The organism is Pseudomonas sp. GW460-12-10-14-TSB1 (assembly GCF_017349775.1).
Lineage (GTDB): Bacteria > Pseudomonadota > Gammaproteobacteria > Pseudomonadales > Pseudomonadaceae > Aquipseudomonas > Aquipseudomonas piscium.
The window spans coordinates 1-86,632 of sequence record NZ_JACNAC010000024.1 but is presented as its reverse complement, the minus strand read 5'-3'; the positions used below and the strand labels follow the sequence as shown (position 1 = coordinate 86,632).

84 protein-coding genes are annotated in these 86,632 nt (G+C 63.7%); 38 read left to right on the top strand and 46 right to left on the bottom strand.

Translation table 11 applies throughout. From position 1 onward, the window contains the following. The first annotated feature begins 195 nt into the window (after positions 1-195). Genes J4D52_RS16065 through J4D52_RS16055 form a run of 3 tightly spaced genes read left to right on the top strand, consistent with a single transcriptional unit; the run spans position 196 to position 2,786 of the window. Positions 196-564 (top strand): VOC family protein, encoded by a 369-nt coding sequence (locus J4D52_RS16065; RefSeq protein ID WP_102678061.1) that lies wholly within the window; start codon positions 196-198, stop codon positions 562-564. A gap of 34 nt (positions 565-598) precedes the next feature. Further along, positions 599-1,213: a LysE family translocator gene (locus J4D52_RS16060; RefSeq protein WP_097302840.1), complete on the top strand. Its 615-nt coding sequence runs from the start codon at positions 599-601 to the stop codon at positions 1,211-1,213. Positions 1,214-1,265: 52 nt separating this feature from the next. Then, positions 1,266-2,786, top strand: coding sequence for an FAD-dependent monooxygenase (locus J4D52_RS16055; protein WP_102678060.1), 1,521 nt, complete (start codon positions 1,266-1,268; stop codon positions 2,784-2,786). Between the two features lie 180 nt (positions 2,787-2,966). On the opposite strand, the gene hemB is transcribed toward J4D52_RS16055, so the two are convergent. Beyond that, the gene (gene hemB, locus J4D52_RS16050; RefSeq protein WP_038580229.1) at positions 2,967-3,941 is read right to left on the bottom strand and encodes a porphobilinogen synthase; all 975 of its coding nucleotides are present in this window, start codon (positions 3,939-3,941) and stop codon (positions 2,967-2,969) included. Between the two features lie 501 nt (positions 3,942-4,442). On the opposite strand from hemB, the gene J4D52_RS16045 reads away from it, so the two are divergent. Beyond that, positions 4,443-4,985, top strand: coding sequence for an Hsp20/alpha crystallin family protein (locus J4D52_RS16045; protein WP_102678059.1), 543 nt, complete (start codon positions 4,443-4,445; stop codon positions 4,983-4,985). Positions 4,986-5,105: 120 nt separating this feature from the next. Here the strand turns inward: J4D52_RS16045 and J4D52_RS16040 are convergent, their stop codons facing one another. Together J4D52_RS16040 and J4D52_RS16035 are read right to left on the bottom strand one after the other, a co-directional pair. Next, positions 5,106-5,510, bottom strand: a complete 405-nt coding sequence (locus J4D52_RS16040; protein ID WP_025804042.1) for a DUF1801 domain-containing protein — start codon at positions 5,508-5,510, stop codon at positions 5,106-5,108. Between the two features lie 81 nt (positions 5,511-5,591). Then, entirely contained in the window at positions 5,592-6,056 is a 465-nt protein-coding gene (locus J4D52_RS16035; RefSeq protein ID WP_097302836.1) for an Lrp/AsnC family transcriptional regulator, read from the bottom strand. A 119-nt stretch (positions 6,057-6,175) separates the two neighbouring features. Between J4D52_RS16035 and J4D52_RS16030 the strand changes: the two genes are divergently transcribed. From J4D52_RS16030 to J4D52_RS16020, 3 genes are read left to right on the top strand one after another with little or no spacing between them, the layout of a single operon-like run. Continuing rightward, entirely contained in the window at positions 6,176-6,913 is a 738-nt protein-coding gene (locus J4D52_RS16030; protein ID WP_102678058.1) for an AzlC family ABC transporter permease, read from the top strand. Next, positions 6,910-7,212: an AzlD family protein gene (locus tag J4D52_RS16025; RefSeq protein ID WP_102678074.1), complete on the top strand. Its 303-nt coding sequence runs from the start codon at positions 6,910-6,912 to the stop codon at positions 7,210-7,212. Before J4D52_RS16030 ends, J4D52_RS16025 begins: the two co-directional genes overlap by 4 nt. Before the next feature lie 20 nt (positions 7,213-7,232). Next, positions 7,233-8,039: an alpha/beta fold hydrolase gene (locus J4D52_RS16020; protein WP_102678057.1), complete on the top strand. Its 807-nt coding sequence runs from the start codon at positions 7,233-7,235 to the stop codon at positions 8,037-8,039. A 236-nt stretch (positions 8,040-8,275) separates the two neighbouring features. Here J4D52_RS16020 and J4D52_RS16015 read toward each other — a convergent pair whose 3' ends face one another. The 9 genes from J4D52_RS16015 to J4D52_RS15975 all read right to left on the bottom strand — a co-directional run bounded on the left by J4D52_RS16015 (position 8,276) and on the right by J4D52_RS15975 (position 20,404). Next, the gene (locus J4D52_RS16015; protein WP_025804047.1) at positions 8,276-9,511 is read right to left on the bottom strand and encodes a saccharopine dehydrogenase family protein; all 1,236 of its coding nucleotides are present in this window, start codon (positions 9,509-9,511) and stop codon (positions 8,276-8,278) included. 26 nt (positions 9,512-9,537) lie between these two features. After that, positions 9,538-10,635: a carboxynorspermidine decarboxylase gene (nspC, locus tag J4D52_RS16010; protein WP_102677253.1), complete on the bottom strand. Its 1,098-nt coding sequence runs from the start codon at positions 10,633-10,635 to the stop codon at positions 9,538-9,540. 363 nt (positions 10,636-10,998) lie between these two features. Beyond that, positions 10,999-12,414, bottom strand: a complete 1,416-nt coding sequence (locus J4D52_RS16005) for a sensor domain-containing diguanylate cyclase (protein WP_102677220.1) — start codon at positions 12,412-12,414, stop codon at positions 10,999-11,001. Positions 12,415-12,700: 286 nt separating this feature from the next. Next, the gene (locus tag J4D52_RS16000; protein WP_025804050.1) at positions 12,701-14,209 is read right to left on the bottom strand and encodes a tripartite tricarboxylate transporter permease; all 1,509 of its coding nucleotides are present in this window, start codon (positions 14,207-14,209) and stop codon (positions 12,701-12,703) included. A 23-nt stretch (positions 14,210-14,232) separates the two neighbouring features. Continuing rightward, positions 14,233-14,727 (bottom strand): tripartite tricarboxylate transporter TctB family protein, encoded by a 495-nt coding sequence (locus J4D52_RS15995; protein WP_102677221.1) that lies wholly within the window; start codon positions 14,725-14,727, stop codon positions 14,233-14,235. Position 14,728: 1 nt separating this feature from the next. After that, positions 14,729-15,700, bottom strand: coding sequence for a tripartite tricarboxylate transporter substrate binding protein (locus J4D52_RS15990; protein ID WP_102677222.1), 972 nt, complete (start codon positions 15,698-15,700; stop codon positions 14,729-14,731). 284 nt (positions 15,701-15,984) lie between these two features. After that, a complete protein-coding gene (locus J4D52_RS15985) occupies positions 15,985-16,398 on the bottom strand; it encodes an arsenate reductase ArsC (protein WP_025804053.1) in 414 nt (137 codons plus the stop codon). A gap of 226 nt (positions 16,399-16,624) precedes the next feature. Further along, entirely contained in the window at positions 16,625-17,560 is a 936-nt protein-coding gene (locus tag J4D52_RS15980; RefSeq protein WP_025804054.1) for a Ppx/GppA family phosphatase, read from the bottom strand. Between the two features lie 339 nt (positions 17,561-17,899). Then, on the bottom strand, positions 17,900-20,404 hold the full coding sequence (locus tag J4D52_RS15975) for an alpha/beta hydrolase fold domain-containing protein (protein WP_102677223.1): 2,505 nt from the start codon (positions 20,402-20,404) through the stop codon (positions 17,900-17,902). 200 nt (positions 20,405-20,604) lie between these two features. Between J4D52_RS15975 and J4D52_RS15970 the strand changes: the two genes are divergently transcribed. Beyond that, positions 20,605-21,630, top strand: coding sequence for an AraC family transcriptional regulator (locus tag J4D52_RS15970; RefSeq protein ID WP_256581546.1), 1,026 nt, complete (start codon positions 20,605-20,607; stop codon positions 21,628-21,630). Positions 21,631-21,665: 35 nt separating this feature from the next. Here the strand turns inward: J4D52_RS15970 and J4D52_RS15965 are convergent, their stop codons facing one another. Beyond that, on the bottom strand, positions 21,666-22,508 hold the full coding sequence (locus J4D52_RS15965) for a PhzF family phenazine biosynthesis protein (protein ID WP_102677225.1): 843 nt from the start codon (positions 22,506-22,508) through the stop codon (positions 21,666-21,668). 210 nt (positions 22,509-22,718) lie between these two features. Beyond that, positions 22,719-23,423, bottom strand: a complete 705-nt coding sequence (locus tag J4D52_RS15960) for a glutathione S-transferase family protein (protein WP_102677226.1) — start codon at positions 23,421-23,423, stop codon at positions 22,719-22,721. 332 nt (positions 23,424-23,755) lie between these two features. On the opposite strand from J4D52_RS15960, the gene J4D52_RS15955 reads away from it, so the two are divergent. Next, a complete protein-coding gene (locus tag J4D52_RS15955; protein ID WP_025804059.1) occupies positions 23,756-24,430 on the top strand; it encodes a hypothetical protein in 675 nt (224 codons plus the stop codon). A 10-nt stretch (positions 24,431-24,440) separates the two neighbouring features. Here J4D52_RS15955 and J4D52_RS15950 read toward each other — a convergent pair whose 3' ends face one another. Genes J4D52_RS15950 through J4D52_RS15935 form a run of 4 tightly spaced genes read right to left on the bottom strand, consistent with a single transcriptional unit; the run spans position 24,441 to position 27,948 of the window. Further along, positions 24,441-25,730, bottom strand: coding sequence for an FAD-binding oxidoreductase (locus J4D52_RS15950; RefSeq protein ID WP_102677227.1), 1,290 nt, complete (start codon positions 25,728-25,730; stop codon positions 24,441-24,443). Continuing rightward, positions 25,727-26,473: an amino acid ABC transporter ATP-binding protein gene (locus tag J4D52_RS15945; RefSeq protein ID WP_009048220.1), complete on the bottom strand. Its 747-nt coding sequence runs from the start codon at positions 26,471-26,473 to the stop codon at positions 25,727-25,729. The genes J4D52_RS15950 and J4D52_RS15945 overlap by 4 nt, the downstream gene beginning before the upstream one ends. Further along, positions 26,470-27,126: an amino acid ABC transporter permease gene (locus J4D52_RS15940; RefSeq protein ID WP_009043142.1), complete on the bottom strand. Its 657-nt coding sequence runs from the start codon at positions 27,124-27,126 to the stop codon at positions 26,470-26,472. The genes J4D52_RS15945 and J4D52_RS15940 overlap by 4 nt, the downstream gene beginning before the upstream one ends. 60 nt (positions 27,127-27,186) lie before the next feature. Beyond that, the gene (locus J4D52_RS15935) at positions 27,187-27,948 is read right to left on the bottom strand and encodes an ABC transporter substrate-binding protein (RefSeq protein ID WP_102677228.1); all 762 of its coding nucleotides are present in this window, start codon (positions 27,946-27,948) and stop codon (positions 27,187-27,189) included. Between the two features lie 168 nt (positions 27,949-28,116). Here J4D52_RS15935 and J4D52_RS15930 point away from each other — a divergent pair, with 168 nt between their 5' ends. Then, positions 28,117-28,893 (top strand): IclR family transcriptional regulator, encoded by a 777-nt coding sequence (locus J4D52_RS15930; protein WP_025804062.1) that lies wholly within the window; start codon positions 28,117-28,119, stop codon positions 28,891-28,893. Between the two features lie 206 nt (positions 28,894-29,099). Then, positions 29,100-30,155 carry a permease gene (locus tag J4D52_RS15925; protein WP_102677229.1) on the top strand — a complete coding sequence of 352 codons (1,056 nt, stop codon included), beginning with the start codon at positions 29,100-29,102 and terminating at the stop codon, positions 30,153-30,155. Between the two features lie 130 nt (positions 30,156-30,285). On the opposite strand, the gene mnmH is transcribed toward J4D52_RS15925, so the two are convergent. Beyond that, positions 30,286-31,389 (bottom strand): tRNA 2-selenouridine(34) synthase MnmH, encoded by a 1,104-nt coding sequence (gene mnmH / locus J4D52_RS15920; RefSeq protein ID WP_102677230.1) that lies wholly within the window; start codon positions 31,387-31,389, stop codon positions 30,286-30,288. Continuing rightward, on the bottom strand, positions 31,389-32,423 hold the full coding sequence (gene selD, locus J4D52_RS15915) for a selenide, water dikinase SelD (RefSeq protein WP_102677231.1): 1,035 nt from the start codon (positions 32,421-32,423) through the stop codon (positions 31,389-31,391). Before selD ends, mnmH begins: the two co-directional genes overlap by 1 nt. A 423-nt stretch (positions 32,424-32,846) precedes the next feature. Here selD and J4D52_RS15910 point away from each other — a divergent pair, with 423 nt between their 5' ends. Next, positions 32,847-33,803, top strand: coding sequence for a nucleoside-specific channel-forming protein Tsx (locus tag J4D52_RS15910; protein WP_025804066.1), 957 nt, complete (start codon positions 32,847-32,849; stop codon positions 33,801-33,803). A 23-nt stretch (positions 33,804-33,826) separates the two neighbouring features. Continuing rightward, the gene (locus tag J4D52_RS15905; RefSeq protein ID WP_102677232.1) at positions 33,827-34,870 is read left to right on the top strand and encodes a purine nucleoside permease; all 1,044 of its coding nucleotides are present in this window, start codon (positions 33,827-33,829) and stop codon (positions 34,868-34,870) included. 233 nt (positions 34,871-35,103) lie between these two features. Here J4D52_RS15905 and J4D52_RS15900 read toward each other — a convergent pair whose 3' ends face one another. The 3 genes from J4D52_RS15900 to J4D52_RS15890 form a co-directional block, all read right to left on the bottom strand. Next, entirely contained in the window at positions 35,104-36,060 is a 957-nt protein-coding gene (locus J4D52_RS15900) for a zinc-binding alcohol dehydrogenase family protein (protein ID WP_102677233.1), read from the bottom strand. A gap of 42 nt (positions 36,061-36,102) precedes the next feature. Beyond that, positions 36,103-36,276 (bottom strand): DUF1427 family protein, encoded by a 174-nt coding sequence (locus J4D52_RS15895; protein ID WP_007930748.1) that lies wholly within the window; start codon positions 36,274-36,276, stop codon positions 36,103-36,105. Positions 36,277-36,688: 412 nt separating this feature from the next. Beyond that, positions 36,689-37,468 (bottom strand): helix-turn-helix transcriptional regulator, encoded by a 780-nt coding sequence (locus J4D52_RS15890; RefSeq protein WP_025804069.1) that lies wholly within the window; start codon positions 37,466-37,468, stop codon positions 36,689-36,691. Here J4D52_RS15890 and J4D52_RS15885 point away from each other — a divergent pair. Together J4D52_RS15885 and J4D52_RS15880 are read left to right on the top strand one after the other, a co-directional pair. Next, positions 37,467-37,664: a hypothetical protein gene (locus J4D52_RS15885; protein WP_102677234.1), complete on the top strand. Its 198-nt coding sequence runs from the start codon at positions 37,467-37,469 to the stop codon at positions 37,662-37,664. The genes J4D52_RS15890 and J4D52_RS15885 overlap by 2 nt on opposite strands. 27 nt (positions 37,665-37,691) lie before the next feature. Further along, the gene (locus tag J4D52_RS15880; protein ID WP_102677235.1) at positions 37,692-37,919 is read left to right on the top strand and encodes a DUF6555 family protein; all 228 of its coding nucleotides are present in this window, start codon (positions 37,692-37,694) and stop codon (positions 37,917-37,919) included. Between the two features lie 170 nt (positions 37,920-38,089). On the opposite strand, the gene J4D52_RS15875 is transcribed toward J4D52_RS15880, so the two are convergent. Continuing rightward, positions 38,090-38,260, bottom strand: coding sequence for a metallothionein (locus J4D52_RS15875; RefSeq protein WP_009048207.1), 171 nt, complete (start codon positions 38,258-38,260; stop codon positions 38,090-38,092). A gap of 103 nt (positions 38,261-38,363) precedes the next feature. After that, entirely contained in the window at positions 38,364-39,128 is a 765-nt protein-coding gene (gene glcC / locus J4D52_RS15870) for a transcriptional regulator GlcC (protein WP_063429528.1), read from the bottom strand. A gap of 234 nt (positions 39,129-39,362) precedes the next feature. Between glcC and glcD the strand changes: the two genes are divergently transcribed. The 4 genes from glcD to J4D52_RS15850 are packed head-to-tail and all read left to right on the top strand — an operon-like array spanning position 39,363 to position 43,606. Next, positions 39,363-40,862, top strand: a complete 1,500-nt coding sequence (gene glcD / locus J4D52_RS15865) for a glycolate oxidase subunit GlcD (protein WP_063429526.1) — start codon at positions 39,363-39,365, stop codon at positions 40,860-40,862. Beyond that, the gene (glcE, locus tag J4D52_RS15860) at positions 40,862-41,926 is read left to right on the top strand and encodes a glycolate oxidase subunit GlcE (RefSeq protein ID WP_102677236.1); all 1,065 of its coding nucleotides are present in this window, start codon (positions 40,862-40,864) and stop codon (positions 41,924-41,926) included. The genes glcD and glcE overlap by 1 nt, the downstream gene beginning before the upstream one ends. A 15-nt stretch (positions 41,927-41,941) precedes the next feature. Next, a complete protein-coding gene (gene glcF, locus J4D52_RS15855) occupies positions 41,942-43,192 on the top strand; it encodes a glycolate oxidase subunit GlcF (RefSeq protein ID WP_063429518.1) in 1,251 nt (416 codons plus the stop codon). A gap of 12 nt (positions 43,193-43,204) precedes the next feature. Further along, the gene (locus J4D52_RS15850; protein ID WP_009048202.1) at positions 43,205-43,606 is read left to right on the top strand and encodes a heme-binding protein; all 402 of its coding nucleotides are present in this window, start codon (positions 43,205-43,207) and stop codon (positions 43,604-43,606) included. Positions 43,607-43,663: 57 nt separating this feature from the next. Here the strand turns inward: J4D52_RS15850 and J4D52_RS15845 are convergent, their stop codons facing one another. Then, on the bottom strand, positions 43,664-44,983 hold the full coding sequence (locus J4D52_RS15845) for an Nramp family divalent metal transporter (RefSeq protein ID WP_102677237.1): 1,320 nt from the start codon (positions 44,981-44,983) through the stop codon (positions 43,664-43,666). 256 nt (positions 44,984-45,239) lie between these two features. On the opposite strand from J4D52_RS15845, the gene J4D52_RS15840 reads away from it, so the two are divergent. The 3 genes from J4D52_RS15840 (at position 45,240) to J4D52_RS15830 (ending at position 47,698) form a co-directional block, all read left to right on the top strand. Continuing rightward, entirely contained in the window at positions 45,240-46,016 is a 777-nt protein-coding gene (locus J4D52_RS15840) for an AraC family transcriptional regulator (RefSeq protein ID WP_063429508.1), read from the top strand. 60 nt (positions 46,017-46,076) lie between these two features. Next, on the top strand, positions 46,077-46,982 hold the full coding sequence (locus J4D52_RS15835; protein ID WP_025804078.1) for a DMT family transporter: 906 nt from the start codon (positions 46,077-46,079) through the stop codon (positions 46,980-46,982). A 140-nt stretch (positions 46,983-47,122) separates the two neighbouring features. Further along, the gene (locus J4D52_RS15830; protein ID WP_025804079.1) at positions 47,123-47,698 is read left to right on the top strand and encodes a hypothetical protein; all 576 of its coding nucleotides are present in this window, start codon (positions 47,123-47,125) and stop codon (positions 47,696-47,698) included. 47 nt (positions 47,699-47,745) lie between these two features. On the opposite strand, the gene J4D52_RS15825 is transcribed toward J4D52_RS15830, so the two are convergent. The 4 genes from J4D52_RS15825 to J4D52_RS15810 all read right to left on the bottom strand — a co-directional run bounded on the left by J4D52_RS15825 (position 47,746) and on the right by J4D52_RS15810 (position 51,467). Further along, on the bottom strand, positions 47,746-48,462 hold the full coding sequence (locus J4D52_RS15825) for an alpha/beta hydrolase (RefSeq protein ID WP_025804080.1): 717 nt from the start codon (positions 48,460-48,462) through the stop codon (positions 47,746-47,748). An 89-nt stretch (positions 48,463-48,551) separates the two neighbouring features. Beyond that, entirely contained in the window at positions 48,552-49,664 is a 1,113-nt protein-coding gene (locus J4D52_RS15820; RefSeq protein WP_025804081.1) for a succinylglutamate desuccinylase/aspartoacylase family protein, read from the bottom strand. 166 nt (positions 49,665-49,830) lie between these two features. Continuing rightward, on the bottom strand, positions 49,831-50,610 hold the full coding sequence (locus J4D52_RS15815; RefSeq protein ID WP_009048194.1) for an ABC transporter substrate-binding protein: 780 nt from the start codon (positions 50,608-50,610) through the stop codon (positions 49,831-49,833). Between the two features lie 422 nt (positions 50,611-51,032). Further along, on the bottom strand, positions 51,033-51,467 hold the full coding sequence (locus J4D52_RS15810; protein WP_025804082.1) for a rhodanese-like domain-containing protein: 435 nt from the start codon (positions 51,465-51,467) through the stop codon (positions 51,033-51,035). Between the two features lie 101 nt (positions 51,468-51,568). Here J4D52_RS15810 and ftrA point away from each other — a divergent pair, with 101 nt between their 5' ends. Next, on the top strand, positions 51,569-52,546 hold the full coding sequence (gene ftrA / locus J4D52_RS15805; RefSeq protein ID WP_102677238.1) for a transcriptional regulator FtrA: 978 nt from the start codon (positions 51,569-51,571) through the stop codon (positions 52,544-52,546). 80 nt (positions 52,547-52,626) lie between these two features. Here the strand turns inward: ftrA and cobF are convergent, their stop codons facing one another. The 3 genes from cobF to J4D52_RS15790 all read right to left on the bottom strand — a co-directional run bounded on the left by cobF (position 52,627) and on the right by J4D52_RS15790 (position 54,686). Further along, positions 52,627-53,391 (bottom strand): precorrin-6A synthase (deacetylating), encoded by a 765-nt coding sequence (gene cobF, locus J4D52_RS15800; RefSeq protein WP_102677239.1) that lies wholly within the window; start codon positions 53,389-53,391, stop codon positions 52,627-52,629. A 74-nt stretch (positions 53,392-53,465) separates the two neighbouring features. Beyond that, positions 53,466-54,029 (bottom strand): histidine phosphatase family protein, encoded by a 564-nt coding sequence (locus tag J4D52_RS15795; protein WP_110721732.1) that lies wholly within the window; start codon positions 54,027-54,029, stop codon positions 53,466-53,468. A 93-nt stretch (positions 54,030-54,122) separates the two neighbouring features. Then, positions 54,123-54,686, bottom strand: coding sequence for a DUF4865 family protein (locus J4D52_RS15790; protein WP_102677241.1), 564 nt, complete (start codon positions 54,684-54,686; stop codon positions 54,123-54,125). A 94-nt stretch (positions 54,687-54,780) separates the two neighbouring features. Here J4D52_RS15790 and J4D52_RS15785 point away from each other — a divergent pair, with 94 nt between their 5' ends. The 8 genes from J4D52_RS15785 (at position 54,781) to astA (ending at position 63,236) form a co-directional block, all read left to right on the top strand. Further along, complete coding sequence (locus J4D52_RS15785) at positions 54,781-55,647, top strand: LysR family transcriptional regulator (protein WP_102677242.1); 867 nt, start codon at positions 54,781-54,783, stop codon at positions 55,645-55,647. A gap of 169 nt (positions 55,648-55,816) precedes the next feature. Further along, the gene (locus J4D52_RS15780; protein WP_025804088.1) at positions 55,817-56,671 is read left to right on the top strand and encodes a MurR/RpiR family transcriptional regulator; all 855 of its coding nucleotides are present in this window, start codon (positions 55,817-55,819) and stop codon (positions 56,669-56,671) included. Between the two features lie 2 nt (positions 56,672-56,673). After that, the gene (locus J4D52_RS15775; RefSeq protein WP_102677243.1) at positions 56,674-57,318 is read left to right on the top strand and encodes an isochorismatase family cysteine hydrolase; all 645 of its coding nucleotides are present in this window, start codon (positions 56,674-56,676) and stop codon (positions 57,316-57,318) included. Beyond that, on the top strand, positions 57,315-58,661 hold the full coding sequence (locus J4D52_RS15770; RefSeq protein ID WP_110721733.1) for a glutamine synthetase family protein: 1,347 nt from the start codon (positions 57,315-57,317) through the stop codon (positions 58,659-58,661). Before J4D52_RS15775 ends, J4D52_RS15770 begins: the two co-directional genes overlap by 4 nt. Next, positions 58,645-59,397, top strand: coding sequence for an N-formylglutamate amidohydrolase (locus J4D52_RS15765; protein ID WP_025804091.1), 753 nt, complete (start codon positions 58,645-58,647; stop codon positions 59,395-59,397). The genes J4D52_RS15770 and J4D52_RS15765 overlap by 17 nt, the downstream gene beginning before the upstream one ends. Before the next feature lie 193 nt (positions 59,398-59,590). Further along, positions 59,591-60,934, top strand: a complete 1,344-nt coding sequence (locus tag J4D52_RS15760) for an APC family permease (RefSeq protein WP_025804092.1) — start codon at positions 59,591-59,593, stop codon at positions 60,932-60,934. 192 nt (positions 60,935-61,126) lie between these two features. Next, on the top strand, positions 61,127-62,143 hold the full coding sequence (locus J4D52_RS15755; RefSeq protein ID WP_025804093.1) for an arginine N-succinyltransferase: 1,017 nt from the start codon (positions 61,127-61,129) through the stop codon (positions 62,141-62,143). A 58-nt stretch (positions 62,144-62,201) separates the two neighbouring features. Further along, a complete protein-coding gene (gene astA / locus J4D52_RS15750; protein ID WP_025804094.1) occupies positions 62,202-63,236 on the top strand; it encodes an arginine N-succinyltransferase in 1,035 nt (344 codons plus the stop codon). A 59-nt stretch (positions 63,237-63,295) separates the two neighbouring features. On the opposite strand, the gene J4D52_RS15745 is transcribed toward astA, so the two are convergent. The 3 genes from J4D52_RS15745 to J4D52_RS15735 all read right to left on the bottom strand — a co-directional run bounded on the left by J4D52_RS15745 (position 63,296) and on the right by J4D52_RS15735 (position 66,357). Then, entirely contained in the window at positions 63,296-63,694 is a 399-nt protein-coding gene (locus J4D52_RS15745; RefSeq protein WP_025804095.1) for a carboxymuconolactone decarboxylase family protein, read from the bottom strand. A gap of 200 nt (positions 63,695-63,894) precedes the next feature. Further along, the gene (locus tag J4D52_RS15740) at positions 63,895-65,139 is read right to left on the bottom strand and encodes a M20/M25/M40 family metallo-hydrolase (RefSeq protein WP_025804096.1); all 1,245 of its coding nucleotides are present in this window, start codon (positions 65,137-65,139) and stop codon (positions 63,895-63,897) included. A 93-nt stretch (positions 65,140-65,232) separates the two neighbouring features. Beyond that, positions 65,233-66,357, bottom strand: coding sequence for a diguanylate cyclase (locus J4D52_RS15735; protein WP_102677245.1), 1,125 nt, complete (start codon positions 66,355-66,357; stop codon positions 65,233-65,235). Between the two features lie 262 nt (positions 66,358-66,619). Between J4D52_RS15735 and J4D52_RS15730 the strand changes: the two genes are divergently transcribed. From J4D52_RS15730 to J4D52_RS15720, 3 genes are all read left to right on the top strand, one after another. Continuing rightward, complete coding sequence (locus J4D52_RS15730; RefSeq protein ID WP_102677246.1) at positions 66,620-68,014, top strand: VOC family protein; 1,395 nt, start codon at positions 66,620-66,622, stop codon at positions 68,012-68,014. A gap of 235 nt (positions 68,015-68,249) precedes the next feature. Further along, a complete protein-coding gene (locus J4D52_RS15725; RefSeq protein WP_025804099.1) occupies positions 68,250-68,543 on the top strand; it encodes a type II toxin-antitoxin system RelE/ParE family toxin in 294 nt (97 codons plus the stop codon). Position 68,544: 1 nt separating this feature from the next. After that, the gene (locus J4D52_RS15720) at positions 68,545-68,835 is read left to right on the top strand and encodes an addiction module antidote protein (protein WP_025804100.1); all 291 of its coding nucleotides are present in this window, start codon (positions 68,545-68,547) and stop codon (positions 68,833-68,835) included. A gap of 413 nt (positions 68,836-69,248) precedes the next feature. Here J4D52_RS15720 and J4D52_RS15715 read toward each other — a convergent pair whose 3' ends face one another. The 7 genes from J4D52_RS15715 to J4D52_RS15685 all read right to left on the bottom strand — a co-directional run bounded on the left by J4D52_RS15715 (position 69,249) and on the right by J4D52_RS15685 (position 78,274). Next, entirely contained in the window at positions 69,249-69,836 is a 588-nt protein-coding gene (locus J4D52_RS15715) for a hypothetical protein (RefSeq protein ID WP_025804101.1), read from the bottom strand. A 127-nt stretch (positions 69,837-69,963) separates the two neighbouring features. Next, entirely contained in the window at positions 69,964-71,040 is a 1,077-nt protein-coding gene (locus J4D52_RS15710; RefSeq protein ID WP_102677247.1) for a lipocalin-like domain-containing protein, read from the bottom strand. Further along, a complete protein-coding gene (locus tag J4D52_RS15705; RefSeq protein ID WP_102677254.1) occupies positions 71,030-73,510 on the bottom strand; it encodes an FtsX-like permease family protein in 2,481 nt (826 codons plus the stop codon). The genes J4D52_RS15710 and J4D52_RS15705 overlap by 11 nt, the downstream gene beginning before the upstream one ends. 1 nt (position 73,511) lies before the next feature. After that, positions 73,512-74,180 carry an ABC transporter ATP-binding protein gene (locus J4D52_RS15700; protein WP_025804104.1) on the bottom strand — a complete coding sequence of 223 codons (669 nt, stop codon included), beginning with the start codon at positions 74,178-74,180 and terminating at the stop codon, positions 73,512-73,514. Between the two features lie 123 nt (positions 74,181-74,303). Further along, positions 74,304-74,855, bottom strand: coding sequence for an arsinothricin resistance N-acetyltransferase ArsN1 family B (locus J4D52_RS15695; protein WP_025804105.1), 552 nt, complete (start codon positions 74,853-74,855; stop codon positions 74,304-74,306). Between the two features lie 462 nt (positions 74,856-75,317). Then, positions 75,318-75,971, bottom strand: coding sequence for a peroxiredoxin (locus J4D52_RS15690; protein ID WP_025804106.1), 654 nt, complete (start codon positions 75,969-75,971; stop codon positions 75,318-75,320). 179 nt (positions 75,972-76,150) lie between these two features. Beyond that, entirely contained in the window at positions 76,151-78,274 is a 2,124-nt protein-coding gene (locus J4D52_RS15685) for a TonB-dependent siderophore receptor (protein WP_102677248.1), read from the bottom strand. A gap of 338 nt (positions 78,275-78,612) precedes the next feature. Here J4D52_RS15685 and J4D52_RS15680 point away from each other — a divergent pair, with 338 nt between their 5' ends. From J4D52_RS15680 to J4D52_RS15670, 3 genes are all read left to right on the top strand, one after another. Further along, on the top strand, positions 78,613-79,161 hold the full coding sequence (locus tag J4D52_RS15680) for a YniB family protein (RefSeq protein ID WP_102677249.1): 549 nt from the start codon (positions 78,613-78,615) through the stop codon (positions 79,159-79,161). Positions 79,162-79,487: 326 nt separating this feature from the next. Then, complete coding sequence (locus tag J4D52_RS15675) at positions 79,488-80,444, top strand: hypothetical protein (RefSeq protein WP_207272138.1); 957 nt, start codon at positions 79,488-79,490, stop codon at positions 80,442-80,444. Between the two features lie 687 nt (positions 80,445-81,131). After that, entirely contained in the window at positions 81,132-82,490 is a 1,359-nt protein-coding gene (locus J4D52_RS15670) for a hypothetical protein (protein WP_146018003.1), read from the top strand. Positions 82,491-83,073: 583 nt separating this feature from the next. Here the strand turns inward: J4D52_RS15670 and J4D52_RS15665 are convergent. The 3 genes from J4D52_RS15665 to J4D52_RS15655 all read right to left on the bottom strand — a co-directional run bounded on the left by J4D52_RS15665 (position 83,074) and on the right by J4D52_RS15655 (position 85,835). After that, complete coding sequence (locus J4D52_RS15665; protein WP_110721734.1) at positions 83,074-83,877, bottom strand: hypothetical protein; 804 nt, start codon at positions 83,875-83,877, stop codon at positions 83,074-83,076. 451 nt (positions 83,878-84,328) lie between these two features. Next, the gene (locus J4D52_RS15660; RefSeq protein ID WP_146018004.1) at positions 84,329-84,880 is read right to left on the bottom strand and encodes a hypothetical protein; all 552 of its coding nucleotides are present in this window, start codon (positions 84,878-84,880) and stop codon (positions 84,329-84,331) included. Between the two features lie 226 nt (positions 84,881-85,106). Next, complete coding sequence (locus J4D52_RS15655; RefSeq protein WP_110721735.1) at positions 85,107-85,835, bottom strand: hypothetical protein; 729 nt, start codon at positions 85,833-85,835, stop codon at positions 85,107-85,109. Between the two features lie 413 nt (positions 85,836-86,248). Here J4D52_RS15655 and J4D52_RS15650 point away from each other — a divergent pair, with 413 nt between their 5' ends. Further along, positions 86,249-86,530: a hypothetical protein gene (locus tag J4D52_RS15650; RefSeq protein ID WP_102677252.1), complete on the top strand. Its 282-nt coding sequence runs from the start codon at positions 86,249-86,251 to the stop codon at positions 86,528-86,530. The last annotated feature ends 102 nt before the right edge of the window (positions 86,531-86,632 follow it).

Sequence of the window (86,632 nt, the reverse complement as noted above, 5' to 3'; positions counted from 1 at the left end):
GCTTCCCAGTAATTCCGAAGGTGGCCCGCGCCTTGAAGACGTTGAATGAGGCACGCGGCCGCGGATATCGACCCTCAAGGCGCCGCACTGTTCCGTACCAACGACAGGCCATTTGAGCATTCCCCGTGACCGACGGCGAATTTCACCTAATCTGAAACCTCATCGCCCACAGAAAAACAACACGCGGGGCCCATCATGAGCGTGCAACTCAACCACACCATCGTCTGGTGCCGCGACAAACAACGGTCGGCGGATTTTCTCGTGCACCTGCTCGACCTGCCGCCACCGACGCCCTTCGGTCCGATGCTGGTGGTGCAGCTGGATAACGGCGTGTCCCTGGATTACTACAACAACGACCCGCCCATCGCGTCCCAGCACTATGCCTTTCTCGTCGCCGCCGACGACTTCGAACCGATACTGCAACGCATCCGCCAGCGCGGCCTGGCGTTCTGGGCCGACCCGGGCAAGCAGCGCCCCAATGAAATCAACCGCCATGAAGGCGCTCGCCGGGTGTATTTTGATGACCCCGACGGCCACCTGCTGGAAGTGTTCAGCCAGACCTGAGCCCCCCATCCCCTGCCCTGGAGTTCCCTGCGCCATGCTCTCACTGGATTTTCTCGTGACCTCGCTGATCGTCGTGCTGATCCCCGGCAGCGGCGTGATCCTGACCATTTCCACGGCGCTGGTGGCCGGCAAGCGCGCCAGCCTGTTCACCGCCATCGGTTGCACCGCCGGGATAGTCCCGCACCTGCTGGCTTCGGTGCTGGGCCTGTCGGCCATCCTGCACACCAGCGCGCTGGCCTTCCAGGGCTTGAAGTTCGCGGGGGTCGCCTACCTGCTGTACCTGGCCTACGCCACCTGGCGCGACCGCTCGGCCTTCGCCGTGGACACCAGCGCTCCTGCCGCCAGCGCCGGCGGCCTGGTGCTCAAGGCCTGCCTGCTGAACATCCTCAACCCCAAGCTGACGATTTTCTTCCTGGCCTTCCTGCCGCAGTTCATCAGCCATGACGGCCCGTCGCCGGCCATGCAGATGCTCGGCCTGAGCGGCGTGTTCATGGCCATGACCTTCGCCGTGTTCGTGGTCTACGGCCTGCTGGCCAACCTGTTCCGCAAGGCGGTGATCGAGTCGCCCCAGGTGCAGAACTGGCTGCGCCGCAGCTTTGCCGCCAGCTTCGCCGCCCTGGGCCTGAACCTGGCGTTCGCCCAGCGCTGAACCGTTGTACGCAACACCGGCATGACATTGATCTCTCGACGAGGACAAGGACATGAACCGCAGCGACGTACTGATCATTGGCGCCGGCCCCACCGGCCTGGTTCTGGCGCTGTGGCTGAGCCGCCAGGGGGTCAAGGTGCGCATCCTCGACCTGACCGCCGGCCCGGGCACTACCTCCCGGGCCCTGGCGGTGCAGGCCAGGACCCTTGAGCTGTACCGCCAGCTGGACCTGACCCAGGCCATCCTCGACCAGGGTCACCGGGTGCCGGCCGCCAACCTCTGGGTCAAGGGCGAACAGGCCGCCCACCTACCCCTGAGCAGCATCGGCGCGGACCTGACGCCCTACCCCTTCCTGGAAATCTACCCGCAGGACCAGCACGAACAATTGCTGATCGAGCGCCTGGAGCGTTTCGGTGTGACGGTCGAGCGCCAGACCGAACTGCTGAGCTTCACCGACCACGGCCACCTGATCAGCGCCCAGCTGCGCGGCGCCGACGGCCAGGAGGAAACCTGCCAGGCCTTCTACCTGGCCGGCTGCGACGGCGCCCGCTCGACGGTGCGCAAGACCCTGGGCATCGACTTTCCCGGCGGCACCTATCAGCAGGTGTTTTATGTGGCGGATGTCGACGCCCAGGGCCCGGCGCTCAATGGCGAGCTGCACGCCGACCTCGACGAGGCGGATTTCCTCGCGGTCTTTCCGCTGGCCGGCGAAGGCCGGGCACGGCTGATCGGCACGGTGCGCGACGAGCGCGCCGAACACGCGGAAACCCTCAAGTTCGAGGACGTCAGCCGGCGCGCCATGGACAGCCTCAAGGTCCAGGTCGACCGGGTCAACTGGTTCTCCACCTACCGCGTGCATCACCGGGTGGCCGAGCGCTTCTTCAGCGGCCGCGCCTTCCTGCTCGGCGACGCCGCCCATGTGCACAGCCCGGCCGGCGGTCAGGGCATGAACACCGGGATCGGCGACGCCATCAACCTGGCCTGGAAACTCGCCGCGGTGCTCAGCGGCAAGGCCGAAGAGCACCTGCTGGCGACCTATGAGTTCGAACGCATCGAATTCGCCCGGCGCCTGGTGGCCACCACCGACCGGGTGTTCAGTTTCATCACCGCCGACGGGCCGATCGCCAATCTGCTGCGCACCCGCCTGGCGCCGCTGCTGATTCCCAAGGTGACCGCGGTGGAAGCGGCGCGCGAGTTCCTGTTTCGCACGGTGTCGCAGATCACCCTCAACTACCGCGACATGCCCCTGAGCTGCGGCAGCGCCGGCCATGTCCACGGCGGCGATCGCCTGCCCTGGGCCCACGGCGCCGTCACCGACAACTTCGCCAGCCTCGACCACCTGGGGTGGCAGGTGCATGTGTACGGCGTCACCAGCGACGCCCTGCGCGCCTGGTGCGCCGAGCGGCAACTGCCGCTGACGGTGTTCGACTGGGAACCGGCGCACCAGGCCGCCGGCCTGGCGCGCAACGGCTTCTACCTGCTGCGGCCGGACACCTACGTGGCGCTGGCGGAAAAGTCGGCGGACCCGAAGGTCATGGAGCGGTATTTCGAGGAGCGCAAGATTGCGTTGTGAGTAGCGTTGCAGCCGCAGTCGACTGGGCAGCAGGGATTTTTTGCGGTGTTAGAGCTGACGCAATCGCGGGCAAGCCTCGCTCCTACAGAAGCACGCCATCTTCTTCTGTAGGAGCGAGGCTTGCCCGCGATGAGGCCCTTGAGGGCTATGCATTTACATCTGGAACACCGCTGGAGCGCGTCAAATCCCGCTCAACGCCAGGTCCATGGCGAAGTAGGTGAAGATCAGATCCGCCCCGGCACGCTTGATCGAACCCAGGCTTTCGCGCACCACCCGCGCCTCGTCGATGGCCCCGGCCAGGGCGCCGAACTTGATCATCGCGTACTCGCCGCTGACCTGATACGCCGTCACCGGCAGGCGCGAGGCTTCGCGGATGTCGCGGATGATGTCCAGGTAGGCACCGGCCGGCTTGACCATCAGCGAGTCCGCGCCTTCCTGCTCGTCCAGCAGCGACTCGCGCACCGCTTCGCGGCGGTTCATCGGGTTCATCTGGTAGCTCTTGCGGTCGCCTTTCAACGCGCTACCACCGGCCTCGCGGAACGGACCGTAGAGCGCCGAGGCGAACTTGGTGGAATAGGCCATGATCGCGGTCTGGGTGAAGCCGGCTTCGTCCAGGGCGCGGCGGATGGCCTGGACCTGCCCGTCCATGGCCGCCGACGGCGCGATCACATCGGCGCCGGCACGGGCCGCGGCTACCGCCTGCTTGCCGAGGTTGACCAGGGTCTGGTCGTTGTCCACTTCATGGCCATGCAGCACGCCGCAGTGGCCGTGGTCGGTGTACTCGCAGAAGCAGGTGTCGGACATCACGATCATCTCCGGCACCGCGTCCTTGGCGATCCGCGACATGCGCGACACCAGGCCGTTGTCGTTCCAGGTGTCGCTGCCGTTGCTGTCCAGGTGGTGAGAGACGCCGAAGGTCATCACCGACTTGATCCCGGCGCGGGCGTAACGCTCGATCTCCCCGGCCAGCTTGGATTCCGGAATGCGCATCACCCCCGGCATGCTCTTGATCGGCACGAAATCGTCGATCTCTTCCTCGACAAAAATCGGCAGCACCAGGTCGTTGAGGCTGAACTCGGTTTCCTGGAACAGGCTGCGCATCTGTTCGGAACGGCGCAGGCGACGGGGACGGGCTTGGGGGAACTGGCTGGACATGGGATTTCCTCAGGGCAGGCCAAGTAAGACAAGACTGGGTGGGATAACGACCGCAGCTAAAAAGAGCGAAGCTTATGCCCGAAGCCGCGACCGGCACAAACACCGCGTCGCCAAGACTGCGTTTCCGCTTTGGTAACAATGCCCGTGAACACGGAGGGTTACGCCTGTCAGACAAATGGCCCGAGGCGCAACTGTCGGGCCGATTTTCGATCTAAATAACACACGCCCGAGCCGTTCGCGCGGGCCTTGAAGGCCAGTGCCTGCGGCAGGTATTGCTCGCGTGTGCAGGACCGCCCGCCCCATGGAGACGGCCCTGGCGGATCGCCTGCCGGGCATCCTCGAGCACTCAAATCGAGCCCCTTGGCAGCACGTTTCGCGGGATGGCTGTCGTGGGCGGAAAGACCGGGCTTGCAGGCCTGCGGGCCCGGTTGCCGTTCTGTCGTGGCGGGTCGCCCCAGGGAGGGCTCGCGGCCCGCCCTCAACCCGGGAGGAGAAGCGAAAATGGCCAACTCCGTGAAAAAAATGCCGATCCAGACTGAAGACAAGGCCACCCGGCGCTCGACCATGAGCGACCTGTGGCAACCCCTGGAAAAACTGCGGCAACAGGTCGATCACCTGTTCGATGACTTCAATCGCGGCCCCGGCCTGTCTCCCTTCAGCCGTGGGCTGTTCGATGTGGATCCGTTCTGGCGGCGCGAACTGATCGGCCGTGGCATGCCTGCCGTCGACATCACCGAGAAAGACGAAAGCTTCGAAATCACTGCCGAATTGCCCGGCATGGATCAGAAGAATATCGAGATCAAACTCTCTGACGGCAGCCTGATCATCAAGGGTGAAAAGAGAGAGGAAACGCAAGAAAACAGAAAGGGCTACCACCTGAGCGAGCGTCATTACGGTTCCTTCGAGCGGGTGTTCAACCTGCCCAAAGGGGTCGATGCCGAGAAGATCGAGGCGAGCTTCAGCAAAGGCGTGCTGAGCATCTCGCTGCCAAAAAAACCTGCCGCCATGACTGCGGACAAGGTCGTGCAGATCAAGGGCGAATGACCCAGGCCAGCCAGCCCCTTGCCGGGCAACCGGCAAGGGGCTTTTTTTGCCGGCCAACAATAGGGACTGTGAATCCATCGTGTCGGCAAGGCGCATGACAATCAGACACGAATGCCCCGCTCAGCGCGAGCGGTTGAGCGCCACGGCCGCCAGGATCAGCGCCTGCAAGGCGGCCTCGTCAAGGCTGTCACCCTCATGCAGATCGATCGCCCGTCGGGTATTGCCCTCGAGGCTGGCGTTGAACAGGCCTGCCGGGTCGTCCAGCGCAGCACCCTTGGCGAAGGTCAGCTTCACGACGCTCTTGTAGGTCTCGCCGGTGCAAAGAATGCCGCCGTGAGACCACACCGGCACCCCGCGCCACTTCCACTCCTCGACCACCTGCGGGTCGGCCTGCCTGATCAGCCCCCGGACCCGGGCCAGCATCTCGCCGCGCCAGTCGCCCAGCTCCTCGATGCGCCCGTCTATCAGCTGTGAAGCGGAGCCGCTCTGCTCTGCCGGCGTGGCGTCGCGGGTATGCTTTTTCATCCTGGTCATCCTCTGGAGGGGTCTCGTCCCGACCCTTGAGTATCGCCGACGAGCCGTTTCCCTCCAGGTAACCGACGAGCATCACACCGGCAGTTCGGTGCTCAGTTTGATTTTCTGCATGGGAATTTCCGTCTTCAGGCTCTGTACGCCCTTGATGCGGGCCAGGTGCTTGATCTGGAACTGCCGATAGGCCTCCAGGTCCGAGGCGACCACCCGCAGCAGGAAATCACAGTCGCCCGCCATCAGATGGCACTCCAGCACTTCAGGCAACTCGCGCACGGCATTGACGAAGCGGTCCACCGTGACCTCGTCCTGCCCGGTCAGCCAGACCCGGACGAACAGGGTCAGTGCCATATTGATCTTCAAGGGATTGACCAGCGCCACATAACGCTCGATGACGCCAGCCTCTTCCAGCAGGCGCACGCGCCTCAGGCAGGGCGATGGCGAGAGGCCGACCTGTTTGGCCAGCTCGAGATTCTGCAAGCGCCCGTCGCGCTGAAGGGCTCGCAGGATGCGACGATCCGTAGCGTCAAGTTCCATCGGCATTAAAATCCACAAATTGTTTATTTAGAGGTTACAGATGCCAATATTCATGGGTTTCTCCCTATCTTGGCAATCCGATTTCTCTCGATGGCTGGAATAATTACCCAACCTGGAGGTGAATCATGAATAAAAGCAATCCGACCCTGGCGGCCAGCCGCAACGGGGAATTCGAAAGAGAACTGTCACGCGGCGCAAAGGCCGTCTTGCCGGTGCTGCTGGGGTTTATCCCCTTTGCCCTGGTGCTGGGGGCGCAAGCCTCGCAAAAGGACCTGAGCGCCTATGCAGTGGCGCTGATGACCGGCCTGAATTTCGGCGGCGGCTCGGAGTTCGCCGCCATCGAGCTCTGGTCTTCCCCGCCGCAGGTGCTGGTGATCGTGGCCATGACGCTACTGGTCAACAGCCGCCACCTGCTGATGGGCGCCGCGCTGGCGCCCTACTTGCAACATCTGCCGCTGAGCAAGGCGCTGCCGTCGCTGTTCCTGATGTGCGACGAAAGCTGGGCCATGGGCCTGGCCGACGCCCGGCTCAAAGACCGGCCCTCGGGCGTCCCGGCCTTCAGCCTGGGCTATTTTCTCGGCGTAGCGCTCTGCCTGTGGCTGACCTGGATGCTGTTCACCGCCCTGGGCGCGATCATCGGCCCGGTGCTGGGCGACCTGCGCGCCTACGGCTTCGACATGGCCTTTGCCGCGGTCTTCCTGGTGTTGCTGCGCGGCATGTGGCGCGGGGTGCATGCAGCGCTGCCCTGGCTGTTCAGCCTGGTCACCGCCGCGCTGTTCTACCGGCTGATCCCGGGGGGCTGGTATGTGCTGGCCGGTACCGTGGCCGGCCTTATCGCAGCTTATCTGTGGGCGAAATCATGATCGACGCGCCAACCCTACTGACTATCCTGGCGATGGCCGGCGTGACCTACCTCACCCGGGTGCTGGGCTTCGTCCTGCTGCGTAACGGCACACTCAGCCCCACGGTGCAGGAGGTCATGCTCGCGGCGCCGGGCTGTGTACTGATTGCCGTGATCACACCGAAGTTCGTCAGCGGCCATCCCGCGGACCTGATCGCCCTGGCGCTGACCCTGTTCGCCGCCACGCGCCTGCCCCTTCTTCCCGTGGTGTTGATTGCCATCCTGGCAACCGCGACATTACGTTACCTGTTGCCCGCCTGAGCGCTAAATCGAGGACTGCAATGCCAGCATCTGTCAGCGAAGAATCCCGTTGGATAGCTACACCCGGTGGCCGTCTGTTTTCCCGTTGCTGGGCGCCGGCCGGCGAAACCGGTGAGCGGCCGCGACCGCCGATAGTGCTGTTTCATGACTCCCTTGGTTGCGTGGAACTGTGGCGGGATTTTCCGCAGCGGCTCTGCCAGCTCACCGGGCGCAAGGTGCTGGCCTACGACCGGCTGGGGTTCGGCCAGTCCGATGCCTACCCGGGGGACCTGCCCATGGGGTTTATCCGGGACGAGGCCGAGCGCTTCTTCCCCCTGCTGCTGGCGGGATGGGGTATCGAGCGTTTCGTGGCCTTAGGGCACAGCGTTGGCGGGGCCATGGCGGCGACCTGCGCGGCGCTTTATCCGCAGCCTTGCCAGGCGCTGATCACCGAGTCGGCGCAAGCCTTTGTCGAAGACCGCACCCGCCACGGCATCCAGTTCGCCAAGCAGCAGTTCCAGGCACCGGGACAGATGGAGCGCTTGCAGCGGTATCACGGCGACAAGGCGCCCTGGGTGCTCGCGGCCTGGACCGAGACCTGGCTGTCGGAAACCTTCCAGCCCTGGACCCTGGAAAGCACCGTGCCCTCCATCGACTGCCCGCTGCTGGTGCTGCATGGCGCGGACGACGAATACGGCTCCCTGCTGCACCCCGAGCGCATCGCCCGGCTGGCGACCGCGCGCCAGCGCCGCCTGATCCTGGAAAACTGTCATCACGTCCCTCACCGCGAAGCACCGGAGGCGGTCCTGGATGCGGTGCACCAGCATCTGCAGATCGATAACGACTAACGGGGCCATACCCGCCGATGGAATAAGTGGCGTTGCTCGGCCATGCGCACTCGCCCCTGGTGCAGGCGGTGTTTCAGCGTTGACCGGACAGGGTCGCGACCATGCCTTCGACTGCGGAACTTCGAATGCAGGACGTCAAATGCGGGGGCTGTGTTGTTTTAGCGGGGGGGGGGGTAGACATCGAGAGCCAGGCACGCCATCCATGCGCGCCTGGTTTCTTTACAGCGGGAGGTGAATCAGTTCCACGGACGGTCGCCGTTCTCGTCCTTGACCCGGGTCGGCAGGCCCATCAGGTCCAGCGCCTTGAGGAACGGCTCGGCTGGCAGCTCCTCGACGTTGACCATGCGCTGCACATCCCATTCGCCACGAGCCACCAGCAGGGCCGCGGCCACCGGCGGTACGCCCGCGGTGTAGGAAATGCCCTGGCTGTCGGTTTCGGCAAAGGCTTCTTCGTGGCAGGCCACGTTGTAGATGAAGACTTCGCGCGGCTGGCCATCCTTGGTGCCCTTGACCAGGTCGCCAATGCAGGTCTTGCCGGTGTAGCCCGGCGCCAGCGAGGCGGGATCGGGCAGCACGGCCTTGACCACTTTCAGCGGCACCACTTCCAGGCCTTCGGCGGTCTTGACCGGTTGCTCGGAGAGCAGACCGAGGTTCTTGAGCACGGTGAACACGTTGATGTAGTGCTCGCCGAAACTCATCCAGAAGCGCACGTTGGGCACGTCGAGGTTCTTCGACAGCGAGTGCACTTCATCGTGACCGGTCAGGTACAGGTTCTGCGAACCGACCACTGGCAGGTCGTCGGTGCGCTTGACTTCGAACATGGTGTTGCTGGTCCACTGGTTGTTCTGCCAGCTCCACACCTGTCCGGTGAATTCGCGGAAATTGATTTCCGGATCGAAATTGGTGGCGAAATATTTGCCATGGGAACCGGCATTGACGTCGAGAATGTCGATCGAATCAATGCGGTCGAAATACTGTTGTTTGGCCAGGGCCGCATAGGCGTTGACCACACCCGGGTCGAAGCCCACGCCGAGAATGGCGGTGACGTTCTTCTGCTGGCATTCCTCGAGGTGCTTCCACTCGTAGTTGCCATACCAGGGCGGCGTCTCGCAGATCTTGCCCGGCTCTTCGTGAATGGCGGTGTCCAGGTAGGCCACGCCGGTATCGATGCAGGCACGCAGCACCGACATGTTGAGGAAGGCGGAACCGACGTTGATGACGATCTGCGATTCGGTCTCGCGGATCAGCGCCTTGGTCGCCTCGATGTCCAGCGCGTTGAGCGCGTAGGCCTTGATTTCAGCAGGCTGTTTGAGGCTGCCCTTGGCCTTGACGCTGTCGATGATGGCCTGGCATTTGGAGATGTTGCGCGACGCGATAGCAATACGACCGAGTTCGTCGTTGTGCTGCGCGCACTTGTGGGCCACCACCTTGGCGACACCTCCTGCACCAATGATAAGAACGTTCTTCTTCAATTTCTTTATCTCTCCTTTCCGCCAGCTTACGAGAGGCTGGACAGGTAGTCTTCGAACCCAAATTCACGAACCACCTCGACACTACCGTCGAGTTGTTTCACTACGATGGACGGCATTTTCAGGCCGTTGAACCAGTTTTTCTTGACCATGGTGTAACCCGCCGCGTCAACGAACGACAGCCGATCGCCGATGGTCAGCGGACGATCGAATTGGTACTCGCCGAAGATGTCTCCGGCCAGGCAAGACTTGCCGCACACCATGTAGGTGTGTTCGCCCGCGCTGGGCGCCAGCTTGGCATTGAGGCGATAGATCAGCAGATCGAGCATGTGCGCCTCGATGGAGCTGTCGACCACCGCCAGGTGCTTGCCGTTGTAGAGGGTGTCGAGCACGGTGACTTCCAGCGAGGCGCTCTGGGTGATCGCCGCTTCGCCCGGCTCCAGGTAGACCTGCACGCCGTACTTCTCGGAGAACGCCTTGAGGCGCGCGCAGAACTCATCCAGGGCATAGCCTTCGCCGGTGAAATGGATGCCGCCGCCGAGGCTGACCCATTCGACCTTGTGCAGCAGGTGGCCGAAACGTTCCTCGATGGTGCCCAGCATCTGGTCGAACAGGCCGAAGTCGCTGTTCTCGCAGTTGTTGTGGAACATGAAGCCTGTGATCTGCTCGATGACCGCCTCGACCTTTACCGGGTCCCACTCGCCCAGGCGGCTGAACGGACGCGCCGGGTCGGCCAGCAGGTAATCGGAACTGCTCACCTGGGGGTTGACCCGCAGACCGCGGACCTTGCCCTCGGACGCCGCGGCGAAGCGCTGCAGCTGGCCGATGGAGTTGAAGATGATCTTGTCGCAGTTGTCGAGCATCTCTTCGATTTCATCGTCGGCCCAGGCCACGCTGTAGGCGTGGGTCTCGCCGGCGAACTTCTGCCGGCCGAGCTTGAGCTCGTACAGCGACGACGAGGTGGTGCCGTCCATGTACTGCTGCATCAGGTCGAACACCGACCAGGTGGCGAAGCACTTGAGCGCCAGCAGGGCCTTGGCCCCGGACTGTTCGCGCACGTAAGCGATCTTCTCCATGTTGCCGAGCAGTTTCTGTTTGTCGATGAGGTAGTACGGCGTTTTGATCATTTCGAGGCCTCCGGCCAGGCCAGCCAAAAAAAGGATGCGCATTGTGCCTTCACTGAAGGCATATCGAAAGGGCGGACGGTCAGTTCGCTGAGTCAGGGCTTCGTCTCATGCTCGGAACGAGCCGCCCGCGGGTCCGTTCCGGGCATCGCCGGGTACCCCCGAGGGGGTGTCTTCCCTGGCGTTGCGCCGACCATGCGCGGTGTCGTGTGCTCGCGGCGGCCGCTCGCCGAGTACCGTCGGTTAGGGCTTGGCCTTTGGAAATCGACGAGCGTCATGGATAGAAAACCACGGGCTGATGACAAATGCGCTGGCGGCTCGAAGCGCTTTGCGGCCCAGGTGGGTAGACAGCCCGATGATTGGCGGTCATTTGCCGACTTGGGCAACCCTGCCCGGCCCCTCGCTTTGCGCAAACACGTATCTGTTCTTCCCCAGTTTCTTGGCCAGGTACATGGCCTGGTCCGCGGCCCGCAACAGCTGATCCGCTTCCACCCCATGGGTCTGGTAGAACGCCGCGCCGAGGCTTGCGGAAACATCGGCCTTCACTCCCGAGATCATCAGCGGCTGGCCGACCACATGAATGATCCGGTCGAGAATCGGGGCCACTTCGTCGATCGATCCAAGGTCATCCAGGACCACAACGAACTCATCGCCGCCCACGCGTGCCAGAAGGTCACATTCCCTCAGACAGGACTGCAGGCGATCGGCGATGATGATCAGCAACTGGTCACCCGCCGCATGCCCCAGGTTATCGTTGACCAGCTTGAAGCCATCCAGGTCCAGATAACAGACCACCACCTTGGCGTTGCGCCCTTGCACTCTTTCGAGAATCGCATCGAGCTTCATGCCCAGCAGCCGTCTATTGGGAAGGTGGGTCAAGGGGTCGTACATGGCGATTTCCTGCAGTCTTTTTCGCTGCTGGTCCAAGGTCGCCAGGGAGTAAGCGAGCCAGGCCATCAGCGTGGCCCCCAGCAGCACCAGAAAAGCCTGGAACAGCAGCAGACCGGTATTTCGCCAGTCGGCGATCCTGGAAACCCGAAGCTCCCACTGCGCCTCGTACAGGGTTACCGGAATGCGCGCGGCCGCCGCGCCCAAGGGTGCGGCGGATGCCTGGATCACCTCTTCCTGCCCGGTTTCCGGGTTCACCCCGGAAAACCTGTAGGCATAACCCAGCTTCTCCAGGGACGGTAAATCCGAGTCGGCAAAGGCATCCGGAAACTTCAAGGTCACGACCGTGTAACCCCAGAAGTACTTCCTGCCATTGGGTTCTTGCAGAAATACCGGCAACGTTCCTATCGCGCCCTGCGGCCCCTGGATCAAGGTGAATGGCCCGCGGAACAGCAACTCGCCTTCACGAACGTTCTTGATGACTTCGACCCGATCCTTGCCCTCGAAAAGATCATGGTTCTTGACCAGGATATTGGGAGCGGCCGGCTCTATTTGCCGAATCACGCCCTCCGGCGCCAGCGACAATGCAAAGGCGCCTTTGTACATGGGCAGCATGTAGCGCACCAGCTGGTTGAAATGCGGAACCTTGCCCTCCCCCTGATGGACCATTACCGCCAGGGTATTGGTCGATGACAAAGCGTGCTGTATGACTTTCTCGATCGAGCTGGCGTAACTGCTGGCTACTTGAATGGTATGGGCCGAGTCAGCCTCGCGCGCGGCCGAATTCAATTTGACGACAACAAAAGCCCCCGCCAGCAAACATAGGACAAACACCGACACCGAGACTTTTATCTTGTCGAAGCCAGAGAAAACCTTGGTTACCACTTCTTGCATCACCGGCACCCTGTTTTATTGCTATTGGTCGTAGGGATCTCGACTGGGGCAAAGGCGCTTGCCGCCCCGTCAGACGCAGGAAATCATTCCTCATCCTTTACTTCGTCCTTGAAGAACCCAAGCCAGGGCTGGGACATTACCGGGAAGTGCAGCCGTTGACCCTGGTAAAGTCCCTAGGTTCCATGCTCCATTTACCTATTCCAGCTCATTGCCGGGCGCCAGGCACGCCGCTCGATGCGGCACGACCTTAGCCGGCTCCAGAAGCCTATCGCGGGGCCCGCACCGCTCAATCATCCTCTTGCAACTTGATGCCCCGGGCATGCAGCAGGTGGGGCACCAGCAGCACCAGCAGGGTCATCGCCAGGAAGGCGGCGGATATGGGTTGGGTGACGAATATCGACCAGTCGCCCTGGCTGATGGACAAGGCATTGCGCAGCTGTTTTTCCGCCATCGGCCCCAGCAGCATGCCGACGATCACCGGCGCGACCGGGAAGTCGAAACGCCGCATCAGCACCCCGCCCCAGCCGATCGCCAGCATCAGCAACAGGTCGAAGGACGAATGGCGCATGCCATACACGCCGATGGAGGCGAACACCAGGATCCCGGCATTGAGGTACGGCCGGGCGATCCGCAGCAGCTTCACCCAGAGCCCGACCAGCGGCAGGTTCAACACCAGCAAGATGACGTTGCCGATGTACAGCGAGGCCACCAGGGTCCAGACCAGGTCGCCGGAAGTCTGGAACAGCAGCGGCCCCGGCTGCAGGTTGTAGTTCTGGAACGCCGCCAGCAGGATCGCCGCGGTGGCGGAGGTCGGGATGCCGAGGGTCAGCAGCGGCACCAGGGAACCGGTGGCGCTGGCATTGTTGGCAGCTTCCGGGCCGGCCACCCCTTCGATGGCGCCCTGTCCCTTGTTGGCGGCAAAGTCTTGTGGGTGCTTGCTCAGCTTGCGCTCGGTGGAATAGGACAGGAAGGTCGGGATTTCCGCGCCGCCGGCCGGGATCGAACCGAAGGGAAAGCCGATCAGGGTGCCCCGCAGCCAGGCGGGAATCGAGCGCCTCCAGTCCGCGCGGGTCATCCACAGCGACGTCAGGCGATGCCGGCCGGACGCTTCCTCCTTCTGATACAGCAAGCTGTACAAGGCCTCCCCCACGGCAAACAGACCGACCGCCACCAGCACCACTTCGATGCCATCGACCATTTCGGGAACGCCCAGGGTGTAGCGGGCAATGCCCGAGGTCGAATCGAGGCCGATCAGGCCGATGCTCAGGCCCAGCCCCAGCGAAGCAAAACCGCGCAGCATGGACGCGCCGAGCACCGCCGACACCGTGGTGAAGGACAGCACCAGGATCGCGAAATACTCCGCGGGGCCAAACTTCAACGCCAGCATGGCGACGAGGGGAGCAAACAGGGTCAGCAACACCGTGGCGATGGTGCCGGCGAAAAACGAGCCGATCGCCGCGGTGGCCAGGGCCGGCCCGGCGCGGCCGTTGCGGGCCATGAGGTTGCCCTCCAGGGCGGTGACCATGGACGACGACTCACCCGGGGTATTGAGCAGGATCGAGGTGGTCGAGCCACCGAACTGTGCGCCGTAATAGATCCCGGCGAACATGATCAGCGCGCCCGTGGGATCGACCTTGGCGGTGATCGGCAACAGCAGGGCCACGGTCAGTGCCGGGCCGATCCCCGGCAACACGCCGATCGCCGTGCCCAGCAGGCAACCGATAAAACCCCAGAGCAGATTGATCGGCGCCAGCGCCGCGGAAAAACCTGCTGCCAAGCTCAAGAGAATGTCCACCTTGTGACCTCCTTCGGCCCGGCTCAGATCCAGGCGTTGACCAGGGGTGGCAGGGCCACGCCCAGCCCGGCGTTGAACAGCCAGTAGATCGGCAGAGTCAGGGCGATGCCGATGGCCAGGTCACGCAGCGGACGCCGACTGCCGAACCCCCGTGCCGAACAGGCAAACAACAACCCGGCGGCCAGGACGAAACCGATCAGGTTGATCAGCACCGCAATCGCCACCAGGCCAGCGGTGACCCAGGCCGCCCCCAGCCTGCCGCCGGGCTGGGCCTGGGCGCTGTCGTCGCCGGGTTCGGCCAGCTCGCGGAAACCACCGGTGCAGGCCTGGTAGCTCAACAGCAGGCCCACGGCCCCCAGAAAGGCGCCGACGGCGCAGGGATAGACATGGGCACCGAGGATGACGAAGCCCATCTCGGGCGGAAAGCGCAAGGCGCCGATGACCAGCACCAGGCTGACGGCGACCAGCCCCAGGCCAATCGCCAACTGCGACAGCGCGACCCTGCTGCGCCCGGCCATCTCAAAGCAGCCCGACCTTGACCAGCATCGCCCGCAGACGCTGGTGTTCCTCAGCTACGAACTTGCCGAACTCATCACCGGTAAGGATGCTCGGCGACCAGGCGTTGGCTTTCACATTGTCCTGCCAGACCTTGCTGTTGGTGGCGGCCAGGACCGCGTCGGTGACTTGCTTGCGCTGCTCGGCCGTGAGGTTGGCCGCGCCATAGACACCGCGCCAGTTGCCGATGATCACGTCGTAGCCATTCTCCTTGAGGGTCGGTGCATCGATGCCGGGAACGCGCTCCGGAGCGCCGATGGCGAGCAGGCGGAACTGCTTGGACTGCACGTACTTGGCCAGCTCGGCATAACCGCCGGTGATCACCGTGATGTGCCCGCCCAGGGTCGCGGCCACCACTTCGCCGCCGCCGGCATAGGCGACGTAGTTCACCTTGTTCACCGGCACGTCCATCTTGCTCGCCAGCTCGGCGATGCCGATATGGTCGATGGAGCCCTTGGAGCCACCGCCCCATTTGATGCTGGCCGGGTTGGCCTTGAAGTCCTTGAGCAACTCCTCGAGGGTCTTGTAGGGCGACTCGTCACGCACGGCGAACACGTTGTATTCGGTGAACAGGCGGGCGATCGGCGTCACGTCTTTCAGGCTGATCTGCGGCTTGTTCTGCTCCACCGCGGTGACCATGATCGCCCCCACCACCAGCAGCGCATTAGGGTCGCCCTTGGTGCTGTTGGCGAACTGCGCCAGCCCCAGGGTGCCACCGGCGCCGCCCTTGTTCTCGAAGGTCACGGACTTGGCCGTGCCGGCCTCGAGCAAAGCCTTGCCCAGGACCCGCGCGGTCTGGTCATAACCGCCGCCCACGGAGCCCGGGGCCATGAACTTGACTGTATCCAGGGCAAACGCCGGGGTTGCGAGGGTGAGCGTGGCGAGGCTGGCGGCAATGGCCAGGCCGCGGCTGAATCGACGCAGTGCTGTGAACATCAGGTTTCTCCCGAGACTATTGTTTTTGTTGATACCGGTTGAATGCGCCCAGGGCAGTCGCCCTGTGTGGCCTGGGGTTAAGTGTAGACGGCCAGAGGTTGGCGACCGCCAGAGGAGAGAGCCCAGGGTAAACAAAACGACCAGGGCCAGGCGCTCCCGCCAAGGGCGCGCCTGGGGAGTCTTGGTTCGGGGTGGCAAGGGGTTGGCCGGTACAAGGCCCGGCCGTGCTTGTCAGCGAGGGAGAATCAGCGATTCAGCAAGAGAGGATCGGCGATCCTTGCCCATCACGAGCGGGTTTTCACGGTGATGAACATATGCAGCCGATCGTGGATTTCCTGGAGGGTGTGGCGGAACGGTTCATGTTTGTCGCTGGTGACCGGGTCCTCGAAGTTCCAGACGATCACCTCGCCGGAGGACGGCATGCGCGCGGCCTCTTCCGAGGACTTGTCGCACAGGGTGATGACATAGTGGAACTGCTGCCCCGCGAACTCGTCGAGGGCCTTGCTGCGCAGCCCCTCGGTGTCGATGCCGATATGCTCGAGAGACTCCAGGGTGCGCGGGTCGATCTCGCTGGCCTCCAGGCCGGCGCTAAAGGCATCGAAATCTTCGGCGTCGGCGTGGCGCAGCAGCGCTTCGGCCATCAGCGAGCGGGCGTCATTCCTGGCGCACACGAACAGCACGCGGCGTTTGTCACTCATGGTTCATGTCCCCTGTTTTCAGACTGCTGGGATAGTGCCCCGGAAAATCGCACTTTTTATTACAGCCTGTTTTTCGACCACGGGATGCCGCGACGACGGCGCGCAGGCGTTGCCTCGTCGATTGATTCCGGCGTGGCCGGCGAAGGATTGAAATAGAGCGACAGAACACCCTGGCGGGAACCGCTGGCCGGAGGAAGGCCAGCGGTTTGCAGATGATACTTGGTAATCAGTTGTTACATATCAGGCCATGCAGCACGCCGAAACGCAGCCCCGGCTCGGAAGGCGTCATATGGGTGACGCCAAACACCTTGAACGCCGCCAGCATCACCGCCAGGCCGCCGGGCAGGATACTCAGGCGATGGGACTGCAACCCCGCCAGCCTCAGGCGTTTGACATGCCCGGCTTCCAGCAGGCGCAACGACAGGCGCAACAACCCGCCGTAGGTGATGCCGTCCTGGCCATAGTCGTTCAGGCCGTTGGCCTTGAGCACCTTGGCCAGGAACCGGGCGGTGCCCGAGGAACCTATGGCCTGCTGCCAACCCAGCTGGCGATAGCGCCGGGCGACTTTCTCGAACTTCAGGCTGGCCATGCGCTCGGCTTCCTGCAGGGCGTGAGCCGAGACCGCACCGCCCGGAAAGTAGCGCGCGCCGAAGGTCCCGCTGCCAATGGCGATGCTCTCGGTCAGCAAGGGCTGGGCGCCCTGGCCCAGGATCAACTCGGTGGAGCCGCCGCCGATGTCCACCACCAGGCGCATGCTTTCGCTGCCCGGCACCGTATGGGCGACGCCGGCGTACACCAGTCGCGCCTCTTCATGCCCGGAGATGACATCGATGCGAAACCCCAGGTGGCGCTCCGCGCTGGCCAGGAACAGCGGCGCATTGTCGGCTTCGCGCACAGCGCTGGTGGCCACCGCCCGCACCCGCCCGGCCTCGAAACCGCGCAGCTTCTTGCCAAAGCGCGCCAGCGCCTGCCAGCCCCGGTCCAGCGCCAGCTCGTCCAGGGTGCCCTCCTGGAAGCCCTCCGCCAGGCGCACCGGCTCGCGCAGGGTCTTCACTTCCTGGATCATGAACCCCTGGCTGCGCCTGACCGGCTGGCCGATCATCAGGCGAAACGCATTGGACCCAAGATCAATGGCTGCGAACAGAGAGGCGTCGCCTTTCATGGGGGGATTCCTGGCAGGTTGATCAACCGGCAGGCCGCAGCCTGTCGAGCACCCAAGAGGGTTTGCGGCGATCTTGCCATGCCGTCGATGACGCCAAGATGACAGCCGCCCGCCTTGATACGCTCGGCTGGCGCTCTCCAGGCCTTGCCCCGCCGCAGCCCGGTAACGGAATGGGTTCAAAGGCTTTACGGCGGCAAGGGGGCTGTCATCATTTGGTCATTTTTCGCGGCGATACTCGCGTTATCAGTAATGCGTGCTCTCCTTTAACGCTGCCATCTTGGGCGGCTTTTTTTTGCCCGAAAATCCTGGCGACAAGCTTGCCGGATCGGGAAAACCTGCCTAGCCATCAAGGGCTGCGACATCCCTCTCCGCCGCTCCCGCATGCGCATCGGCACCAGGCTCGCCACGATCCTCCAGGCGGCTGCGAGCGAACAGCGCCGCTGAACGCAGGGCCTGCCTGGCCGAACGCAAGTAGAACGCCTGCAACTGGAACACATGCCACCTCGCCGCATGCACTTCCAGGCGACATGCCACCCCGCAGTGCAGCGCGCGCTCGGCCAGGCGCGTGGAGTCCGCCAGCAGCAACTCCTGATCCCCCACCTGGATCAGCATCGGCGGCAAGCCGCGCAAGTCGGCGGTCAATGGACTGTGCAACGGGCTATCGGCAGGCGCTGCATAGGCGCGCAGCCCTTGCTCGAGCCAGTCGCGCCGCAGCATGGGGTCGGCGTACTGGCGCGTGATGAGGGTCGACCCGCTCAGCGTCGCATCCGTCACCGGGGACAACAGCAGCAGGCCCGCGGCAAAGGGTTCGCCCCGCTGTTGCAGGGTAAGCGCCAGGGCCAGGGCCAGAGAGCCACCCGCGGAGTCGCCGGCCAGCAGGATCTGCCGCGCCGAATAGCCTTGCGCCCGGATCGCCTGGTAACAGGCCAAGGCATCTTCCAGGGCAGCGGGAAACGGGTGTTCCGGCGCCAGCCGATAGTCCGGTACCCAGACGGCCATCCCCGCTTCCCGGGCCAGGCGGCTGGTAAGACTACGGTGAGTGCCAGGGCTGCCCAGGCAGAAGGCGCCGCCATGCAGATAAAGCATCACCCCATCCGCCTCGGTATGGTCCGGTGCCAGCACCTGCAGCGGTACGCCCGAGACCTGCGCCCGTACCTGGCTCACGCCCGCGCAGCCCGGCATCGACCACGACAAGCCGTTGACGATACGCCGCTGTGCGGCAAGGCTTCGCGGCGGACCGATCAGCGCCCGGAAGCTCAGCCGCAAGAGTTGGCGCAACACGCCGGCACTGAGGACTTCGAGGCCATCACGGGGCTCGGCGACCAGCCGCCCGTAGACCTGGCCCGACTCGCTGGCCAGCGCCCTGGAAAAACCATAGGCGCGCAATGCCGAATAACGGGTCAGCCAGCGATAGGACAAGGTGAAGCCCGGCCAGTTGGTGCTGTTGTGGCCCGCTGCGTCGACATACCAGCTCTGGCAACCGCTCCACACGGAACCGGCCAGGCGGCGCTGTATCCGTTGATGAAAACGCTGCTCCGTCTGCTCATCGACCTCGACGGTGGTGGCCGCAGCCTTGTGCATCGCGCGCCAGCAGCGCATGACATGGGATATCTGGCTTTCCAGCATGTAGACGATCGAGTTGTGCCCCAGGTTGGTATTGGGGCCATACAACATGAAGAAGTTGGGAAAACCCGGCACCGCCAGCCCCAGATAGGCGCGTGCGCCCTGCTCCCAGGCGTGCTGCAGCTCCAGCCCGCCGCGCCCGACGATCGTCATCGGCGCAAGGAATTGCGTCGCCGCGAACCCCGTCCCGTAGATGATCGCATCGACCGGGTGGTGCTTGCCGTCCAGCGTCTCAATGCCCTGCTCGGTAATGCGCCCGATACCTTCGGTGATCAACTGCACATTGGGCCTGGCCAGGGTCTTGAGGTAATCGCTGGACAGCAGGATGCGCTTGCAGCCGATGGGGTAATCCGGGATCAGTTGCCGACGCAGCTGCGGGTCGCCCACCGACTGGTTCAACAAGCGACGAAACGGCAGGCCGACCGCCCACGTCATCAGGCCCTTGAGGCGGGTAAAACCCAGGGCCCTGGATTCGTAGCGCAGGTAGATGGCGGCACGATGCAGCGCCATGCGCCAGGGCTTCCTGGCGAACAGCTGCTTTTCTTCGTCGCTGTAGGCGCGATCGGGCCGGGGCAGGATGTAGGCCGGCGAGCGCTGGAACACCTTGAGCTGCGCCACCGAGTCGGCGATGGCCGGCACGAACTGAATGGCCGACGCGCCCGTCCCTATCACCGCCACCCGTTTCCCCGCCAACGAGTAGCCATGATCCCAGTTGGCGGAGTGGAACACCTGTCCCTTGAACGCCTGCATGCCTTCGAACGTCGGCAACGCCGGTCGGCTGAGCTGGCCAGTGGCGCTGATCAGCAAGGCGGCGCGATGCACCCGCCCACCGACTTCGGTGACGCACCACTGCGCACTGGCCTCGTCGAATCGCGCCGCCTGTACTTCAGCGCCGAAGCGGATGTGCCGCGCCACCTCATACTTGCGCACGCAATGCTGCAGATAACGCTGTATTTCCGCTTGCGGGGCAAACATCCGCGTCCAGCCGGGGTTGGGTTCGAATGAAAACGAATACAGATGCGACGGCACATCGCAGGCCGCGCCCGGGTAACTGTTGTCCCGCCAGACGCCGCCGACATCCTGCTGTTTTTCCAGAATGATGAAGTCCGTGACGCCGGCCTTGCGCAACGCGATAGCCATGCCGATGCCGGCAAAACCGCTGCCGATGATCACGGCGGTGAGTGGCGACGTCGATGGCAGGTCGGGTTCGAGTTGGGGCATGAGGCACCTCTTTTCTTGTTTTTTCATGGGCAGGCGCAGGTCATCGCATGATGGGGTCCACAGCCTTCCCGGCAATCCCGATCAGCGTAGCCTGTGCGCCCATCATGCTTGCCCGGCCTCGCCAGGCCCATGACGCAAAGGGACAGATACTTTAGTATTCAGGCCAATTCCTTTCCCTGACCCGGGTAGCGAGCATGAACATGCTGGAGTTGTTGCGAGGACCGGCCAGTGCCCTGCTGATGGTGGATTTCGGTCGCGAAAGAGGCTTCTCGCCTGCGCAATTGCTGGCCGGTTCGGGCCTGTCGCTGAGCCGGCTGGCCGATCCCAACTTCGAGCTGTCATGCACCCAGGAACTGCGCCTGATCAATAACCTGCTCAACCTGTCGGGGCACCCGCAGGGGCTGGGCTACCAGGTAGGCGAGCGCTATCACTTCTCGACCTACGGGCTGTTCGGTTATGGCCTGATCAGCAGCGCGACCGCCGGTGACGCCTTGCAGCTGGCCCTGCGGTTCTTGCCGCTGACCTACGCGTTCACCCGGATCGCCTACCATGAGCAACCGCCGCTCGGCATCCTGACGTTCACCGAACCGGCGCTGGCGGATGAGTCGCTCAGGGACTTTGTGATCGAGCGCGACATGGCCGCCGCCGCGGTGCTGCTCAAGGAAATAGCTGGCCGCGAGTTCTCCCTGGCGGTTTTTACCCTGAAGAAGAAACGCCCGTTCGATCAGGCGGCCGCCAGTGCCGGCAATATTCTTGGCGTGCGCCCCGACTACCTCGCCGACAGCAACAGCCTGGCCTTCGAGCGTTCGCTGCTGAGCCGCCCGCTGCCCCAGGCCAACACCGTCACCGTCTCGATGTGCGAGCAGATGTGCGCGCAATTGATGGAGCGCCGGATCCCCCGCACGGGCACCGCCAACCTGGTCCGCCAGTACCTGAACATCACCCCCCTGGGCGCACCGCCAGACCTGCCGAGCATGGCCAGCCTGGTCAATCTCAGCGAGCGCACCTTGAAACGGCGCCTGCACCAGGAAGGCACGAGTTACCGGCACCTGCTGGAGCAGTCGCGCAGCGTCGCGGCCCTGGAGCTGCTCGGCGACCCTGCGCTCAAGCTGACCGACATCGCCGAGAAACTGGGCTACAGCGACCTGTCGAGTTTCTCCCAGACCTTCAAACGCTGGTACGGCGTATCCCCCAGAACCTATCGCCACGCGTCCAAGGCCACTTAGACGACAGGCCGGGCCGGACTGGGGAGCGCCCTCGCCTACAACCGCAGGCTGCCCTCGATACAGGTCACCGCCGAGCCGCCGATCCAGACTTCATCGCCGATCCGCTCGACCTGGATGCGCCCGGCCCGGCTCATGCTCAGGCCCTGGCTGACCACGTAGGACGCCGGTGCCAGGCCCGCGCCCAGCAACCATTGGGCGATGCCGGCGTTGAGGCTGCCGGTGGCCGGGTCTTCCGGCATGCCGTCGCCGGCAATAAAGGCGCGCACTTCGAACTGCGCCGCGTCGCCATCGCGCTCGGGGTTCCAGGGTGCGATCACCCCCACCGCGAGGCCCGTCAGTTGCGCGTAGTCGGGTTGCAGGTCGAGCACCTGACCGCGCTCGGCCAGCAGCACCGCCAGCCAGCCAGCGCCGTTGTCCACCCATTGCGCGTCGACTATGGCGCCGGGCGCCAGCCTCAGGCCCTGGCGCACCTGCTCCAGCAACCCGGCCTCCACCGGGCCGGACTTGAGCAAGGGCGGCGCGAGAAACGCCAGCTCGGCGCCGTTGCGGCGAATGCGCACCAGGCCCACCGCGCACTCCTGGACGATCTCCTCGCCCTTGGGCACGCCGCCGGACTCCAGCCAGGCATGGCAGCTGCCGAGGGTTGGATGGCCGGCGAACGGCAGTTCCTGCAGGGTGGTGAAAATCCGCAGGCGATAGTCGGCCCGCGGGTCTTGGGGCTCGAGGATAAAGGTGGTTTCGCTGAGATTGGTCCAGTTGGCGAACGCCGCCATGCGCGCATCGCTCAACGGGTCGGCGCCGAACACCACCGCCACCGGGTTGCCCTTGAGCGGCTCGTTGCTGAAGACATCCACCTGCTTGAAATCGAATCGGCTCATTGCGGGTCCTTGTCTGAATGAACACGGTCAGGCCTGGACCGGCCTGACCTGCAAAATGGAAACCTGTAGCCGCTGCCGCAGGCTGCGCTCGACGACGCAGTCGGCGTAGAACCTGACGACGCGCCCTGTCTGGCACAACGCGTTGAGCCTTTTTACGACGACTGCGTCGCCGAGCGCAGGCTTCGCCAGCGGCTACAAGGTGTGGGGGTGTCAGACAGGCTTGGGAATTTCCAGGCCGCGGATCACCGCCGGGCGCGCGAGGAAACGCTCCAGCACGCGCTGCACGTTGGGGAAGTCCTTGAAGCCCACCAGGTCGCCGGCTTCATAGAAACCGACCAGGTTGCGCACCCAGGGAAAGGTGGCGATATCGGCGATGGTGTAGCGCTCGCCCATGATCCAGTCGCGACCTTGCAGGCGGCTATCGAGCACGCTCAGCAGGCGGCGGGATTCGGCGACATAACGGTCCCGTGGCCGCTTGTCCTCGTAGTCCTTGCCGGCGAATTTGTTGAAGAAGCCCAGCTGGCCGAACATCGGGCCGATGCCGCCCATCTGGAACATCAGCCACTGGATGGTCTCGTAGCGCGCGGCGGATTCCTGGGCCAGCAGTTGCCCGCTCTTGTCCGCGAGGTAGATCAGGATCGCCCCCGACTCGAACAGCGCCAGCGGCCGGTCATCCGGGCCATGGGGATCGAGGATCGCCGGGATCTTGTTGTTCGGGTTCAGGGAAAGGAACTCGGGGGACATCTGGTCATGGGTTTCGAAGCTAACGCGATGGGGCTCGTAGGGCAGCCCGATCTCTTCGAGCATGATCGAGACCTTGACGCCGTTGGGGGTCGGCAAGGAATACAGCTGGATCCAGTCGGCGTACTGCGCAGGCCATTTCTGGGTGATGGGGAATGCGGAGAGATCGGTCATGACAGGCTTCCAATGACGGTCAGATGAAAGGCCGAGGCCCCGGGCCGGGCGGCGACGGCGCTAGATTACAGGCATAGGTTCGCGGCGCGCATTCTTAAATTCGAAACATCCGGTGGTTAAGCTTCCCGGCAGCCAGACAGCGGTGCGGATAAAGTAACGGGCCCACGCTCGCAGTCCCACGCTCGGATCGAACCAAAAGGCGTCCTGGGACTCAGAGCACTACCTACAGGTAGAACACTCGTTCAATGACAGGGAAAACCACGCGAAGCCGGGAGCTCGCCGTGGAAAGGTTTGTCAGCCTTAACCGATTGCGCTGAAGTACCCACAATCAAATGAAGAATCTGCTGAGTTTCACCCAACGCCTGCAACGCCGGTCCTACGTATTCTTTCCGGCGCTGATGCTGACCAGTGCGCTGCTGCTGTCGCTGGAGTCCAGTGAAAGTCGCGCCCAGCCGGTGGACGGCACCCAGACCCTGATCTTCCTGCGCCACGCGGAAAAACCCGCCGGCGGCCTCGGCCAGCTCAACTGCCAGGGCCTGAACCGCGCCATCGACCTCGCCTCCCTGCTGCCGGAAAAATTCGGCAAGGCCAACTACGTGTTCGCCGCCAACCCGACGCGCAATGTCGAGGAAGGCGAGCTCGACAACTCCTACAGCTACATCCGCCCGCTGATGACCATCAGCCCCAGCGCCATCAAGCTCGGCCTGCCGGTGAACATCGAGTTCTCGGCCAACGACACCAGCGCCCTGGCCGACGAGCTGCTGCACGACCGCTACCACAACTCGATCATCTACACCGCCTGGTCCCACGGCTACCTGCCGGAGCTGATCAACAAGGTGGCGCGGGAAGCCGTCGGCGAAAAACGCACCATCACCGACGACTGGGCCTCCAACGATTTCGACTCGCTCTACGTGCTGACCCTGACCTGGCACAACGGCAAGGCCACCCTCGACAGCCGCAGCTACAAGCAGGGCCTGGATAACGGCGAGGAAAGCTGCCCGACCTGATGCGCCGCCCTCAGCGCAAGGCGTCCAGCAGGCGGTACCAGGCGATCCCCGCCCCCAGGTACAGGCGCTGCAAGCCATGCAGCGGAATCGGCCGGATCGGCGTCACTGGAAACGGAAATTCACGGCTCGCCCCCGACAGCCGCGCCGCCAGGTGCTTGCCCAGGGCCGTGGACAAGGCGATGCCGCGACCGTTGTAGCCGAGCAGGATCGACAACCCCGGCTGCGGCTCATGCAGCTGCGGCAGGAAACTCTGGTTCAACGCCACCCGCCCGCTCCAGCGATACTCGATGGGCGTGCCCGCCAACTGCGGAAACAAGCCCAGCAATGAACGCTCCAGGTGACGCCAGTCGCCGCTGTGGGTCGGTTCGGAGAACGGCCCGCGCCCTCCCAGCAACAGACGCCCCTGGGCATCCTGCTTGAAATACAGCAGCAGGCGCCGGGCGTCGGAGCAGACCTCGCCGTTCGGCAGGATGCTCTGGCGCAGCTCGGCCGACAGCGGGCGGGTGGCGATGATGAAACTGTTGGCGGCAATCACCGTCTGCCGCAGCCGTGGCCACAGGTCGTCGGTGTAGCCATTGGTCGCCAGCACCACGCGCTGGGCCTGGACCCGATGGCCCTGGGCGGTGCGCAGCTGCCACTGCCCGCCTTCGCGCTGCAAAGCCTCGACCCGAGTCTGCCCGTGAATCCGCACGCCCTGCTGCTGCGCCACCCTGGCCAGGCCGCGCGCATAGTTCAGCGGGTGCAGGCTGCCGGCGCGCGGATCGACCCAGCCGCCGAGGTAGTTCTGGCTGCCGATGCGCCGGCCGACGGCGGCGCGGTCGAGCAACTCCACCGCGACCCCGCGCCGGCGCCACTGCTCGGCGCGCTGCTCGATGGCCTGCAGGGATCTGGCGGAAAACGCCGGCTGAATCCAGCCCTTGCGCGTGGCATCACAGGCAATGCGATGCTGCTCGATCAGGGCGAACACTTCATCGGCGGCCGAGCCGGCCGCCTCCAGCATGGCCTCGGCGCGGGCCGGGCCGAACTTGGCCAGCAGTTGATCCGGGTCGTACTTGAGCCCGGGAATCACCTGCCCGCCGTTGCGTCCGGAAGCGCCCCAGCCCGGCTCACCGGCATCCAGCACACAGACGCTGACCCCGGCCTCGGCCAGGCGCAGCGCGGTCACCAGCCCGGTGTAGCCGGCGCCGACTATGGCCACGTCGGCCCGCAAGTCTTCAGCCAGCGCCGGGGTCTCGACCGCCGCAGTCGCCGTGGCGGCCCACAGGGAAGGCGGCAGGCGCAAGGTTTCGGCGGCCTTCATGCCTGCACCTCCGCGCCCTGGTTGAGCAGGCGCTTGAGGAAGTCCTGGGTGCGCGGATGGCGCGGCGCGCTCAGCACCTGCTTCGCCGGCCCGGCCTCGACGATCTTGCCGCTGTGGAGGAAACACACCTTGTCCGCCACGTCCTGGGCAAAACCCATTTCGTGGGTGACGACGATCATGGTCATGCCTTCGTCGGCCAGCTTGCGCATCACCGCCAGCACCTCGCCCACCAGCTCCGGGTCCAGCGCCGAGGTCGGCTCGTCGAACAGGATCGCCTGCGGATCCATGGCCAGGGCCCGGGCAATCGCCACCCGCTGCTGCTGGCCGCCGGACAGCTCGTCCGGATAGGCGTGCATGCGATGGGCCAGGCCGACCTTTTCCAGCAGCGCCTCGGCCCGCTCCCGGGCCTGCTGCGGGTTCTGCTTCTTCACGTAGATCGGCCCTTCGGTGACGTTCTGCAACGCGGTGCGATGGGGGAACAGGTTGAAGCGCTGGAACACCATGGCCACCTGGGTGCGCAGCTGGTGAATGGTCTTGCCGTGGCGGTCGACCCGTTCGCCGCTGACCAGGATGTCGCCCTGCTCGTAGCTTTCCAGGCCGTTGATGCAGCGCAGCAGGGTCGACTTGCCGGAACCCGAGGGGCCGATCAGGCACACCACTTCCCCGCTCTGCACGCTCAGGTCGATGCCTTCGAGCACCGCCACGTTGCCGAAACTCTTGTGTACGCCCTTGATTTCGATCATGACTTTCTCCGGGTGCTGAAGCGCGCCTCCAGGCGACGCAGGGCAAAGGACAACGGCAGGCTCAAAGCCAGGTAGAGCAAGGCCACCAGGGTGTAGACGGTCATGTTCTCGAAGGTCGAGGAAGCGATGAGCTGACCGGCGCGGGTCATCTCGGCCACGGTGATGGTGGACACCAGCGAGGAGTCCTTGAGCATCATCACCAGGGTGTTGCCATAGGGCGGCAAGGCGATGCGAAAGGCCTGGGGCAGGACCACCCGGCGCATGATCATGCCGCCGCGCATGCCGATGGATTCGGCCGCCTCGATCTGCCCCTGGTGAATGGCCTGGATGCCGGCGCGGAAGTTTTCCGCCTGGTACGCCGAATAGGCGATGCCCAGGCCGATCACCCCGGCCTGCATGGCCGTGAGCTGGATGCCGAAATCCGGCAGCACGAAGTAGATGTAGAACAGCTGCACGATGATCGGCAGGCCGCGAATGACGTTGACCACGCCAATCGCGAACAGCGAGATCGAGCGCACCTTGGACACCATCATCAAGGCGAATACCAGGCCGATCAGCGAGCTGAGCACAAAGGAGCCGGCCGTGACCTGCAAGGTGACCACCGCCCCTTTCAGCAGAATGGGGAGGAAGTCCAGAGCGTTCTGGAGAAACATAGGAGGACCTGCGCAATCAGGAGTGAAGCGACCCCGCCGGGCGGCCGGGCCGCGGGGTGGTCAGTTGAGCTTCCACTTCTCGATGATCCGCTCCAGGGAACCGTCGGCCTTGATCGCCGCGATGCCGCGGTTGACCTCGTCCAGGGTCTGCGCATCGCCCTTGCGCACGATCAGGCAGACATCGCCCATCACCACCGGCTGGTAGTTTTTCACCAGTTGCACCTTGTTCTGGGTGCCCTGGGCCAGTTGGTAGGCGACGATCGGCCGGTCGGCGAAACCGGCCTTGATCCGCCCCAGCGCCAGGTCGCGCAGCAGGTCGGGGATCGAGTCGTAGCCGCGCACTTCCTTGAAGATCCCGCGCTTGTTCAACTCATCGATGAACACCGTGCCGACCTGGGCGCCGACCACCTGGTCCTTGAAGTCTTCCATGCGGGTGTAGGCGGTGTTGTCGTCGGCGCGCACGATCAGCCCCTCGCCGTAGCTGAACACCGGGTTGGAGTACTGCACCACCTTCTCCCGCGCCGGGGTGCGCAGCATGGCTGCGGAAATGATGTCGATCTTGTTCGAGGTCAGCGAAGGGATCAGCGAGGCGAAGGTGGTCTGCTGGATGTCCACCTCGAAGCCGCCGGCCTGGCCCACCGCCCGGGCGGCGTCGATCATCATGCCTTCGATGCTCTGGCTCTTGACGTCGAGAAAGGTGAAGGGAATGCCGGTGGCGGTGGCGCCGACCTTGTACACCGGCGCGGCGCCGGCACTGGCGGAACCGACGAGGCCGGCGGTAAGTGCGCAGCACAATGCAAGGACACGAAAACGCTTTTGCATGGCGAATCTCCCATTGGACGATTTTATTGTTTGAAGTCCGTGATGGTTGGCCTCTGAACGTGGGGCAGGAGGCATGCAACCGACTATAAACAATTTACAAAAATCGTAAAGAGATTTATAAATATCGAATATCGATATTCAAAACACAAAATATCCAAAGGAACCGCCATGAGCGACACCCCCAATAGCCTGTTCAATCAGTCGCTGGAAAAAGGCCTGGCGGTCCTGCGCGCCTTCAACGCCGCCCAACGGACCATGAACCTGGCGGAAATCGCCGAGGCCGCCGAGATCAACAAAAGCTCGGCGCAACGCATGATCCACACCCTGGAGCAGCTCGGTTACGTGCGTAAGCACCCGCAGACCAAACGCTTCCAGCTGACCCCGCGGGTGATGGAGATCGGCTACAACTACCTGGCCGCCGACACCCTGGTGGATGTGGCCAACCCGTTCCTCGCCGAGCTGGCCCAGGTCACCGGCGAAACCACCAACCTCACCGAGCCCGACGGCCTGGACATGGTCTACGTCGCGCGCTTCGTGGCACCCAAATTCATCCCGATCCACATGCCTATCGGCAGCCGCATCCCGATGTACTGCACCGGCTCCGGCCGCGCCTACCTCAGCGCCCTGCCCGACCAGGAAGCCCTGGCGATGCTCCAGGCCAGCGACCGCCAGGCCCATACCCGCCACACCCTGACCGAGATAGACGCGATTCATGGGCAAATCGTCGCCACCCGCCAGCGCGGTTACGCCCTGAACCAGGAAGAACTGTTTCTCGGCGACATGAGCATCGCCGCGCCGATTATCGGCAGCCAGGGCCTGCCGGTGGCCGCCGTGCACGTGGTGATCCCCAGCAGCCGCTGGACCCTGGAAGAAGCCGAACGCAAGTTGGCGCCCTCGGTGATCGAGTGCGCGCGGGCGATTCGCACCTCGATTCGTACGCTCTGAGCGGCCATGACACTTTTGCCGCCGTCAGCGATCGTCTGCGCGGCGGTCACAGGTAGGGATTCCGGGATTTGACCTGACACTCCGCGTTGCGAGGTTTACCACCGCTGCGCGCTCGATCGCAGCCTGCGGCAGCGGCTACAGTTCGGTGCGGAGCAAGCCGTTGCGCTAAGATTGCCGGCTTATCGTCTTTGTCCGGAATAACCTCGATGCCCAGCCTTGCCCCTGCCAGCCCCGTCCGGGGCTGGTCGTTCTGGTGGAAACCCGCCCTGTTCGTCCTGGTGGCGTGCGTCGGCCTCTACTTCGTCAAGTGGTCGCCCTACTACGCCAAGGCCTTTGTCGCCGCCGACAGCCACAGCATCGGCGCCTCGATCATCAACGATCAGCCTTCCTCGCCATTGAGCGCCGCCCTGGCCTACGCCCAGGTGTATTTCCTGGCGATCTGGAAAGCCGCGGTGCTGGCGGTGATCCTCGGTTCGCTGCTGCAAGTGCTGATCCCGCGGGACTGGCTGCTGCGCCTGTTCGGCCGCGCCGGTTTCGGCTCGACCCTGCGCGGCGGCCTGTTCGCCCTGCCGGGCATGATGTGTTCCTGCTGCGCCGCACCCGTGGCCGCCAGCATGCGCCGGCAGAATGTCTCGGTGGGCGCGGCGCTGGCCTTCTGGATCGCCAACCCGGTGCTCAACCCGGCGACCCTGGTGTTCATGGGTTTTGTCCTCGGCTGGGGCTTTACCGCGCTGCGCCTGGTGGCGGGTATCGTGCTGGTGCTGGGGGTGTCGCTGGTGGCCCAGCGCATCGCCCGTCCCGAGCAATTGCCGGAGGCGGCGGTGGAAGCCGTGGTCGAGGCCAGCGCGGCTAACGACGGCGCCTTCTTCAGCCGCTGGGCGCGCAGCTTGTGGCAGCTGTTCTGGAGCACCATTCCGATCTATGTGCTGGCAGTGCTGGTGCTGGGCGCGGCGCGGGTCTGGCTGTTCCCCCATGTCGAGGGCGCGATCGGCGACAGCCTGCTGTGGCTGGTGCCGCTGGCGATTGTCGGCACGCTGTTCGTGATTCCCACCGCCGCGGAAATCCCTATCGTGCAGACCATGATGGCCCTGGGCATGGGCACCGGCCCGGCGGTGGCCTTGCTGATGACCCTGCCGAGCATCAGCCTGCCGTCGCTGCTGATGCTGCGCAAGGATTTCGACACGCGGGTGCTGCTGACCGTCGCCGGGCTGACCATGCTGATTGGCGTGGTGTGCGGGTTGATTGGCGCGGCGTTGTTGTAACCCAAGGTTCGATGGCGTCCGCCTGGACGTCATCGCGGGCAAGCCTCGCTCCTACAGACGCTCACAGTCTTCTTCTGTAGGAGCGAAGCTTGCCCGCGATGGGGCCAAAGGCCCCCACCCTTCTACCGACTCAGCCCCGCTGGCTGGCCCGTTCGCGCAAATACTCCAGCACCGCCGCCTGCTCGCCGACGAACTCGATCCGCGCGCCTTTGCTTTCGCGCTGGAAGGCATACATCGGGTCGTAATACTCCTTGAGCAACCCTTCGATCCAGGCCCGGTGCAGGTCCACGCTGCCGCTGCGGGCCTGCTCGGCCAGGGCGGCCTCCAGCAGCTGGTACAGGCGCTGGTGACGCTCGCCTCCCAGGCGTTTGCGGATGTTGTTCAAGCTTTCCAGCAGGCGCTGGGAAAACCGCGCGAAGCCGTCCTCGCCATGCACCGCGACGAACTCCGCGCACAGGTCGATCACGTAGTCGCGCAGGATTCGCTCGATCCGCCCCTCCAGGCCATCTTCCAGCCAGACCATGGGAAAACGCTGCATGCCCTGGTACAGCGGCAACGGCAAGGCGCAGCTGCCGATCATGCGGTTTTCGTCTTCCAGCACAAAGCGGGCAATGCCACGGTCGCGCTTTTTCAGGATATCCACCGCCAGGCGGTTCTCGAAGTCGATGTTCGACGGCTGGCCGCTGGCGCGCTTGCCGAAACTGGAGCCGCGGTGGTTGGCGTGGCCTTCCAGGTCCAGGCCGTTGGCCAGTTGATGGAGCACCTCGGTCTTGCCGATGCCGGTCATGCCGCCGAGCAGGACAAAATCACACTCGGCCACAGCGCCCTCGAGGGTATCGAGCAGAAAGGTACGCATGGCCTTGTAGCCGCCGCCGACCCGCGGGTAGTCGATGCCGGCCTCGTCCTTGAGCCACTGCTGGACGATCTGCGAACGCAGACCGCCGCGAAAGCAGTACAGGTAACCATCGGGGTGGGCCCGGGCGAAGTCGGCCCAGGCCTGGATGCGCTCGGCCTTGATCGCCCCGGACACCAGTTGATGGCCGAGGACAATCGCCGCCTGCTGGCCCTGCTGCTTGTAGCAGGTGCCGACCCGCTGCCGTTCGTGGTCGGTCATCAGCGGCAGGTTGACCACGCCGGGAAAGGCGCCCTTGGTGAATTCGATCGGCGCGCGGGTGTCCATCATCGGCCGGTCGTTGAGGAAGATTTCGCGGTAGTCGGTGATATCGATGGGCATCAGATCACCTCGACCGCGTTGCTCTGTCGCTCCACCAGATCACCGATTGGCGCCAGTTCCAGGCCGAGTTCGGCGGCCAGCGCGAGGAAGGCCGCATTGCCCTCGGGCGTGACGGCGATCAGCAGCCCGCCGCTGGTCTGCGGGTCGCACAGCACCAGCTTGTGCAGGGCCTGGATACGCCCGAGCTTGTCGGCGTAGCTGTCGAAATTGCGCTGGGTGCCACCCGGTATGCAGCCCTGGTCCAGGTAGTACTCGACCCCGGGCAGGCGCGGCACCCGATCGTAGTGAATGCGCGCGGTCAGGTTGCTGCCGTCGGCCATTTCCACCAAGTGTCCGAGCAGGCCGAAACCGGTGACGTCGGTCATCGCGGTCACGCCGTCGAGCTTGCCGAAGCGGCTGCCGGGTTTGTTCAGGGTGCACATCCAGTCACGGGCCAGGCCGACGTCGGCGCTGCGCAACTTGCCCTTCTTCTCGGCCGTGGTCAGCACGCCGATGCCCAGGGGTTTGGTCAGGTACAGCAGGCAACCGGCGGTGGCGGTGTCGTTGCGCTTCATGTGGCGCTTTTCCACCAGGCCGGTGACGGCCAGGCCGAAGATCGGTTCCGGGGCGTCGATCGAATGGCCGCCGGCCAGGGGAATGCCAGCCGCGTCGCACACCGCGCGCCCGCCGCGAATCACCTCGCGGGCGACTTCCGGCGCCAGCACATTCACCGGCCAGCCGAGGATGGCGATGGCCATCAACGGGTCGCCACCCATGGCGTAGATGTCGCTGATGGCGTTGGTGGCGGCGATGCGCCCGAAGTCGAACGGGTCGTCGACGATCGGCATGAAGAAGTCGGTGGTCGAGACCACGCCGCGCTCTTCGTCGATGGCGTACACCGCAGCGTCATCGCGCGAGGCGTTGCCGACCCAGAGTTTCGGGTCGAGGTTCTGCGCGCCGCTGCCGGCCAGAATCACCTCCAGGACCTGGGGAGAAATCTTGCAACCGCAACCCGCACCGTGGCTGTACTGGGTCAGGCGAATCGGCTCGCTCATGGGGCACCTCTGGAAGTCGTGGAGCGGCGATTCTAGCAGAGCGCCCCAAGCAGAACGTCAAGCACCCTCTCCCTGCACTCCGGAACAAGCATCGAACGAACGCAGCCAGATAGTCAGCGAATACTCGACCCGAGGCGTCGAAGGTCGTTTGCCTCCATCACCTCGATGATTGAACGGGGGACCATCAGCCCTGTGCCAGGCGCCAGCGTCTTCGCCCTTTCTTCGCGCACAACGCCCAAACGCTGTGCAATGCACTGACCGAAAAGACAGCTTATTGGCAGGTTTCGCCTTTATTTCAATCAGCTACTTGAAGTTGGTACAGCATATGCAAACGTTTGCGAGGTCAGCCTAAGAGAGCTTTCGCCGCCAGTTCGGCCAAGCCGGGCCACTCGGGCTTCAGAACCGCACGAACAGGGATTTTCAATGCATCTACCTTCCACCCCTTCCGCGTCCCGCCACACCTTGGTTGTTTCCTTGCTACTAAGTGCCGTTACAGGACTACTCAGTACTGCCACCCTGGCGCAGGCCGACATCGTCGATAAGTCCGCCCAGGGCGAAGCCCTCAGCCCCGAAGCCAGCCCGCCGAAGAAAGGCCCCTACCTGTCGGACTGGTACAACCAGGACCTGACCCTGATCGGCAGCAAGGACATCAGTTTCGGCCCGCAGCCGGCCGACGATATCTACCTGGAGTACGAGTACTTCGGCCGCAAGGGGCCGTTCGAGCTGTACGGCTACATCGACATCCCGAAGATCTTCAACATCGGCAACAGCCATGACAAAGGCGTGTGGGACCACGGCTCGCCGGTGTTCATGGAGCACGAGCCGCGGATCTCCATCGACTACCTGGCCGGACGCAGCCTGGCCATCGGCCCGTTCAAGGAGTGGTACGTGGCCTTCGACTGGATCTACGACCACGGCAGCAACAGCGCCAACCGCGCCAATACCCTGTACAGCGGCCTGGGCACCGACATCGACACCCATTCGCGGGTCAACCTGTCGGCTAACTTCTACGGTCGCTACCAGTGGGAAAACTACGGCGCCAGCAATGAATACTCGTGGGACGGCTACCGGGCCCAGCTCAAGTACATAGTGCCCATCGACAAGTTCAGCAACGGCGCGTCGCTGACCTATATCGGCTTCACCAACTTCGATTTCGGCTCGGACCTGCACAAGGACAACCCGGCCCGCACCGCCAACGCCACGGTATCCACCAACGTATTGCTGTATTCCTTCACCCACCTGCGGTTCACTCTGGTCGGCCGTTACTTCCACAACGGCGGCAACTGGCAGGACGGCAGCGAGCTGAATTTCGGCGATGGCGATTTCCGCGCCCGGTCCAATGGCTGGGGTTACTACGCCGGCATCGGTTACCAGTTCTGATCACTCAAGCAATGGAGGCTTTCATGCACGCGATGACCCGTCTTTCCCTTTCCGTGGGCCTGGCCTGCGGCGCCCTGCTCGCTTCGACCGCCTGGGCCGCCGAGGCCCCGGCGACCCTGATCAAACCCAAGGTGATGCTGATCACAATGTTCGCCCCCGAGGCCCAGCACTGGATCGAGCGCCTGGAGTTGAAGCAGGAAGTGCGCGTACCGGGCCTGTCGGCGGAGTACCCGGCGATACGTTGCAATACCAAGGACGTTTGCCTGCTGGTCACCGGCATGGGCCAGACCAACGCCGCGGCCTCGACCCTGGCCCTGGCGCTGTCGCCGAAATTCGACCTGCGCAAAAGCTATTTCCTGGTCGCCGGGATCGCCGGCATCAGCCCTAAACACGGCACCATAGGCACCGCTGCCTGGGCCCATTACCTGGTGGAATTCGGTACCCAGTGGGAACTGGATTCGCGGGACGCGCCCAAGGACTGGCCGACCGGCTACCTGGGTATCAACACCAAGGGGCCGAACGAGAAACCGCCGCTGGACTACAAGACCGAAGTCTTCGAACTCAACCCGAAACTCCAGGCCAAGGCCTTCGCCCTGTCACGTCGGGTGAGCCTGAGCGAAAGCAAGGAATCGGCGGCCTGGCGCCTCAAGTACCCGGCGGCCCCGGCCAACCAGCCACCGGTAGTGACCCAGTGCGACACCCTGGCGGGCAACACCTGGTTCTCCGGCACGCGCCTGAGCGAGCGGGCCGAGGTCTGGACCCGCCTGCTGACCGACAACAAGGGCGAGTACTGCACTACCCAGCAGGAAGACAACTCGACCTACGAGGCCCTGCTGCGCGCCAGCCGCGAAGGCCGGGTGGACGTGCAGCGGCTGGCGGTGGTCCGCGCCGGCTCCGATTTCGACCGCCCCGAGCCGGGCGGCAGCGAAGTCGACAACCTGCTCAAGTACGCCGACCAGGGCGGTTTCGTCCCGGCCCTGGAAAACCTCTATCGCACCGGTAATCCGCTGGTGCAGGACATCCTGAAGAACTGGTCGGCGTGGGAGAAAGGCGTGCCGGAGGCGTAAGCGCATAACGCCTGCGACTTTGGTTATGAGGTTGTCTGGGCTGACGCCGTCGCAAGCAAGGCCCAGACACGACACAGGCCCCAACCTGTAGCCGCTGCCGCAGGCTGCGATAGGTCCGAAGGACCTCAACATAGGCTCCGAAGGGCCTCGGCGAACTCAAGATCGCCACGACCCTTCGGGTCGATCGCAGCCTTCGGCAGCGGCTACAACAGATAGGTACAAGACGCCCGCCCTTACGGCAACAGAATCACCTTCTCGCCACTGCCCCGATTCACCTCGTGATAACGCTCGACGCCCTGCTCCAGCGGCGCTTCGAACAGCCCCTGCGGCAATGGCAACAACCCTTCATCGAAGAACCGGCCGAATTGCTCGAGCATGGCCGCGCAGGCCTGCACGCCGTACAGCAGCGAGTTGATCCCGACCACCGAACCGCCCTTGCGGTACAGGCCCAGGGCCGGCAATTGCACATGGCCGTCCACCGGCGCGGCGATGATGGCGATGCGGCCGAACGGCGCCAGGGCCGCGACCGAGGCTGGTAGCCAGAAGCCGGTGGTGTCGAAGATCACCTCGGCGCCGCCGGCGAACACGGCGTTGACCTGGGCCCCGAGGTCTTCCGGCCGGTCCAGCTGCAGGGTCTGGAACCCCTGCGCCTGCAAGGCCTTGACCTGCTCCGGGCGCCGCGCGGCGGCCAGCACCTGGGCTCCGCGGATCTTCGCCAGGGCCAGGGCGGCGCTGCCCACCGCCCCGCCGCCAATCACCAGCAAGGTGGTGCCGGCGCCCACTCCGCTGCGCTCCAGGGCATCCCAGGCGGTGGTATAAGGCACGCCCAGGCTGGCGGCCTGGGCGAAGCTCAGGTGAGCCGGCTTATGCGCCACGCCCTTGGCCGACAGCACCACGTACTGGGCATGGGAGCCGTCCGCGTAGAACCCCAGCTCCTTGCCGGTGCCCCAGACCTCCTGCCCCACCAGCTCCCGGGGCCCGTCCACCACCACCCCGGCAAAATCCCGCCCGGGAATACGTGGCAAGGTGGTGTAGGGAAAACGCCCGAGCACGTTCTTCACGTCGCTGGGGTTGAGGCCGGCGGCCTTGATCTGCACCAGCACCTGATCGGCCGCCGGCACCGGGGTCGGCACCTCGACGTAGCGCAGCGACGAGAGATCGCCGGTCTTGGAAAATTGCAGGGCGTGCATAAGCGCCTCCATGAACAGGAATAAATAAAAGGATCGAAAGCCTCAGGACAACCAGTTGCTCACCAGCTGCCGGCCCATGGGCCACAGCTGTTCGCCGGCAAGCATGCCGAGCAGCCCGACCAGGGCGATGGCCGGCGGCGCCGGCGAGCGAAAGTTCAGGGCGCCATAAAGCAGGCCGACGCCGAGGCCGATGGCGAGGGAGATGAGGTAATGCATGATGAACTCCGGGCAGTGCGCCGCGCCTGGGCGGCGACGATTGGGCATGCCGGGAGTGTAGGGAGCGAAAACCTGCGCAACCGGCCAAGCACTTCAGGATTTCGGCCAATCTGTGGGTATGAACTTGTAGGAGCGAGCGGGCGGCGATCCGACTTGCCCGCGATGGCCCCGACACGGAATGTCTGGCATACCGCGTTATCGTTCATCGCGAGCAAGCTTCGCTCCTACGGGATTGCAGCGCACACACAATGGATGCCTGTCCGCCAAGCCCCGTAGCCGCTGCCGAGCCCCGCGAGGCTGCGATCGCCTGCACAGCAGGCGCAAAGCCTGAGAATGCAGTGGGTCTGGATAAACGCGGTGGCCCGGTCACAGCCTCGCGGAGCTCGGCAGCGGCTACAGGGATGATTGGCGCTCAGGCACGGGCTTCTCCGGCCGCGTATTGCGACGGTGCCAGCCCCAGCTCGCGGCGGAACATGTCGCTGAAGCTGCCGGGGGAATACCCCAGCTCGCGGGCGATGGTGCTGACCGGCACGCCCTGGATCAGCTCGGCCGCGGCCGTGGCCAGTTGCACCTGGCGGCGCCATTCGGCGAAGCCCATGCCCAGGCCGTCCTTGAACAGCCGCGCCAGGGTGCGCACGCTGGCGCCCGCCGCCTCGGCATGGCGCTCGAAGGGAATGTCCAGGGAAGGCGCGGCCATCACCGCCTGGCAAAGGCTGACCAGGCGCCGGTCGGAACTGTCCGGCAGCAGGATCTTCAGCTGCGAGCGCCGGGCCCGCTTGAGTTCCAGCAGGGCCAGGTTCACCAGCGCATCGTAGTACTCCGGCTGCGGCGCTCCCTCATGCTCCACCAGACGCACGATCAGCTCGCGCAGCAGGTTGTCCACCTGCAACACCTGCACCTGGCTGTCGAGGGTCGCCGCCAGGCACGGGCGCAAATAGATATTGCGCATCTGCAGGTCGGTGACCACGCGGATCCCATGGGACACGCCCGGCGGCAGCCACACTGCCCGCTGCGGCGGCACCACCAGCGCCTCGTTCGGCGTCTCGACCCACATCACCCCGCTCATGGCATACAGCAACTGCCCCCAGGCATGTTCGTGGGGCTCGATGAACAGGCCACGCGGATAGGTGCGCGCCAGGGGTTGCACCGGCACATCGGTATCACTGAGGTCGGGAGGTGCGGCAAGGGCCATGGCCGGCATCGTCGTCAAGCAGGGGATGCCCATGGTAACCCCACCGATCCGCCTGGAAAACCGCGGCAAAACATCCGGACAGGCACCGCAGCGCCAGGCAATGACCCGTTCGGATACTCACCCGACCACTGTCCGACCGCTGATACCCTTGCTCGACAATCCGAGTGAATTTTTTACGGCCTGCGCGGGTCACTAAACCATCACAGGGAGGATTGATAGCTTTATGAACAACGCAAAACTTTTCGTCATCGAGTACAGCCTGCACGGCGCCCCCAAGTCCTTCATCATCCGCTCGGAGAAGATGGACAACGCCGAGGCGTGGCACTGGGCAAGCTGTGACGCCGGGATCGGCCGCATCGGCCGTTTTGGCCTGGAGCGGGTGAAGAAGACCAGCAAGCCCCAGGCGGAAAAATTCGGTATCGAGAACGTCACCTGGCGCCCGTCGACCTGATCCAGCCGAGGCCTTGGGAGTACGCCGTGGCACGCCACGGCCGTTGGATGATCGAGCCATGCCGACCGCGCCACCTGCAACTGGATCGACGCTCGCAAACAGGACGCTCGCAACTGGAAAGTGGAGCCCTGAGCGGCTCCACTGCTTTTCCACCCGACAACTTCAACCCGTCAGTGGTGCGCGCCCTTGGCGCAATCGCAGCCTTCGGTAGAGGTGCAGGGTTCGCCGTTGGCGTGGTGGCTGGCGCAGGCCTGGCAGCAGTAGTGCTTGCCGTGACGCACGATGGCATGGGCGCCGACCTTGCAGGTACAGCCCGGGCAGGCACAAGTCTGGTTGGACATGGGGTGACTCCTTTGTGGTGGTCGTCGACGACGCGATGCTGGCCGCGTCTCTAGCAGTGTAGTGGCTGCCTGTCGCCGCCATTGACCCCTGGTCGCGGCGGCTTCAGTTCCAGCCTTCCAGGCGCAAGGTCGCCCGCACCAGGCGCTGCTCCTCGTTTTCGATTTCCCGCAGGTTGTCGCAGATACCCTGGATATGGGCGATGGCGGCCTTGCGCGCCTGCTCCGGCAGGCGCCCGGTGACGGCGTTGTAGAGCCGCGCGTGCTGGCGGTCGATCTGCCGCTTCTGCGCCTGGCGGTGATAGAGGTTGTTGACCGAGGCGAACACCGAGTTGAGCAGCAGGTCGGTCAGCGAGCGCAGGGTCTGCACCAGCACCGGGTTGTGCGAGGCCTCGCAGATCGCCAGGTGGAAAGCGTGATCCAGCCGCGCATGGGCCGAGGCCTCCAGCTCCTGGTCGTGGGCGTCCAGCAGCGCCTGATAGGCGCGGCCGATCAGCACGAAATCGGCATCGGTGCCGCGCAACGCCGCCAGCCGCGCCGACTCGCCTTCCAGCAGGCTGCGCACTTCGAACAGGTCGTACAGGGTGCGCGGCTGGGAGCTGAACAGATGCATCAACGCCGAGGTCGCGCCCTGCCCCGACAACTGGGCGACAAAGGAGCCCTTGCCCTGTTCGGTTTCGATGATGCCCCGCGCCCGCAACAGCTTCAGGCCTTCGCGCAATGCCGTGCGCGACACCCCGAGCTTTTCCGTGAGCCGCCGCTCCGAGGGCAGCAGCTGGCCGGTCTTCAATACGCCGTCGACGATCAGGCGCTCGATGCGCTCACAGACCACATCCGCCACCTGATGCCGCCCCGAATCGCTTCTGTCCATGCGCCCTCCACTGGTATGACCAGCCATGAAGAAAAAACCCGATCAAACGGATCGTCAGGCTAGTCCACTGAAATGCTTAAGTTTTTATAAAAAACCCGGCATCGCTGGCGAAACAAACTGGTTCGACCAGTCTCCGGCCCCGTGGACAGTAAGGCCAGCCGGGCCAATGATGCAACTGAGCGGCCCGCCCCTGCCGACCGCCAAATAAAAACAACTCAGGGTCATTAGCCACCCATGAATATCCTCTACGACGAACGCGTCGACGGCGCGCTGCCCCCCGTCGACAAAACGGCACTGCTCGAAGTACTGCGCCAGCGCCTGCCCGACCTGGACCTCCTGCACCAGACCGAAGACCTCAAACCCTACGAATGCGACGGCCTCTCGGCCTACCGCACCACGCCTATGCTGGTGGCCCTGCCGCGGCATATCGAGCAGGTGCAGGAACTGCTGCGGATCTGCCATGAACGCCGCGTGCCGGTGGTTGCCCGGGGTGCCGGTACCGGCCTGTCCGGCGGCGCCCTGCCCCTGGAGCAAGGGGTATTGCTGGTGATGGCACGCTTCAACCAGATCCTGCATATCGACCCCGCCGCCCGCACCGCGCGGGTCCAGCCCGGAGTGCGCAACCTGGCGATCTCCCAGGCCGCCGCGCCGTTCGGCCTGTATTACGCCCCCGACCCGTCCTCGCAGATCGCCTGTTCCATCGGCGGCAACGTCGCGGAAAACGCCGGCGGCGTGCACTGCCTGAAATACGGCCTGACCGTGCACAACCTGCTCAAGGTGGAGATCCTCAGCGTCGAAGGCGAACGCCTGACCCTGGGCAGCGACGCCCTGGATGCGCCGGGCTTCGACCTGCTGGCGTTGTTCACCGGCTCCGAAGGCCTGCTCGGGATCATCACCGAAGTCACGGTCAAGCTGCTGCCCAAGCCGCAACTGGCCAAGGTACTGCTGGCGGCCTTCGACTCGGTGGAAAAAGCCGGCCACGCGGTGGCCGATATCATCGCCGCCGGCATCATTCCCGGCGGCCTGGAAATGATGGACAACCTGGCGATCCGCGCCGCCGAAGACTTCATTCACGCCGGCTACCCGGTGGACGCCGAGGCCATCCTGCTGTGCGAACTGGACGGCGTCGAAGCCGATGTCCACGACGACTGCGACCGGGTCCGCGCGGTGCTCGAACGGGCCGGTGCCACCGAGGTCCGCCAGGCCCGGGACGAAGCCGAGCGGGTGCGTTTCTGGGCCGGGCGCAAGAACGCCTTCCCGGCGGTGGGCCGGCTGTCGCCGGACTACTACTGCATGGACGGCACCATCCCGCGCCGCGCACTGCCGGGGGTGCTCAAGGCCATCGCCGCGTTGTCCGCCGAATACCAGCTGCGGGTGGCCAACGTGTTCCATGCCGGCGACGGCAACATGCACCCGTTGATCCTGTTCGATGCCAACCAGCCCGGCGAACTGGACCGCGCTGAAGCCCTGGGCGGCAAGATCCTCGAGCTGTGCGTCGCGGTCGGCGGCAGCATCACCGGCGAACACGGGGTCGGCCGGGAGAAAATCAACCAGATGTGCGCCCAGTTCAACAGCGACGAGCTGACCCTGTTCCACGCGGTCAAGGCGGCCTTCGACCCCGGCGGCCTGCTCAACCCCGGCAAGAACATCCCGACCCTGCACCGCTGCGCCGAATTCGGCGCCATGCATGTGCACGCCGGGCAACTGCCCTTCCCCGAGCTGGAGCGTTTCTGATGACGGCACACGCGGATAACGACGCCAGCGGCGCACTGCTGGAACAAGTCGGGCAGGCGCTGGCCGACGGCACGCCGCTGCTGATCCAGGGCGGCAACAGCAAGGCCTTTCTCGGCCGCATGACTGCCGGCGAGGTGCTCGACACCCGCGCCCATCGCGGCATCGTCAGCTACGACCCGACCGAGCTGGTGGTGACAGTTCGTGCCGGCACGCCGCTTGCGGAACTGCTGGCCGCGCTGGACGCCGCCGGGCAGATGCTGGCCTGCGAACCGCCGGCCTTCGGCGACGGCGCCACCGTCGGCGGCATGGTCGCCGCCGGCTTGTCCGGCCCACGGCGGCCCTGGGCCGGCTCGGTGCGCGACTTCGTGCTCGGCAGCCGGGTGATCACCGGCACCGGCAAGCTCCTGCGCTTTGGCGGCGAGGTGATGAAAAACGTCGCCGGCTACGACCTCTCGCGCTTGCTGGTGGGCAGCTACGGGTGCCTCGGGGTGCTTACCGAGGTGTCGCTCAAGGTCCTGCCGAAACCCCGCCAGTGCCTCAGCCTGAGCCTGGAAATGGACAGCGCCAAGGCCCTGGCCCGACTCGCCGACTGGGGCCAGCAACCGCTGCCCATCAGCGCCGCCAGCCATGACGGCCAGTGCCTGCACCTGCGCCTGGAAGGCGGCGAAGGTTCGGTGGCCGCGGCCCGCGATCGCCTGGGGGGCGAGCCCTTGGCCGCCGATTACTGGGCCGACCTCAACGAGCAACGCCTGGCGTTCTTCGACGAAGGCCTGCCGCTGTGGCGCCTGTCGCTGCCCAATAACACCGGCCCTCTGGAGCTGCCCGGCCAGCAGTTCACCGATTGGGCCGGCGCCCAGCGCTGGCTGAAATCCGCGGCACCCGCGGAGCGCATCCGCAGCCTGGTCGAGCGTGTCGGCGGCCACGCCACCTGCTACAGCCACGGCCTGGTGGACAGCCCGTTCCAGCCGCTGCCGGCGGTGCTGCTGCGCTACCACCGCCAGCTCAAGGCGCAACTGGACCCGCAAGGGATCTTCAACCCCGGCCGGCTCTACGCCGAGCTCTGAACGGAGACCCGAAGCATGCAAACCACCCTGAGCGAACAGGCACGCCAGCTGCCCCGCGCCGCGGAGGCCGAGAGCATCCTGCGCACCTGTGTGCATTGCGGTTTCTGCAACGCCACCTGCCCCACCTATCAACTGCTGGGGGACGAACTGGACGGGCCGCGGGGACGCATCTACCTGATCAAGCAGGTGCTGGAAGGCCATGAAGCCACGGCCAAGACCCAGCTGCACCTGGACCGCTGCCTGTCGTGCCGCAACTGCGAAACCACCTGCCCGTCCGGGGTGGATTACCACAACCTGCTGGACATCGGCCGCGCCGTGGTCGATGCCGCCGTCCCCCGCCCCCTCGGCCAGCGCCTGTTGCGCCAGGGCCTGCGCGCCCTGGCGCCGAACCCGGCGCTGTTCAAGGCGCTGATCGGCACCGGCGCCACCTTGCGCCCCTGGCTGCCCGAGGCCGTGCAGGGCAAGCTGCCGCGCCAGGTACAGCCGGCCAAGGCGCGTCCGGCCACGGCCCACGCGCGGCGTGTCTTGCTGTTGGAAGGTTGCGTGCAGGCGAGCCTGTCGCCCAACACCAACGCGGCGACGGCGCGGGTCCTCGACCGCCTGGGCATCGCCGTGGAGCCGGTGGCCGAGGCCGGCTGCTGTGGCGCCGTGGATTACCACCTGGACGCGCAGGAGGCTGGCCTGGAACGGGCCCGGCGCAATATCGACGCCTGGTGGCCGCACCTGGAAAACAGCGCCGAAGCCCTGGTGCAGACCGCCAGCGGTTGCGGCGCCTTTATCAAGGATTACGGCCACCTGCTGGCCCACGACCCGCGGTATGCCGCCCGCGCCGAGCGAATCAGCGCCCTGGCCCGGGACCTGGTGGAAGTGCTGCGCGACGAACCGCTGGAACAGCTGCACGCCCACAGCGACCAGCGCCTGGCCTTCCACTGCCCGTGCAGCCTGCAGCACGCGCAGAAACTCGGCGGCGCGGTGGAGGCGGTGCTCAAGCGCCTGGGCTTCGAACTCACCGAGGTGCCCGACAGCCACCTATGCTGTGGTTCGGCAGGCACCTACTCGCTGACCCAGCCCGAGCTGGCGCGGCAACTGCGGGACAACAAGCTCAACGCCCTGGAAAGCGGTCGGCCCGAGGTCATAGTCACCGCCAATATCGGCTGCCAGACCCACCTCGACGGTGCCGGGCGCACCCCGGTGCGGCACTGGATCGAACTGGTCGAGGCCGCCCTGCCGCCCCTGGATTCTTCCCATCAACCAGTTACCCCTTGAAAGGAGCACGCCATGCACAGCAAAGCCATCCTGGGCCATCGCGAAGTCCAGCGCATTCTTATCGCCGCGCGGGACGAGGCCGAGCGCAACCAGTGGCCGGTGAGCATCGCCATAGTCGACGACGGCGGCCACCCGCTGGCCCTCGAACGCCTGGACGGCGCCTCGCCGATCAGCGCCTATATCGCCGTGGAAAAGGCCCGCACCGCGGCCCTCGGCCGGCGCGAGTCCAAGGGTTATGAAGAGATGGTCAACGGCGGACGCACGGCGTTTCTCTCGGCGCCGCTGCTGACTTCACTGGAAGGTGGCGTACCCGTGGTGTTCGACGGCCAGGTGATCGGCGCCGTCGGCGTGTCCGGGGTCAAGTCCGGGGAAGATGCCCAGGTGGCGCTGTTCGCCGCCCAGGCATTGGATTGAAGATCGGGACCGCTGCGCGGTCCATCGCGAGCAAGCTTCGCTCCTACAGAAGCGGGCCTACACCACCAACTGCGCGATCAGCCAGGCGTTGGCGCCGCTGATAATGGCGAACAGGCTCCAGACGAGGACGCGGGTCGGCCAGCGGTTGACGAACACGCCCATCAACTGCGGGTCGCTGGTCATGCGGATCAACGGGTACAAGGCGAACGGCAGTTGCAGGCTGAGCACCACCTGGCTCAGCACCAACAACTGGCCGACCGCGCCGTCGCCCATCAGCCACACGCCGACGAAGGCCGGCACCAGCGCCAGGCCGCGGGTGATCAGGCGGCGCTGCCAGCACGGCAGGCGCAGGTTGAGGTAGCCCTCCATGATCACCTGGCCGGCGATGGTGCCGGTGAAGGTCGAACTCTGCCCCGACGCCAGCAAGGCCACGCCGAACAGCACGCTGGCCAGCGCCCCGCCCACCAGCGGATCGAGCAGGTGATAGGCGTCCTGCAGCTCCACCACCTCGGTGTGCCCGGTGCCATGGAAGGCCGCGGCGGCGAGGATCAGGATCGCCGCGTTGACCAGCAACGCCAACGCCAGGGAACCGATCGTGTCGATGCGCGCCAGCTTGATCGCATCGCGCCGGCTGGCCTCGTCCTGGCCCACCAGGCGGGTCTGCACGATGGAGGTGTGCAGGTACAGGTTATGGGGCATCACGGTGGCGCCGAGGATGCCGATCGCCAGGTACAGCAGCGCCGCCTCGCTGATCGCCGCCAGCGATGGCGTGAAGCCTCGCGCCACGTCCGGCCAGTAGGGTTTGATCAACAGCAGCTCGACGAAAAAGCACAGGCCGATGGTGCCCACCAGCACCAGCATGATCGCCTCCAGGCGGCGGAAGCCGCGGTTCTGCAAGGCGAGAATCAACAGGGTGTCGAAGGCAGTGATGACAATCCCGGTGGTCAGCGAAACGCCGAGCAACAGGTGGAACGCCAGGGCACAACCCAGGACCTCGGCAAGGTCGGTGGCGATGATCGACACCTCCGCCAGCAGCCACTGGGTACGCGCCGTGCGGGTGCTGTAGCGCTGCCGGCAAAGCTGCGCCAGGTCGCGCCCGGTGGCGATGCCCAGGCGCGAGCACAGGCACTGCACGGCCATGCCCGCGAAGCTCGCCAGCAGCACCACGAACAGCAGGTTGTAGCCATAACGCGAGCCGGCCTCGATGGCGGTGGCCCAGTTTCCCGGGTCCATGTAGCCGATGGAAATCAGCAGGCCGGGACCGGCGAAGCGCAGGATGCGCTTGAACAACGGCGCCGTGGGATCGACAACGATGGTGCCGGCGACTTCCGGCGGGCAGAAAGGTGCGGTACCGATTTTCGGGAGAGTGAATTTCACGCGAGCATCCGGAAGGCTGGAACGGTGGCCCAGCTTAGACGTTTCAGCGAACCGGCCCAAGCCTTGATAGCGCCCTGCCCCGGCCTTTTGCCGCCTTGCTTCTGTAGGAGCGAAGCTTGCTCGCGATAGCGGCCTATCAGTCACCACCACAGATGAGCCGCCCCCCTTTTCCCCAACCATCGCGCACCGACCGACCGCTCCTACAGCACCAGCATTTTCAGGCATGATGCGCAGCAGCCACCCTCGGAGCAGCGCCATGAACACTCCAGCCCACCCCACTGTCGCCCTGGCGATGCGTTCGTATTCCGGGCAGGTCGAGCTGCACGATCACGATTTTCCGCAGATCGTGCTGCCGCAGTCGGGGGCGATGGAAATCGAGGTGGACGGCCGTGGCGGCAAGGTCGACGCCAGCCAGGGCGTGGTGATTGCGCCAGGCGCCCGGCATAGCTTCCTGGCCGAGCGCCGTAATACCTTTCTGGTGCTCGACCTGGATAGCCCCGGCGGCGAGCCGTCTCTGGCCGATACCCGCTTCTTCGCCATCGACCCGCAGATCCGCCACCTGCTCGGCTACGCCAGCCACAGCGGCGCCTTGCTCAACGCCTCCAGCCCGGTCGCCAGCGCCTGGAGCGCCCTGTTGCTGGCCTGCCTCGCCCGCCCGACGCCAAGCGCGCCGCAGCGCCAGGCGCTGGCGCGGGCCCTGGCCCATATCGAGCAGCACCTGGGCAGCCCGCTGAGCGCCCGCGCCATCGCCCAGGCCGCGGGGGTCAGCGAGCGCAGCCTGTATCTGCTGTTCGAGCGGGACATGCACAGCACGCCTTTCGCCTACATTTCGACCCTGCGCCTGGACCGCGCCATCGACCTGCTCGGCCGTACCCTGCTGCCCATCAGCGAGATCGCCCAGCGGGTCGGCTACGCCGATCAGAGCGCCCTGACCCACGCGTTGAAGAAGGCGCGCAACCAGACCCCGGCGGCCCTGCGCAAGGCCGCTCGCGACGCCCAGGCGCAGGCTGCGACAAGAGTTCGGCAGGCCTGATCAATACCGCCGTCGCGGCGGCTTCTATGCTGGCCACACCGCCCTTGCCTCGGTGTGCCTATGACCGCCATCCACTCAACCCGCTTCGCCCCCTCCCGCAGCGGGACCGCCACCACCATCGGCGTGATCGCGGTGTTTCTCTGGTCATGCCTGGCGCTGCTGACCACCCTCACCGCCGGCATTCCCCCCTTCCAGTTGCTGGCCCTGAGCTTTGCCGTGGCCTGCGGCGCCAGCCTGGTATTGCTCGGCTTGCGGGGGCGCGCCGGTTTTCGTGGCTGGCGCCAGCCCTGGCCGGTGTGGGCCCTGGGGTTCGGCGGGATCTTTGCCTACCACGCGCTGTATTTCTTCGCCCTGAAAGCCGCGCCGGCCGCCGAGGCCAGCCTGATCGCCTACCTCTGGCCGTTGCTGATCGTCCTGCTGGCGGCCAGGGCCGGCGGCGAACCGCTGCGCGGCCGGCAACTGACTGGCGCCTTGCTGGGGCTGGCCGGCACCGCGTTCATCATGCAGCAGCGCGCTGCCAGCCAGGTCGGCGCGATGCCGATGGCGGGTTACCTGGCGGCGTTCGGCTGCGCCCTGGTGTGGTCCGGCTACTCGGTGCTCAACCGCCGTTTCAGCAGCGTGCCCAGCAGCCTGATCGGCGGCATCTGCGGGCTGGTGGCGCTGGCCGGGGCGCTCTGCCACCTGATGTTCGAAAGCCCGGTGCAACCGGACCTCAAGCAATGGCTGGCGATCATCGGCCTGGGGCTGGGTCCGGTCGGCCTGGCCTTCTTCGCCTGGGACCACGCCACCAAGCACGGCAACCTGGCCACGCTCGGCGCGCTGTCGTACCTGGCGCCGTTGATCTCCACCCTGCTGCTGATCGTCATCGGGCAAAGCCCGGCCAGTGGGTGGCTACTGGTGCCGGCGTTGCTGATCATCGCCGGGGCGGTGCTGGCGACTTCGGGGGCCCGTTCCGCCCAGGGTTGAGGAGCGTCCGATAAGCGCCACGAAGCCCACTCCCGCGCCCTTTTATCCGAAATTTCGCGCCACCGCATATCCCGCTGGAGTGCCCCGCGACAGCCATGGGAAGATGCGCGCCCCCAACGCGTTCACTCTGGAGAATCTGCATGTCCCTGTTCGGTAAACACGCCGCGGTCCTGGTCCTGGCGGCGCTGGCCGGTTTCAGCGCCCTGGACGTGTCCGCGGCCCAGCCGACGAACAACAAGGCCAAGGTCGAGACCGTCTCGATGCTCGGCGGCAAGTTCAAGTTCAGCCTGCCCAAGGGTTTCATCGCCAACCCGCTGCCGGCCGGCGACGAAGCCAGCGGCACCGCCGGCGCCACCGGCACGATGTACACCAACGCCAGCACCAAGACCGTGGTCATCGCCGCACAGAACCTGATCCCCGATGCGGTGCAGGCCAAGGACAACGACGCGCAGTTCCTCGACAGCGCGGTCTCGGGTTTCCTCTCGCAACAGGCGGCGGCCCTGCCGGATTTCAGCAAGCAGAGCGAAAAAAGCATGACCCGCGGCGGCCTCGGCCTGCGCCAGATCGACAGCACCGCGACCCAGGGCGGCGGCATGACCCAGAGCTCCACCCTGCTCGCCGGCTCCGGCAACCGCATGGCGGTGGTGCAGGTGATTTCGCGGATCAACGACAAGGCCAATCACGACAAGCTGGTCAGCCAGATCGTCGGCAAGTAAGCCCTCAGGAACCCACAGCGACAACGGCCGCTACGGGTTCATTGGACTCAGGGATTGAGGCTGAGCAACCAGCGGTTCAGGTCCTGGAGTTCGGTGTCGCTGATGGTATGGCCGATGCCCGGGTAGGCATGGAATTGCGGGGCCAGGCCCAGCCCGCGCAACAGGCTGTCGGCGTCGGAGCCGTCGCTGTAAGGCAGGCGCATATCCGCGGTGCCATGGGCGATGAAGATCGCCAGCCGCTCCAGGCCCGCGCCGCTCTTGAGCTGCGAGCGCAGCACCGGCAGGATCTTCCCGCTCAGCGCCGCAATCCCACGGACCGCCTGGGGATGGCGCAGGCCCAGCTCGTAGGACATGATCGCGCCCTGGCTGAAGCCCACCAGGAATACCCGGTCGGTGCGGGTGCGGTACTTGGCGACCGCCTGCCGCACGAACTCGTCGATCAGCTTCGCACCGTCGGCCAGCTCGGCGGTCACCCCGTCATAAGCCCCTTCACCCTGCTTGTGAAACCACTGGTAACTGCCCTCTTCCACAGTCTGCGGCGCCCGCACCGAAAGGTAGGTGTAATCCGCCGGCAGCCCGTCCTTGAGGCCGAACAGGTCCTCTTCGTTGCTGCCGTAGCCGTGGAGAAAAATCACCAGGGGCCGGTCGCGGGAGTCGGCCGGGGCCTGTTCCAGATAGAGCAGTGGCAGGTCGTCGTGCAGCACCGTCTGCGCCTGGACGCTGGCGCAAACACTTAGCAGCAACAAGGCCAGAAACTTGAACATGGGACGTCCTTGCGGGTGGGCAGGCCAGGCTGTGTGGCCGGGCCTGCAATCAGGGAAAACCCTCGACCGTCATCGGCGGCGAGCGCCTTTCAATCGTTGGTCAGCTTGCCGCTGCGGATCGGCTCGCGGCCGGCGACCTTGGCCTGCCAGATGCCCGGCTCGGTGTAGCGGCTGCGGTCCAGGGCGAACAGCACGCCGCTGGTGGCGGCGCGCACCTGGGTGACGATGTCGTTCAGCGGGTCGACCACCTCGAAGATCGCATCGCCCCGCTCCACCCACTCGCCAGCCTCGCGCAGGAAACTGACCACCCCATGGTGCGGGGCGAACAGGTATTGGGTGCCTTCGAACGGCATGCCCTCGCAACAGGCGTCCGGGGTGGCCGGCCAGTGGCCGTCGATAAACCCCTGCTCGGCGAGAAAGCCGAGGATCGCCTCGCAGTTGGCCTGGGCCTGTTCGACCCGGGTGTCGCCCATGCTGCCCAGCTCCAGGGTGGTGGCGAGGTTGGCCGGCGGAATGGCCGCCCGCGGGAAGTCGCGGGCCAGGCGCAGCCAGGGCGTGGAACAGGACTCGTCGAACGAGCTGCCGCCGGAATCTTCGCAGAGCAGCGCCACGCCGGCCTTCAGGCGCGCGGCCAGGGACTGCCACTGCGGCCAGTGCTGGGGCAACGCATACAGATGGATCGCCGCTTCGAAGTCGCAGTGCAGGTCGAGGGTGATGTCGGCGTCGCAGGCATGGCGCAGCAGCAGGCGTTGCAGGGCTTGCAGTTGCGAAGCCGGGGCCGGCAGGCGGTCGAGGACTTCGCCCATGGTCTGGCGGATCAAGGCGACGTTGGCCGCGGCATCGCTACCCAGGCGGTCACCGATCAGGTCGCCCACCGGGCCGCTGAGTTCGACGAAGGCGCGGTTGAAATTCTTCCCGCTGCCGCTTTCGAAACGCCCCAGGTGGCTGCTTTGCAGGTGCTGGTCGAGGCCGATGGGGTTGGCCACCGGCACCAGTTCGATCACGCCCTTGAGCTGCCCCTGGGCTTCCAGTTCGCTCAGGCGTTTTTTCAGTTCCCAGGCGGTGCGCATGCCCGGCAGCTCGTCGGCGTGCAGGCTGGCCTGGATATAGACCTTGCGGCTGCCGCTGCCAAAACGGAACACGCTGAGCTGGCGCTGGGTGCCCAGGTGGCTCCAGGGCAGGGAATGGTCGATGCGTTGCATGAAGGGCTCCGGAAGAAAAATGGAGTTCGGCGGGGGCCGTAGCCTGAGGCATTTGCGCGGTCATTGGAAGGTCGCGGCCATCCAGGCGCCCCACCCTCACTCGAACTCGCGCCCACAAAAAAGGCGGCGCCGTCTTCACGGTAGCCGCCTTTTTCAGCGCAGCGAATTACTCGCCGTACACGTCGAACTTGAAGTACTTGTCCTGCACGGCCTTGTACTTGCCGTTGGCGCGGATCTCAGTGATGGCGGTGTTGAATTTCTCGGCCAGGGCGGTATCGCCCTTGCGCACGGCGATGCCGGCGCCGCCACCGAAGTATTTCGGATCGTTGTACTCGGGACCGACGAAGGCGAAGCCCTTGCCGGCGTCGGTTTTCAGGAAGCCGTCGTCGAGGTTGACCGAGTCGGCCAGCAGCGCGTCGATGCGGCCGGAAACCATGTCCAGGTTGGCTTCCTGCTGGGAGCCGTAGCGCACCAGGTTGATCCCGGCCGGCACCAGCACTTCGGTGGCGAAACGGTCATGGGTACTGGCGCGCAGCACGCCGACTTTCTTGCCCTTGAGTTCGGTCAGCGGGTCCTTGACCTCGGTGCCTTCCTTCATCACGAAGCGCGCCGGGGTGTGGTAGTACTTGATGGTGAAGTCGACGTTTTTCTTGCGATCGTCGGTGATGGTCATGGACGACAGGATGGCGTCGATCTTGCGCACCTTCAGCGCCGGGATCAGGCCGTCGAACTCCTGCTCGACCCAGGTGCATTTGACTTTCATCTGCTCGCACAGCGCATCGCCGATATCCACGTCGAAACCGGTGAGCTTGCCGTCGGGGGTTTTCATCGAGAATGGCGGGTAGCCGGCTTCGATACCGATGCGGATCGGCTTGGCATCGTCAGCCACGGCGGTCAGGGACAACATGGACAGTGCCAGGGCACCGAACATCACAAGCTTCTTCATTTATAACTCCCGTAGACGGAGGCTCTTATTGGCAGAAAGGTTCGATTGGGGGAAATCGAAGTGGCCAGCAGTCTAGAGCGGTGTCCGGGAGGCAAATTGTGTTTATGCGACAAATACTTATAAAAATTCCACAGCCGATTCAGGACTGCTCCCTGGCGGTGCAACGACCTTGGAAAACACCCCCGATCCCCGCAGGTTCACCGATTTTCGCGCCCGCATTGCGACCCGTCAGTCGACCTGAAAACGTCCCGGACGGCGCCATTCATCCGGGACACGCCAGCGAAGCGCGGCGGGATGCCGCCCAGAGCGAATGCAGGCCTTTGCCAGCCGCCACAATCCCTGTAGCCGCTGGCGCAGCCTGCGCAAGCCTGGGCCACGCTGGTCGCAGGGCCTCCAACGATCTGGAAGCCCCACGAAAACCTCTAGCAAGCACATTCCACGACAACGCTCGCCGGCCGCTCGAGCTCCACGCTGAGCTTGAAACCTTCATCCAGCCAGCCGGTCACGCCGCCGATCATCTCCTTGACCGGGTAGCCCAGGGCCGCCAGCCGGACCGCGGCCTTGTTGGCGCCGTTGCAGTGCGGGCCGGCGCAATAGACCACGAACAGGGTGTCCCGGGAGTAACCGGCCAGGCGCTCGGCATCGATCAGGCGTCCGGGCAGGTTGATCGCCCCCGGCACATGGCCGCGCTCGAAGGCCAGGGGACCGCGCACATCCAGCAGGACGAAGTCGACCTCCCCGGCTTCCTGGCTGCCGAAGACATCGGAGCAGTCGGTCTCGAAGGTCAGGCGGTTGGAGAAATGCATCAGGGCGATGGCCGAGGGGGCGGCGGGAATGTCACGAACCAGGCTGGTCATTGCAGTGTCTCCAGAACAACAGTGGGTGTGACAGGACTTTATCGACCCGGCCGACGCCGCTACAGTGGCGCACAAGACACTGACTGGTAACTTTCCGCCAAATGCACAATGCCCCCGGTTTAGTCGCGATCCTGGCCTACAACGGCCTGTGCACCTTCGAGTTCGGCATCGCCGTGGAGATCTTCGGCCTGGCCCGTCCGGAATTCGATTTCCCCTGGTACGAACACCGCATAGTCGCCGTCGAGCCCGGGCCGCTGCGGGCCATGGGCGGGATCCAGGTGCTGGCCGATGGCGGCATGGAGCTGCTGGAGCAGGCACGAACCATCGTCATTCCCGGCTGGCGCAGCCGCAACGAGCCGCTGCCGCCCGGGCTGAGCGAGGCCCTGGTGCGCGCCCATGAGCGCGGCGCACGGCTGCTGTCGATCTGCTCCGGGGTGTTCGCCCTGGCGGCCACCGGGCTGCTGGATGGCCGGGGCGCCACCACCCACTGGCAATACACCGATGAACTGGCCGAGCGCTTTCCCGCCATCCAGGTGGACCCGGACGTGCTCTATGTCGATTCGGGGCAGATCATCACCTCGGCCGGCAGCGCCGCCGGGATCGACGCCTGCCTGCATCTGGTCAGCCGCGACTTCGGCACCCACATCACCAACTCAGTGGCGCGGCGCCTGGTGATGTCGCCGCAGCGCACCGGCGGCCAGGCGCAGTTCATTCCCGCACCGGTCAGCCGCACGCCGCGCAACGACTTGTCGCGGGTCATGCAATGGGCCCGCGAACGCCTGCATGAACCGCTGGAAGTGCGCGACCTGGCCAGCCAGGCGCTGATGAGCGAGCGCACCTTCCTGCGGCGCTTCAACCAGGCCACCGGCGTCTCGCCCAAGGCCTGGCTGCAACACGAACGCCTGGCCCGGGCGCGGGAGTTGCTGGAGAGCGGCAGCGAGCACACCGAGACCATCGCCCTGCGCTGCGGCTACCGTTCGGTGGAGAGTTTTCGCGTGGCCTTTCGCAGCGTGGTGGGCCTGCCGCCGTCGGCGTATCGCGAGCGGTTCGGGCGGGGGGAGAAGGTGGTCGCCGAGTGAGGCGGTGACCGGGAGGACGTCATCGCGGGCAAGTCGGATCGCCGCCCGCTCGCTCCTACAGAAGCATGTCCCCGCCCTCCTCAATCCTCCGGCTTGCGCAACAGATAGGTGTCCATGATCCAGCCATTGGCCTGGCGCGCCGCCTTGCGCACTTGCTGGATCTGCCCCGCGACATCCTTGAGCCGGCCGGCGATCAGGATTTCCTCCGGCGTGCCGAGGTAAGCCCCCCAGTAGATCTCCAGGTCCTGGTCCGCCACCTGACGATAGGCATCCTCGGCGTCGAGCATCACCACCAGGCTGTCGGCATCGCTCACCTGCCCCGCCGCCAGCCGCCGGCCGGTGGTGATCTCGACCGAGCGGCCGATGCGGTTCAACGGCACCTTGTGCTGCGCCGCCAGGGCCTGGACGCTGGTGATGCCGGGGATCACCTCGAACTCGAACGCACAGCGGCCGCTGGCCAGGATCGCCTGCAGGATGCGGATGGTGCTGTCGTACAGCGCCGGATCGCCCCAGGCCAGGAAGGCGCCGGTTTCGCCGTCCGCCAGTTCCTCATCGATCAGCCGCTCGAAGGTGCGCTGCTTGGCGCGGTTCAGCTCGGCGACGCTGGCCCGGTAATCCACCTCGGCACCCCGCTGTCGCTCCGGGCTTTGCGCCTCGACAAAACGATAGCCGGGCTGCTCGATGTAGCGCTCGCAGATCTCCCTGCGCAGGTCGATCAGCGCGTCCTTGCTCTGGCCCTTGTCCATCAGGAAGAACAGGTCGGTGCGATTGAGCGCCTTGACCGCCTGCATCGTGATGTAGTCGGGGTTGCCGGCGCCGATGCCGATGATCAGGAGGGTTTTCATGGGGACGTAATCTCGGTGTCGATACTGCGATCGAGTATGGCCGGGTTGCCGGGGAAGGTCACAGGGTGGCTGCGTCAATCATGCTGACCCAGGCGCAAGCGCCAGCGGCCATTGAAGCGCAACTCGACCTGGGCCAGCGGCTCGACATCGATGGCATTGAAACTGGCCAGCGGGCATTGCATGACGTGCAGCAGCGCCGCGCGGATGACCAGCGGATGGGTCACCGCCAGCACATGCCCGGGCTGCTCACTCAGCGACGCCAGCCACGCCGCGACCCGCTCGCACAGCTGCGCCACCGACTCGCCGCCATGGGGCGCCGAGTGACCGTCGGCCAGCCAGGTTTGCAGCGCCTCGGGCTGCTCACGGTGCAGATCGTCAAGGGCCAGGCCCTGCCAGCGGCCCATGTCACAGTCGCGCAGCGCCGGCTCCGTCTCCACGCTGGCGCCATACAGGGCGGCGGTCTGCCGTGTCCGTTGCTCCGGCCCGCTGAGCAGGCGCAGCGCACGCTTGAACGCACCGGCCCGCGAGCCCGCCAGCGCCTGCCAGTCCATCTCCAGCGGTTCGTCCAGGGGGAAACGCGCCAGCTTCTGGGCGACGGTTCGGGCGTGGCAGATCAGGGTCAAGCGGGTGGCCGGCACGGGGAATCTCTCGACGTTGAATGACGCAGTGGGCAATGTGGCTGCGTTTGTATCATTTGTCGCCGGGGGATTCCCAACTTGTCGCCGCCAAACCTAGGCGCTGGCGATCCGCGGCCGGGCCAGGTACAGCACCTCGTAGCGCTCGGCGCCGCGTGTGCTGTCGGGCGCGCTGGCCGAGAGAGTGAAGCGCACCAGCTCCCAGGCCTGCAGGTCGAGGGCGACGAACACGGCGAAGGTGTCCGGGTCATCGGCCAGCCGCTGGTTGTGCTCGACCTGCTCGGCCAGCAGCCTGGCGCGGTCCGCCAGCGGATCGATCGCCAGGTGCTCGCGGTACAGGGTCCGCGCCTGGCCGCCGGGACCACGACGCCAGTCCAGGTGCAGCCAGGACTCGATGTGCGGCCGGCCGAAGGAGTCGATCACGCTGTCGAAACCGCTGCCCATGAGAAACCGCGCGGCGCCCGCCGGATCGGCCCAGAGGTAGATCGAGGCGTACAGGTTATGCCGCGCGCCGTGCACGCCCCGCTCCTGGCCGGCGAAGACCTTGAACAGCAGCCCCTCGACCTCGTCCCACAAGGGCCCGCGATCCGCAGCGCGGCGGCGGATCACGCCCATGTCGTAATCGGCGGGCAGGCGGTGTGAATACTGTTTGGCCAACATGGCGATGCTCCTGTGCTTGAAGGTGTTGCCAGCTTGCGCAGGGCCAATCATTACAACAAGATATCGGCAAATATATCTGCGATAAGCATCCGATATGATCGAACCCCTCAGGCCGCTGGACATCGACACCGTGCACGCCTTCGTGCTGATCGCCGACTTCGGCAGTTTCACCCGCGCCGCCCAGGCGCTGGACACCTCCCAGGCCGCCATCAGCCTCAAGCTCAAGCGCCTGGAAGAACGCCTCGGCTATCGCCTGCTGGAGCGCACGCCGCGGCATGTGCGCCTGACCCCGGTCGGCGAGCAGTTCATGCAGGCGGCCCGCGACCTGCTGCGCGCCCATGAGCGGGCCCTGGGCGACATGCAGGCGGCACCGACGCGACGGCTGATCATCGGCATCAGCGACCACGTGGCCGGCGCGGAGCTGCCGCAACTGCTGAGCCGCATCGCCGCCTACGATCCGTTGCTGATCATCGAGGTGCGCATCGCCTCCTCCCGGGACCTGACAGCGGCCTTCGACCGCGAGGAACTGGACGCGGTCATCGTGCGCAACGAAGGCGCGCGCCAGGACGGCGAAGTGCTGGTGGTCGAGCGCTTCGGTTGGTTCGCCGCGCCGGCCTGGCAGCAGGCACCGTGCACCCCGTTGCGGCTGGCGACCATGGCCGCGCCCTGTGGCGTGCGGCATGTGGCCGTGCGCGTGCTGGACGACGCCGGCATTCCCTGGACCGAAGTCTTTATCGGCGGTGGTGTGATGGCTGTCTGCGCCGCGGTCAGCGCCGGGCTCGGGGTGGCGGCGCTGGCCCATCGGGTGGCGCCGGCCGGCGCGGTAGAGGTCGGCGAGCGCCTCGGGCTGCCGCTGCTGCCGGTCAGCGAAATCGTCCTGCTTGCGCGGCCCACCGACGCCCGCTCCGAGGAAACCCTGCGCGCCCTGAGCGCGGCCTTTCGCGGCACCCTGCCACGCTGACACCGCGCCCTGAAAAACCTCGAACAGCCAATAAACCTGGGCTTTTGCGCCCCCTTTTGGGGCATTCGAGGCCGGTTTTATTTTTCACTAGACATGTAGCGTAAATTACATAAATACTGTTTTCACTTTCAGTGAAACAAAAACGACATTCACTTGCGAAGGCGTTTTCATGCCGTCTCTCAGAGACCTGATCACCGACCCGGCCCTCGACCTCACGCCTTCGGAGCGCAAGGTCATCCGCGCCCTGCTCGACCATTACCCGCGCAACGGCCTGGGGCCCATGTCGCGGCTGGCCGAACACGCCGGTGTCAGCGATCCGACCATAGTGCGGCTGGTGAAAAAACTCGGTTTCGGCGGGTACGCCGAGTTCCAGGAAGCGCTGCTCAGCGACATGGACGATCGCCTGCGTTCGCCCAGCACCCTGTTGCAACCACGGGCCCAGGTGCCCCGGGACGATGCCTGGAGCCATTACCTGCAAGGCAGCCTGCGCAGCCTGGAACAGACCCAGGCCCTGACCCAGCCCGAAGACGTGCGCATCCTGGTCGACTGGCTGCTGGACAGCCGGCATGCGCTGTACTGCTACGGCGGGCGCTTCAGCAACTTTCTCGCCAGCTACCTGCTCAATCACCTGCGCCTGATGCGCCCCGGCTGCATAGCCCTGGACGACAACGCGCAACTGCCCGACCGCCTGTATGACGTGCAGCGCCAAGACATCGTCCTGCTGTTCGACTACCGCCGCTACCAGAGCCAGGCCCTGCGCGTGGCCAGCGCGGCCAAGGCGCGGCACGCGCGGGTGGTGCTGTTCACCGACATCTACGCCTCGCCCCTGCGGGAGCTGGCGGACCTGATCATCAGCGCTCCGGTGGAGTCGGCTTCGGCCTTCGACACCCTGGTGCCGGCCCTGGCCCAGGTCGAGGCGCTGGTCGCCAGCCTGACCCTGCGCAGCACCGACCTGGACCGACGCCTGGAGGGCATCGACGCCCTGCGCAACGAATTCGCCACTCACCTGCTGGAGGACAAATAAGGATGGTCTGCCTTCCCCACCAATCGCCCCGCGATCTGCCATTCACCCTCGACCGCACCGCCCTGCTGCTGGTGGACATGCAACGGGCCTGGCTCGAGCCGCAGTTCGACCCGCACTTGCAGGTGCCGGACGCCGAGTACTTCCTCAAGCGCACCCGCGAGCAGGTGATACCCAACCAGCAGAAGCTCCTGGCGGCCATGCGCGGCGCCCGGCAGAACGTGCTGCACACCATCATCGAAAGCCTGACTGCCGATGGCCGCGACCGCTCGCTGGACCACAAGCTGTCGGACATGCACCTGCCCAAGGGCAGCCCGCAGGCAGCGATCATCGATCCGCTCGCGGCACGAGAGAACGAAATCGTCCTGCCCAAGACCTCCTCCGGGGTCTTCAACTCGACCAACATCGACTACGTGCTGCGCAACCTGCAGACCCGCCACCTGATCGTCGCCGGCATCGTCACCGACCAGTGCGTCGACATGGCAGTGCGCGACGCCGCCGACCGCGGCTACCTGGTGACCCTGGTGGAAGACGCCTGCGCCACCTACACCGACGCCCGGCACCAGGCCTGCCTGAATGCGATCAAGGGCTACTGCTGGATCACCGACACCCAGACCGTGCTCGACCGCCTGCGGGAGATGCAGGCATGAGCCGGGACAGCGAGCCGTTGCGGCCGGTGGCCATGACCACCCTGCTCACCACCGACCTGATCGGCGTCAGCCGTGGCCGCTCGTTCCCCAGCGACGAACTGGACAGCTACACCAGTGCCGGCTGCGGCTGGGTCCCGGCCAACAGCGCGCTGACCCCGCAGGACATCATTGCCGAGCCCAACCCCTGGGGCGCCCGTGGCGACCTGCGGCTGATCCCCGACCTGGCCAGCCGGGTCCAGGTCGGCAACGGCCCGGACGCCAGCGCCTCGCCTCTGGACTTTATCCACGCCGACATCTGCGAGACCGACGGCCAGCCCTGGGCCGCCTGCCCGCGCACCCTGCTGCGCAACGAGGTGCAGCGCTACGCCAGCGAGCTGGGGCTGCAGATCACCGCCGCCTTCGAGCACGAATTCAACCTGCACAGCGCCAGCGCGCAACCGGAACGCCTGGCCTTCTCCCTGCAGGCCCAGCGCCAGGGCGCGGACTTCGGCGGCTGGCTGCTCAGCGCCTTGCGCGCCGCGGGCGTCGAGCCGGAAATGTTCCTGCCCGAATACGGCAAGCACCAGTACGAAATCACCTGCCGCCCGACCCAGGGCGTGGCCGCCGCCGACCGCGCGGTGAACGTGCGCGAGATCACCCGCGAGATCGCCCGGCAACTCGGCCACGGCCTGAGCTTCGCGCCCAAGACCGCGGAACACGCGGTGTGCAATGGCGTGCACCTGCACCTGAGCCTGCAAGACCTGGACGGCGCGCCGGTGCTGTACGACCCACAGAGCGTCAATGGCCTTTCTAAGCTCGGCCAACATTGGGCCGCCGGAGTACTTGAGTTCCTGCCCGCGCTCTGCGCCTTTACCGCGCCGACGCCGATTTCCTACGCGCGCTTGCAGCCCCATCACTGGAGCGCCTCCTACGCCTGCCTGGGCCAGCGCAACCGCGAAGCCTCGCTGCGCATCTGCCCCACCGTGAGCATCGGCGGCAAGCCGGTGGCGCCGCAGTACAACCTGGAATTCCGTGCCCTGGACGCCACCGCCTCGCCGCACCTGGCCATGGCCGCGGTGCTGATTGCCGGCCGCCTGGGTATCGAACAGGGCCTGACGCTCAGGGCCATCACCGACGAAGTGCCGGACGAGCTGAGCGCAGAACACCGCCAGGACCGCGGTATCGTCGCCCTTCCGGCCTCCTTGCCCCAGGCGCTGGACTGCCTGCGCAACTGCCCGGAACTGCTGCAAGCACTGCCAGCCCCGCTGCTGGACACCTATTTCGCCGTCAAACACCAGGAAGTGAAACTGACCGAGCACCTGACCCCTGCCCAACTCTGTGAGCACTATGCACACCTGTACTGAAACCGCTGAACTGGGGCTGTACACCCGACCGGCCTACCGGCTGCTGCGGGAAGATTCCGCGCACCCGCTGATCCTGGTCTGCGAGCACGCCAGCCGTTATATCCCGGCGGCGCTCAACGACCTCGGCCTGGACCCGGAAGCGGCGCGTGAGCACATCGCCTGGGACCCCGGCGCCCTGGAGCTGGCGGAAAACCTCTCGCAGACCCTCGGCGCCACCCTGCTGACGGCCAACTATTCGCGGCTGCTGATCGACCTCAACCGCCCGTGCCAGGCCCACGACAGCATTCCGTTGCAGAGCGAGATCTACCAGATCCCGGGCAACCAGCACCTCGACGAAGCCACCCGCGAGTACCGCCGCAAGCAGCTGTTCCGGCCCTTTCATGCACGCCTGAGCGGGCTGATCGACGCACGCCTGGCCTCAGGCCGGCCAGTGCGGGTGGTGGGCATCCACAGTTTTACCCCGCTGTACTACGGCCAGCGCCGCACCCTGGAGATGGGCGTGCTGTTCGATCGCGCCGAGGGTTACGCCCGGCGCCTGCTGGAAGGCATGTCGGTCCACGACGTGAAGATCGCCGGCAACGAGCCGTACAAGATCGACGCCCTGGGCGACATGACAGTGCCGGCCCACGGCGATGCCCGCGGCCTGGATTCGGTATTGATCGAGGTGCGCAACGACCTGCTGCGCACCCCGCAAGCCATACAGTGCTGGACGGATTATCTGGCGCCGCTGTTGTAGAAAAGGCTGTGAATCAGGATGGAGCTGTGGTTGTAAAAAAGCTGTTTGCTGTACCGGTACAACAACTATAAAAACCGCCGTGGCGTGTCTTTAAACCTGCCAGGTTCAAATACATTGCCTGCCGCTGCAGGTCGTCCATCGACATCAGCGCCAGGCATCCGCCCACCCTTTGGCTGACAAGGAGAACCTCTTCATGGAGATTGAAGAATTCGGCTACAAACAGGAACTCAAGCGCGGCCTGACACTGCGCGACCTGGTGGTCTACGGGATGATTTTCATGATCCCCATCGCCCCGTTCGGGGTCTATGGCTATGTGAACCAGGAAGCACCGGGCATGGTGCCGCTGGCCTACACCATCGGCATGCTGGCGATGCTCTTCACCGCCCTCAGCTACGGCAGCATGGCCCGCGCCTTTCCCATCGCCGGCTCGGTCTACTCCTACGCCCAGCGCGGGCTCAACCCCCATGTCGGGTTCATCGCCGGCTGGCTGATGCTGCTCGACTACCTGCTGATTCCGCCGCTGCTGTACGTCTACGCGGCCATGGCGCTGAACCACCTGTACCCGGACATTCCCAAGGTCGGCTTCATCCTCGCCTTCCTGGTCAGCGCCACCTTCGTCAACCTGCGCGGCATCACCTTCACCGCGCGGATGAACATTGTGTTTCTCCTGGCGCAGCTGGTGGTGCTGGGGATCTTCCTGTTCTACGCCTGGAACGCCCTGCACGGCGGCACCGGTAACGGCCAGCTGACCCTGGCGCCGCTGTACAGCCCGGAAAACTTCCACTTCGGCATGCTGATGCAGGGCGTGTCGATCGCCGTGCTGTCGTTCCTCGGTTTCGATGCCATCTCCACCCTGGCCGAAGAGATCAAGAGCGAGCCGGGCAAGAGCGTCGGCCGCGCCGCCCTGATTACCCTGCTGGTGATGGGCGCGATCTTCGTGGTGCAGACCTGGATCGCCACCGACCTGGCCGCCGGCATGGGCTTCAAGTCGGCCGACACGGCCTTCTACGAGATCGCCGAAATCGCCGGCGGCAGCTGGCTGGCGACCCTGACCGCAGTGGCCACCGCGCTGGCCTGGGGCGTGGCGGTGGCCATCACCTCGCAAGCAGCGGTGTCGCGCCTGCTGTTCGGCATGGCCCGCGACGGCAAGCTGCCGAAGATCCTGGCCAAGGTCCACCCCAAGCACAACACACCGCACGTCAGCATCTACCTGGTGGCCGTGCTGTCGCTGCTGATCTGCTACCTGTTCATCAACTCGGTGGACACCCTCACCTCCCTGGTGAACTTCGGCGCCCTGAGCGGCTTCATGCTGCTGCACCTGACCGTGATCAATCACTACTGGCGCCGCAACAAGTCGACCCAGGTGCTGCGTCATCTGATTTGTCCGGTGATCGGCTTCCTAATTGTCTGCGCGATCATGTACAACATGGGGGTCGATGCGCAGAAACTCGGTTGCATCTGGATCGCCATCGGCCTGGTCTACCTGTTTTTCCTCAACAAGCTGGGCGCCAATACGGCGCTGGCCGATCCACTTTAATCAACACCCCCGGCCGCCGCGGCACCATGAAGGTGCTCCGGCGAATCCGAGTGGGCGCCGACAGGTGCCTGCGTGCCACCGCCCGCCCTCGCGGGCCGTGGCAGTAATGCGTGGAAACCGACAGTGATTGTCAGGTTCGGCGCCCCAGGTCTCGCGGCCAGGCGTCGATCATTTTGATACAGGAGTAGATCCATGCTGGTCTTACGCCCAGTTGCGCCAGACGATTTGCCGGAGTTGCAACGGCTGGCCCGTGAAAGCCTGGCGGGGGTGACGTCCCTGCCGGACGATCGACAACACCTGCTGGACAAGATTCTCGACTCCTGCGCCTCCTTCGCCGCCAACGTGCAGGCGCCGGGGCCGGAGAACTACTTTTTTGTCCTCCACGACCCGGCCCGCGGCCAGCTGCGCGGCTGCTCGGAAATCCTCGCCATGGCCGGGTTCTACGCGCCCTTCTACAGCCTGCGCAACCGGCCCTTCGTCAGCAACTCGCGGGAGCTGAACGTGCAGCATGGCGTGCCGACCCTGTCGCTGTGCCAGGACCTGAGCAACCACAGCCTGCTGCGCGGCTTTCATATCGACCCGGACCTGGTCGGCACGCCCATGGCGGAGCTGCTCTCCAGGGCCCGCCTGCTGTTCATCGCCGCCCATGGCTCGCGCTTCGCCGACACCAGCATCACCGAGATCGTCGGCTACAGCAGCGACGACGGCCACTCGCCGTTCTGGGATGCCCTGGGCAAACACTTCTTCGACCTGCCCTATGTCGAGGCCGAACGCCTGTGCGCCCTGCGAAGCCGCAGCTTCCTCGCCGACCTGATGCCGCAATACCCGATCTACATCCCGATGCTGCCCAAGGCGGCCCAGGACTGCATCGGCCAGGTCCACCCCCAGGGTCGCGAGGCCTACGAGATCCTGCTGCGCGAGGGTTTCGAAGCCAACCACTATGTCGACCTGTTCGACGGCGGCCCGACCTTGTACGCCCGCCACAGCGGCGTTCGCTCCATCCGCCACAGCCTGATCGCCAATGCCTGCCCGGGCCCGCAGAGCGGCAGCGGCCGGGCCTGGCTGGCGAGCAACGAGCGGCTGGGGCAATACCGGGCGGCCCTAGTGTGCCTGGACGAAGCGCCGGGGGACCTGGTCAACCTTGACCCTGAAGCCTTCCAGGCCCTGCAACTGCAATCCGGCGACCCGGTACGGCTGGTCGCCCTATGAAGAACCCCGGACAGGTTTACATTCGCCGCCGCAACAGGCGCGCAGAAGGAGCTGCATCATGATCGTTCGCCCGGTACGCGTGACCGACCTGCCCGCGCTGATGGCCCTGGCCCAGCGCGCGGGCCTGGGGCTGACCAGCCTGCCGGCCAACCAGGAGCGCCTGACCCACCGGATTCGCTGGGCCCAGCGGACCTTTGCCGAGCAGGTGGAACGGGCCGACGCCGACTACCTGTTCGTGCTCGAAGACGACGACCAGCAAGTGATCGGCATCAGCGCCCTGACCGGCGCCGTGGGCCTGCGCGAACCCTGGTACAGCTACCGGGTCGGCATGACCGTCAACTCGGCGCCGCACCTGGGGATCCGGCGGCAGATCCCGACCCTGTTCCTGAACAACGAAATGACCGGCCAATCGGAACTCTGCTCGCTGTTCCTGCGCCCCGACCAGCGCCGTGACAGCAACGGCCGGCTGCTGTCCCTGGCGCGCCTGTTGTTCGTCGCCGAGTTCCCGCACCTGTTCGGCGACAAGCTGATCGCCGAGCTGCGCGGCAAGGGCGACGAGAACGGCTGCTCGCCGTTCTGGAACAGCCTGGGCCGGCACTTCCTGCAGATGGATTTCGTCCAGGCCGACCACCTGTCCAGCCTCGGCCACAAACCCTTTATCGCCGAACTGCTGCCGCGCCAGCCGCTGTACACCTGCCTGCTCAGCGAACCGGCCCAGGCCGCGATCGGCCAGGCCCACGAAAACGCCGAAGCGGCGCTGGCCATCCTGCGCCACGAAGGTTTTGCCCATCAGGGCCATATCGACATCTTCGACGGTGGGCCGGTGATCGAGGCCGAGCTGAGCAAAGTCCGCGCCGTGCGCGAAAGCCAGGTGTTGCCGCTGCTGGTCGGCACCCCGGACGACGACGCGCCGACCTGGCTGATCCACAACCGTCGCCTGGAAAGCTGCCGCGTCACCAGCGCCCGTGGCCGCCTGGTGTCCGGCTGCCTATTGGTGGATCGCCTCAGCGCCAAACGCCTGCAACTGCAACCCGGCGACCTGGTGCGCGCCGTGCCGCTGCTCGCCACCCAGGCCAAGGCGGCTGCGGCCTGAACGCCTGATGACGGCGCTGGCCGATACGAGCAGCGCCGAGGGCCGCGTCGGTCACAGACTCATTCAAGCTTGAACCCGTCATCCAGCGGCACCCGGTAGCCGTTGGCCAGGCGATTGGTTTCGTTGGCCATGCCGACCACCGCCTGCAACTCGCCGAACATCGCCTCCGTCATCCCCGCCTTGCGCGCCGCGGCAGTGTGCGAAGCAATGCAATACGGACAGTTGTTGGTGACGCTGACCGCCACGTAGATCAGCTCCTTGGTCAACGGATCGAGCGCCCCCGGCGCCATGATCTCCTTGAGGCTGTCCCAGGTACGCCGCAAGGTCGGCGGATGGGCCGCCAGGCATTTCCAGAAGTTGTTCACCTGATCGACCTGACGGGTCCGCATGATGTCGTCGAACACCGCGCGCACTTCAGGGCTGGCGTCAGCGTATTCGGTGAGGTGGTTGCTGCTCATTGAAAGCTCCGCTGTGGGGGGACGAGGCTTTCGAGTATAGGCAGGGGGATTGGAGGTGCCCGCACCATCGCCATCGCGGGCAAGTCGGATCGCCGCCCGCTCGCTCCTACAGAAGCACAGTTGTTTTCTGTAGGAGCGAGGCTTGCCCGCGAAAAAATTCGAGACAACGCGGTGCCGGGAAAGCACCACGAGCACCACAATCAGTGCTTGGCCGACAGCTCCATGATCATCCGCGCCAGCAGGTAGATGCGCGGCGCCACGCTGTCGACTTCGGCGTACTCCTCGGGGGTGTGGATATTGCCGCCGACGATGCCGAAGCCATCCAGGGTCGGCGTACCGACACCGGCCGACAGGCTGGAGTCCGCCGCCCCGCCGCTGCCCTCGATAGTCAGCTTGCGCCCCAGCTCGCCGTAGATGCCCTGGGCCATGGCCACCAGCGCGTCGGACTTCTCGGTCTGCGGCATCGGCGGCAAACCGCGCTGCAAGGTGGTCTTGACTTCGGTGTCGGCGATCAGCTTGTTGGCCGAAACCCGCGCCAGGTCCTTCTCGATGCGGTCGAACTCCTCCGGCACCGCCGCCCGCACATCCGCCTTGGCAATGGCCTGGTCGGGAATCACATTGGTGCGGTCGCCGGCCTTGAGCACGGTGAAGTTGATGGTGGTTTTCTTCGCTTCATCCCCCAGCTTGCCCAGTTGCAGGATCTGGTGCGCCGCTTCCATCGCCGCGTTGCGCCCCAGCTCCGGCGCGACGCCGGCGTGAGCGGCCTTGCCCTTGACCTCCACCAGCGCCGTGGCGCTGCCCTTGCGCCACACCACCAGGCCATCGGCCGGGCGCCCCGGTTCCAGGTTCAGGGTCACGTCGTGGGCCTTGGCGGTTTTCTTGATCAAGTCGGTAGCGATCTCGGAACCGGTTTCCTCGCTGGCGTCGAGCAGGAAGGTGATCTGTGCGTAGTCCTTGAACTTGAGGTTATCCAGGACCTTCAGCGCATAGATCCCGGCGACTATGCCGCCCTTGTCGTCCATCACCCCGGGGCCGTAGGCGCGGCCATCCTGGATGCGGAACGGCCGCTCGGCCGCGGTGCCTTCCTTGAACACCGTGTCCATGTGCGCCATCAGCAGGATCCTGGCCTTGCCGGTGCCCTTGAGGGTGGCCAGCACATGGCTGCCGCCGGCAGCGCCGTTGGGGACTTTTTCGATGCTGGCGCCGAGCTTTTTCAGTTCGGCGATGGCGATGTCGCTCACCTGGTTCAGCCCCGCCTCGTAGCCGGAGCCCGAGTCGATGTTCACCAGGCGCTCCAGCAGTTTCAGGGCATCGCCCTGGTATTGCTGCGCATCGTTGTGTACTTGTGGGTGGGGTTCGGCGATAGCCTGGGTGGCCAGCAGGCCAAGGGCGAGGGTCAGGCCGATACGGGCGGCCAGCAATGAGCGAGGGGAAGTCTGCGTCATGAATCGGTCCTTGTTTCGTGTCGGAAGGTGCCTGCCCACCCTACCTGACAAATCTGCCCCCCTCCATGCTGGCGCAATGCTCTGCGAACGGCCTCACAACGAGTTCAGCAGGACCTTTGGCAAGTGGTCGCCGCGGCGGCAGCTGACCTTGTTGCGGCCGGTGGTTTTCGCCTCGTACAAGGCCTGGTCGGCATCGTTCAACCAGTCCAGGGCATCGCTATGGTCCGGGGAATAGGCAGCCAGGCCGATGCTCAGGCTGACCTGCAGGGCCGGATTCTGCTCATAGCCCAATCCGCCGAAACGGCAACGCAAGGCCTCCATCAGTTCGGCGGCATGCTCCAGCGGCACGTCCGGCAGGATCACGCAGAACTCGTCGCCGCCGTAGCGCCCGGCCTGGTCGCTGATCCGCAGGTTCTGCTTGAGCAGCTTGCTCAGCTGGCGCAGCACGATGTCGCCGGCGACATGGCCGTAGGTGTCGTTGATGGCCTTGAAATGGTCGATGTCGATCAGCGCGATGGCGCCGCCCTGGTTCTGGGTCGAGGCCTGGCGCCGGCAACGCTGGAACTCGATTTCCAACTGGTCCTTCCAGGCCCCGTGATTGAGCAGGCCCGACAGGCTGTCGGTTCGGCTCAGGGCCAGCAATTCGCGCTTGTGCCGGGACAGGACATTGGCCTGCTGGTAGCAGATAAACCCCAGGGCCAGCGGATACAAGGTCAGCATCGGCAGGCAGGCATAGAGTTGCAGCGAACTGCTCTGGGCCACGAAACCAGCGCCGAACAGCAGCAGCGCAAGGGCGATCCCCAGCGCTTGCGCCAGACAACCGGCAAGGAAAAACGGCACGCCGCCCAGGGCGATATTGTTCATCGCCATCAGCGACAGGGTGGTGGTGGTCGGCAGCGGATTGAAGTGCATGGCCGCCACCCAGAACCCGCCGAGGAAGGCATCCACCAGCAAGTTGCGATGCTCGCCGCGAAACGGCACTGCCGAGCGGCGTGCCCACTGGTACGCCAGGTGCGGCCAGATGAAAGCATTGAACGACATGAGCGCCCAGACCCAGGGCGATGGATGCAGCGGGTACATGCCCGCGGCCACGCAGAAGAACCCCAGGGCCAGCCCCAGAATTCGCGTTTTGTACAGCCTCCTGGCCAGTGAAAGTCCCTTTCCTCCATTGTGCGGCGTCAAGGCCAAGTCGCCTCCGTTGAACGGTACGCAAGCCATGGTATGCGGTGGTGTTCAGAAGTCTATCAGCGCAACGGCAAATCGCCATCACCGCTCAGCCCCTGGAAACCGCGGTGGGTCAACCGGTCGGAGGGGCCATGTTCATCCCGTGAAAACCCTCCAGCCGCCCTGCCCGCCTGCATTCATTTGCAGAATGAAGTCCGGAAGAAACTTCGTTTGTCAGCACACCCCGCGCCGACCAGAATCAGGCCCAGCCAACACCGCAACCCTCTTTGTCTCACTACGCCGGGAATCCTTGTTTATGAGCCTGCAGAGCTTCGTCAGCCCAGACCTGATCCGCCAACGTTTTTCACGGGCGATGTCGGACATGTACCGCGAGGAAGTGCCGCTGTACGGCGCCCTGATGGAACTGGTGGCCCAGGTCAACGCCGGGGTCCTGGGCAGCGACGAGGGGATCGCCCGCCAGCTGCGCAGCACCGGCGAAATCCAGCGCCTGGACCTGGAGCGCCACGGCGCCATTCGGGTCGGCACCGCCACGGAACTGGCGACCCTGGGCCGGCTGTTCGCGGTGATGGGCATGCAGCCGGTGGGTTACTACGACCTCACCCCGGCCGGGGTGCCGGTGCATTCCACGGCCTTTCGCGCGGTGCATGAGAGCGCCCTGCAGGTCAGCCCGTTCCGGGTCTTCACCTCGCTGCTGCGCCTGGAGCTGATCGACAAACCGCAACTGCGCGACTTCGCCGAATCGGTGCTGGCCCGCCGGACGATTTTCACCCCACGCGCCCTGGCCCTGATCGAACAGGCCGAAACCCAGGGCGGCCTCGATGACAGCGCCGCCGAGGAGTTCGTCGAGCAGGCCCTGGAAACCTTCCGCTGGCACCACAGCGCCACGGTCACGGCCGAGCAGTACCAGCAACTGAGCGCCCAGCACCGGCTGATCGCCGATGTGGTGGCGTTCAAGGGGCCGCACATCAACCACCTGACGCCGCGCACCCTGGACATCGACCAGGTGCAGGCGCTGATGCCCGCCCATGGCATCACGCCCAAGGCGGTGATCGAAGGCCCACCGCGTCGGGAATGCCCTATCCTCTTGCGCCAGACCAGCTTCAAGGCGCTGGAGGAAGCCGTATCCTTCACCGACCAGCCCGACAGCCGCGGCAGCCACAGCGCGCGCTTCGGCGAGATCGAACAGCGCGGCGCCGCCCTCACCCCCAAAGGCCGGTCGCTGTACGACCAGTTGTTGAACGCCGCCCGCGACGCCTTGGGGGACTTCCCCAATGAAGCCAACGCCCAGCGTTACAACACACTGATGGCCGAACACTTCCGCGCCTTTCCCGACAACCACCAGGCCATGCGTGAACAGGGTCTGGCGTACTTCCGCTACTTCGTCAACGACCAGGGCCTGGCCGCGCGCCAGCAGGCGGACCGGCCGACGAGCCTGGAGGCGCTGATCCGCGCCGGGCATGTGCGGGCCGAGCCGCTGGTGTACGAGGACTTCCTGCCGGTCAGCGCCGCCGGGATCTTCCAGTCCAACCTGGGCGACGATGCGCAAAGCCATTACGCCGACCACTCCAACCGACAGGCCTTCGAGCGGGCCCTGGGGCGCCCGACCATCGATGAACTGCAGCTGTACGCCGATACTCAACAGCGCTCGCTCCAGGAATGCGCCACGGCGCTGGGCCTGCCTGCTCTCTGATTTTCCGTCCCACAGCATCAGCCAGAACGGCTGATGCTGGCCCTTTCCCGCACCCACCGCAGGGCAATGGCTACAGGGTGTTTCGCCAGCCCTGATCGACAACATGCCGATACGAAACAGCCCGCCTCGCCCACGCCTCTCCTGCTTACCTTCCCATGACCTCTTCAGGTGCACCGTCAGTCGCCTGGGGGTCATTACCCTCTTTTTATTTTGTCTCTATATGGATACATTCCTCATGGAATACGAGATCCTGCAGACGACCGTCTTTGCCCAATGGCACACCAGACTACGGGACCTGCGCGCCAGGATAGCCATCGCTCGGCGTATCGAGCGGGCTTCGGCGGGCAACCTGGGCGATGTGAAAAACCTCGGCGGCGGTCTCTCGGAAATGCGCGTGAATAGGGGCGCCGGCTACCGCATCTATTTCACGGTTCGCGGCAACACCCTCATCGTCCTGCTGCTAGGCGGCGACAAGTCCACCCAGCCTGCCGATATCTGCCAGGCCCGTTCCCTGGCCAAGGAGTTCTGATATGTCCGACACACTGGTTCCCTTCGACATCGCCACCCTGCTCGACAGCGACCAGGCGATCAGCGAATACCTGTCCCAGGTCCTGGCCGATGGCGATACCGATGAACTGATCCGCGCCCTGGGCCATGTCGCCAGGGCCCGGGGCATGACGCAGATTGCCAAGGCCACCGGCCAGGGCCGGGCCAGCCTCTACAAGGCCTTTGCCCCGGGCGCCAAGCCGCGCTTCGATACCGTGGTCAAGGTCATGCGCGCGCTGGGCCTGCAGTTGTGCACCACAGTGCCCCGAGGCTGAAGCGGGTCAAGACAGCACCGGGAAGTACGAGGCAATAAAGGAAGGCGTGGCGTTTGTCAGCTGTGTGGCTGGAGAGAACTGCTGAGAAGCCCTGGCAACCGCTGACAGCAGGCGTCGAATCTGTGCGGGTTGCATGAGCGGACTTGCGGAAATTCCAGGGCGGGAACCCCGAAGAGGGTGTTCGCCCAGTGCTCTGGCCTGGCAATCCATGCACCGGTAAAGAGCCCTTGCACCGGGCGAACGAGAACTATTTTAATCGAACGACAAAAGAAAGTCCGTGCACATATTCTGAAGAATTCTGAACACAAATCTGGCGGAAAATTTTTCATTCCGCTCACTTTCGTTCAACTCCTCTCACGGACCTCCCGAGATCCGGCGCGCTGGCCGCCACAACGGCCAGCGCCCGGTTTCAGTCAACCTTCGTGCTGAGTAGTAACTTGCAACACATCGGTATAGGTCACCACCACGCTCTGGCCGACCTTGAGGTCTTTCAGCCGGGCCTGGACTTCCGGTTTTTCCACGTCCAGGACCTTCTTGTTGCCCGCCGGCCCCTGGAAGGTCAGCTGGTTGTTCTTCAGGTCGATAGCGGTGATCTTCAGTTGCACCTGCACCTGGCGATAGGCTTCACCGCCCGGGTTGGGATTGTCCTTGGTGGCACGAACCACCCCGGTGCGTTCAGCGGAATTCGGCAGGCCTTTTTCCACATCGGTGTCCAGCACCGCCACCACCGCGTGGGTGACCCGCACATTGACCTGGTCGCCCACCTTCAGATGCCCCAGGTCCTTGGCCTGATCGCTGAGTTGCACATGCACCGGTTGGCCCTGGGCGCCTTCCAGCACCACGCGATGTTTAGCGGCATCCACGGAGAGCACCTTGGTCACCAGTTCATCGGCCTCCACGCTACCGGCCAACGGAATGTCGGCGGCGTAGGCATGCAGGCTGGCAGTGGACAACAGAGTGGCCAAGGCAACGGCTTTGGCCAGAGAGTGAAGCGGCTTCATAGACATTCATCCCTGTAATTGAAGACAAGACCCGCGCCTTTCAGGTGCGCGGTGCCGCTTGAGCATAGACGCCATTGAGCACTTCACCTCGCTGGGCGTCAGTTTGTTGCACTACCGCTCAGGCGCCTCAGTAACCGGTCATCTCCAGATAACCGTTGCCGGTATGGCTGCCGCTCAACTGCACCGGCCCTTCCCAATAAGGAATGCGCAGGTTCATCCAGGCCTTGGGGTTGAGCGCCTCGGCATTGACGTCAAAACCACGGCCGGGAATACGCAAACGCCAGCGGGTGGGCAGCGTGCGCCCGGCCACCTTGGAGTCCGCCAGCGGGGTGAGCTGGATATCCTCCTTGTGCAGGGTCTGGGTGTGGCCGTCGGGGTCGATCCATGTCCCGGTGATATAGGGCGGTTTGTGGTTTTCCCGCACGCGGAACAGCATCAGCCGCTCACCGCTGTCCAGGTGCAGGGAGAACCAGTCCCAACCGCTCTGCCCGGCTCCCAGGGGCTGGCTGCTCCATTCGCGGTCGAGCCAGGCCGGGCCGCTGACCTGATAGGTCTGGCCGTCGATCTGCAGGCTGCCCGAGGCCTGGAAAAACGGCTGGCTGTAGTAATAGGACGCCTGGCCCTGCTCGGACTTGCGGCTGTAACCCGCCTCGCCCTGAAGCACCAGAGGCTGGTCGCTGCGCAGCTGCAAGCGGTAGGCGAAACCCGGGCCGCCGGCCTGCAGCTGCATATGTGCCAGAGGATCGGCGTCGGCAGACTGGCTGGTAAAACTCCAGTCGTCGATCCAGGCCTTGAACGGCTGCGTTGTCACCCCGGCCTGCCCCACTCCGCCGCGGGCATAACGTTCGGCGGCGTGATGGGCGCTGGCCGAGGTCGCCGCGGCGTGGCCCAGCCAGACATTGGGTGCCTGCCAGCCGGGCTGGTCGGGCTCGGCGCGCAAGGCGCTGCGAAACAGCGTCCACTGCACGCCGAAGCGCTGGCCGTCGCTGGCCTTGAGGTCGGCGGTGAGGTACCACCACTCGATGCGAAAACCGTCATGGACGCCATGGTCTGCGGGGAAGCTGAACACCCGCCCCGGCACCACCTGGGTGAACGCCCCGGCGTCCTCGCCGAGGCCGGCGAAACCTTGCGCCGGCTCGTCGCCTTTATCGCAGCCGCACAGGGCTGACACCAGCAACAGGCCAAGCAGCCGTTCAATCTTCATGGGCGAAAGTCCTGAGCAGATCCGCCGGCTGGCTGCGATACAACCGGAGCAACGGCCAGGCCGACGCAAGCAAGGTGGCCAATACCGCCAGGGCCAGCAGCTGCACCAGTTGCAGCGGGAACACCCGCAACGGCAGGCGCCAGCCGAACGCCTGGACGTTGATCACAGTATCCAGGCACCAGGCCAGGGCGATGCCCAGCGGCAGCGCCAGGAGCAAGGTCAGCAGCGCCAGCAGCCAGGTCTGCCCGAGGTTGAGCAGCATCAACTGGCGCCGGCTCACCCCCAGCGCCCACAGCGGCGCGAGCTGGCCAAGGCGGCTCTGGCTCTGGGTCAGCAGGCTGATAAACAGCGCCACGCCGGCCACCCCCAGGGTCAGGCTGTTGAGCGCGGCGGTGGCGGCGAAGGTGCGTTCGAATATCTGGCTCGACCAGCCCTTGAGCTGGGCCTGCTCGACGATGCGGCTGTCGTCGAGGCTAAAGCGCTGCTGCAAGGCGCTTACCAGCGGCGCCACGGCGGACGGCTCGATGCGCAGATTAAAGCGGTTGGGTGTCAGCTGCGGCCAGTGCGCCAGCAGGTGCTCGGCATTCACCAGCAGATGGCCCCTGGGGTTGCCGTAGTCGGCATAGATCGCCACCACTTGCGGCGCCCACTGCCCCACCGGCACGGGAATATCCAGCCGATCGCCCAGCCGCACCTTGAGCCGGCGCGCCGTCTGCTCGCTGAGCATCAGGCTGTCGGCGCTGGCCAGCTGGGTCCAGGGCTGCTCGCCCAGAGCCTCGAGCAAGGGCCAGTGCTGGCGGTAGCTGGCATGGTCGATCACCCCGTACAGGTCCGCCGGCCAGCCTTGCAGTTGCAGCGGCACCTGCCAGCTGGGCAGTACCGCGGCAATGGCTGGCTGCCCGGGCAGCCAGCCTTGCAGCTCCCGCGCCTGCGCCGGGGTTTGCGGGTTGACGTACAGCTCGGCGCTCAGGCGTTGGTCGAGCCAGTCGGCGAAGGTCTGGCGAAAACCGGCGGTCATGCTGCCGGCGCCGATATTGGCGGCCAGGGCCAGCAGCAGCGCCATCAACGCCAGGCTCAGGGCCGGCAACTGCTGCCGGCAGTCGGCGAGGAACCACTGCCCGAGCACCGAGCGGCTGCGTCCGAGCAGCGCGCTGAGCAATGCATTGAGCAACACCGGCAAACCCAGGGCCGCTCCCAACAGCAAGCCCGCCAGCAAGACGAAACCGCTGCCCAGGCTGTCGCCCCAGATCCAGGCCGCGCCAGCCAGCACTGCCAGGGCCGTCGCCACCCAGGCCTGACGCCGCAACCAGCGCGCATAAGCCTGATGCCAGGCCTGGGGATCGGCCAGCGCCAGCAACGGCAAATGCGCGGCCCGCAGCAAACTGTTGGCCCCCGCCAGCAAGGCGCCGAGCAGGCTCAGGCCGATGCCGCCCAACCACCACCAGGGACTCAGGCTCAACTGCCCCGCCACCTCGGCGCCATACAGGCCGTGCAGGCTGGCGGCGACATCCGGCAACAGCACGCTGGCCAGCAGGTAGCCGCTGAGCACCCCGGCCAGGCCACCGAGCAAGGCCAGGCCGCCCAGCTCGACACAGAGACAGACAATCAGCATCCGCGCACTGACCCCGCAGGCACGTAGAGTGCGCAGCAGGCCGCGCCGCTGCTCCAGGGCCAGGCCGATGGCCGCATGCACGATAAACAGGCCGACCAGGAACGACAGGAAACCCAGGGCATCGAGGTTCAGGTGAAAGCTCTCGGTCAGGCGCGCCAGATCGTTTTCCTCACTACCGCGCTTGAGCACCAGCAGGCCCTTGAACGCATCGGGCAAGGCCGGCGCGCTGGCGGCAAAATCCGCCGGCAACAGCAGGCGCGACACCTGCTGCGGCAAGCCCAGCAGCGGCTGGGCAAAACCGATATCCACCAGCAGCAGCCCCGGGGCCATGTCCGCCTGGCTGTGCAGTGGCGGCAGTGGCTGGCCGCTCGCGGTTGTCGGCCGATCGCCTTCGCGATAGCCGAGGGTTTGAAGGGTTTGCGGGGCGATCCAGGTACTGCCCGGCGGGCTGACGAATTCGACCATCCGCGCGGAGTCCAGCACCTGGCCGGCGACCGCCGACCCGGCCGGCAACGACAGCGGCTCGATCCCCAGCAATTGCAGGCGCTGCTGTTCATGACCCTTGAGCGTCAGCCGGCCTTGCACCACCGGCGACACCGGCCAGCCGGTCCGGCGCAGGCCGACGAACAGCGCCTGGGAAAATGGCGCGCCGTTGGCCGTGGCCAGGCTGGCCTGGGGCGCGCCGCCGATCAACTGGCTGGCCTTGGCGTAACTGTCCCGCGCCTGACTGTTGAGCGCCTGCACCCCGGTCAACAGGCTGGTGGCCAGCCACAGCCCGGTCAGCACACTGAAAAACTGTACCGGGTGCCGCCGCCAATGGCTGAGCAGCGCCCGCAGGCTGTGCCAGAAAACCCGCACCTCAGTGCTCGCCCGCGCCGGCCAGACGCCCGCCACGCAGCACCGCGATCCGCCCCAGGCGACTGGCGACGCGCTGGCTGTGGGTGACCATCAACAGGCTGGTGGGAGTATCGGCCAATAGCTCCAGCAACAGCTGCAGCACGTCGTCGCTGGTGGCTTCGTCGAGGCTGCCGGTGGGCTCGTCGGCCAGCAGCAGCCGCGGTTTGCCGGCCAGGGCGCGGCCCAGGGCCACCCGCTGTTGCTGGCCGCCGGACAACTGCTCCGGGTAGCGCCGCAGCAGATCCCCCAGGCCCAGGCGCTCCACCAACTGCGCCTGCCAACGCTCATCGAAACGCCCCGCCAGCCGCGCCTGGAACCCCAGGTTGTCCTCCACCCGCAGGCTGCCGATCAGGTTGAACTGCTGGAACACCAACCCGACTTCGGTCCGCCGCCAGTTGGCCAGCTGGTTTTCGTTCATCCGCTCCAGTTGCTGATCGCCAATGCGGATGCTGCCGCGATCGACCTTGTCCAGGCCGGCGATCAAGTGCAGCAAGGTGCTCTTGCCGCTACCCGACTCGCCCATCAGCGCCAGGCTACCGCCCTGCTCCAGCTGCAGGTCGACACCCTGCAACACCGTCAACGGGCCCTGGGGCGTGGCGTAGCTTTTGCAGACGGCTTGAACATCGAGCATGGGTGGGCTCTGGCAACGGAGGGCAGGCTCAAGGATAGCGCTTGTCGGAGCACGAGGGTTCGCAGCGCATCAGTATGGCCTGTCAGCCTGCGATCCCCGCTCGCGGGCTGACTTCATCCAGGCCTACAGCTCCACGTATCCTCTCGCCTCGCTGAACGCGACGATTTCTCTCGGCGGCGTCACTGTATTCAGCGGTTTTCGCCAGTAACCAACACCGTGCCATTGCCCATGCTTGAAGCCCACTTCGGGATAGGTGCCGATATGGATGAAGCCCAGTGCTTCATGGAGACCAACGCTAGCAGCGTTAGGCTGGGCAATGCCGGCGTAAGCGGCATGGAAGCCTTGTTGCTCGAGGATCGGCAGGAGCCGCTGGTAGAGTGCGCGGCCAATGCCACGGCGGTGTGCCGCTGGGTCGATATAGACCGTGACATCCACCGACCAGCGATAAGCCTCCCTGGCGCGATGCTGACTGGCATAGGCATAACCAACGACCGCGCCATCCAACTCCGCTACCAGGTAGGGATAAGTCGGTAGCGTTGCCTCGATCCGCCCCGCCATCTCCTCAATTGTTGGCGGGATGAGCTCGAACGAGATGACCGTATCCGACACCATAGGCGCGTAGATCGCCTGAATGGCCGGAGCATCGGCCGGCGTTGCTATCCTGATCTTGCCCATCCTGTTTTCTCCTTGCCGTTGCTCGGCATGTACCCTGTGAGCTGGCGAATCTTATCGGTTTCAGGTCCGATGCAGAGCATGGGGGCGGACAATCCAAAGCGACTTGCCTTGCACGGACCCAGGACGACGGAGCGATAGAAATCAGCAGCCGCCAGGACTCGGCCGAGCTTACTGCGCCGGCCAAGCATTCATCAGCAACAAACTCTGGGCATAGTTCAGGCCAATACGCCGGTAGCGTTCATCGAGCATCAGCGTCAACAGATCCAGCCGCGCCCAGGGTTCGACCTGCGCTCAGCGGTATCGATAGGCAAAACGGACTGTTCGAACCGCGGATGGGCAGTTGCTGCCCATCCTGGCTAAAAGCGACCTCATAGAAGTAACTGCAACACCGCGCCGGCGGTCTGCCGGGTGACCCCTAACGTCCGCAGGCCTGCTCCATGAGCAAGCCTTTGTCGGTGGTGGTTACTTAGGTTGCTCCACGGTGCGCAGATAGGGCTTCAGCGTCTTGAAGCCTTGGGGATATTTCTTCCGGGCGTCCTCGTCGGAGACCGAGGTAGGAATGATCACGTCTTCGCCCGGGCGCCAGTTCACCGGGGTGGCGACGGTGTGCTTGGCATTCAGTTGCAGGGAATCGAGCAGGCGCAGCACTTCATCGAAGTTGCGCCCGGCGCTCATCGGGTAGACCAGCATGGCCTTGACCTTCTTGTCCGGGCCGATGATGAACACCGAACGCACGGTGGCGTTGTCCACGGCGGTGCGCGCGCCGCCACTGGCATTGGGGTGGATCATGTCGTAGAGCTTGGCCACCACCAGGTTTTCGTCGCCGATCATCGGGTAGTTGACCGCATGCCCCTGGGTTTCCTGGATGTCACCGACCCAGGCATGGTGGTCGCTGACCGGGTCGATACTGAGCCCGACAATCCGGGTGTTGCGCTTGTCGAACTCCGGCTTGAGCCTGGCCATATAACCGAGCTCGGTGGTGCACACCGGGGTGAAGTCCTTCGGGTGAGAAAACAGGATCGCCCACTTATCGCCGATCCACTCGTGGAAGTGCAGCGGACCTTCGGTCGTGTCGGCAGTGAAATCGGGTGCTTCGTCGCCAATGCGGATTGCCATGGTTGGTCTCCTTGCAGTGACTGGGAGGGGTAGCTGTGAGGGTGCCGACGGTTGTTGCGGCGGCGTTCGAGTATCTGCGTAAACCTGTCGGCGCGAATCAGTATAGGAGACACATCAGGGCCAGGTGACCGCAGACAAAAAAGCCCGGCAGTGCCGGGCTTTGTTACTCAGGTCCGCCTTCAGAATCTATAGTTGGCGCTCAGTTCCAGGGTCCGTGGCGCGCCCGGCGTGATCAGGTCCACCGAGCCATGCGCCGAGGCGTAATAGTCCTTGTCGAAGACGTTACGCAGGCGCAGGGCCATGTCCCATTTCGGCAGGTTGTAGAGCAAGGCCGCGTCTACCGTGGTGTAGGCCGGCATGACCACCTGGTTGTCCAGGGCGGTGTAACGCTCATCGACATAGTTCGCCCCCATGCCGACACGCCATTCCTGGGTCAGAGAACGCACCAACCACAGATTGGCGCTGTGGCGCGGGGTCAGGGTCGGGGTCTGGCCTTCGTTGGCGACACCGTTGGTACGGCTGTTGGACTTGGTGATCTCGGCATCCAGGTAGGCGTAGCCGGCATAGACCTGCCATTTGTCGCTCAACTGCCCGCTGGCGGTCAGTTCCAGACCATCGGTACGCTGCTCACCCGCCAGCACAAGCTTGCTCGGGTTCGCCGGATCGGTGGTTTTCATATTGGTGCGTTCCAGACGGAACAGCGCCGCGGTCAAGGCCAGGCGGTTGTCGAACAGGTCCCACTTGCCGCCGATCTCGAAGTTGGTGGTCTCCTCCGGCTCCAGGTCCTGGTTGCTGGTACTCAGGGCGAACATCTCAGCGGACGGCTGGTAGGAACGGCTGACCGAGATGTAATAGGACTGGATCTGGTCAGGCTGATACACCAGACCGACGCGCGGGCTCCAGGTGGTATCCGTCCGGGACAGGCTGCTGTGGGTCAGGTCGTCGGAATATTCCTGGTCGAACACGTCATAGCGCACGCCCACCAAGACTTTCCAGTGCGGCGTCAGTTCGATCAGGTCCTGCACGTAGAAGCCGGCGGTGTCCTGGGTGTTGCTGCCCTTGGCGGTCTGCCGGTTGGCCTGGAACGGCACATCGACCAGGGCATCGCGATACACCGGCACCTGCGCCACATTGGATTGGCTGAACACCGACTGATCCTTCACCTGGCGCCCCAGCTCCACACCATAAAGCAGGCTGTGGTTCATCCCGGCGAGCACCGCCTGTTGCTTGAGCTCGGTCTGGTTGAACCAGCCATCTTCCTTGCGCTGCACATTGCCGCGGTTGAGCTTCACCAGCAGTTCGCCATTGGGCGCGGTGACGAAGCGGGTCGGGCTGGAGTCGGCGAGCGTGTTGTTGCGATCCAGATCGTAGTGGTAGTAGCGGCTGGTGTTGCTCAGGCTGAAATCGTCGTTGATGCGGTAGTCGATACCGGCCGTGAACGAAAACACCTCGCTGCGGGTGTAGTCGTCATCCGGGTCGGCGGAACCGAAGCGCTTGTCGCGGTCCACATCGACCGGGCGATTGCCGCGCGCCGGGATGCCGAAGTCGATCAGGCGCTTGTCGTACAGATAGGTAGCGCCCAGGTTCAGCTCCAGATCGTCCGAGAGCTTGAAGTAGGCCGACGGCGCGATGGCCTTGCGGTCGATATAGCCGTCGTCCCGGAAGGTGTCGCTGTTCTCCAGCGCCCCCGTGACCCGGAAAGCCTTGTCGTTGTGCTGCTGATCGGCCCAACCGGCGTCGAACTGCGTGCGCTTCTTACCCTCGCTGTCGAAGCTGACACCCACTTCCTGCTTGGGGGCGAAGTTGGGCTTCTTGCTGATGCTGTTGATCAGGCCGCCGGATGAGCCGCGACCATAAAGCACCGCCGCGGGGCCCTTGATCACTTCCACCCGCTCGACGTTGGACAGGTCGCGGAAATACAAGGCGTCGTCACGAATGCCGTCGACGTACATATCGCCAATGGCGCTGAAACCGCGGATGGTGACCTGATCGCGCTGGCCATCGCCGTTGGACAGGCCGACCCCGGGAACATTTTTCAGCACGTCCTCCATCGACTGCGCACCCTGATCCTTGATCACGCTCTGGGGGATCACGTTGACGGTTTGCGGGATATCACGCAGCGGCGCATCGATCTTCAACGCACTCCTGCTCTCGGTCGGCATGTAGCTCTGCTCGCTGTACTCACTGTTCACAGCGGTGGCCGGAAGGGTTAGAGCAGACTCCGTTTCTGCCTGTAGATCAGGTACGACCAGAAGACCCAGCAACGACAGAGAGGCTGGGTAAATGCGCGATGAAACCACCATGAACACCTTTTTGTAGGAATTATCGCGCGGATGATAACGATTATCTTTTGTAAGTAAATACAAATGATTACAATTTAGAACATTGACAGCGTTTGGGACGGGCGTCTCGATTTGGCGGGTGCGCTGTTCAGCTTTAGCTCGTGCTGGTACGGCGCTTATTGCATCGGCAGGAAATTCATTGGTGGCAGGCTTTGCACGGGGTTCAGGCCGATGCGCCGGTGGCGTTCGTTACGCCATGCCGACTGAAACCTTCGAGGTTCAGAACCAGCGCCGCCCTATCGACCAAGGGTGACGGGCTATAGTATTGCGCCCCTTTTCTTCATCGCAGGACGCGAAAGATGAATTACACCCAGGCCCAACTGAAATACCGGCTGTCCATCGCCGCAGGCGCATTGCTGTTTACCGGCGCCTTGATCTCCACCCTGTTTTCCACTCTGAAAATGCTCAACTGGCGCATGAACAGCTACAGCGACGCCGCGGTGCTCCTCAACCGCCAGATCAAGGACTTTGTGTTCATGGTCCACAACAACACCGAGCCCCTGGAGTGGTTCTGGGACAACAGCCCGACCCCGGACTTTATCCACCTGAGCAACCCACCCCACTGGAAATTCCTGGTGATCTACCTGCTGATCTTCGTCGGCGCGGCCCTGTTCACCTGGGGCCGAACCCTGATGCGCAAAGTCGAAGAAGTCGAACCCCTGATCCAGGCCCGGCTCAATGCGCTAACAGAAGAAGGTGTCGCGGTCATGACGTTGCAGCAACTGGAGGAGTCGACTCCGGTGGAAGCCGTGCCGTCGTTCTTTTCGCAGGTTCGACTGCTTTGTGTGCTGCCGTTGGGGATAGCTGTGGTTTATCTGGGTGTGCTGTGGATGTTGCACATTTTGTAAGCCCGGTGGTGGATCGAGCTCTTCTGTACTCGGTAATAGATCTCCATGGATTTTCGCCAAATCATGGAGACCTTTCAGAGCGCTTCTAATGCATGAAGTCGCCACGGGAGCCAAAACACAAAATGGTCCACATGCGGCAATGACCATAATCGGCGGCAAACGGCCATGATCGGACATTGGAGTGAGCGCTCCCTACAGCGCAGCAGAACGTCAGCCCTTCACTTTCTTTTAGCCTCTTCGCCAGAGGCAGACGGCCCTCAATCATTCCGGTTAATATCAGCCACCTATCTCGAACGCATTCAGAGGTATCTGGTGGCGCTCGGCCGTTGTACCACCAGTCTTTGAAATCCGAGGATTACCATTTCAATATGGCAATGAAAGTTACGCCTCATCTTGTTCAGCTCGTTTACGAGGCTGCACTCAAATCTTTCTGGCGGAAGGAGTCGCTCCGCAAGTTTCTGCGGCAATCGCATGTTGCAGAGTCTCACCTAGCCACATGGTCGCAGGAAGAGAGTAAGCGTGATTTTTTGGACCGCACTTTCGCTGCTTTGCAGCGAACTGATAAGGGTAAAGCCGTTTTTGGCGAAATGGCCATCTTTCTAGCTGAGCAGACTACCTTTCCGGATCTTCGCAACTGGGAAGACTCTGCCGTAAAAATTCGGGATGCGTCGAAGGCCGTTGCTGAGTTGAAAGCGCTCATTGCCCGTCAAACCGAAGAGGTTCGGTCTGATCGAGAACGTGAAGCGGCAAAGGCTAGAGCACGGGAAGAGCGTGAGGTCGTTCAACGGCAGCAAGCAAGCCTTTCCGAGTTAAAGAATCGACTCGATAATTTGGCGCCACAGATGGGTACCGCGCCGGGAGGCTACGCCTTTCAAGACTGGTTCTATGATTTTTTGGCTTTCGCTGAAGTTGAGCATCGCCGCCCGTACAACACGGGCGGGAGGCAAATTGACGGTTCAATCACCATTGACGGAACCACCTACCTTGTCGAATTGAAGTTCACGGCAGATCAAGCTGGAGGGCCCGACATCGACATATTTCGCGGGAAAGTGGAGAGCAAAGCCGACAACACAATGGGCCTGTTCCTATCCATGGCTGGTTATTCTTCGGTGGCAATAAGAGAGGCATCGGGCAAGAAGAGCACCTTACTGCTGCTCGATGCCTCCCACATGTACCTTATCCTCACCGGTGGCATGCCTTGCTTAGATGTTGTCCGCCGGGTTCGCCGCCATGCCTCTCAAACTGGAGAGTCATATCTTCCGGTCTCATCCTTCGGCGGCTGAGGCGCTAGAGGGCGTGAGTATCAGGCTGGAGTTCGTGCTTAAAGCGAATGAGGCAATGCGTACCATGTGATCGGTACCATTTGCTAGTACCTGGTCCCGTTTGTGTATGTTGCAGAAACTGGGGCCGGGGTATGTTGTCGTGCATAGTCCGCGATGAGATATAGATAGGGATTCGCACCCCTTCTGTCGTCGCCACAGGCCGCATAAGGCCAACGAGAATGGGCCTTTTCGCCTTATCCTTTGGCGTCATGCGGCCTATTGCGGCCCCAGACTTGCCCTAAACATCATAGTGAACAATCTGCTCAGCTGCCTGGGTCCGACGTGAGCCGTAAGCAGACGTTTTACTGCGTCCGCTTACGACCAATAGGTGAAGGGCAGCAATTTCAGCGCAAAGGTGACAGCTGCAAAGAATTAACGGTAATGGCAGAAAAACGAAATGATCGCTGCCCGGCGCCAGTTGGAGCTAATGCCACAGATTTTTTTCAGACGCTCCGAATGCTGCAATACTGCCTTTATTACCTGAGACGGTTTCCTGTGTCCTAGTGCAACATGGGAGTCTAGAAGAGACCAAGGGTAATTAAGACGAGGCGCTAACCATGCTCGGCACTCTGATAGAGGATAAATATTCTCTGAAATCGCTTGGGTGTCTGATATGCTAAATCGAAAACAGCGAGGAGTTAATTGCGTATGGATAGCGGATTTGTCGATCTTGATATTTTGATTTCACGCATCAGAAACACGTCTACGAAGAAATATTTTCTAGATTCCGTAAAGGCATACAAAGCCGGTGCGCTGCGTGCAGCCTTGACTTCTACCTGGGTCGCTTTGGTATATGACTTGATTGCGAAATACCGTGAACTGAGTGCTCATAATGAAGCCACAGCTACATCTTTTATCCAGTTGTGGGATAACGCAACTGCAAATCAAGATCTAAAGAAATTATTGGAGTTAGAAAAAGACATTCTTGTCCATGCGAAAGATACTACTCAAATACTCAACAGTATCGAATTTACTCAGTTATCTCGCCTTCGAGAGGACCGCCATCTCTGCGCCCACCCCGCTTATTCGGCAGAAGCGGAGCTATTTGAACCTTCCCACGAGTTGGTGCGGTTACACCTTGTTAATGTTGTAGATCTGGTATTTGCACGGGAAGCCCGTCAGGGAAGAGCCATATTCGATGTCTTCAGTGCCGATATCCAATCCCCCGGATTTCCTTCCGAACATGGGAGGATATTGGATTATGTCGAATCACGTTATCTAGCACGGGTCAGAGCAACAAATGTTCCAAATTTTGGAGTGGTATTGGCAAAATCGCTGCTCAAAGGTGTTCCTCCAGAATGGGAACCACACCGCAGTCAGATTGTATCGTCCCTAGTCGCGGTGAGTGAGCGCGCGCCAGCTTCCTGGCAAGAAACCACAGGCTCTATCGTCAGAATAATTGACAATGTAGAGCCAGCTCACCGGCCGCGGGCTATTGCTTTCTTAGCTAATTTCCCAAGCTTTTGGGCCTTGCTTCAAGCGCCTACACATACAGCGCTACAGGAAACGGCCGCAAATATTGACCCTAACTCGCTCGCTGATTATTACATGCTCGCAGGGATAACCCTCGCTCCGCTTCGAGAAGCAATTCAGGCATTGATTTCTGAAATGAACGCCCAATCGCTGATTAGTGCGATTTCTCAAGTGCAAGTCCCCGAGCTTTGGGCTCGAGGGATTGAAGTTTATCGAAACTCCGGTGGTTTTCGCTCCTCTGAAGATAACTTTAGAAGGTTGGTAGTTCCTTTTGCCCACCAGCTTAATTCTGACAATTTTAATACACTGTTCAGCGCGATAACTGATAATGCTCAGAACTGGGATGCAGCGCAAACTCCTAGCATTCTTCTAAGCGTATTGCAAAACGCTAAAGTTGAAAATAGGCCATCAGTGGATATGATGACTGGCTTCTATGAGCGGTGCGATGAATTTAATCGAGTTAGAGAGTACGAACCTGTTTTTGAGCTCTTCAGTGCTTTTGGCTGGCAGCGGCCAGCCGAGGCTGAACAATGACGATTCAAGAGTCCCTTAACGGCTTGCTTTAATTCATCACCTATTTAGTATTCAGACCGCTGAAAAAATGGTCCGTGCCTGCGAAACCTCGCACGGGCTGATGCCTTCCAAGCTACTTTTAACCGAGTTGATCTGTAGAAAGTCGATAGCGCCGGTTGTGATGCCTGCTACCGACCCCAAAGTTGGCGTTCCCGGAGAGACAATTCATGCCCGACTGCCGCCGGACACGAAGGGCTGCGTCGGGTCGAAAAAAGTCGCCCCAAAGCGTCTGCTTTTGGCTGTGGATTCAACCGGTCGATGCAACAGATTGGCTAAATCGTTCAGCGGCCGGTTGAATCCACAGCCATTAGCAGACATCCATGAATGACCGTTTCCGACTCAAAGTGGCCGGAGGCGTACGGCGAAAGTCGGCCAGAAGCGGATTGTCGCTACAGGTCAACCAACCCGTCCGCGACGGACAGCATGCCTGTCAATACCACGCGAAATCGCGTAGTTGCAACGCTATGCTTCATTAAATTGATGCCTGCTCAGGTTGGGATAGCCAAAGAAATTTTAATGTTCAGCCGAACAAATATGAATTGTGCTATTTAGAGCTTACAAGCGATTCTTCGATTCGTGACACTAGTCGAGTGCATTGCTTAATGATTTCTTCGATCTCTTCTGAGGAGATTATATGCTGGTTCCCTTCCTTATCAAAACCGCTTCGGTGAACACAGTCATGCCTGATAAGGATTGCTTTAAACAGCCAAGAAACATCTCCAAAATCGATATCCAATACCGACAAATACATTGGCTTAATTTTCTTGATATCATGAAAAATCAAGTCCTTTAAGTATTTGGCAACCAGCAGCTTAAGGCCCTCCCACTGCGTAAAAATTTCCCTCAATGAGAATTGCCTCCTTGCCAGCTCTGGATCTGTTTCTAGAAGTTTCCTAAGCAAATCGTCCGATGACATCACGGCAGATACAAAACTACTGGATAGATAAGTTTCAATTGCGGTAATCGCTTGAGCAAAAAGCATCTTATTAAGAGTGACTCTCGCATCTTCGGGATACGAGTGTCTCAGCAACGCAATTACGTCTGAGCAAACTTTCCTGAATTTATCAAGCTGATCTGTTTCGGTTATCTCAGCAGCTATTTCCTCCAGCTCCGTCTTCGTCAAAACCTCCCAGTGCAGATCGAGCACCTCGGCCAGATATAAATCCACGCCGTATGCGTTTGACATTATTTTGGTGTCGTAGTCTTTTCCGCACTCCGTGCAGATGATATTTGTCCAAGTCTCGAGGACATCATCATTTCCGCTCGGCAAAATTTCCATTTCGTCAGCGTAAATGGTTTCATCCACAAATCCTCCACAATTACAGGTAAATGTAACTGAAACGTCCATCGTTCAAACTCCATCGTAAAAAGTAAATCAGCTGTGGGATCTTGAAAGTTAAAATAGCTAAGACTTTGCTGTTTAATACGTTGAGCGGGCACAAGAATATATCTCATAAACTAAGTGGTGGGATAGTCGAGACAGATTTTGGAAGTATTTGAGATGAGTGATTGTCACTGCTGGAACCCTTTTGACCAGTGTCTAACAATTGCAGAGCAATGGCATTTTGATGCCGTATCGGTGCCCGAGGAAATCCCCCTGATTGGGGCCTGCTTTTGGCCAATCTGTTGCATCGACCGGTTGAATCCACAGTTGAAAGCCGACCGACACGATAGACGCTGCTGACCCGCTGCAAACGATCAAAACTCTCTGCGTAACTTGGAGCGCTCCATCCTTCGACATCAGACTCAGAGCTCAACTGCCGGTGGAGATTTTAGCAAGATTGAACGCCAGTTATAACTCACCACGTCAATGCCAAAAAATACAAAAATGATAAAAATAGTGATAAAAACAGCTTGAGTAGATTGTTCGATACTAGCTGACAATTATTATTCAGAATGGCCAGAGAAGATAATAAAAAAGCACTAAGAGCAAGGTTCTTTCCACCCAAATACAGCAGTACCGACCAAGGAGATACAGGCTCTTTAGGCACCATTGCAATGACACTAAAAGTTACAGCCATCTCCACAAAAACCAAACTAACAAGAAAATTTGCCGGCGCCAACACAGCGTACCTGTTAAAGCTCACGTTAATTTTCGACCTTAGCGATAGAAAGTATTTTACATAAGACACTGAAAGAACATAAATCGAGAGGGCAAACATGCTTTTGCCAGCCTCATGCTCCGACATTATATCCGACACATGTTTTGTTAGTTCGACTCCAAAGAATTTCGTTTCAAGTGGTAATTGTTGAGACACCCATGCCGTAATACATAGTATTACTAGGAATGTACAAAAAAGAGAAAGTGGGTTTTTGAAATCCAATTCCATGGAATTGTCAACTTTATCCATAATGCTTCCTTTGTTATGGCTGTTAAGCTTAGGGGGGGCGACACAGCGAGCGAGGCTAACTGAATAGCCCCTAAATTCATAGTTGCTCCCGAACGGCTGCTATTGGCCGGAAGCAGTCCGTTAGCCCCCCCCTATTCAGTACCAAACGCTCCCTCTATGCTGCCTTCACAGATCAGACCCAGCCCAGCAAGTGCTGCAGGCGCAAGGACTAAGAACCACCACCAAATCATTCAGATTGCTTCGTCTTCCTTCGGCGCTCGGCCGGATCAAAAGCGAAAGCACCAGGCTTGATGGACAGCATGCCAGGCCGGTTCTTGAACCACTTATTGAGTGCCTCAACTTGGCCAGGAGTCAGAGCCAGGTCTCGATGCAATGAACGCTTCAGATCGGAGATAAAGTCAGAGCTCTCTTTGGCCAGGAAGTAATTGATCCAGTAGTTGCATGCATAGATCGCTTGGAGGTTCTTGATTGAAAACTCGGGGCGAACAGTTTGTACCTTGGCCATCAAATTGTTCAGATAGCGATAGTCGTCGTCTGCCAAGCCTGTTCCCCGTAGCTTCTCTGCAAGCTTCGCCAAGGACTCGAGTTTCATGCCGTGGAAACCGTCCAGCTTTTCAACCCGCAGTAGCAGGTAGCATTCAGCCAGACGGCGCTGCACTTCCTCTTTGTTGCTATCGCCGCCACGAGCCCGGCCGTTTTCACTTGCTGGAGTCGCTTGCCCATTAGGCCCACCCGGAGTCAGTTCGGGTTCATCCCCCTCGAAAGCGGCAGCCGTAAGATCTGGGATCTTTTCCTTCGGATTGATCGAGTTGTTTTTTGCACAGATGGGGCCAGCCTGCACTTCACATCCTTCGTCGTCGACAAGGATGCGCACCTTTCCTGAGCGGAGTCTGTTGTCGCAAAAATGACATTCGTCGTTGGTGGAGAAGTCCACACGTAGCATGATGTACGCCATTAATTCCTCGCTGTTGGGTAATCGGTTTTCTATACGAAGTAGGCTTTCTTGCTGGACAGGTTATCCCTGTTCTGACAAACACAAAGAGTCATACCGTAGCCACCACTACGACACAACCACTCAAACATCCCCACCAATACGCGGTTGCGCCATGCAGGCGTCGCCCCTATAGTTCGCCCTCGCGGCAAAATCCGCGAACGACCTTGGCCGGTCGAATTACAACGACGCATCAGCGTCCAAAGCACCATTGCAGACGCTTTTTTTGTGCCTGCGATTCTGTGTTATGGCGGCTGTGTGCGGGACACCTTCGGGTGTGCCGGTGTCGTTGTAAACCGGTCGGCCAACCCTCACACAGCTGCCACCCTCAATTTGCTTGGCCGCAAATGGTGGAAGCTCTACAACGAGTAACGACCATGGACGATCAATCGATTTCCCGCTTTACCCCCGTCGACACCCACGACGCCGACGCTCCCGTTTTCTACCTCGATACCGACGCCCCTTTGAGCGATCTGGCGGCTAGTGCAGCCCATCGTTTCACCGTGGTGCGCGACCTGATGGACAGCCTGTCCACGCTTAACCTGAAAGACATTTCCGACTGCGATCTGGCGCGGGTGACCCGTGGGGTGCATCTGCTGACCCGGGAAGGGTGTGCGGTGTTGGAGGTGATTCAATGGCGCACGGCGCAGGAGCCCTGAGCGCTATTGAGTTGTGGCAAGGGAGCTTGATCAGATCTCTGATCAACTCCCTGCCTGGGGGGCTGTTTGTAGCCGCTGCCGAAGGCTGCGATCGGCTGCGTA

Bases quoted from the DNA above. Each gene is read 5' to 3' on its own strand.
- J4D52_RS15655 (WP_110721735.1), bottom strand. From the start codon at position 85,835: ATGGCGTACATCATGCTACGTGTGGACTTCTCCACCAACGACGAATGT.
- J4D52_RS15770 (WP_110721733.1), top strand. From the start codon at position 57,315: ATGAGCCGGGACAGCGAGCCGTTGCGGCCGGTGGCCATGACCACCCTG.
- nspC (WP_102677253.1), bottom strand. From the start codon at position 10,635: ATGATCAAAACGCCGTACTACCTCATCGACAAACAGAAACTGCTCGGC.
- J4D52_RS15995 (WP_102677221.1), bottom strand. From the start codon at position 14,727: ATGGCCGGGCGCAGCAGGGTCGCGCTGTCGCAGTTGGCGATTGGCCTG.
- J4D52_RS15715 (WP_025804101.1), bottom strand. From the start codon at position 69,836: ATGAAGCCGCTTCACTCTCTGGCCAAAGCCGTTGCCTTGGCCACTCTG.
- J4D52_RS15835 (WP_025804078.1), top strand. From the start codon at position 46,077: ATGACCGCCATCCACTCAACCCGCTTCGCCCCCTCCCGCAGCGGGACC.
- J4D52_RS15660 (WP_146018004.1), bottom strand. From the start codon at position 84,880: ATGGATAAAGTTGACAATTCCATGGAATTGGATTTCAAAAACCCACTT.
- mnmH (WP_102677230.1), bottom strand. From the start codon at position 31,389: ATGCCCATCGATATCACCGACTACCGCGAAATCTTCCTCAACGACCGG.
- J4D52_RS15985 (WP_025804053.1), bottom strand. From the start codon at position 16,398: ATGAGTGACAAACGCCGCGTGCTGTTCGTGTGCGCCAGGAATGACGCC.
- J4D52_RS15850 (WP_009048202.1), top strand. From the start codon at position 43,205: ATGCACAGCAAAGCCATCCTGGGCCATCGCGAAGTCCAGCGCATTCTT.
- J4D52_RS15740 (WP_025804096.1), bottom strand. From the start codon at position 65,139: ATGACGCAGACTTCCCCTCGCTCATTGCTGGCCGCCCGTATCGGCCTG.
- J4D52_RS15765 (WP_025804091.1), top strand. From the start codon at position 58,645: ATGCACACCTGTACTGAAACCGCTGAACTGGGGCTGTACACCCGACCG.
- J4D52_RS15830 (WP_025804079.1), top strand. From the start codon at position 47,123: ATGTCCCTGTTCGGTAAACACGCCGCGGTCCTGGTCCTGGCGGCGCTG.
- J4D52_RS15710 (WP_102677247.1), bottom strand. From the start codon at position 71,040: ATGAAGATTGAACGGCTGCTTGGCCTGTTGCTGGTGTCAGCCCTGTGC.
- J4D52_RS15935 (WP_102677228.1), bottom strand. From the start codon at position 27,948: ATGCAAAAGCGTTTTCGTGTCCTTGCATTGTGCTGCGCACTTACCGCC.
- J4D52_RS15910 (WP_025804066.1), top strand. From the start codon at position 32,847: ATGCATCTACCTTCCACCCCTTCCGCGTCCCGCCACACCTTGGTTGTT.
- J4D52_RS15875 (WP_009048207.1), bottom strand. From the start codon at position 38,260: ATGTCCAACCAGACTTGTGCCTGCCCGGGCTGTACCTGCAAGGTCGGC.
- glcF (WP_063429518.1), top strand. From the start codon at position 41,942: ATGCAAACCACCCTGAGCGAACAGGCACGCCAGCTGCCCCGCGCCGCG.
- J4D52_RS15905 (WP_102677232.1), top strand. From the start codon at position 33,827: ATGCACGCGATGACCCGTCTTTCCCTTTCCGTGGGCCTGGCCTGCGGC.
- selD (WP_102677231.1), bottom strand. From the start codon at position 32,423: ATGAGCGAGCCGATTCGCCTGACCCAGTACAGCCACGGTGCGGGTTGC.
- J4D52_RS15955 (WP_025804059.1), top strand. From the start codon at position 23,756: ATGAAGAATCTGCTGAGTTTCACCCAACGCCTGCAACGCCGGTCCTAC.
- J4D52_RS15755 (WP_025804093.1), top strand. From the start codon at position 61,127: ATGCTGGTCTTACGCCCAGTTGCGCCAGACGATTTGCCGGAGTTGCAA.
- J4D52_RS15950 (WP_102677227.1), bottom strand. From the start codon at position 25,730: ATGAAGGCCGCCGAAACCTTGCGCCTGCCGCCTTCCCTGTGGGCCGCC.
- J4D52_RS15695 (WP_025804105.1), bottom strand. From the start codon at position 74,855: ATGGGCAAGATCAGGATAGCAACGCCGGCCGATGCTCCGGCCATTCAG.
- J4D52_RS15650 (WP_102677252.1), top strand. From the start codon at position 86,249: ATGGACGATCAATCGATTTCCCGCTTTACCCCCGTCGACACCCACGAC.
- J4D52_RS16040 (WP_025804042.1), bottom strand. From the start codon at position 5,510: ATGAAAAAGCATACCCGCGACGCCACGCCGGCAGAGCAGAGCGGCTCC.
- J4D52_RS15930 (WP_025804062.1), top strand. From the start codon at position 28,117: ATGAGCGACACCCCCAATAGCCTGTTCAATCAGTCGCTGGAAAAAGGC.
- J4D52_RS15815 (WP_009048194.1), bottom strand. From the start codon at position 50,610: ATGAAGAAGCTTGTGATGTTCGGTGCCCTGGCACTGTCCATGTTGTCC.
- J4D52_RS15810 (WP_025804082.1), bottom strand. From the start codon at position 51,467: ATGACCAGCCTGGTTCGTGACATTCCCGCCGCCCCCTCGGCCATCGCC.
- J4D52_RS15730 (WP_102677246.1), top strand. From the start codon at position 66,620: ATGAGCCTGCAGAGCTTCGTCAGCCCAGACCTGATCCGCCAACGTTTT.
- J4D52_RS16005 (WP_102677220.1), bottom strand. From the start codon at position 12,414: ATGCAAGAAGTGGTAACCAAGGTTTTCTCTGGCTTCGACAAGATAAAA.
- J4D52_RS15680 (WP_102677249.1), top strand. From the start codon at position 78,613: ATGAATTACACCCAGGCCCAACTGAAATACCGGCTGTCCATCGCCGCA.
- J4D52_RS15965 (WP_102677225.1), bottom strand. From the start codon at position 22,508: ATGAGCCGATTCGATTTCAAGCAGGTGGATGTCTTCAGCAACGAGCCG.
- J4D52_RS15940 (WP_009043142.1), bottom strand. From the start codon at position 27,126: ATGTTTCTCCAGAACGCTCTGGACTTCCTCCCCATTCTGCTGAAAGGG.
- J4D52_RS15700 (WP_025804104.1), bottom strand. From the start codon at position 74,180: ATGCTCGATGTTCAAGCCGTCTGCAAAAGCTACGCCACGCCCCAGGGC.
- J4D52_RS15760 (WP_025804092.1), top strand. From the start codon at position 59,591: ATGGAGATTGAAGAATTCGGCTACAAACAGGAACTCAAGCGCGGCCTG.
- J4D52_RS15825 (WP_025804080.1), bottom strand. From the start codon at position 48,462: ATGTTCAAGTTTCTGGCCTTGTTGCTGCTAAGTGTTTGCGCCAGCGTC.
- J4D52_RS15925 (WP_102677229.1), top strand. From the start codon at position 29,100: ATGCCCAGCCTTGCCCCTGCCAGCCCCGTCCGGGGCTGGTCGTTCTGG.
- J4D52_RS15720 (WP_025804100.1), top strand. From the start codon at position 68,545: ATGTCCGACACACTGGTTCCCTTCGACATCGCCACCCTGCTCGACAGC.
- J4D52_RS15945 (WP_009048220.1), bottom strand. From the start codon at position 26,473: ATGATCGAAATCAAGGGCGTACACAAGAGTTTCGGCAACGTGGCGGTG.
- J4D52_RS15885 (WP_102677234.1), top strand. From the start codon at position 37,467: ATGGCCGGCATCGTCGTCAAGCAGGGGATGCCCATGGTAACCCCACCG.
- J4D52_RS16020 (WP_102678057.1), top strand. From the start codon at position 7,233: ATGCCAGCATCTGTCAGCGAAGAATCCCGTTGGATAGCTACACCCGGT.
- J4D52_RS16035 (WP_097302836.1), bottom strand. From the start codon at position 6,056: ATGCCGATGGAACTTGACGCTACGGATCGTCGCATCCTGCGAGCCCTT.
- J4D52_RS15775 (WP_102677243.1), top strand. From the start codon at position 56,674: ATGGTCTGCCTTCCCCACCAATCGCCCCGCGATCTGCCATTCACCCTC.
- cobF (WP_102677239.1), bottom strand. From the start codon at position 53,391: ATGAAAACCCTCCTGATCATCGGCATCGGCGCCGGCAACCCCGACTAC.
- J4D52_RS15880 (WP_102677235.1), top strand. From the start codon at position 37,692: ATGAACAACGCAAAACTTTTCGTCATCGAGTACAGCCTGCACGGCGCC.
- J4D52_RS16025 (WP_102678074.1), top strand. From the start codon at position 6,910: ATGATCGACGCGCCAACCCTACTGACTATCCTGGCGATGGCCGGCGTG.
- J4D52_RS15780 (WP_025804088.1), top strand. From the start codon at position 55,817: ATGCCGTCTCTCAGAGACCTGATCACCGACCCGGCCCTCGACCTCACG.
- J4D52_RS16045 (WP_102678059.1), top strand. From the start codon at position 4,443: ATGGCCAACTCCGTGAAAAAAATGCCGATCCAGACTGAAGACAAGGCC.
- glcC (WP_063429528.1), bottom strand. From the start codon at position 39,128: ATGGACAGAAGCGATTCGGGGCGGCATCAGGTGGCGGATGTGGTCTGT.
- J4D52_RS16030 (WP_102678058.1), top strand. From the start codon at position 6,176: ATGAATAAAAGCAATCCGACCCTGGCGGCCAGCCGCAACGGGGAATTC.
- J4D52_RS16065 (WP_102678061.1), top strand. From the start codon at position 196: ATGAGCGTGCAACTCAACCACACCATCGTCTGGTGCCGCGACAAACAA.
- J4D52_RS15900 (WP_102677233.1), bottom strand. From the start codon at position 36,060: ATGCACGCCCTGCAATTTTCCAAGACCGGCGATCTCTCGTCGCTGCGC.
- J4D52_RS16055 (WP_102678060.1), top strand. From the start codon at position 1,266: ATGAACCGCAGCGACGTACTGATCATTGGCGCCGGCCCCACCGGCCTG.
- J4D52_RS15820 (WP_025804081.1), bottom strand. From the start codon at position 49,664: ATGCAACGCATCGACCATTCCCTGCCCTGGAGCCACCTGGGCACCCAG.
- J4D52_RS15685 (WP_102677248.1), bottom strand. From the start codon at position 78,274: ATGGTGGTTTCATCGCGCATTTACCCAGCCTCTCTGTCGTTGCTGGGT.
- J4D52_RS15725 (WP_025804099.1), top strand. From the start codon at position 68,250: ATGGAATACGAGATCCTGCAGACGACCGTCTTTGCCCAATGGCACACC.
- J4D52_RS15970 (WP_256581546.1), top strand. From the start codon at position 20,605: ATGCTGGAGTTGTTGCGAGGACCGGCCAGTGCCCTGCTGATGGTGGAT.
- J4D52_RS15895 (WP_007930748.1), bottom strand. From the start codon at position 36,276: ATGCATTACCTCATCTCCCTCGCCATCGGCCTCGGCGTCGGCCTGCTT.
- J4D52_RS15960 (WP_102677226.1), bottom strand. From the start codon at position 23,423: ATGACCGATCTCTCCGCATTCCCCATCACCCAGAAATGGCCTGCGCAG.
- J4D52_RS15790 (WP_102677241.1), bottom strand. From the start codon at position 54,686: ATGTTGGCCAAACAGTATTCACACCGCCTGCCCGCCGATTACGACATG.
- J4D52_RS15665 (WP_110721734.1), bottom strand. From the start codon at position 83,877: ATGGACGTTTCAGTTACATTTACCTGTAATTGTGGAGGATTTGTGGAT.
- J4D52_RS15840 (WP_063429508.1), top strand. From the start codon at position 45,240: ATGAACACTCCAGCCCACCCCACTGTCGCCCTGGCGATGCGTTCGTAT.
- J4D52_RS15980 (WP_025804054.1), bottom strand. From the start codon at position 17,560: ATGAAAGGCGACGCCTCTCTGTTCGCAGCCATTGATCTTGGGTCCAAT.
- J4D52_RS15975 (WP_102677223.1), bottom strand. From the start codon at position 20,404: ATGCCCCAACTCGAACCCGACCTGCCATCGACGTCGCCACTCACCGCC.
- J4D52_RS16060 (WP_097302840.1), top strand. From the start codon at position 599: ATGCTCTCACTGGATTTTCTCGTGACCTCGCTGATCGTCGTGCTGATC.
- glcD (WP_063429526.1), top strand. From the start codon at position 39,363: ATGAATATCCTCTACGACGAACGCGTCGACGGCGCGCTGCCCCCCGTC.
- hemB (WP_038580229.1), bottom strand. From the start codon at position 3,941: ATGTCCAGCCAGTTCCCCCAAGCCCGTCCCCGTCGCCTGCGCCGTTCC.
- J4D52_RS15745 (WP_025804095.1), bottom strand. From the start codon at position 63,694: ATGAGCAGCAACCACCTCACCGAATACGCTGACGCCAGCCCTGAAGTG.
- J4D52_RS15785 (WP_102677242.1), top strand. From the start codon at position 54,781: ATGATCGAACCCCTCAGGCCGCTGGACATCGACACCGTGCACGCCTTC.
- J4D52_RS15670 (WP_146018003.1), top strand. From the start codon at position 81,132: ATGGATAGCGGATTTGTCGATCTTGATATTTTGATTTCACGCATCAGA.
- glcE (WP_102677236.1), top strand. From the start codon at position 40,862: ATGACGGCACACGCGGATAACGACGCCAGCGGCGCACTGCTGGAACAA.
- ftrA (WP_102677238.1), top strand. From the start codon at position 51,569: ATGCACAATGCCCCCGGTTTAGTCGCGATCCTGGCCTACAACGGCCTG.
- astA (WP_025804094.1), top strand. From the start codon at position 62,202: ATGATCGTTCGCCCGGTACGCGTGACCGACCTGCCCGCGCTGATGGCC.
- J4D52_RS15990 (WP_102677222.1), bottom strand. From the start codon at position 15,700: ATGTTCACAGCACTGCGTCGATTCAGCCGCGGCCTGGCCATTGCCGCC.
- J4D52_RS15690 (WP_025804106.1), bottom strand. From the start codon at position 75,971: ATGGCAATCCGCATTGGCGACGAAGCACCCGATTTCACTGCCGACACG.
- J4D52_RS15890 (WP_025804069.1), bottom strand. From the start codon at position 37,468: ATGGCCCTTGCCGCACCTCCCGACCTCAGTGATACCGATGTGCCGGTG.
- J4D52_RS15735 (WP_102677245.1), bottom strand. From the start codon at position 66,357: ATGGCTTGCGTACCGTTCAACGGAGGCGACTTGGCCTTGACGCCGCAC.